This is a genomic window from Proteus genomosp. 4 str. ATCC 51469, from assembly GCF_003144375.1.
Classification (GTDB): domain Bacteria; phylum Pseudomonadota; class Gammaproteobacteria; order Enterobacterales; family Enterobacteriaceae; genus Proteus.
In genome coordinates this window covers 1-115343 of the sequence record NZ_PENV01000012.1, presented here as the reverse complement: position 1 = coordinate 115343, position 115343 = coordinate 1, and the positions used below count along the sequence as shown (strand labels likewise).

General features: G+C 38.5%; 93 protein-coding genes, 3 tRNA genes, 1 pseudogene and 1 riboswitch (1 of these 98 running past the window's edge). Of the genes and pseudogenes, 60 read left to right on the top strand and 37 right to left on the bottom strand.

Annotation, left to right across the window (positions count from 1 at the left end):
• Both ribB and ygiD read left to right on the top strand, forming a co-directional pair.
• On the top strand, positions 1-188 hold the end of the coding sequence (ribB, locus tag DK866_RS12185; protein WP_072070063.1) for a 3,4-dihydroxy-2-butanone-4-phosphate synthase. 466 nt of this gene lie to the left of the window's left edge; only the last 188 of its 654 coding nucleotides appear in the window; its start codon lies beyond the left edge, outside the window; its stop codon occupies positions 186-188.
• Positions 189-364: 176 nt separating this feature from the next.
• Positions 365-1150: a 4,5-DOPA dioxygenase extradiol gene (ygiD, locus tag DK866_RS12180; protein WP_109409116.1), complete on the top strand. Its 786-nt coding sequence runs from the start codon at positions 365-367 to the stop codon at positions 1148-1150.
• A gap of 337 nt (positions 1151-1487) precedes the next feature.
• On the opposite strand, the gene DK866_RS12175 is transcribed toward ygiD, so the two are convergent.
• The 3 genes from DK866_RS12175 to tolC all read right to left on the bottom strand — a co-directional run bounded on the left by DK866_RS12175 (position 1488) and on the right by tolC (position 5119).
• Positions 1488-2651 (bottom strand): glutathionylspermidine synthase family protein, encoded by a 1164-nt coding sequence (locus DK866_RS12175; protein ID WP_075672907.1) that lies wholly within the window; start codon positions 2649-2651, stop codon positions 1488-1490.
• Between the two features lie 8 nt (positions 2652-2659).
• Positions 2660-3388, bottom strand: a complete 729-nt coding sequence (locus DK866_RS12170; RefSeq protein WP_109409115.1) for a DUF1190 family protein — start codon at positions 3386-3388, stop codon at positions 2660-2662.
• Between the two features lie 336 nt (positions 3389-3724).
• A complete protein-coding gene (gene tolC / locus DK866_RS12165) occupies positions 3725-5119 on the bottom strand; it encodes an outer membrane channel protein TolC (protein WP_109409114.1) in 1395 nt (464 codons plus the stop codon).
• A gap of 213 nt (positions 5120-5332) precedes the next feature.
• Between tolC and nudF the strand changes: the two genes are divergently transcribed.
• The 10 genes and pseudogenes from nudF (at position 5333) to DK866_RS12120 (ending at position 20107) form a co-directional block, all read left to right on the top strand.
• Positions 5333-5968, top strand: a complete 636-nt coding sequence (gene nudF, locus DK866_RS12160; protein ID WP_109409113.1) for an ADP-ribose diphosphatase — start codon at positions 5333-5335, stop codon at positions 5966-5968.
• A gap of 226 nt (positions 5969-6194) precedes the next feature.
• Positions 6195-7034 (top strand): 3',5'-cyclic-AMP phosphodiesterase, encoded by an 840-nt coding sequence (gene cpdA / locus DK866_RS12155; RefSeq protein WP_072070055.1) that lies wholly within the window; start codon positions 6195-6197, stop codon positions 7032-7034.
• Positions 7035-7037: 3 nt separating this feature from the next.
• A complete protein-coding gene (yqiA, locus tag DK866_RS12150; protein WP_109409112.1) occupies positions 7038-7613 on the top strand; it encodes an esterase YqiA in 576 nt (191 codons plus the stop codon).
• Positions 7614-7736: 123 nt separating this feature from the next.
• Positions 7737-9632 (top strand): DNA topoisomerase IV subunit B, encoded by a 1896-nt coding sequence (parE, locus tag DK866_RS12145; RefSeq protein ID WP_109409111.1) that lies wholly within the window; start codon positions 7737-7739, stop codon positions 9630-9632.
• Between the two features lie 32 nt (positions 9633-9664).
• A pseudogene (gene parC, locus DK866_RS12140) lies at positions 9665-11791 on the top strand (DNA topoisomerase IV subunit A); the annotation flags it as partial.
• A 105-nt stretch (positions 11792-11896) separates the two neighbouring features.
• Positions 11897-12622 (top strand): DNA gyrase C-terminal beta-propeller domain-containing protein, encoded by a 726-nt coding sequence (locus DK866_RS20335; protein WP_409076895.1) that lies wholly within the window; start codon positions 11897-11899, stop codon positions 12620-12622.
• 64 nt (positions 12623-12686) lie between these two features.
• A complete protein-coding gene (locus DK866_RS12135; RefSeq protein ID WP_109409109.1) occupies positions 12687-13436 on the top strand; it encodes a 1-acylglycerol-3-phosphate O-acyltransferase in 750 nt (249 codons plus the stop codon).
• 321 nt (positions 13437-13757) lie between these two features.
• Positions 13758-15179 carry a cell division protein FtsP gene (gene ftsP, locus DK866_RS12130; RefSeq protein ID WP_109409108.1) on the top strand — a complete coding sequence of 474 codons (1422 nt, stop codon included), beginning with the start codon at positions 13758-13760 and terminating at the stop codon, positions 15177-15179.
• Between the two features lie 453 nt (positions 15180-15632).
• On the top strand, positions 15633-18857 hold the full coding sequence (pta, locus tag DK866_RS12125) for an autotransporter Pta (protein ID WP_109409107.1): 3225 nt from the start codon (positions 15633-15635) through the stop codon (positions 18855-18857).
• A gap of 107 nt (positions 18858-18964) precedes the next feature.
• Entirely contained in the window at positions 18965-20107 is a 1143-nt protein-coding gene (locus tag DK866_RS12120) for a hypothetical protein (RefSeq protein WP_109409106.1), read from the top strand.
• Positions 20108-20152: 45 nt separating this feature from the next.
• Here the strand turns inward: DK866_RS12120 and DK866_RS12115 are convergent, their stop codons facing one another.
• Positions 20153-20767, bottom strand: coding sequence for a LysE family translocator (locus DK866_RS12115; RefSeq protein WP_109409105.1), 615 nt, complete (start codon positions 20765-20767; stop codon positions 20153-20155).
• A 175-nt stretch (positions 20768-20942) separates the two neighbouring features.
• Here DK866_RS12115 and folA point away from each other — a divergent pair, with 175 nt between their 5' ends.
• The gene (gene folA, locus DK866_RS12110) at positions 20943-21428 is read left to right on the top strand and encodes a type 3 dihydrofolate reductase (protein WP_006535980.1); all 486 of its coding nucleotides are present in this window, start codon (positions 20943-20945) and stop codon (positions 21426-21428) included.
• A gap of 434 nt (positions 21429-21862) precedes the next feature.
• On the opposite strand, the gene apaH is transcribed toward folA, so the two are convergent.
• Genes apaH through lptD form a run of 6 tightly spaced genes read right to left on the bottom strand, consistent with a single transcriptional unit; the run spans position 21863 to position 28649 of the window.
• Positions 21863-22684 (bottom strand): bis(5'-nucleosyl)-tetraphosphatase (symmetrical) ApaH, encoded by an 822-nt coding sequence (gene apaH / locus DK866_RS12105; protein WP_109409104.1) that lies wholly within the window; start codon positions 22682-22684, stop codon positions 21863-21865.
• Between the two features lie 2 nt (positions 22685-22686).
• Entirely contained in the window at positions 22687-23064 is a 378-nt protein-coding gene (gene apaG / locus DK866_RS12100) for a Co2+/Mg2+ efflux protein ApaG (protein WP_109409103.1), read from the bottom strand.
• A 25-nt stretch (positions 23065-23089) separates the two neighbouring features.
• Entirely contained in the window at positions 23090-23908 is an 819-nt protein-coding gene (gene rsmA, locus DK866_RS12095) for a 16S rRNA (adenine(1518)-N(6)/adenine(1519)-N(6))-dimethyltransferase RsmA (protein ID WP_109409102.1), read from the bottom strand.
• Positions 23901-24899, bottom strand: a complete 999-nt coding sequence (gene pdxA, locus DK866_RS12090; protein ID WP_109409101.1) for a 4-hydroxythreonine-4-phosphate dehydrogenase PdxA — start codon at positions 24897-24899, stop codon at positions 23901-23903. The genes rsmA and pdxA overlap by 8 nt, the downstream gene beginning before the upstream one ends.
• Positions 24889-26226, bottom strand: coding sequence for a peptidylprolyl isomerase SurA (surA, locus tag DK866_RS12085; RefSeq protein ID WP_109409100.1), 1338 nt, complete (start codon positions 26224-26226; stop codon positions 24889-24891). Before surA ends, pdxA begins: the two co-directional genes overlap by 11 nt.
• A 50-nt stretch (positions 26227-26276) precedes the next feature.
• The gene (gene lptD / locus DK866_RS12080; RefSeq protein ID WP_109409099.1) at positions 26277-28649 is read right to left on the bottom strand and encodes an LPS assembly protein LptD; all 2373 of its coding nucleotides are present in this window, start codon (positions 28647-28649) and stop codon (positions 26277-26279) included.
• A gap of 8 nt (positions 28650-28657) precedes the next feature.
• On the opposite strand from lptD, the gene DK866_RS19830 reads away from it, so the two are divergent.
• Positions 28658-28807, top strand: a complete 150-nt coding sequence (locus tag DK866_RS19830; RefSeq protein ID WP_162557006.1) for a hypothetical protein — start codon at positions 28658-28660, stop codon at positions 28805-28807.
• Positions 28808-29079: 272 nt separating this feature from the next.
• Positions 29080-29880 carry a co-chaperone DjlA gene (gene djlA / locus DK866_RS12075; protein WP_109409098.1) on the top strand — a complete coding sequence of 267 codons (801 nt, stop codon included), beginning with the start codon at positions 29080-29082 and terminating at the stop codon, positions 29878-29880.
• 243 nt (positions 29881-30123) lie between these two features.
• Here the strand turns inward: djlA and rluA are convergent, their stop codons facing one another.
• From rluA to thiB, 6 genes are all read right to left on the bottom strand, one after another.
• Entirely contained in the window at positions 30124-30777 is a 654-nt protein-coding gene (rluA, locus tag DK866_RS12070; protein ID WP_109409097.1) for a bifunctional tRNA pseudouridine(32) synthase/23S rRNA pseudouridine(746) synthase RluA, read from the bottom strand.
• Positions 30778-30832: 55 nt separating this feature from the next.
• Positions 30833-33736, bottom strand: coding sequence for an RNA polymerase-associated protein RapA (gene rapA, locus DK866_RS12065; RefSeq protein WP_109409096.1), 2904 nt, complete (start codon positions 33734-33736; stop codon positions 30833-30835).
• Between the two features lie 183 nt (positions 33737-33919).
• Positions 33920-36274 (bottom strand): DNA polymerase II, encoded by a 2355-nt coding sequence (locus tag DK866_RS12060; protein ID WP_109409095.1) that lies wholly within the window; start codon positions 36272-36274, stop codon positions 33920-33922.
• 87 nt (positions 36275-36361) lie between these two features.
• Positions 36362-37063 carry a thiamine ABC transporter ATP-binding protein ThiQ gene (gene thiQ / locus DK866_RS12055; RefSeq protein WP_109409094.1) on the bottom strand — a complete coding sequence of 234 codons (702 nt, stop codon included), beginning with the start codon at positions 37061-37063 and terminating at the stop codon, positions 36362-36364.
• Positions 37056-38636 (bottom strand): thiamine/thiamine pyrophosphate ABC transporter permease ThiP, encoded by a 1581-nt coding sequence (gene thiP, locus DK866_RS12050; RefSeq protein WP_109409093.1) that lies wholly within the window; start codon positions 38634-38636, stop codon positions 37056-37058. The genes thiQ and thiP overlap by 8 nt, the downstream gene beginning before the upstream one ends.
• A complete protein-coding gene (gene thiB, locus DK866_RS12045) occupies positions 38636-39649 on the bottom strand; it encodes a thiamine ABC transporter substrate binding subunit (RefSeq protein WP_109409092.1) in 1014 nt (337 codons plus the stop codon). Before thiB ends, thiP begins: the two co-directional genes overlap by 1 nt.
• A gap of 65 nt (positions 39650-39714) precedes the next feature.
• Positions 39715-39806: riboswitch (TPP riboswitch) on the bottom strand.
• A gap of 112 nt (positions 39807-39918) precedes the next feature.
• On the opposite strand from thiB, the gene rppH reads away from it, so the two are divergent.
• From rppH to recD, 12 genes are all read left to right on the top strand, one after another.
• The gene (gene rppH / locus DK866_RS12040; protein ID WP_109409091.1) at positions 39919-40449 is read left to right on the top strand and encodes an RNA pyrophosphohydrolase; all 531 of its coding nucleotides are present in this window, start codon (positions 39919-39921) and stop codon (positions 40447-40449) included.
• A gap of 8 nt (positions 40450-40457) precedes the next feature.
• On the top strand, positions 40458-42704 hold the full coding sequence (ptsP, locus tag DK866_RS12035) for a phosphoenolpyruvate--protein phosphotransferase (protein ID WP_109409090.1): 2247 nt from the start codon (positions 40458-40460) through the stop codon (positions 42702-42704).
• Positions 42705-42783: 79 nt separating this feature from the next.
• Positions 42784-43674, top strand: a complete 891-nt coding sequence (gene lgt / locus DK866_RS12030) for a prolipoprotein diacylglyceryl transferase (protein ID WP_109409089.1) — start codon at positions 42784-42786, stop codon at positions 43672-43674.
• Positions 43675-43719: 45 nt separating this feature from the next.
• Positions 43720-44571, top strand: a complete 852-nt coding sequence (locus DK866_RS12025; protein WP_109409088.1) for a thymidylate synthase — start codon at positions 43720-43722, stop codon at positions 44569-44571.
• A 228-nt stretch (positions 44572-44799) separates the two neighbouring features.
• On the top strand, positions 44800-45309 hold the full coding sequence (locus DK866_RS12020) for a potassium:proton antiporter (RefSeq protein ID WP_244179699.1): 510 nt from the start codon (positions 44800-44802) through the stop codon (positions 45307-45309).
• Positions 45303-45947 carry a prepilin peptidase-dependent protein gene (locus DK866_RS12015; protein WP_109409087.1) on the top strand — a complete coding sequence of 215 codons (645 nt, stop codon included), beginning with the start codon at positions 45303-45305 and terminating at the stop codon, positions 45945-45947. The genes DK866_RS12020 and DK866_RS12015 overlap by 7 nt, the downstream gene beginning before the upstream one ends.
• The gene (locus tag DK866_RS12010; RefSeq protein WP_109409086.1) at positions 45944-46405 is read left to right on the top strand and encodes a DUF2509 family protein; all 462 of its coding nucleotides are present in this window, start codon (positions 45944-45946) and stop codon (positions 46403-46405) included. The genes DK866_RS12015 and DK866_RS12010 overlap by 4 nt, the downstream gene beginning before the upstream one ends.
• Entirely contained in the window at positions 46393-46737 is a 345-nt protein-coding gene (locus tag DK866_RS12005; protein WP_244179698.1) for a hypothetical protein, read from the top strand. The genes DK866_RS12010 and DK866_RS12005 overlap by 13 nt, the downstream gene beginning before the upstream one ends.
• 12 nt (positions 46738-46749) lie before the next feature.
• Positions 46750-50133 carry an exodeoxyribonuclease V subunit gamma gene (gene recC, locus DK866_RS12000; RefSeq protein ID WP_109409085.1) on the top strand — a complete coding sequence of 1128 codons (3384 nt, stop codon included), beginning with the start codon at positions 46750-46752 and terminating at the stop codon, positions 50131-50133.
• A gap of 15 nt (positions 50134-50148) precedes the next feature.
• Positions 50149-53037 carry a pitrilysin gene (gene ptrA / locus DK866_RS11995; protein ID WP_109409084.1) on the top strand — a complete coding sequence of 963 codons (2889 nt, stop codon included), beginning with the start codon at positions 50149-50151 and terminating at the stop codon, positions 53035-53037.
• Positions 53034-56654, top strand: a complete 3621-nt coding sequence (gene recB / locus DK866_RS11990; RefSeq protein WP_109409083.1) for an exodeoxyribonuclease V subunit beta — start codon at positions 53034-53036, stop codon at positions 56652-56654. The genes ptrA and recB overlap by 4 nt, the downstream gene beginning before the upstream one ends.
• 2 nt (positions 56655-56656) lie before the next feature.
• Complete coding sequence (recD, locus tag DK866_RS11985; protein WP_109409082.1) at positions 56657-58567, top strand: exodeoxyribonuclease V subunit alpha; 1911 nt, start codon at positions 56657-56659, stop codon at positions 58565-58567.
• A 76-nt stretch (positions 58568-58643) separates the two neighbouring features.
• Here the strand turns inward: recD and argA are convergent, their stop codons facing one another.
• Complete coding sequence (gene argA, locus DK866_RS11980) at positions 58644-59978, bottom strand: amino-acid N-acetyltransferase (protein WP_109409081.1); 1335 nt, start codon at positions 59976-59978, stop codon at positions 58644-58646.
• 240 nt (positions 59979-60218) lie between these two features.
• On the opposite strand from argA, the gene amiC reads away from it, so the two are divergent.
• The gene (gene amiC / locus DK866_RS11975; protein ID WP_109409080.1) at positions 60219-61481 is read left to right on the top strand and encodes an N-acetylmuramoyl-L-alanine amidase AmiC; all 1263 of its coding nucleotides are present in this window, start codon (positions 60219-60221) and stop codon (positions 61479-61481) included.
• Positions 61482-61688: 207 nt separating this feature from the next.
• On the opposite strand, the gene DK866_RS11970 is transcribed toward amiC, so the two are convergent.
• From DK866_RS11970 to DK866_RS11960, 3 genes are all read right to left on the bottom strand, one after another.
• A tRNA-Met gene (locus DK866_RS11970) sits at positions 61689-61765 on the bottom strand.
• A gap of 22 nt (positions 61766-61787) precedes the next feature.
• Positions 61788-61864, bottom strand: a tRNA-Met gene (locus tag DK866_RS11965).
• Between the two features lie 31 nt (positions 61865-61895).
• Positions 61896-61972, bottom strand: a tRNA-Met gene (locus DK866_RS11960).
• Between the two features lie 355 nt (positions 61973-62327).
• On the opposite strand from DK866_RS11960, the gene mltA reads away from it, so the two are divergent.
• Both mltA and tcdA read left to right on the top strand, forming a co-directional pair.
• Positions 62328-63422 (top strand): murein transglycosylase A, encoded by a 1095-nt coding sequence (gene mltA / locus DK866_RS11955; protein WP_109409079.1) that lies wholly within the window; start codon positions 62328-62330, stop codon positions 63420-63422.
• A gap of 109 nt (positions 63423-63531) precedes the next feature.
• Positions 63532-64350: a tRNA cyclic N6-threonylcarbamoyladenosine(37) synthase TcdA gene (gene tcdA / locus DK866_RS11950; RefSeq protein WP_109409175.1), complete on the top strand. Its 819-nt coding sequence runs from the start codon at positions 63532-63534 to the stop codon at positions 64348-64350.
• Positions 64351-64493: 143 nt separating this feature from the next.
• On the opposite strand, the gene csdE is transcribed toward tcdA, so the two are convergent.
• Positions 64494-64943 carry a cysteine desulfurase sulfur acceptor subunit CsdE gene (csdE, locus tag DK866_RS11945; RefSeq protein ID WP_109409078.1) on the bottom strand — a complete coding sequence of 150 codons (450 nt, stop codon included), beginning with the start codon at positions 64941-64943 and terminating at the stop codon, positions 64494-64496.
• 5 nt (positions 64944-64948) lie between these two features.
• On the bottom strand, positions 64949-66160 hold the full coding sequence (gene csdA, locus DK866_RS11940) for a cysteine desulfurase CsdA (RefSeq protein WP_109409077.1): 1212 nt from the start codon (positions 66158-66160) through the stop codon (positions 64949-64951).
• 661 nt (positions 66161-66821) lie between these two features.
• On the opposite strand from csdA, the gene DK866_RS11930 reads away from it, so the two are divergent.
• Genes DK866_RS11930 through rlmM form a run of 3 tightly spaced genes read left to right on the top strand, consistent with a single transcriptional unit; the run spans position 66822 to position 69273 of the window.
• Complete coding sequence (locus DK866_RS11930) at positions 66822-67742, top strand: transcriptional regulator GcvA (protein ID WP_023582728.1); 921 nt, start codon at positions 66822-66824, stop codon at positions 67740-67742.
• Positions 67743-67787: 45 nt separating this feature from the next.
• Positions 67788-68183 (top strand): DUF423 domain-containing protein, encoded by a 396-nt coding sequence (locus tag DK866_RS11925; RefSeq protein ID WP_109409076.1) that lies wholly within the window; start codon positions 67788-67790, stop codon positions 68181-68183.
• Positions 68176-69273 (top strand): 23S rRNA (cytidine(2498)-2'-O)-methyltransferase RlmM, encoded by a 1098-nt coding sequence (gene rlmM / locus DK866_RS11920; RefSeq protein ID WP_109409075.1) that lies wholly within the window; start codon positions 68176-68178, stop codon positions 69271-69273. Before DK866_RS11925 ends, rlmM begins: the two co-directional genes overlap by 8 nt.
• Positions 69274-69392: 119 nt before the next feature.
• Here the strand turns inward: rlmM and xni are convergent, their stop codons facing one another.
• The 3 genes from xni to queF all read right to left on the bottom strand — a co-directional run bounded on the left by xni (position 69393) and on the right by queF (position 72453).
• The gene (gene xni / locus DK866_RS11915) at positions 69393-70142 is read right to left on the bottom strand and encodes a flap endonuclease Xni (protein WP_109409174.1); all 750 of its coding nucleotides are present in this window, start codon (positions 70140-70142) and stop codon (positions 69393-69395) included.
• A gap of 6 nt (positions 70143-70148) precedes the next feature.
• The gene (ppnN, locus tag DK866_RS11910) at positions 70149-71516 is read right to left on the bottom strand and encodes a nucleotide 5'-monophosphate nucleosidase PpnN (RefSeq protein WP_036913815.1); all 1368 of its coding nucleotides are present in this window, start codon (positions 71514-71516) and stop codon (positions 70149-70151) included.
• Positions 71517-71607: 91 nt separating this feature from the next.
• Positions 71608-72453: an NADPH-dependent 7-cyano-7-deazaguanine reductase QueF gene (gene queF / locus DK866_RS11905; protein WP_109409074.1), complete on the bottom strand. Its 846-nt coding sequence runs from the start codon at positions 72451-72453 to the stop codon at positions 71608-71610.
• Between the two features lie 156 nt (positions 72454-72609).
• Here queF and syd point away from each other — a divergent pair, with 156 nt between their 5' ends.
• The 6 genes from syd to DK866_RS11875 all read left to right on the top strand — a co-directional run bounded on the left by syd (position 72610) and on the right by DK866_RS11875 (position 78584).
• Entirely contained in the window at positions 72610-73161 is a 552-nt protein-coding gene (gene syd, locus DK866_RS11900; protein ID WP_167395485.1) for a SecY-interacting protein, read from the top strand.
• 465 nt (positions 73162-73626) lie between these two features.
• Positions 73627-73950: a YqcC family protein gene (locus DK866_RS11895; RefSeq protein ID WP_109409073.1), complete on the top strand. Its 324-nt coding sequence runs from the start codon at positions 73627-73629 to the stop codon at positions 73948-73950.
• Between the two features lie 8 nt (positions 73951-73958).
• On the top strand, positions 73959-74723 hold the full coding sequence (truC, locus tag DK866_RS11890) for a tRNA pseudouridine(65) synthase TruC (protein ID WP_109409072.1): 765 nt from the start codon (positions 73959-73961) through the stop codon (positions 74721-74723).
• Positions 74724-75025: 302 nt separating this feature from the next.
• Positions 75026-76477: a PTS glucose transporter subunit IIBC gene (ptsG, locus tag DK866_RS11885; protein ID WP_109409071.1), complete on the top strand. Its 1452-nt coding sequence runs from the start codon at positions 75026-75028 to the stop codon at positions 76475-76477.
• Positions 76478-76599: 122 nt separating this feature from the next.
• Complete coding sequence (locus DK866_RS11880) at positions 76600-78075, top strand: hypothetical protein (RefSeq protein WP_109409070.1); 1476 nt, start codon at positions 76600-76602, stop codon at positions 78073-78075.
• 65 nt (positions 78076-78140) lie between these two features.
• Positions 78141-78584, top strand: coding sequence for a flavodoxin (locus DK866_RS11875; RefSeq protein ID WP_109409069.1), 444 nt, complete (start codon positions 78141-78143; stop codon positions 78582-78584).
• Positions 78585-78745: 161 nt separating this feature from the next.
• Here DK866_RS11875 and DK866_RS11870 read toward each other — a convergent pair whose 3' ends face one another.
• The 4 genes from DK866_RS11870 to map form a co-directional block, all read right to left on the bottom strand.
• Complete coding sequence (locus DK866_RS11870; RefSeq protein ID WP_006535910.1) at positions 78746-79132, bottom strand: DUF3461 family protein; 387 nt, start codon at positions 79130-79132, stop codon at positions 78746-78748.
• A 70-nt stretch (positions 79133-79202) separates the two neighbouring features.
• The gene (dapD, locus tag DK866_RS11865; RefSeq protein WP_109409068.1) at positions 79203-80027 is read right to left on the bottom strand and encodes a 2,3,4,5-tetrahydropyridine-2,6-dicarboxylate N-succinyltransferase; all 825 of its coding nucleotides are present in this window, start codon (positions 80025-80027) and stop codon (positions 79203-79205) included.
• A gap of 34 nt (positions 80028-80061) precedes the next feature.
• On the bottom strand, positions 80062-82707 hold the full coding sequence (gene glnD, locus DK866_RS11860; RefSeq protein WP_109409067.1) for a bifunctional uridylyltransferase/uridylyl-removing protein GlnD: 2646 nt from the start codon (positions 82705-82707) through the stop codon (positions 80062-80064).
• Positions 82708-82861: 154 nt separating this feature from the next.
• Positions 82862-83659: a type I methionyl aminopeptidase gene (map, locus tag DK866_RS11855; RefSeq protein WP_072070011.1), complete on the bottom strand. Its 798-nt coding sequence runs from the start codon at positions 83657-83659 to the stop codon at positions 82862-82864.
• Positions 83660-84255: 596 nt separating this feature from the next.
• Between map and rpsB the strand changes: the two genes are divergently transcribed.
• From rpsB to tilS, 19 genes are all read left to right on the top strand, one after another.
• Positions 84256-84981 (top strand): 30S ribosomal protein S2, encoded by a 726-nt coding sequence (gene rpsB / locus DK866_RS11850; RefSeq protein ID WP_036934040.1) that lies wholly within the window; start codon positions 84256-84258, stop codon positions 84979-84981.
• Positions 84982-85116: 135 nt separating this feature from the next.
• Complete coding sequence (tsf, locus tag DK866_RS11845; protein ID WP_109409066.1) at positions 85117-85968, top strand: translation elongation factor Ts; 852 nt, start codon at positions 85117-85119, stop codon at positions 85966-85968.
• A 136-nt stretch (positions 85969-86104) separates the two neighbouring features.
• Positions 86105-86833 (top strand): UMP kinase, encoded by a 729-nt coding sequence (pyrH, locus tag DK866_RS11840; protein WP_109409065.1) that lies wholly within the window; start codon positions 86105-86107, stop codon positions 86831-86833.
• Between the two features lie 112 nt (positions 86834-86945).
• Positions 86946-87503, top strand: a complete 558-nt coding sequence (frr, locus tag DK866_RS11835; protein ID WP_109409064.1) for a ribosome recycling factor — start codon at positions 86946-86948, stop codon at positions 87501-87503.
• 191 nt (positions 87504-87694) lie between these two features.
• On the top strand, positions 87695-88888 hold the full coding sequence (gene ispC, locus DK866_RS11830) for a 1-deoxy-D-xylulose-5-phosphate reductoisomerase (protein ID WP_109409063.1): 1194 nt from the start codon (positions 87695-87697) through the stop codon (positions 88886-88888).
• 283 nt (positions 88889-89171) lie between these two features.
• Positions 89172-89873 (top strand): polyprenyl diphosphate synthase, encoded by a 702-nt coding sequence (gene uppS / locus DK866_RS11825; RefSeq protein ID WP_208105101.1) that lies wholly within the window; start codon positions 89172-89174, stop codon positions 89871-89873.
• 1 nt (position 89874) lies between these two features.
• Positions 89875-90738, top strand: a complete 864-nt coding sequence (gene cdsA / locus DK866_RS11820; RefSeq protein WP_109409062.1) for a phosphatidate cytidylyltransferase — start codon at positions 89875-89877, stop codon at positions 90736-90738.
• Positions 90739-90747: 9 nt separating this feature from the next.
• Positions 90748-92100, top strand: a complete 1353-nt coding sequence (gene rseP, locus DK866_RS11815) for a sigma E protease regulator RseP (protein WP_109409061.1) — start codon at positions 90748-90750, stop codon at positions 92098-92100.
• A gap of 39 nt (positions 92101-92139) precedes the next feature.
• On the top strand, positions 92140-94533 hold the full coding sequence (gene bamA / locus DK866_RS11810) for an outer membrane protein assembly factor BamA (protein WP_072070005.1): 2394 nt from the start codon (positions 92140-92142) through the stop codon (positions 94531-94533).
• A 92-nt stretch (positions 94534-94625) separates the two neighbouring features.
• A complete protein-coding gene (locus tag DK866_RS11805) occupies positions 94626-95123 on the top strand; it encodes an OmpH family outer membrane protein (protein WP_109409060.1) in 498 nt (165 codons plus the stop codon).
• 3 nt (positions 95124-95126) lie between these two features.
• Positions 95127-96155, top strand: coding sequence for a UDP-3-O-(3-hydroxymyristoyl)glucosamine N-acyltransferase (gene lpxD, locus DK866_RS11800; RefSeq protein ID WP_109409059.1), 1029 nt, complete (start codon positions 95127-95129; stop codon positions 96153-96155).
• Between the two features lie 124 nt (positions 96156-96279).
• The gene (gene fabZ, locus DK866_RS11795) at positions 96280-96732 is read left to right on the top strand and encodes a 3-hydroxyacyl-ACP dehydratase FabZ (RefSeq protein ID WP_006535887.1); all 453 of its coding nucleotides are present in this window, start codon (positions 96280-96282) and stop codon (positions 96730-96732) included.
• Between the two features lie 3 nt (positions 96733-96735).
• Positions 96736-97539, top strand: a complete 804-nt coding sequence (gene lpxA / locus DK866_RS11790) for an acyl-ACP--UDP-N-acetylglucosamine O-acyltransferase (protein WP_109409058.1) — start codon at positions 96736-96738, stop codon at positions 97537-97539.
• Between the two features lie 7 nt (positions 97540-97546).
• Positions 97547-98719 carry a lipid-A-disaccharide synthase gene (lpxB, locus tag DK866_RS11785; protein ID WP_109409057.1) on the top strand — a complete coding sequence of 391 codons (1173 nt, stop codon included), beginning with the start codon at positions 97547-97549 and terminating at the stop codon, positions 98717-98719.
• Positions 98719-99309 (top strand): ribonuclease HII, encoded by a 591-nt coding sequence (gene rnhB, locus DK866_RS11780; RefSeq protein WP_006535883.1) that lies wholly within the window; start codon positions 98719-98721, stop codon positions 99307-99309. The genes lpxB and rnhB overlap by 1 nt, the downstream gene beginning before the upstream one ends.
• Before the next feature lie 21 nt (positions 99310-99330).
• Positions 99331-102813: a DNA polymerase III subunit alpha gene (gene dnaE, locus DK866_RS11775; protein ID WP_109409056.1), complete on the top strand. Its 3483-nt coding sequence runs from the start codon at positions 99331-99333 to the stop codon at positions 102811-102813.
• A 12-nt stretch (positions 102814-102825) separates the two neighbouring features.
• Entirely contained in the window at positions 102826-103785 is a 960-nt protein-coding gene (gene accA, locus DK866_RS11770; RefSeq protein ID WP_109409055.1) for an acetyl-CoA carboxylase carboxyl transferase subunit alpha, read from the top strand.
• A 240-nt stretch (positions 103786-104025) separates the two neighbouring features.
• Positions 104026-104769: an SDR family NAD(P)-dependent oxidoreductase gene (locus DK866_RS11765; RefSeq protein WP_109409054.1), complete on the top strand. Its 744-nt coding sequence runs from the start codon at positions 104026-104028 to the stop codon at positions 104767-104769.
• 203 nt (positions 104770-104972) lie between these two features.
• Positions 104973-106301 carry a tRNA lysidine(34) synthetase TilS gene (tilS, locus tag DK866_RS11760; RefSeq protein WP_109409053.1) on the top strand — a complete coding sequence of 443 codons (1329 nt, stop codon included), beginning with the start codon at positions 104973-104975 and terminating at the stop codon, positions 106299-106301.
• A 36-nt stretch (positions 106302-106337) separates the two neighbouring features.
• Here the strand turns inward: tilS and DK866_RS11755 are convergent, their stop codons facing one another.
• Positions 106338-106598 carry a Rho-binding antiterminator gene (locus DK866_RS11755; protein ID WP_109409052.1) on the bottom strand — a complete coding sequence of 87 codons (261 nt, stop codon included), beginning with the start codon at positions 106596-106598 and terminating at the stop codon, positions 106338-106340.
• A gap of 262 nt (positions 106599-106860) precedes the next feature.
• Between DK866_RS11755 and nlpE the strand changes: the two genes are divergently transcribed.
• Positions 106861-107541: an envelope stress response activation lipoprotein NlpE gene (nlpE, locus tag DK866_RS11750; RefSeq protein WP_109409051.1), complete on the top strand. Its 681-nt coding sequence runs from the start codon at positions 106861-106863 to the stop codon at positions 107539-107541.
• 325 nt (positions 107542-107866) lie between these two features.
• Here nlpE and DK866_RS11745 read toward each other — a convergent pair whose 3' ends face one another.
• The 7 genes from DK866_RS11745 to metN all read right to left on the bottom strand — a co-directional run bounded on the left by DK866_RS11745 (position 107867) and on the right by metN (position 114344).
• Positions 107867-108262 carry a YceK/YidQ family lipoprotein gene (locus DK866_RS11745; protein WP_109409050.1) on the bottom strand — a complete coding sequence of 132 codons (396 nt, stop codon included), beginning with the start codon at positions 108260-108262 and terminating at the stop codon, positions 107867-107869.
• A gap of 352 nt (positions 108263-108614) precedes the next feature.
• Complete coding sequence (gene proS / locus DK866_RS11740; protein WP_109409049.1) at positions 108615-110330, bottom strand: proline--tRNA ligase; 1716 nt, start codon at positions 110328-110330, stop codon at positions 108615-108617.
• A 208-nt stretch (positions 110331-110538) separates the two neighbouring features.
• Complete coding sequence (gene tsaA, locus DK866_RS11735; protein WP_109409048.1) at positions 110539-111246, bottom strand: tRNA (N6-threonylcarbamoyladenosine(37)-N6)-methyltransferase TrmO; 708 nt, start codon at positions 111244-111246, stop codon at positions 110539-110541.
• The gene (gene rcsF, locus DK866_RS11730; protein WP_109409047.1) at positions 111243-111653 is read right to left on the bottom strand and encodes an Rcs stress response system protein RcsF; all 411 of its coding nucleotides are present in this window, start codon (positions 111651-111653) and stop codon (positions 111243-111245) included. The genes tsaA and rcsF overlap by 4 nt, the downstream gene beginning before the upstream one ends.
• Positions 111654-111783: 130 nt before the next feature.
• On the bottom strand, positions 111784-112599 hold the full coding sequence (locus DK866_RS11725) for a MetQ/NlpA family lipoprotein (RefSeq protein WP_036933990.1): 816 nt from the start codon (positions 112597-112599) through the stop codon (positions 111784-111786).
• 67 nt (positions 112600-112666) lie between these two features.
• Positions 112667-113320 (bottom strand): methionine ABC transporter permease MetI, encoded by a 654-nt coding sequence (locus DK866_RS11720; RefSeq protein WP_036933988.1) that lies wholly within the window; start codon positions 113318-113320, stop codon positions 112667-112669.
• Positions 113313-114344, bottom strand: a complete 1032-nt coding sequence (metN, locus tag DK866_RS11715) for a methionine ABC transporter ATP-binding protein MetN (protein WP_109409046.1) — start codon at positions 114342-114344, stop codon at positions 113313-113315. The genes DK866_RS11720 and metN overlap by 8 nt, the downstream gene beginning before the upstream one ends.
• 194 nt (positions 114345-114538) lie before the next feature.
• Here metN and gmhB point away from each other — a divergent pair, with 194 nt between their 5' ends.
• Entirely contained in the window at positions 114539-115105 is a 567-nt protein-coding gene (gene gmhB, locus DK866_RS11710) for a D-glycero-beta-D-manno-heptose 1,7-bisphosphate 7-phosphatase (RefSeq protein ID WP_109409045.1), read from the top strand.
• Positions 115106-115343: the final 238 nt, after the last annotated feature.

Here is a 115343-nt window from a genome sequence, read left to right as displayed (position 1 = left end):
CGTCAATTGATTTAGCAACATTAGCTGGTTTTAAACCAGTTGCAGTGTTATGCGAATTAACCAATGACGATGGCACAATGGCAAGAGCACCTGAAGTGATTACTTTTGCTAAAAAGCACAATATGCCTGTGTTAACTATTGAAGATTTAGTGGCTTATCGTCTTCGTGAGGAGAAAAAAGCTGGCTGAAATTAACATGTTATAACCGACACTGAAAACACACACACACTTATTCAAGCCACTTAAGGAAACTTAGGTGGCTTTTTTCATATTTTTTGAATAACTATTTCATACTTCTTTGACTATATTTCAAGTAAGAAGGCGCTATGCTAACGCCATAAGACCACAAGCCATAAGAGGTGATTATGGACACAAAAATGATGCCAGCGCTGTTTATTGGGCATGGTAGCCCAATGAATGTATTAGAAGACAATACATATACTCGCCTCTGGTCAAAATTAGGGGAAACACTTCCTCAACCTAAAGCGATTTTAGTGATTTCTGCCCATTGGTATACCGATGGAACTTATGTAACGGCAATGTCGCAGCCAAAGACAATTCATGATTTTTATGGATTTCCTGCAGAATTATATGCAATAGAATATCCAGCGCGAGGTTCGATAGGTTTAGCTGCGCTGATTGAAGATCTTATTGATCCGATTAAATTAAAACTCGATATGGATCAATGGGGATTAGATCATGGAAGTTGGGGGATACTCGAAAAAATGTATCCCAACGCGAATATTCCTGTTGTTCAATTAAGTATTGATGCACACCAATCAGCGCAATGGCATTATGAATTGGGGCAAAAGCTGGTTGAATTACGTAAAGAAGGCGTCTTAATTATTGGTAGCGGTAATATCGTTCATAATTTAAGAATGATGGACTGGCAAAATAGCGATGCGACACCTTATCCTTGGGCATTGGCTTTTAATGAGACAGTCGAAAATAGTTTACAAAGTGATAAGGTACCAGAAGCGTTATTTACGATTTTATCAACAGAAGAAGGGAGATTGTCACATCCCACTCCCGATCATTTTTTGCCTGTTTTGTATCTATTAGGTTTAAAACAAACGGGTGAAAAGGCAACAGTGCTGAATAATGATATTGTGAATAAATCACTAAGCATGATGACGTTTCAAATTGGATAAAACCATCCAATAAAACCTATTGATATAAATAAAAAGCCAAATTCATTTTATGGAATTTGGCTTTTTTTAAATTAAATATAATGTATCGACTCATTATATTTCCCTCGTTATTAACCTTTTCAATTTTCTATATAGATATAATTAATATATTTAACATTTTGTTTATATTGTGTGTGTTAGGCCTGAGATCCATATAGCAATAGTGTCTGCTATGGATATGATCATCTCTGGAATATAGTCTTATATTGAAATCATCAAAATAGAAAGCTATTTTGAATAAAAAAACACCTTACCGCTAACAAGCAATAAGGTGCTCAATATAATTTTAAGATTGCTATCAATCTAAAATAATATGTGGATAGAAGCGTGAGAGATCTTGCGTGATAAGCTCTCTATCTTCTCTAATGCAAATACCTGCGGATTGATCGTTAACCAGCCAGCTACCAATTAATGTATAACTATCACCAAATTTTGGCAGTGGATGGAAATCTTGAACAATAAAGCCTTCTTCACCGTAAGGGCCATCTGCGACAGCAATATCCTTGCCGTTTTCAACAATACGAATATTTGCACCTTCGCGTGAAAACAGTGGCTTGATAACATAACGCGATAATGAATCAGGCGCTTTACCATCATAAAAATAAGCTGGTAGCAGATTTGGGTGATTAGGGAACATCTCCCAAAGCATTGGTAGCAATGCTTTATTTGAAATAATGCTCTTCCAAGAAGGTTCTAACCAACGAATACCTGCATCAGCCAGTTTAGTTGAGAAGTCTTCGCGGAACATAAATTCCCAAGGGTAAAGCTTAAACATATTGCTGATTATCTGATCTTGCAGATCAGTTAACTCACCACGTTCGCCTAGACCCAGATCTTCAATAAAGACAAAATCAGTCGTTACTTGGGCTTCTTCAGCACAATCTTGTAGATATTGAACTGTACCACGATCTTCTTCAGTATCTTGGCAACAAGACATATGAAGATAACGCATTCCGTATTGATCACGAAGCTCTGCGAATCGATCAATTAATTTCTCTTGAATGCTGTTAAATTGATCGGCATTTTGCGGTAAACGACCTGCATTAACTTGATCTTCAAGCCAGATCCATTGGAAAAAAGCAGATTCATACAGAGAAGTTGGAGTATCTGCATTATTTTCTAACAGTTTTGCTGGACTTTTACCGTCATACGCTAAATCAAGACGTGAATAGAGTGAAGGTTGAGATGATTTCCATGAATCACGTACAAAATCCCAGCAGTGACGCGGGATTTGAAAGCGAGTCAGTAATTCTTCACTATTAGCCACTTTATCAGCGACTTGTAGGCACATCTGATGCAACTCTTCCGTCGTTTCTTCTAACGTTTCAACCTCTTCCATTGAGAATTGATAATAAGCATCTTCAGACCAATAAGGCTCGCCATACATTGTATGAAAGTTAAAGCCAAATTCCGTTGCTTTTTCACGCCAATCCGGGCGTTCAATGATATTTTCACGTTTCATGGTTTTAATTAACCACCTGAACGATAAGAAGATGAACCAGTTGAGCTACGGTTATTATTTGTTGCACTGGTACGTTGAGCTGCTGCTTGTCTTGAAACCGTATTACCAAAGCCACCGCGTGTTACTGTTGAAGTTGTTGATGGTTTTGGTGTCATTGCTGTTTTTGGCACGTTCATTTGACGACCGCCAACCGCAGGACCATAGTTACGGCCTGTCGCATCCACAAATTTACCGTTTGCAGGGCTTGTTGGATTACGGGAGCTAAACAGTGGTTGTGCTGGTGCCCCACCCCCCATAAGACGACCCATCATATAGCCCGCCATTAATGGCATAAAGAAGCTACCACCTGAGTTAGCTTGTGCCATTTGTGAGCTGTCTGGGTTTAAATTATTGGCATTTTCAGTACTAACAGGCTGTCCGTCAATAGACGCAGTTTGAGTACATTGAGCATCACCGAATTCAGCTACGCAGTCTTCTAATGTGGCGTATTTAGGTGCTGTACGCTGTGCTTCTTGCAATGCAGTGCGATAGGAGTCTTCACACTGTGCCGCTTGTGACGGATTCGCTTGAGCACATTCTTGTGCGTTCATATACAGTGAAACTGTCTCGTCGCTCTCTTCACATCCTGAAAGCGCAAATACAGCAGTGATGGCGATTGCAACCGGCGCCAGACGATAAGGACGGAATGCTTTACGAAAAGCATCACGATTAATCGATTTGGTACGTTTCATTGGCATATTGGTAAGATCCATAAAAGGTAAAACGTTCAAAATAAAAGCTAGGATAGGTTAAATAGTCTAGAAAATAAATAAGAAACACCTAATCATCAAGGATAACCAGAAATTTGTGATCTTTATAAGGTTAAGAGTAATGAAATTAGGTAAATCCTCTCTTTTTAACCTAATTGTGATTAAGGTATTTGTTAATACAAGAATATAGATATTGTTGAGATCTTAATTTAATCCATAACACAATATCTTATGTGAAGAGAAAGCATAAAAAAAACCGCTTATCAGTTTATTGCTGAAAGCGGTTTTTTATTATAAGAAACTAATTAATTTCTTAATTCACGATTAAGGCGCAACGTTAAGAGTAGGGCTTGTTAACGGGCGAATAATGTTATCTGGTGAAGTTGAAACTTCTTCCCCTAGTGCATTATTAAGCTGAATTAAGTCATTCTCGTTTAATGTACCGCGCGCGTATTCAATATTTAATTGGTTAATTAAATAGTCATAACGTGCGTTAGATAATTTCTGTTTTGCATCATAAAGTGTTGTTGTGGCATTCAACACATCAACAATAGTACGAGTACCCACTTGATAACCCGCTTCAGTTGCATCTAATGAACTTTGTGCAGAAACAACAACTTGTTGATACGCTTTGATGCTACTGATTGATGCAGAAATATTGTTATAAGAAGAGCGCGCGATTTGGACAATAGAGCGATAAACCGACTCTAATTGTTCGCTTGCACTTGTAAAGCCATATTGTGCTTGTTCAACTTGTGAGCTTGTTCTGCCACCAGTATACAGAGGGATGCTAACAGACAAACCAATGCTATTTTGACCACTGTAACTATTACGGCTACTAACATCTGCTGGTGGTAATGCACTACCATGATTATGGCTATTTGATACGCCAGTTGATGCATTTAAGTCTACAGTTGGTAAGTGACCTGATTGCGCTAAACGAATATTTTCGCGAGCTAAATCTTGACCTAAACGTGCGCTCAATAAACTTAAGTTACGTTCTTCGGCATCTTTTAACAGTTTCTCAATAGAATCTGGTGAAGTTGTTGAAAAACGGCTGATGTTCAGTGATGCTAGATTAATATAATAGATACCACTAACTTGGCGCAGTTTCTCTAATGCGTTATCTAATTGATTTCGACCCGCTACTTCTTGTGCCAGTACGCTATCATAATTAGCACGCGCATTTTGTACGTCAGTAATTGCGACTAAACCTACGTTAAAACGTTGAGTTGTTTGATCTAACTGGCGGTAAACTTGTTCTTTTTGCGCTTCAATAAATGATAACGAATCAATAGCACGTAAAACATCAAAGTAAGCGGTAGCAGTGTCTAAAATCAGCTTTTGCTGACTTGTTTGGTAAGTGACATCACTCATGCCCGCTGTTTTTTCTTGAATGTTTAATTGGCGCCATAATGCCATGTTAAACACACTTTGAGTTAGCGTTAAACTTGCACCAATAGAATTGGATTCGGTATCTCTTGCGTCACGGTAGCCGCTTTTATAATCTGCGGATGCGCCTAATCCTAATTGTGGTAATAATGAGCCACGAGCTTCATTAATTTTTTCAAAAGCTTGATTTCTTTCAGCTAATGACTTGCGTAACTCAGGGTTACTGTCCTTTGCTTTTTGATAAACTTGAAGCAGATCCTCAGCCTGACTTGCAGTGCTGAATCCTGCCAAACTCATCGTGACCAAAAGAGAGAGCAGTTTTTTCATTTTAATTCCTTGTTGCAACAGTTTCGCTGAGTTGCCTCTGTTAATCTTGATTGGGGATAATTCTAGCAGATTGTTTCCCTAAGTAGGGGTAGCCATTTGTGCCATATCCTTTTATTTTAGATTAACTTTACATGAATTGTTGGCAAATTTCTTTAAATCTGTATTAAACGTAAGCAATAAAAAGACTCTTAAATGTAACTTAAGGAACATTGTATGAAGAAAAGGGAAAATATACCATTTTTATACGGTCGTGAAGACGTGAAATTGCTCTCTCAAAGAGATTTATATAAAGGCTTTTTCCGTATGACTGAGTACCGCTTTAAACATCGCCTTTTTGAAGGTGGATGGAGTGAAGAAGTTAAACGTGAAGTCTTTGAGCGAGGCAATGCGGGGGTTTTGTTAGCTTATGATCCTAAACGTGATGAAGTCGTATTAATTGAGCAAATTCGTATTCCTGCGTATGAAACCAGTGAGACACCTTGGTTGCTAGAAGTGATTGCCGGTATGGTCGAACAAGGTGAAAGCCCAGAAGACGTTGTTAGGCGTGAAGCCCAAGAAGAAGCGGGTGTTATTGTTGGGCGATGTGAGCCAATTATTAGTTATCTTTCTAGTCCTGGTGGCACCAGTGAAAGAATGCATGTCTATGTTGGCGAAGTTGATGCAACAACAGCAAAAGGTATTCATGGGTTAGCGTGTGAGAACGAAGATATTCGTGTTCATGTAGTGAACCGAGAACAAGCCTATCGTTGGGTTGAAGAAGGCGTTATTGATAATGCAGCATCTGTTATTGCTCTGCAATGGTTACAACTTCATCATATTGCACTAAGAGAGCGTTGGTCAGTAATTTAATGCATTAATAAACGGTTAAAGGGTGTTTTTAACGATATTATCAAGTAGAGTAACTATCTCTAAGTATACGATATCAAATGAATTAAATTGTAAAATGAAGTGAAAAAAACGTGACTGAAAGCGAGAATATTTCTCACTAATCTTTTGAAATGTGTATTGGTTGGCAGATCTTTACTACGAAAATACGTTAACATAACGGCTAATGAGAGTGAAACAAGGAAACCTTTTGGAAAGCCAGCTTGAATTATCGGTGAAACACAAAAACACCGTAAGAATATTACAAATCACAGACACCCACCTCTTCGCTAATGTGGAGGATACTCTGCTGGGTATTAATACCTATCGTAGCTACCATGCGGTATTAAATGCAATTAGAGAGCAGGGGCTTGAGGTGGACTTGATTGTTGCGACAGGTGATTTAGTTCAAGATCAAACCTTTGAAGCTTATCAGCATTTCGCTGATGGCATTGCAACACTAACACCACCTTGTGTTTGGTTGCCTGGTAATCATGACTATCAACCTGCGATGATTGATGCTTTAAATCAGGCAGGTATTTTGTCGGCAAAACAAGTGTTGATTGGTGATAGTTGGCAAATGCTGTTATTAGATAGCCAAATTCAAGGCGTTCCTCATGGTGAGTTATCAGATTGTCAGCTAGATTGGCTAACACGTTGCCTTGAAAGCCAAAAACACAGAGATACGATCATTTTGTTACATCATCATCCTATGCCTTCTGGATGTACATGGTTAGATCAACATAGTTTAAGAAACTCTCAAGAATTAGCTGAGCGCTTAAAAGGCCATACTCAGGTGAAAATGATGCTTTGTGGTCATATTCATCAAGAAATGGATGAAATGTGGAATGGTATTCGTATGTTGGCAACGCCTTCGACTTGTATTCAGTTTCGCCCTCATTGCACAAATTTTACCTTAGATACGGTTTCTCCTGGTTGGCGCTATTTAGAAATGTCTCTTTCATCGGATGAAAAAGGTAAAGTTGAAACACAGGTATATCGTTTATCAGGCACTGAGTTCTGTCCTGATCTTGATGCGGATGGCTATTAAGTCATGTCTCGTATTCTTTACTTACATGGCTTTAATAGCTCACCAAAATCCGCTAAAGCCCAAGCTTTTCGGCAATGGTTAGAAGCAACGCATCCTGAAATTGAATTAATAGTGCCTCAATTGCCACCTTATCCTAAAGAAGCGGCTCAATTAATTGAAACAATAGTCAAAGAAAGTGCAAATGATAAGCTTGGATTAATTGGCTCATCATTAGGTGGCTATTTATCGATCTGGTTATCTCAGCGTTTTAATTTACCTGCTGTTGTTGTTAATCCCGCTATTCGTCCTTTTGATCTCTTACAAAATTTCTTGGGTGAAAACGAAAATCCCTATACACATCAAAAGTATAAATTAGAACCCCATCATATGGATGAGTTACTTGCCTTACGTATTCCCGTAATTACATCACCCGAACTTATTTGGTTGCTTCAACAAACTGGAGATGAAATACTTGATTATCGTCAAGCTGTCTCATATCTTGGCGCGTGTAGGCAAACCGTAGAATCGGATGGAAATCACGCATTTGTGGGTTTTGAACGTTTTTTTCCGAAAATTATTCAATTTTTAAAGATAATTTAGCCTTTCGGTTAATTAACCTGTAAAACGTAGGTTGATGTATCTACCCGAAAATTAATATCATATTGCCGCAAACACCTGTTATTATAAACAGTATTTTCTAACAGCGAACCGCAGATTAAAACAATGACTCAATCAAGTTATAACGCAAAGGATATTGAGGTTCTTAATGGTCTAGAACCAGTACGTCGCCGTCCTGGCATGTACACTGATACGACTAGACCGAACCATTTGGCACAGGAAGTGATAGATAATAGCGTGGACGAGGCGCTTGCGGGACACGCATCGAAGGTCGATGTCATTTTATATGAAGACCAATCTATCGAAGTTATCGACAATGGGCGAGGAATGCCTGTCGATATTCATCCTGAACTTAAGGTCTCTGCTATCGAGTTAATTCTTGCTCACCTCCACGCCGGAGGAAAATTCTCTAATAAAAACTATCAATTTTCCGGTGGGCTACATGGTGTAGGGATCTCGGTTGTTAACGCACTTTCTAAGCGTATTGAAGTGACCGTTCGTCGTGATGGTAAGATTTATCAAATCGCCTTTGAAAATGGCGACAAAGTCGAAGAGTTACACGAAATTGGAACTTGTGCAAAGCGAGATACTGGAACAAGTGTGCATTTTTGGCCTGATGGCTCTTATTTTGATGTTCCTCGCTTTTCCGCCAAAAGCTTGTCTCACGTATTAAAAGCGAAAGCCGTATTGTGTCCCGGTGTTAATGTCTCTTTTGTTGATAAAGTGAATAACACACAAGAAAACTGGTGCTACGCTGATGGCTTAACCGATTATTTAAGTGAAGCTGTCGCTGAATTTATTCGCCTTCCTGAAGAGCCTTTTACTGGAAAGTTTGAAGGGGATAACGAAGCGGTTGAATGGTCTATGTTATGGCTACCAGAAGGTGGCGATTTACTTACTGAAAGTTATGTTAACTTAATCCCGACTGTTCAGGGGGGAACACACGTTAATGGTTTACGCCAAGGTGTGTTAGATGCAATGCGTGAATTCTGTGAATTCCGTAATTTACTCCCAAGAGGCATTAAATTAACTGCTGATGATACATGGGAGCGTTGCGCTTATGTATTATCAGTCAAAATGCAAGATCCTCAATTTGCAGGGCAGACTAAAGAGCGACTCTCCTCAAGACAAACCAGTGCGTTTGTTGCAAGTGCTGTAAAAAATGCCTTTAGCTTATGGTTAAATCAGAATGTTCAAGTTGGTGAATTACTCGCTGAGATGGCTATTAGTAGTGCTCAGCGTCGTATGCGAGCCGCAAAAAAAGTAGTGAGAAAAAAACTTACTTCTGGACCGGCACTACCAGGAAAATTGGCTGATTGTACTTCTCAAGATTTACGGTATACCGAACTGTTTTTAGTCGAAGGGGACTCTGCTGGAGGCTCAGCGAAACAAGCGCGTGATCGTGAGTATCAAGCGATTATGCCACTGCGCGGTAAAATTCTAAATACATGGGAAGTCTCTTCTGATGAAGTGCTTGCTTCGCAAGAGGTACATGATATCTCTGTGGCAATTGGCATGGATCCTGATAGTGATGATTTAAGCCAATTACGTTACGGTAAAGTTTGTATTCTTGCAGATGCGGACTCTGATGGCTTACATATTGCAACTTTATTATGTGCGTTATTTGTGCGTCATTTTCCTGCTCTTGTTAAGCAAGGGCACGTTTATATGGCGATGCCACCACTTTACCGTATTGATTTAGGTAAAGAAGTCCATTATGCCCTTGATGAATCAGAAAAAAATGCCATTTTACAACGTTTAAGTCGTAAAAAAGGGAAGCCTAACGTACAGCGTTTTAAAGGATTGGGTGAGATGAACCCGCTTCAATTGCGTGAGACAACACTTGATCCTAATACGCGCCGTTTAGTGCAATTGGTGATTGATGAAGAAAATTATCAAGAAACCTTAGGCATGATGGATATGTTGTTAGCGAAAAAACGCTCTGAAGATCGCCGAAATTGGTTACAAGAGAAAGGCGATGAAGTTGACATCGAAGTGTAATGGATACCACAAGAGTCTGAGGAAAATATCGAATGAGTGAATTGACTCATGATGGTGTAGAGCGTCAACCGCTCCACTTATTTACAGAAAATGCCTATCTCAACTATTCCATGTACGTCATTATGGATCGTGCATTGCCTTTTATTGGAGATGGGCTAAAACCTGTGCAACGTCGTATTGTTTATGCGATGTCAGAGCTAGGTTTAAGCAATAGCGCCAAATTTAAAAAATCAGCTCGTACTGTTGGTGACGTGCTAGGTAAATATCACCCACATGGTGATGGTGCATGTTATGAAGCCATGGTTCTTATGGCTCAGCCTTTCTCTTATCGTTATCCGTTAATTGACGGACAGGGTAACTGGGGGGCGCCGGATGATCCGAAATCTTTCGCTGCAATGCGTTATACCGAATCTCGCCTTTCAAAATATTCACAAACACTATTAAGTGAATTAGGACATGGTACGGTAGATTGGATACCTAACTTTGACGGCACGATGCAAGAGCCGAAAATGTTGCCTGCTCGCTTACCTAATATCGTGCTTAATGGCACAACAGGTATTGCTGTTGGGATGGCAACGGATATTCCACCGCATAATGCACGTGAAATTGGACAAGCCTTAGTGATGCTTTTAGATAATCCTGATGCGGGATTATCTGACGTGATGCAATATGTTCAAGGCCCTGATTATCCAACTGAAGCTGAAATTATTACGGCTCAAGACGATATTAAAAAAATCTATAAAACGGGTCGCGGTTCGGTCAGAATGCGAGCTGTTTGGCAAAAAGAAGAGGGATGCGCAGTTATCACAGCGTTACCTCATCAAGTTTCTGGCGCCAAAGTACTTGAGCAAATTGCAGCCTTGATGCGAGCAAAAAAACTGCCTTTAGTTGAAGACTTACGTGATGAATCCGATCACGAGAATCCAACGAGACTTGTGATTGTTCCTCGTAGTAATCGTGTTGATTTAGAGCAAGTGATGTACTACTTGTTTGTAAATACCGATTTAGAGAAAAGTTATCGCGTTAACCTGAATATGATTGGGTTAGATAACCGCCCAGCAGTAAAAGGATTACTGACGATTTTAAATGAATGGCTGGTGTATCGTCGCCAAACAGTCACAAATCGTCTAAATCATCGCTTAGAAAAAGTGTTGCGTCGCTTAGAAATTCTCAAAGGTTTATTAATTGCTTATCTTAATATTGATGAAGTGATTGAGATCATTCGTCATGAAGATGAGCCAAAAGCAGAATTAATGCGCCGCTTTGAGTTATCTGATATTCAAGCTGAAGCTATTTTAGAGTTACGTTTACGTCATTTAGCCAAACTTGAAGAGATGAAACTAAAAGGTGAAAGTGATGAGCTTGAAAAAGAACGTGACAGTATTGAAAAATTATTAAGTTCACCACGCCGTTTAAATACGCTACTGAAAAAAGAGATTGAAGCAGACGCGAAAGAATTTGGTGATGACAGACGTTCCCCTATTCGCCCTCAAGAAGAGGCGAAAGTGGTTAATGAACAAGATATGTTGCCATCAGAGCCTGTGACCATTGTGCTGTCTGAAATGGGTTGGGTACGTAATGCAAAAGGACATGATATTGATCCTAGCGGTATGAGTTACCGCGCCGGGGATAGTTATCACAGTGCAGTCCGAGGCATGAGTAATCAACCTGTTTTGTTCCTTGATTCTACTGGTCGAAGCTACACACTAAGCCCGAATGATATGCCTTCTGGGCGAAGTCAGGGTGAACCACTAACAGGAAAATTAACTTTCCCACCTGAAGCCAGCGTGAAATACATGTTAGCAGGCAGTGCTGGGCAAGAATATTTGCTGGCAACAAAAGAAGGTTATGGTTCTGTTCTCTCTTATGATGAGATGGAAACAAAAAATAAAACGGGTAAAGGGTTACTGACAGTTTCAGAAGGAACAGAGTTACTAGAGCCTTTCTTAGTTGATCCACAGAAAAAGAATGATCAGTATTGGTTTATTATCATCACGGATAAAACACGCATTCTAGCCATTTCAGCAGAACAACTGAATGAAATGAACAAAAAAGGACGTGGAACTCGCTTAGTTGCGTTAGGTAAAGAGCAAGGTGATGTCATTGAACAAATGCTGTTTGCCCCTAAAAATGAGGCATTAATCTTTACTGTAGATGGTCAGCACGAAGTGCTTAAAGCCGAAGAGATTAGCTATTTTAGTGGTAATGCAGGTGATGAACCTATTCCATTAAAACATCTACATCCTGAAGCTGTTACGGTCATTATGTCGGAAAAAGGACTCATTCGTTGCCAGAAAGGCCATAATATTGATGCTCAATCTGTTGGTTTTAAAGCAGGCGATGATTATTTCGCTGCTATTGAAGGAATGAGTAACCAGCCTGTACACTTAATAGATACCACAGGTCAAAGCTATACCGTTGATGTTGATGCCTTGCCTTCTGGTCGTAGCAAAGGCGATGCACTGACTGAACGATTAAAAATTCAGAAAGGTGCCCAGTTACGCCATGTTGTTATGGGCGAAAGCACCGATAAGATCTTAATGGCATCTGATGCTGGTTATGGTTTCATCTGCCAAGTTGATGATTTAACTTCTAAAAATAAAGCAGGAAAATCATTACTAACATTACCTGAAAATGCATTACCTTTACCGCCACAACGTTTGAATAATGAGTTAACTGATCTCATCATGATCATTACTAAAGGCGGTAGAATGCTGATTTTTGAAGCGGCAGAATTGCCAACGATGGTAAAAGGAAAAGGAAACCAGATGGTTTCTATTCCAGCTTCACAAGCTGCAAGTGGTGAGGATAATGTCGCTTGGTTACGTGTATTACCAGAAAATGCTTCAGTAACACTGCATTTTGGCAAGCGTAAACTGACAATGTCGATGAATGAGTTAGTTAGCTTTAAAGCAAAACGTGGACGCCGAGGAACTTCATTACCTCGTGGTGCTCAAGTTATCGATCATATTGATATTGAAACAAATTAAACTTAATACTTAATTGATATTTAGTGGGTCTATTGACCCACTTCTATTTAGGACGCTAAAACTTATGTTAGCCATTATTCGAGGCATTATTGTCATTCTTTACACCATTATTGTGGTGACGTTTGGAATGATTTATTGCATGTTTTCACCAAGAAATCCAAAACATGTAATGACTTATGGACGAGCATTTGGCAAGTTATCTCGTATTTTTGGGATTAAACTTGTTGAACGTTTTCCAAAAGATGCAAAAAGCTATGGCCCAAGTATTTATATTGGAAACCATCAAAATAATTTTGATATGGTAACAATGTCGAATGCAGTACAACCTAATACAGTGACTGTGGGCAAAAAAAGCTTAATCTTTATTCCTTTTTTTGGTCAATTATATTGGATCACGGGTAATATTTTGATTGATAGAGCAAACCGCTCTAAAGCACATGGCACAATTTCACAAGTTGCCGATCAAATTAAATCGAAGAAAATTTCAGTGTGGATGTTCCCTGAAGGAACGCGTAGTCGTGGTCGTGGACTTTTACCGTTTAAGACAGGAGCGTTTCATGCTGCAATTCAAGCTGGAGTGCCTATTATTCCGGTTTGCGTGTCGACAACACAAGGTAAAATTAAACTCAATCGCTGGAATAATGGCTACGTGATTGTTGAAATGTTGCCTCCGATTGATGTTTCAAAATACACCAAAGATCAAGTTCGGGAATTAGCCGAAGATTGCCGCCAAATTATGAAAGCGAAAATTGAAGAGCTAGATAAAGAAGTTGAAGAGATGAATAAGCGTGATTTTCCTGGCAAATTAAATTAACGTCTACACATTATCTATATGAGATATAAGCCTGATTTTCAGGCTTATACTCGTCATACTTCAAGTTGTAGCGTTGTCGTCTAGCTGCATCTTGAATGATTTAAAGTATATGTTTGTATGTATCTTACTTATCGCCTAACTACATCTCGAATTATTTAAAGTATAGTTATCAACTATTTTTAGGATTTATGTCACATCCGCGCTATTATGCTCCCGTAATTTCATTTAAGTCCTTTTGTCTTTAAATCACAGCAGCTTTTTTTCCTGTCCAATGTTTTTGATTATGCGGTAGGAATATTTGTATTTTGTTGCGGAGAAAGTATGTCATTTAGTCGTCGCCAGTTTATTCAGGCTTCAGGCTTAGCGGTATGTCTGGGCTCAATATCTTCTTCTGTTCGTGCTGGATCAGTCAATGATAAACAATTACCTATACCGCCATTGTTGGAATCTCGTCGTGGCCAGCCTCTGTTTTTGACTTTGCAAAATGTGCATTGGGCATTTAATGGTACGCAAAAAGTGGAAGCTTGGGGGATCAATGGCTCAACACCGGGACCGACAATCAAAGTTAGAAGTGGCGATGATATAAAACTTATTTATAGTAACCGTCTTAGTGAAGCTGTATCTATGACCGTAAGTGGTTTATTAGTTCCTGGTACACAAGTCGGGGGGGCTGCTAGATTAATGTCACCAGGCGCGTATTGGTCGCCGGTATTACCCATTCGCCAAAAAGCAGCAACGTGTTGGTATCACGCCAATACTCCCTTTAAAATGGCGCCTCATGTTTATAACGGGCTGGTGGGAATGTGGATTGTGGAAGATGAAGAGAGTCGATCCCTACCTTTACCCAAAGAGTATGGTGTAAATGATTTTCCGCTGATAATTCAAGATAAACGAATTGATAATTTTGGCACACCACAATACGACAAAGAAGCTGCAAGTGACGGTTTTTATGGTGATACATTGCTCGTGAATGGGCGTGAAGATCCTTATATCGAAGTTTCTAGAGGGTGGATTCGGTTACGTTTAGTTAATGCATCTAATGCTCGCCGTTATGAATTAACTGCAAATGATGGTCGATCGCTTTACCTTATCGCCTCAGATCAAGGTTTATTAACTTCTCCAGTTGAATTGAAATCTGTACCAATGGCACCAGGTGAACGACGTGAAATACTTGTTGATATGTCTGAAGGTGGTGAAGTCATCATTACAGCAGGGCAAAGTGCCGGATTTATGGACAGACTTCGTGGTATCTTTGAGCCTTCCGATTTATTACGTAATGCCAATATATTGACGATTAGACCGACAGGATTAATGTCATTAGTTACTGATAAAGCGCCACAGCAATTAGCGCTGGATGACACTCAAATTACCACCTCGATTCAACCTAGAACCATTCAACTTCATAACAGTCCTCCAGGTATCAATAATGCTCGTTGGGAGCTTTCAAGAATTGATTTGGTGGGTAAACAAAATGGCTGGGAACGTTGGCTTGTCACTGTACCAACGCCTCAATCATTCCATATTGAAGGCGCTCGTTTTAAAGTCATTAATCATAATGGGCAAAAACCTTCACCTGCGGATTTTGGTTGGAAAGATACGGTTTGGATCGAAAGTCAGAGTGAGTTATTAGTGGAGCTAAAACAACCTTCTTATTCCCACTTTCCTTTCTTGTATTACAGCCAGTTACTAGAAAATGCAGATAAAGGAATGGTAGGACAAATGGAAATCACGCCTGTAGAATAATAGCTTAGTCATAGTGCTAAATTAAAATAAAAACAGTATTTTTAAAATAAAAATACTGTTTTTTTTTATATCTAAATAATGCAGATTATATTTTTTCGACTAAAGTTAAATAGAGAATAATATTCTCATTTTTAATTTGTTAATTAATTTAGAGTAATTGTTTTTTTATCTACACTCTCTTTATTAAATTGATTTAAATATTGATATTAATAGAGACAATGTTGATTAAAGTTGGTTTTAATTTTTTGTAATATAATGGATTGCGATCTAAATCTGTTTAATCTATCTATTAATTTGTGATTACCTAGTCAATCTATCTATTTTTCTGGCATGAAATCATATTTTTGAGATGCCCTTCAAGTAATTATTTCTCTAGAAACAAGAGAATCTTTGCGTCTTTTATTTTTGATCCTTAATAAATGTTATTAATTTAAATATAACTGAAGGTACAGAATGAACAAAGAAATAGCTTTAAGTCACCATCACAAAATGAATAAAAATAATAGAATAAATAAAAATATATTCCAACTCTCCCTTGTTGCATCCGCGTTACTTTTTTCTGGATATTCCGTTGCATATTCAGAAGCTGGACAATTAGGTGATACAAAAAGTTGGGAAAGCCAAGAATATCAAAAAGACTGGGGTTTGGCGGCCATGAATGCCTCTAGTGCTTATGCACTTGGGTTCCATGGGCAAGGTGCCAAAATCGGTGTAATGGACTCTGGTGCATTATTATCACATCCAGAATTGAATGATACTCGGTTTCATGCTGTGAAAGCCAAAGGCCAATATGGTTCAACTGGTATGCGTTACCCTCAGGAAATGGGGGGACATTATGAAAAAGATCAGGCCTTTGATGTTGATGGAGGTTGGATCAAAGGAGTGAATGATACACACGGAACACATGTTACAGGCACCGTAGGCGCAAGCCGTGATGGCAATGGTATGCATGGAGTAGCGTGGGGAGCTGATGTTTATTTAGGAAATACAGGCGCAACAGATAGCAATAACTACGGGCCATATCAAGATTACACCTATTTCTACACTGGCTGGAAAGCCATGGTCGATGCAGGGGCTCAGGTAATTAATAATAGCTGGGGAACCAACCCTCGTATTATTAACGAAGATAAAACACTAGGCCCTGATGGTGGTAATACAACTGTTCATATGCCAGTAGATACCACTGCGCAAACTGAATATGAATATTTCTACTTTAAAAAAGTCTATGGCGATAAACCTTCCTTTGTTGATGCGGCTTATGACGCAGTAAAAGGCACTAACGTTGTACAAGTATTTACAACTGGTAACCGTGACTTTGCTCAGCCTTATTATCGCCCCCTTTATCCTTACTTTAATCCTGAAGCAGAAAAACATTGGATTGCGGTTGCGGGTCTGAAACAGAATGCGGACAAATCAGGTTATGAATTAGAAAAAATCTTCAATGAAGCGGGCAATGCGAAATGGTGGACGGTTGTTGCGCCAGGTCGTAACATTTATTCGTCAGTTGTTGATGAAGAGGGAAATGCAGGTTGGAATACCTTTAGTGGTACATCAATGGCTGCTCCTCACGTTACAGGTGCCATGGGTGTACTGATGTCACGTTACGAGTCGATGAATGCGATGCAAATACGTGATGTGATGTTTACAACAGCCAATCACCGTAATCCAGATGGTTCTTTATATGATAGCTGGACGGCAGCCGAAGGAACGCCTGATGTGCGTTATGGTTGGGGTACGCCGGATTTAGATAAAGGGATGTATGGTCCGGGTCAGTTCTTAGGTAAATTTGAATATAACTTAAGCATGACTCCACTTGATGTTTGGACAAATGATATTTCACAAACTGCGTTAGATCTACGTGAACAAGAAGATCTCGCATGGTTGAAGGAATATACAGATAAAGGCATTGCAGCTGGTGGTGATTACAATCTAGGTACTGATTTTGTTATTAACGATGGTAACCCTGATCCAACTTCCCATATTGTTAGCAAAGAAGATGCTGAAAAATGGCGTAAAGAGTATTACCAAAAACGTGCTGATGCTATTCAAGCTAAAATTAACGCTGGTTTGTATGATGGGGCTTTAGTTAAGAAAGGCGAAGGCACATTGGTTATGACTGGCGATAATACTTATCGTGGCGGTACAACAGTCGAACAAGGTACTTTATATGGCTTTACTGAATCGTTTGGCACTGAAGCGGTTAACGTTAATGGCGGCAAATTAAGTGTGATCGATCGTTACAACGATACTTTTACACAACAAGGCCAACTAGCATCAAACGAAAGCCACAAAGCTAATATTAATATCAACGATAAAGGCACGTACTTAGTGACTGTGGGGCATGATGTTAATGTCGGAGATATGGCCTTAAATAAAGGGGCAAGTTTAGATATTGGTGCTGATAGTGAAGGTCAATTAAAAGATATCTACCTTAATAATACTGTCGCAACAGGTACCGTTAATGCAGACAATTTAGTTGATAATCGTAATAAAACTAAAATGTTAGCGAATAACAATCCAGACAGTGATTATGCATTATTTGATAAAAATGTTTCTGTAAAAGACAACACAATTACAGGTACATTAAGTAAGAAAGAAAATACCTCTTTAGCCACATTTGCGAATAATGAAAATGGCCGTTCTATTGCTAATACTTTAGATAGCACAGGTCGTGGCGATTTATTCAATGCTGTATTACCAATGAATGAAAGAGATCTGAATAAGACTTATGGATCATTGGGCAGTGATATGTACCTTAATGCTAACAGTGCAAGTGTAGTGAATGTGTTAGGTTTAACACGCACAGTGAAAGATCAAGCAATGGGTATTGGACAAGGCCGTTATGCTAAATTGGATAATAGTAATGCACGTATTTGGATGACGGGTATTGGGCAATGGGGCAACATCGATTATGGTCATAGTAATATGGATGTTGATTTCTATGTCGGTTTATTAGGCGCAGAAATAGATGTGACCGAAAATACCAAAGCAGGCCTCTTCTTCGGTGCGGGTTCAACCAAATATAAAGGGAATGAACACGGAAAAATAGATAGCAACGATATCCATATTGGTGCTTATGGTGTGTCTAATTTATTTGATGTGGCTTCATTAAACTATGGTTTTACACATACTAACCAAGATAGAGATGCTAAAAGAACACTTTGGGTAGGACAAAATGCAGGTTATAACTCTACAAGTTATGATGCAAAAATTACTCAAATTTTCTTAGAAGGTGCTTATACTCAATTTAATACGAATCAGTACTCTATTGAGCCATATGCAGGATTCAGTTGGTTACGTGTATCAACTGATGATATCAATGAAAATGTCGGTAATATGAAATTTATCACTAAGACTGATTCACAAGATATTCAAGTAGGTACTATCGGTTTACGTGGTGGATATCCATTTATGGCTGGTAGCGTTAATATGGCATTAAAAGGCGATATCTCTGCAAGTCATCTATTTGGTGATAACCGCCCTGAATCACGTCTTTTCTTATCTAATTCCGGTGATGCAACTTTACGTGGTGGCAAACTGGATAATCTATTTGGTGTTGGTCTAGGTGTTGATGCGCAATTAAGCAAATCAACAACTTTCGGGCTTTCTTACCAAGGTCAATATAATAGTGATGTAAGCTCAAGTGGTATTAATGCAACACTGAAAATTAATTTCTAATTATATTTAGGTTGTTTTCTATAAAAGGCCCTTAGTAACAAGGGCCTTTTTTTGTATTAAAATGTAGATAAATAATGGATTGTTTTACTATGAGATAAGGAGTCATCATGAAAGTAAACAATACTCATTTTCAAACTAATTTAATAAAAGATATCGATATAAATAAAAAAGAAAATCATAAAATAAAAAATGAAATTAATAGTGTTTTAAATAACTTCAATAGCTTTTATGTAGGAGGGAAGAGTAAAACTTTTTTATCTAAGTTTTCTTTTTTTATAAAGAAAATATTTAATTTAAAGACTGACTTGACTTTTTTGTTAGATAAAAGACAATATGCTAAAATAAATAATTTATCCACTCTTTTTGACAGAGATGGGCAAATAAAAATTAATAAGTGTAGACTAATAAAATCTGACTTTGTTAGTTTTAAGAAAGAGACATTGGAATCATTTTTTTTAAGTTTAAATATAGCAGTGAAAAATGATTCTTATGATATAGCTAAAAAAATAATACAAAAATATCTTTATGAAAAATCCAAAACGAAAGAAGACTTCATTACTATAATGAGTATCTCTTTAGATGTGATTAATAATCACGAAAAAGAACAATTTGAACAATTGAATATACATAATTCAGAATGCTCTAGTATGTTAAATTATATTAACTTTAATTATAGGCAATGTATTGACACTGCAATAGATTATGCTTGTAAAGAGCTTGATGGAAAAATATCCCATAAAATGAGTAATTCAATAATGTATTTAGTTAATACAATACATGATATTTACTCGATGGAAATGGAGAAAAATCTAATTATAAATATAACTAAAATTTTTATTGATAAAGCAAAAACGTGTAATGTTGGAAATTATAATAATGATGGTTTTATAAAATCAATATTAAATCTTTTGGAAAATAAATTGAAAAATAGTGAGGGCGTAAAAGAATTTGTGGATAGTATGCTTGATTCAGGATTATTAGAGTCCAATGATATTATTAAATCAGAAGAAAAAACAGCAGGGGACGAATATTTTATATCTGATTTTAATAGAAAAATGAAAAGTTTTTTTAGTAAGAATAACTATGATAAAGAAGTAAAAAATAATATTGCCAATGTTATTAGAGATAATTATGAAACAATTTTAGATAAAATGAGAAATAAATCTAATCGTCTTGAAAATGAAATGGTTTTGCTGGATATTATTGATTATTTAAAGAGTGATAATGATTTAAGTTTAAATTTACTATAAATAAGTTATTCCTCTTTAATAAATTTTATTAAAGAGGTTTTTTATTTAACTCAATGCGACTTTAATACCTAAACCAATCAGTACAACACCTAACACTTTATCGATCCCTTTTTGGACTTTATTAAGTACCTTTCTAACTGGTGCACTTTGGATTAATAAAACCAATAAAGGCCAGTAAACCACTGCTAATCCCCAGATAATAAAGGCATACCACAATTTCTCACCGATACTGGAATCAACACTTAATACTTGAGTGAAAACGGCAAGGAAGAATAAGGTGGCTTTAGGATTAAGTAAATTACAGAGAAAACCTTGCATAAAGGCTTTTTTAAAGCTGATTTGTGAATGTTGTGTCGTTTTTTCATCAATCGTATGATTGGATTTTGAGAGTAAGCTATGAAAACCAATCCAGAGTAAATATGCGGCTCCGGCATATTTTAAAATGGAAAAAAGCCAAGGTGTTGTAGTGATAAGTACAGCAATTCCGGCAACACAATACGACATATGCACAAGCAATGCGGCCACAATACCCATTGCAGTCATCATTGCAGCAGAGCGTTGATAGCGAGCCGCATTTTTTACAACGAGAAAAAAGTCTGGGCCCGGTGAGATCATACCAAGTAAAGCAATTGTAAAAACGACTAAAGAAGTTTCAAGCATAATAGCGCCTTGTATATAACAATATTATAATGATTGAATCTTATATGATTAAGTTAACACTTCGAGTATAAAGCAATTATTTATTATCTAGGAAGCATAATTTGTATCGACTCAGGTTTTAGCTTTACGTATAGTGTGAGCAGTTTTTTTCCCATCTTTACCCGTAGGTGTGTAAATGAATATTAGTTTAATCGCAGCATTAGCGATGGATCGCATTATTGGTATGGAAAAGGCAATGCCTTGGACATTACCAGGTGACCTCGCATGGTTTAAAAAGAATACGCTAAATAAACCCGTTATTATGGGCCGGGTGACTTATGAATCTATTGGGCGTCCTTTACCGAATCGTCTCAATATTGTGTTAAGTAGCCAACCAGGAACAGATAGTGAAGTTGTTTGGGTGAAGTCTGTAGAAGAAGCTTTGCAAGCTGCTGAAAATCATGATGAAATTATGGTTATCGGTGGTGGTAAAGTGTATGAGCAATTTTTACCTATGGCTAATACACTCTATCTAACACACATCGATGCTGAAGTAATTGGTGATACAACATTCCCTGATTATGAGCCTGATGAATGGGATTCTACCTTTATGGAATATCATGAAGCTGATGAAAACAACTCTCATAACTACTGCTTTGAAATATTAAAAAGAAGAAAATAACAAGAATTAAATAAAAAGGGAGATTAAATATCTCCCTTTTTATTATTCCTATTTTATTAATATAAGAATAATAAAAATAAGAGTTATTATACTAACTAAGAATTTTATTTATAAAGTTTATTATTTAAAAGTAATCATTATTTATATTTTAATAAACTCACTTTACAAGAATAATATATGAGACATTAATCAATATATAGATTTTTTATTCTCAATATTGTGGTTTTTCCTGCTTATTTTGCATCGAAAAAAAATAAGATATTGATTAATAAAGATTAATTTTTGTTGTTTTTTTATGGTGTTCGTTTTTATACAAGAAATGTTCTTTTTAGTATCAAAAAATAAATTAGGTAAAAATAAGTAGGGTGGAATGAGTAAAGCGCAAAAAATTGAGTTGTTACTTTTTGCGCTTGAAATGAAGATAATGAAAAGGATTACTTAGGTGCAGATAGACTAGCTTGAGTGAAATATTGTTTATCTTCCCAGCGCAAGCAAGTGAGGTTTCCTCCCCAGCAACACCCAGTATCGAGAGCATAAACATTATCAGGGGTGCCTTTTCCTTCAAGAGAGGCCCAATGGCCAAAAATAATGTTATAACCTTCCGGAAGTTGACTCGGTAAATCAAACCAAGGTTTTAATGGTGCAGGGGCTTCTAATGGCTTGTCTTTACAAATCATATCTAATTGACCATTAGGGAAGCAGTAGCGCATTCGAGTAAATGCATTGGTACTAAAGCGTAATCGTGCTAAGCCAGTAAGTTCTGGTGACCAATTATTGGGTAGATCGCCATACATTGAATTAATAAATAAAGGATAGCTATCACTACTTAAAATGGCTTCGACTTCACGAGCACACATTTTTGCAGTTTCTAAATCCCACTGTGGTGTGATCCCTGCATGCGCCATAATAATTTTCTTTTCTTCATCAACTTGAAGCACAGGTTGGCGTCTTAACCAATTAATTAACTCATCGACATCTGGGGCATTGAGTAATTCATTAAGTTTATCTCTTGGTTTATTTCGGCTAATTTTTGCAAATACACCTAAAAGATGAAGATCATGATTACCCAAAACAAGTTTTAGAGAAGAGCCTAAGCTTTTTACAAAACGTAGCACTTCAAGTGAGTCTGGTCCTCGAGCAACAAGATCACCGGTTAACCATAATGTGTCCTGTGTAGGTTCAAAATTCACTTTATCAAGAAGGTGGCGCAGTTCATGGTAACAGCCATGAATATCACCAATTAAATAAGTTGCCATAATTAATTTATCAATGTTGGAAGTGCAAGGCGGAAAACAGGGATCTCTATTTGAAATAATCGACCGTCAGTATCAATCATTTCATAATGGCCTTCCATTGTTCCCATCGGTGTTTCAAGAACGGCACCACTGGTATAGCTGTAATGCGTACCAGGTTCAATCAGTGGTTGCTCACCGACAACACCTTCACCTCGAACTTCTGTCGTATTACCTTGTGCATTGGTAATTAACCAGTAACGGCGCAGGAGGCGAATTGCACATTTATTCAAATTATGAATTGATACCGTATAAGCGAACACATAGCGTTCATCTTCAGGAGATGATTGGCTTTCAATGTAAACACTTTGTACTTGTATCGCCACTTTTGATGAGGTGAACATAATGCCTCCTGTCTCTGGCTTTATCTTATGCCTGTGTATCTTGCTTTTGCGATAACCAGTTTGCCACTTTACAGTATTGCTCAACAGAAATATTTTCTGCGCGAGCAGTCGGATCGATCCCCAAAGCAACCATATCTTCTGCTGTTAGCAATCCACCTAAACTGTTACGCAATGTTTTGCGTCGCTGGTTGAATGCTTGTGAAGTAATACGGCTTAGCATTGCAATATCCGTAACTGGATATGGTTTTTCTTTGTAAGGGATCAAGCGAACAACGGCTGAATCAACTTTGGGTGCGGGTTTAAATGAAGTTGGTGGAACTTCAAGTACAGGAATGATTTGGCAATAATATTGTGCCATCACACTCAAGCGACCGTAAGTTTTGCTGCCATGACCTGCAACAAGACGGTTAACCACTTCTTTTTGTAACATAAAAGTCATATCAGAAATGGCATCAGCAAAACTGAAAAGATGGAACATAAGTGGTGTGGAAATATTATAAGGCAAGTTACCAAAGACACGCAGAGGTTGCTGACGTTCTTTTGCTAATTGTACAAAATCAATCGTCATTGCATCTTGCTGAATAATGGTCAGCTTGTCTTTTAATGTAGGATGAACTTCTAAACGAGCAGCTAAATCACGGTCGATTTCAACTACTGTCATTTTATCCATTCTCGCACCAACTGGTTCTGTGATAGCACCTAAACCGGGGCCAATTTCAACAATGGCCTCACCGGGTTGTGGATAAATAGATTCAACAATACTTTCAATAATATAGCTGTCTGTTAAAAAGTTCTGCCCGAAGCGTTTGCGGGCAAAGTGCCCCTGATGGACTCTATTATTCATTACAATTTTGTATCATATTAATGGCTAAATTTAATGCGGTGCAAAAACTGCCAGCATCTGCGCTTTTTGTACCTGCAAGCTCAAGGGCTGTGCCATGATCAACAGAGGTACGAATAAAGGGAAGACCGAGTGTTATATTCACTGCACGACCGAAACCTTCATATTTTAGCACAGGTAATCCCTGATCGTGATACATCGCAAGTACAGCATCAGCATGTGTTAAATATTTAGGCTGAAAAAGGGTATCAGCAGGATAAGGTCCATGGAGACAAATACCTTGTTGACGTAATTGTGTTAATGCAGGCTCAATAATATCAATTTCTTCACGCCCCATATGACCACTTTCCCCTGCATGAGGATTAAGGCCACAAACGTAAATTTGAGGTTCTGCTATGCCAAATTTAGTTTTTAAATCATGATTTAAAATGGTGATAATTTCATGCAGTAGTTCACCTGTAATTGCATCAGCGACATCTCGTAGAGGCAAATGTGTGGTTGCCAATGCGACTCTTAATGTGTCTGTTGCTAACATCATGACCACTCGTTCACAGTGACTACGATCGGCAAAGAACTCGGTGTGTCCTGTGAAATGTACACCCGCATCATTAATAATTCCTTTATGAACGGGGCCAGTTACTAATGCAGAGAATTCGCCATTAAGACAGCCATCACAAGCACGAGCTAATGTTTCTACGACGTATAATCCATTGCGCGCATCTAATGTACTTGGAATAACATTGCTATGAAGGGCAATAGGGAGTACACAAATTTGGCTTGGTGTGTGTGCTTGAGGAGGTGTTGCCGGATCGTATTCAACTAATGAAAGAGGCAGGTTTAATAATTCTGCTCTTGTTTTAAGTAACTGAGGATCAGCACAAACAACCCAAGGTAAATCCCAACTCATTTGTGCTAATGAGATAATCAGGTCAGGACCAACCCCGGCTGGTTCGCCGGGGGTGATAACAAGTGGTTTTATTTGCTTAGTTTGCATTATTCTCGTTCATTATTTTCACATAAGCCCCTACTCGTAGCTCTTGCATCCAGTTTTGTACTTCTTCATTAAACTTACGATTAAAGAGTAAACGGTATGCTTGTTCTTTATTAGCGGCATCTGTTTTATCAACACTACGTGTGTCTTCTAATTCAATTAAATGCCAGCCAAAATTTGAACGAACAGGTTGGCTTAATTCGTTTTTATTTAAGCGCATTAACGCATCGCGGAATGCTGGATCGTAAACGTCAGGCATTGACCATCCTAACTCACCACCACGTAATGCTGAACCAGGATCTTCAGAGTATTCTTTTGCTGCATCAGCAAAGCTCATTTTGCCACTACGAATATCGGCAGAAATTTGCTGCAATTTGGCATAGGCTTGCTCATCATTCATGATTGGAGAGCTTTTCAGCAGAATATGACGACTTTTAACTTCAGTAACAGAGAGTGTATTTGAGCCACCACGAATATCGTTTACTTTAATGATGTGTAAGCCAACACCTGAGTGAAGAGGCCCTACAATTTGCCCTTTCTGTGCATTAGCTAACTCTTTCGCAAACAGTGTTGGTAATTCATCAATAGATGCCCAACCCATATTACCGCCATTTAAAGCTTGTGGATCAGCCGAATAAGTTGCTGCTAACTTACCAAAATCAGCACCATTTTTAAGTTGATTCATTATGCGAGTAATGACTTGCTTTGCTTTTTCCATTTCTGCTGGAGCTGGGTTTTCTGATAATGGAATTAGGATATGGCTCAGATTAAGGTCAATACTTTGACTTGCTTGGCTTTCAATTTGCTTAGCAAGAGAATCAACTTCTTGAGGCAAAATAGTAATACGGCGGCGAACTTCATTGTTACGTACTTCTGCCAGCATCATTTCTTTACGAATATCTTGGCGATATTCGTTGTAAGAAATGCCATCAGCTAAGAGGCGTTTTTTCATTTGATCAAGTGAAATTTTATTTTCAGCAGCAATACCTTGAATGGTAGATTCTACCGCAGCATCAGGAATATCAATTTGCATTTGCTGTGCCATTTGCAAAATGATGTTATCCATCACCAAACGCTCTAGAATTTGTTGGCGAAGAACTTGCTCATCAGGCATTTCCTGGCCCGCATTTTTTGCGTTCATTTTGACAGTCTGTAGCATTCTATTGACGTCACTTTCTAGAACGACACCGTTATTGACGATAGCCGATACACGGTTTAATTCTTGTGCAGCAAATGTTGTTGAGCTGGTAGCTGCACCGACCGTGATCATTAAGCCGATAAACAGCGTTTTCCAATTTTTCATAAGTTTCCCATTATGTGTTTTCCGCATCTTGTTGCGGGATGACATATTTATTCAGCCAATTCCGTAGTCTGATTAAATCAGAATGCTCTTTGATAAGGTAAGATACCGCGTTCAAGCATTTTCTGGCTACCCAAACTATGATTGTTACTTAGGCCTCTGAGTTCCACGTTGATTGACCATTTATTGTCAATATCACTGTGGTCAACTTTCCAGCCAACAATTTTTCGTTCATAACCGACGTTCACAGCCCAGCAACAGGTATTATATTGCACACCAACCATCTGGCTAACAGGTTCGGATTCTTTAGTATCAAAGTAATAAGCACCCACAAGACCCCAGCGTTCTGCTAATGGCCAACTGCCTACAACACCAACTTGCGAAATACCTTTTTGGTATTCAGGAAGTTTATTAATACCACCATCGTAAGGACGAACACGTGTTGCTTGGATATAATCACGATCAACATAACGATAACTCAACTGTAGAAGATGATCGCTATCGGCGCGATATTCCATAATCGCATCACCCATTGATACGCTACCTAAACGACGGTCATATTGTAAACCACCACGCATACCCACGGTATCAGTGATCCGCCAGTAGGCATCACCCGCCCAGACCATTGAACCTGTCTCATCTTTACTATTAATGATTTCATTACCAGTAGAAGAAGGACCTGTTCTCGGGCGCTCAAAGAAGTAGATTTGACCTACAGAAATGTTAAAACGTTCAACCAATTCGCTATCATAAAAACGAGAAGTTACACCGGTTGTTAATTGGTTTGCAGATGCAATACGGTCTAAACCACCATACATTCTATCGCGGAAAAGCCCGCCATAGTTTGACTGTAATAACGCAGAGTCAAAGTTATTGATATTGGATTGATCTTTATAAGGAACATAAAGGTACTGAACCCGAGGTTCAAGGGTCTGTGTAATATCATTGGTTTGATATTGACGCTCAAAAACCACTTTCATATCAGATTTAAACTGTGGTAATACACGATTAACACTGTCATCTAATTGGTTAGGGTATCTTTTCTTATAAGCATCAGGAATGTCCTGATCGTAATGGGTTGCCATCACTTTCAGTTCATTATTAAAGCTAGCCCAACCTGTAGATGCAGGGAGTGAAATCGTTGGTTCGATATGGAAACGATTTGCTTCAGGTGTATTTTCACCCACGCTGGTAAAACGCACAAACTGAGCATAAGTTCGGAAATCAAATGGCCCGATATCATTCTTATAATAATTCAGATCAAGCTGTGGCTCGGCACGATAAGCTCTTGCATCTTTATTATCAGAGAAAATTTGGAACTGTTTAGTGGTTAATGTGGCATTCCAGTTCTGTTGTGCATAACCCGTACTAAATTTCTGAGTTGCATAACCATCAGTGGTATTACCGTATTGAGAGGTAAAATCAGTGAAGTATTTGTTGTCACTTACTTTCGTGTAATCGATATTAAATCGCCATACATTGTTCATGACACCACTGTGGCCCCAGTAGAATAACCAACGTGTGGCGGTATCACGAGGAAGATAGCCTGCTTTATTTTCTTCTTTGTCTTTATTGTATTGGCTATCGTGATTAATCCAATCTACAGCAATCGTACCGCGTCCTGGTGTTGTTAAATAACGGAATTCGTTATCTAATTTTAAACCACGGCGGCTGATATAGTTAGTTGTAATAGTGGCATCATAATTAGGGGCGATATTCCAATAGTAAGGGAGTTGGAAATCAAATCCTGAACTACGAGAATAGCTTCCGTTTGGAATTAAGAAACCAGAGCGACGTTTATCACCGATAGGTAATTGAAGGTAAGGGCTGTAGAAAATAGGAACATTAGCAACGCGAAAGCGTGCATTCCAAATTTCAGCAACTTGTTCTTCGCGATCTAAAATGACCTCAGAGCCGACAACGCTCCAGCTATCATCGCCAGGTAAACAAGAGGTAAACATCCCTTTATCCATAATGGTATAGCGGTTTTCGCCACGCATTTGCATCTTATCGGCATAACCACGGCCTTGGCGGCCAACCATCTGGTAATCACCTTGTTCAATATCCGTATCTTTATTATTAAGATTAGACCAAGCACGAGGGCCTTTTAAGATGATTTGAGGATCATCATAAGAGACATTACCTGTCGCGGTCACCATTCTTAATGGCGTTTCTCCCTCAGTTTGTGTCAGTTCAACACTGTCTGCACTTAAGGTTTGGTTTCCCTGTTTAATATCAACATCACCTTTATATTTGATCATGCGAGGATATTCACCTTGCATATCATTTGCAGTGATAGTGACAGGCAAGTCATTAGGATCGCCTTGTACTAATGGTTTGTTATAAACGGGAACTCCCAGTAAACATTGGGAGGCAAGATCAGCATAAGCAGGCTGACCGTATATTGTGGCCCAAACTAAGGTGGCCAGCAGTGTGGGATAACTTTTTTTCATAAGTATTTATGTGCTTCCGTCATCAGTGGCTTCATGCTGATAAACAGCCAGAAACTAACGCAGGGAGTTATGCGACACCAGCCCAACGTTCTGAACATTGTTCTAACGGTAACCGAAAAGTAGGCGTAAACCTCATTTTTTCGATGTTTCTGTGTTGAAATAGGGTTATAGCCTTATTAGAAACAAAAAAACACCGCGCTGATGCGGTATTTCGTGCGGTCTAATAACGCTAAAGTTATTCGTTTGGTCACTCATTTTACTTTAACACAATTTAAACGAAAACAGCATTACCTCTGTCCAAAGAGAAACAGTAAATCTCTTCATTTTAAGAAAAAGTCTATTTAGACGTCGCTTGGTGTTAGGTGTGCAAGCAAATGAATAGTATGATAATGCAAAATTGCAGGCAGAGCATTGAAGATTTGAGGAGTCTATGCGCTATTGGGGAAAATTATTAGGCCTTATCATCGGTAGTTTTGCGGGGGTAGGCTTCTGGGGCATTGTTATTGGTGTTTTTCTTGGACACCTCTATGACATGCAACGAGGTAAATTAGGAAGTGGTGGGCGCTATACTCGTGATAGACAAGCTTTTTTCTTTGCTGCAACTTTTCAAGTTTTAGGACACCTAACAAAATCAAAAGGGCGAGTCACTCAAACGGATATCTCACTTGCAAGTGAATTGATGGATAGGATGAATTTGCATGGAGTGGGGCGTCAAGCAGCTCAGCAAGCATTTAGAGAAGGTAAATCACCCGATTTTCCCTTAAGAGCTACCTTGCAACGTGTTCGACAAATTTGTGCTGGTCGTCGTGACTTACTTCAGATGTTTCTGGAAATTCAGTTACAAGCGGCTTTTGCCGATGGCCAATTGCACCCGAATGAAAGAAAAATGTTGTTTATCATTATTGATGAGCTGGGTTTTTCGCGTGCGCATTTTGAACATATATTAGCAATGATGCAGGCTGGTCAAAATTTCCATTATCAAAATAGGCAAGGATATCAGCCTCAACCTCAAGGCCCAACACTCACTGATGCGTGTAAGGTGCTTGGTGTTAATGAGACCGATGATGTTAAAACCATAAAAAGAGCTTATAGAAAATTAATGGGAGAACATCATCCAGATAAACTTGTAGCGAAAGGTTTGCCACCAGAAATGATGGAAATTGCAAAACAAAAAGCACAGTCTATACAAGTTGCTTACGATTTGATTAAAAAAGAAAAAGGATTTCGTTAACATCTTGTAAAAGAAGATGAGAAAAGAGAGAATTATTCCGTGATAGAGATAACTTAGGTTGAGTTGAGTTTATTATTTATCACGGTAAAATATAAGTGAAATTTAATTATTTCATTCTCTCTTCTCTTAAAAAAGGAACTATATCCATGTCAAACGTCCGTGTTCTTGTTGGGGTTATGGGATTAGCGCTTTGCCTGCTCCTTGCTTCATTGAGTTCAGTGACTGTTTTAGTGTCATAAGACATTAAAAATCGGCAAGGCATTCAAAATGTATCGGGGATCGAAAAGCAGGATGCGTAATAAATAATTCCTGAGCATGTAACTGCAGGCGAGGTGCCATCGCTCTTGCCTGCGGATGTGCATAAAAGCGATCCCCTAAAATAGGATGCCCCAACGCTAACATATGTACCCGCAATTGATGTGAACGCCCCGTAATTGGCGAGAGTTTGACTCTTGTCGCATTCTCTTCATACTCCAGCACCTCATAAAAAGTTTGCGCGGCTTTCCCTGTTTCATGACAGACTTTTTGTTTTGGTCGATTTGGCCAATCACAAATTAATGGTAAATCAACCAATCCTTCTTCTTTTTCGACATGGCCCCATACACGAGCAATATAGGTTTTCTTCGGCTCACGCTCACGAAATTGACGTTTTAGCTCACGCTCAGCTTCTTTATTTAGTGCAACAACAATGACGCCACTGGTTGCCATATCTAAACGATGTACACATTCGGCATTAGGAAAATCAGCTTTAATGCGCGACATAATACTGTCGTTATGCTCTGGCGCCTTACCCGGCACAGACAGTAATCCACTGGGTTTATTGACGGCAATAATATGCTCATCTTGATATAAAATATGTAACCAAGGATCAGTCGGCGGGTTATAAACTTCCATCATGGTGGGTATCTCATCAAAACAACGGGGAGTAAAAGACTCCCCGCTTTAATGGTAATTATTGGTGGGTAACAACAATTAAACGTATTGAATCTAAACGCCAATTTGCTTCATCTAAATGATTAAGAATATGGGTGCGCTCATTTTCAATCGCTTCAACTTCATCATCACGAATATTTGGATTTACAGCGCGTAAAGCCTCTAGGCGTGATAATTCATGTGTTAATACGCGATCAGCTTCTTCTTTTGCTTTTTGAATAAGCCCTTTCGCTTCGACTTCCATTAACGGTTCAGAAGCTTTGAGTACATGGTGTACTTCGCTTTGTACCGCATTGACCAGTTTGCTAGAAGTATGGCGGTTAACCGCATTTAATTGGCGATTAAAACTTTCAAACTCAACTTGAGAGGCTAGGTTATTACCTTTTAGATCAAGTAATAAGCGAACGGGTGTTGCTGGTAAGAAACGACTTAAGTGAAGATGTTTAGGCGCTTGCGCTTCTACAACATAAATTAGTTCAACTAACAGTGTTCCCACTGGTAATGCTTTATTTTTTAATAAAGAAACGGCACAACTTCCTGTATCGCCAGATAAAATTAAATCTAAGCCATTACGGATAATGGGATGTTCCCAACTGATAAATTGGGTATCTTCACGAGATAGTGCTTGCTCTCTATCAAATGTGATAGTGCAACCATCTTGTGGTAAGCCAGGGAAATCAGGCACTAACATATGATCGGATGGCGTTAAAATAATTAAGCTATCACTGCGATCTTCTTGATTAATACCGACGATATCAAACAAGTTCAACGCAAAGTTAACTAATTCAGGATCATTATCTTGAGCTGCAATTTCACCCGCCAATTCAACGCCCACTTCACCACCATTAGAGTGCATTTCTAATAGACGGTCACGGCCTTGCTCAAGTTTAAGTTTCATTTCATCATGCTGTTTACGGCAAGCCGCAATAAACTCGTCAAAGTCAGCTAATTCATTGGGTTGAGCAAGATAATTAACTAACGCATCATATTTACTGTCGTAAATAGTACGGCCAGTTGGGCAAGTATGTTCAAATGCATCTAATCCCTCATGGTACCAACGTAACAATACAGATTGTGCTGTACCTTCCAGATAAGGAATGCTGATATCAATGTCACGATTTTGACCAATACGATCAAGACGACCAATACGTTGTTCTAATAAATCAGGGTTAAATGGCAGATCAAACATAACCAGTTGGTTTGCAAACTGGAAGTTACGTCCTTCTGAGCCGATTTCAGAACACAATAAAACTTGTGCGCCTTCTTCTTCGGACGCGAAATAAGCTGCAGCGCGATCGCGTTCAAGTAAAGACATTCCTTCATGGAAGACAGCCGCACGAATAGCTTCACGCTCGCGTAAAACTTGCTCTAATTGCAATGCAGTTGCCGCTTGCGCACAAATAACCAGAACTTTTTCATTGCGATTTGCAGTTAAGAAACCGAGCAACCATTCAACACGAGGATCAAAGTTCCACCATGTTGCGTTTTCACCTTCGAATTCTTGGTAAATGCGTTCAGGATAGAGCATCTCTTTCGCACGAACTTCGAGACTCTTTTTCGCTGCCATAATTTCAGCAACTTTAATCGCTGTTTGATATTGTGTTGGCAGTGGCATTTTAATCGCATGAAGTAAGCGATTAGGGAAACCTTTCACACCAGAGCGTGTATTACGGAATAACAGACGACCCGTTCCGTGTCTGTCCATTAGCATATGGATAAGCTCTTGGCGAGATTTAGTGCGTTCTTCGCCTTGGGTATTTGCTGCTTTCAGTAATGGCTCAACATCTTGCTCACTAATCATTTCACTGATGATATTTTGTTGTTCGGTATTTAAATCATCTTCTGATAGCAAAATAGTGACAGCATCGGCAACAGGGCGGTATTTTTGTTGCTCATTGATAAATTCGTTGTAGTCATGGAAACGACTCGGATCAAGCAGACGTAAACGAGCAAAGTGGCTTTCTTGGCCTAACTGCTCAGGCGTTGCGGTTAATAGCAACACTGAAGGAATAGATTCAGCTAATTCTTCAATTACTTGATATTCACGGCTTGGTGCGTCTTCACTCCACACAAGGTGGTGGGCTTCATCGACAACTAGCATATCCCATGTTGCTTCAACGAGATGTTCAAAACGTTGCTTATTTTTACGCACAAAATCTAAAGAGCAGATGATCATCTGTTCTGTTTCAAATGGGTTATCGCTATCTAATAAGGACTCGCTATAACGGCTATCATCAAACAGTGAAAAACGCAGATTGAAACGACGTAACATTTCAACTAACCACTGATGTTGTAAGCTTTCAGGCACGATAATTAACACACGCTCAGCACGACCATCCATTAACTGTTGATGGATAATCATACCAGCTTCAATGGTTTTACCCAGACCCACTTCATCAGCTAATAAAACGCGAGGGTTATGACGTTTACCCACTTCATTGGCAATGTAAAGCTGATGAGGAATAAGGCTTGCACGAATGCCACGTAAACCGCTTTGTGCTTGTTTAAATTGTTCGCTTAAGAATTTACGAGCACGATAGCGTAAGGCAAAGCGATCCATACGATCAATTTGGCCTGCGAAAAGGCGATCTTGTGGTTTATTAAAAGTGAGTTTGTTATCTAAGAACACTTCACGTAATTGTGCCGGCTCTTCGGTGTCTAAACGTACACCTTGATAGATAAGAAGGCCATTATCTTCTACAACGTTATCGATGGCGAGTTTCCAGCCTTCGTGACTGGTGACGGTATCCCCCGCATTGAACATCACCCGCGTTATTGGGGCATCATGACGGGAGTAAAGGCGGTTTTCGCCACAGGCAGGAAAAAGTAAGGTCACCATGCGGGCATCAACTGCCACAACAGTACCTAGTCCAAGCTCGCTTTCAGTATCGCTAATCCAACGTTGACCAAGAGTAAAAGGCATATATATAAACTCAGCTCTCAAATATATAATTTAGGAATTATTAATGAATGCAGTATTGCGGTGTTGTCATTAAAATTTGTGGGATAAAAATGCCTATTCTTGAAACAAGAAAAGTTAATTATCACCAAAGGGGCGTTATGTTAATAGATGCAAAGCAAACCGTCACCTGCAAAATGACACATCTTAAAATGTGAGCGTCATTTGTCCATTTAACAAGGTTGAAAAATCATCTTGTATAAAAGGCAGGATAGCATCTGCAATCGGCATTAACTGCTTATTGATATAGTGTTCGTAATCAGGTGCAGCGGTAATGTGCTCTAATGGTTCAGGTCCCAAGAGGGTAATTATATAACTAATCCAACCGCCTTGCTGATATTGTTGAGGTCTATTTTTGGATAAATTATATTCGTCAGCTTTACGTGCAGCTTTAACATGAGGGGGAACGTGGTGCTGATATTCTGATAATTTTCGACGTAACCGTTTACGATACACTAATCTATCATCATGTTTTCCCGCAAGCGTATCCGCGACATAATCACGAATAAACTGCTGGTAAGGTTGTTGATGAAAAATACGAGTATAAAGCTCTTGTTGAAATTTCTGAGCAAGAGGAGTCCAGTCTGTTCTGACGGTTTCTAATCCTTTAAACACCATCTTATCATTGCTTAATCCTGCATAACGCTTTTTACTGCCTGTTTCCATCCCTCGAACCGTTGGCATTAAAAAACGACGATAGTGTGTTTCATACTCCAGCTCTAATTTGCAATCAAGTTGATAGGTTTCAAAAAGGTGTGTTTTCCACCATTGGTTAACCTCTTGTACTAACTGATGTCCAATTTGTTGGGCTTGTTGTTCAGTATATGGCGATTTAAGCCAAACAAAAGTAGAGTCTGTATCACCATAAATAACTTGATAACCTTTAGCTTCAATTAATGCCCGAGTTCTTTTCATAATCTCATGACCACGTAAGGTAATTGAAGACGCTAGACGAGGATCAAAAAAACGACATCCCACGGAGCCTAAAACACCATAAAAAGCATTCATAATAATTTTGAGTGCTTGAGAAAGTGGGGCATTTTTATGTAATTTTGCGTTATCTCTTTCGTGCCAAATTTGCGACACAATAGTGGGTAAACAGTGCTTCTCTCGCGAAAACCACGCTTGGCGAAAACCTGGAATAGCTAGTTTTTCATCGGGTTGATGTGTTCCTTCAATCATTCCAACAGGATCAATTAAAAAAGTACGAATAATTGAGGGGTAAAGGCTTTTGTAATCAAGTACAACGACTGAATCATATAAACCAGGGGTAGAGTCCATAACAAAGCCACCGGGGCTATGTTCTTCAGGTTTTTCACCTTGATTAGGTGCGACATACCCAATGCGATGCATAGAAGGGAGATAAAGGTGTGTAAACGCAGCTACAGAGCCTCCACTTCTATCAACAGAAAGTCCTGTAACACAAGCTCTTTCTAATAAAAACGCCATAAGAGATGTGGCATCAAAAATGCGGTTTACTAAAACACAATCTTGCCAGTTATAGTAGGCTAACGCAGGCTTATCTTCTTTAAAACGTCGATTAATTTCATCCATTCTGGCATAAGGTGTATCAATGGCTTTACCTTCCCCTAACAGACTTTGCGCGACTGATTCTAGGCTAAATGAGGGAAAATTCCATGTAGCCATTTTTAGTGCTTCAATACCATCAATAATTAAACGGCCTTGTGCAGAGGCAAAAAAATGTCCTTTTTTAAATCCATGCTCGCGCCACTCCAATGGATTGTTTTGTCGGCCTAGTAGCAAATTGACGCCATAACGTTGCGCATGGGTATGTAAAATACGTAAATCGAATTGAATTAAATTCCAGCCAATAATGGCGTCGGGATCGTAATGTTGTATCCACTCATTAAGTTTTTCAATTAAACGCAATCGGCTACTGACATAACATAATCGATAACCTTTGGATTGCTGACTTTCATTCTCTATAGATAAATTATCTGTCAGCATAAACACAACATTATCGCCACAACCCGCAAGTCCAATAGAGTAAAGTTCACCGAATTCGCTGGTTTCAATATCTAAAGACACTGTTCGCAGTGTAGGGCGATAATCAGGTGCGGGTTTTAGTGTCACGGTATTGTTTTGTTGATAACGAAACCAAATTGGTGCGGTGATAAAACGTTCCATCATATAACGTTCATGAGGACGTATATCGGCTTCATAAAGACGTATGTGATGCTCTTTGAGTTGCTGTTCTAGTTGAGTGAGTTGTCGGTATTGTTTGCAATAGACGCCAAAAACAGGCTGCCTTTCAAAATCTTTTAAATCGAGAGGGCGAATTTCTATATCAGGATTTTTATTCACAAGTGAACGTAAAACGGTTTCATGTTGACGAGCAACAAAGCCAATCGCTTGTTGCAAAGGAACTGTGACTTTACGAGGGCCATTTTCTGTCGCTAACCAATAGGAGACGACGATACCTTTTGGGGTGTCGTTCCAGTGGCGAGTGAGAATAAAGCCTTGTTCAGTATGGTCAACCATGGGCACCTAATACACACAAAAATTTGCTAAAGATGTGTTTATTATAGCCAAAATAGTGGTTATTTATACAGTTAATTTAGGGCGTATTTAATTAGAGGGAATACCTAAAATAAGTGATTGATCCACTTCACCATTTATCAACGATTGTGTATTACCATCATACACAATTGTTCCGTTATCAATCACAATTGCTCTTGAGGCAATCTTGATAGCATCTTCTAAGCTATGTGAAACCATCAATAAGGTCAGTTTTTTTTCTTCACAAAGTTGTTCTAGTAAAGCCAACATTTCAATACGCAAAGCGGGATCGAGTGCAGAAAAAGGCTCATCGAGCAATAAGATAGGTTGTTCACGTACAAGGCAACGAGCAATGGCAACACGTTGGCGCTGACCACCTGATAATTGTGAAGGTAAACGGTCAAGATGTTCATTTAAAGAAACTTGTTTGGCTCGGTTTTCTAACAGTATTTTTTGTGTATCTGTGAGTTTTAACCCCGGATCTAATCCCAAGCCAATGTTTTGTCTAACTGTTAAATGAGGAAATAAATTATTATCTTGAAATAACATAGAGATAGGGCGTTTTGCGGGCGCAGTTTTAGTGTGATAACAACCATTAAGAAAAAGGGTTCCTTTTTCAGAAGGTAAAAATCCAGCAATTAAGCTGAGCAAGGTACTTTTCCCCGCGCCACTTGGGCCTAATACTGCGATACGTTCACCGGTGTTTACAGCTAAGTCAAACATAAGGTGTTGGTGTTCATAGGTATAAGCAAGGTGCTCTAATTTAATCATGAGATTTTCCTGCCAATCGTTCTATTAGGCTAAAAAGAGAGAAGCAAAGTAGTAATAAGATCATGGCTGTGACAGCACCATCTTGCGTGTGATAAGCCCCAATTTGCTGATAAAGATAGAAAGGAAGTGTTCTAAATGTTTCATTACCAAATAGAGCAACAATACCAAAGTCACCAATAGAAATAACACAAGCAAAAGCAAGTGCTTGTGAAATCGGTTTTCTTAATGCTCGTAACTCGATCCAACGAAGTCGATTGATACCCTGAATATTAAGCGATTGACATAAAAGTCCATAACGTGAAGCAATATCATTCATTGGATTTTCGAGCACTTTTAAAGCATAAGGAATGGCAATTAATGCGTTGGTTAAAATCACTAATGTATATGGTGATTCAGGGAGTCCGATTGTATTGTTTAATAACAAGAAAAAGCCTGTTGCCAATACAATGCCCGGCATTGCCAGAATAATCAACCCACTCATTTCCATAGCCTGTCCCGCTTTTTTAAAGTGACGTAGGCGAAGTTCTCGGCTACTCCATAGCAACATCATTGTTAATACAACGCAAACAATACCAGCGCCAACCGCAATAATGAGAGACGTTGTAAAAGCCTGCCAAAGTATGGGTTGTTGTATCACTCGTATTAATTCGCTGTTAAGACCATCTGTTATCACCGCTAAAATAGGGGGGACTAAAAAAAGGATCGCGAGCGTAATAATCAGAGTATCGGTTATTTTGCTAAAGAGAGGATCATTGGGATCACGCCAATGCTGTTTTTGGCTATCTCCGACAAAGAGTGTGCCTTTGAGTTTTTGGCTGATAAGCACTAAGCCTAAACAGCAAAAGAGCTGGATCAGTGCTAAAAGTGCAGCACGATGTAAATCGTAGTCATAACTTAATGCTTGATAAATTGCTAGCTCAACGGTTGTTGCCGCAGGGCCTCCACCTAACGCCAGCACAGTAGCAAAGCTTGCAAAACAGAGCATAAAAATCAGTGACGCAGTGGGAAGTATTTGTCGCCATAAATAAGGAAATTCCAGAAAGCGAAAACGTTGCCAACCATTCATGCCTAATTGTGAGGCTAACTGTCGTTGTTCTGGCGAGATACTTTCGAGAGCTTGTAACAGCATTCGGGTTGCTAATGGCATATTGAAGAAGACGTGTGCCAATAAAATACCTTGTAAGCCATAAGGGGTAAATTGGTAATTAATCCCCAGCCATTCACAAATTTGAGCAATCCAACCGACTCTTCCATAAACCGTTAAAATACCAAAAAGTGCCACTAAAACGGGTAGAACAAGGCTCATGGCACATAAACGTAAGAAAAGTGTTCTACCTTTAAATTGGCGTCGATAAAGTGCCTTAGCGAGCCAAATGGCAGGTAATATTGAAAATAAGGCAGATAAAAAGGCTTGCCAGAAAGTAAAGCGCACGACATGCCATAAATAGTCATCAGCAAAAATAGAGGATAATTCGCCACTTGGCGCATTAAACCATAATGCACCAAATGACAATAAAGCCACAATAAGCAGTAAACCCGAGGCACATAGCCCCGGGATAAGCCATCTTCTCATTAGCGACTAACCGCAGATTGCCAATTACGCGTCCATGTTTGGCGCTCTTTAGCGACAACATCTGCATCAAATTGCAATGATTTTTCTGGTTTAGGCATCACCGAATAGACATCTGGTAATGGCATATCTATTACGGGATACATCCAATTGGTGGTAGGAATTGTTTCTTGGAAAGCCGGAGTGAGCATAAATTGCATAAATTGCTGAGCTAATTCAGGTTGTTTGCTCGATTTGAGTTTTGCTGCAACCTCGACTTGTAAATAGTGCCCGTCAGAGAAAATAGCCGCTGCATAGTTATCTTTTTTATCCGCTAAAATATGATAACCCGGAGATGAAGTATAACTTAGTACAAAATCACCTTCACCTTTTAAGAATAAGCCATAAGACTCACTCCAACCTTTTGTAACGGTAAGGGTTTTCTCTGATAATTTCTTCCATTGAGAGGCGGTGTTTTCAGGATAAAGTGATTGCATCCATAGCATTAAGCCTAAGCCTGGTGTACTGGTACGAGGATCTTGATACAGTATTTTCCACTTTTCTTGGCTATTTAGTAACTCATCCATGCTTTTGGGTGGGTTAGCAATACGGTTTTTATCATAAATAAATGCAAAGTAACCGTAGTCATAAGGTACAAAGGTGTCGTCAGTCCATTTTTCAGGTAAGGCGAGTTTTGATGTATCGATATTACTTGGCGCAAAAAGCCCAGTTTCTTTGGCTGCATGTATCAGATTGTTATCCAAACCTAAAATAATGTCAGCTTTACTCTTGCCACCTTCCATACGTAAGCGATTAAGCAAAGAAACACCATCAGAAAGGGCAACAAGCTTTAATTCACAATCACACTGTTGTTCAAATGCTTTTTTAATGGCAGGTCCTGGGCCCCAATCTGCGGTAAAAGAATCATAAGTATATACAGTGAGTGTCGGTTTTTGAGTATCAGCTTGCGCTGAGAACGTGCTTATTACACTCAGTGCACCCAGTAGGAAAGTAAAGCGAAGCGATTTAGTTAACACATTTAGTTCCTCAGTAAAAAGTCAGGAAGGATCTGAGGAGTGAGGACTGCAAATTATAAAAGATTGCATCATCCTGACTCAAATCCCTACGCCAGTATTAGCTGGATCAGGTTCCACGGGTTTTTCTCAGCCTAAAAAGGCACCCCGTTGAGACTTTCCCATTGTAGATAAATCCACGCGTTGTGCAAAGTCTGTTGATAGAGGTTTACCGTCTGTGAGTAGTATGAAACAATGAGTTATCTTTCAAATTTGGTTATTGAGGTAGTCTAGTGATCGATGATGATGGCTACCGCCCGAATGTAGGGATTGTAATTTGTAATCGGCAAGGGCAAGTGCTTTGGGCTCGTCGCTATGGGCAACATTCATGGCAGTTTCCTCAAGGAGGAATTAACCCTGGAGAATCGCCAGAGCAGGCAATGTACCGAGAGTTGTTCGAAGAAGTTGGGTTAAGTCGCAAGGATGTTAAAATTCTTGCCTCCACACGTAACTGGTTACGTTACAAGTTGCCTAAGCGTTTGGTGCGTTGGGACACAAAACCTGTTTGTATTGGACAAAAACAGCGTTGGTTCCTTTTGCAGTTAACAAGTAATGATAAGGACATTAACGTTCAACAAAGCAAAACGCCAGAATTTGATGGCTGGCGTTGGGTGAGTTATTGGTATCCCGTTCGACAAGTCGTCTCTTTTAAACGCGATGTTTATCGTCGTGTAATGAAAGAATTCGCACCAGTAGTCATGCCATTGCAAGAACAAATGTCTTTACCTCGTCCATCGTATGGATATCGGCGTAAAAGGTATTAGATAACACTATGCTGACACGTTTGCGAGAAATTGTAGAAAAAGTGGCTATGGCAGCAGGGCTTCCAGAAGCACTTGAACTCTTAGTCAAGGAAACGTGTCAGGCAATGCACACGGATGTGTGTTCTATTTATCTTGCTGATAAGCAACGTAGTTGTTTTTATCTAATGGCCACAAAAGGACTTAAAAAACCCAGAGGACGTGCTGTTAGCCTCTCGTTTGATGAAGGCGTTGTTGGTGAAGTTGGACGCCTTTCTGAGCTTATCAATCTCGCAGATATTCGCGAGCATCCTAGTTTTAAATACCTTCCTCAAGTAAAAGAAGACGATCTGCGTGCTTTCCTTGGTGTGCCTATTGTTTATCGTCGTCAACTCCTTGGTGTTTTAGTTGTTCAACAAAAAGAACGTCGCTTATTTAACGAGAGTGAAGAGTCTTTTATGGTGACGTTAGCAACACAATTAGGTGCAACGTTATCGCAAGTACAAACTAAAGGACTATTTGGGCAATACCGTCAAAGTCGCATTAAAGCATTATCGGTTTCGACCGGAGTGGTAATGGCTTATGGTTGGCAAGAAATTTCCCAGCCAGTTCTTGAAAATGTATTTAAAGCTAGCGCGCTTGATATTAAGGCGGAATTAAATCGACTCACAGTGGCTTTAGAAGATGCCACGGCAGAATGTCGCCGTTTTAGTAAACGTTTTATGGCGAATGCACAAAAAGAGAGTGCCGCCATTTTTGATCTCTACTCGCATCTACTTAATGATCCCCAACTTAAACACAAAATGACAGCGATTATTACTCAGGGATATGTCGCAGAATGGGCTGTAAAAGTGGTTGTTGAGAAAGTTTCGTCACAATTTTCTAGCCTGAAAGATGGCTACATGAGAGAAAGAGCCTCTGATCTAAAAGCATTAGGACGGCGTTTATTATTTCATTTAGATGATGAAGTCAGTTCAACTAATATTTGGCCTGAGCGCTTTATTTTGGTGGCAGATGAATTAAGCGCAAGTTTATTGGCAGAATTACCTGAACAACAACTTGCAGGTGTGATTGTGCGAGATGGTGCAACACACTCTCATTCAGCGATCCTTGTTAGAGCAATGGGAATTCCCGCGATTATGGGCGCGGATATTCAACCTGAGCTTTTACATAATCGTATGCTTATTCTTGATGGTTATCGTGGTGAGATTTTTATTGAACCAGAGCCTTTTATTACTCAAGAATATAAACAGATTATTGATGAAGAAAGTGTATTAAGCCAGATTGCAGAAGATCAATTAGAACAGCAAGCTGTTCTCAAAAATGGTGAATCGGTTAGTGTTCAATTGAATGCTGGATTAAATATTAAATACGAGCAACGTATTAGCGTGGGAATAGACGGTGTTGGTTTATATCGGACAGAAATTCCTTTTATGCTACAAAGCGGTTTTCCATCAGAAGATGAACAAAAAAATCGCTATCGTGAAATACTCTCTTTTTTCCCTGATAAACCCGTTGTGTTACGTGCATTAGATGTGGGTGCAGATAAACAACTTCCTTATATGCCCATTAATGAGGAAAATCCTTGCTTGGGTTGGCGAGGAATAAGAATATTACTCGATCAACCTGAAATTTTCCTTATTCAGCTTCGTGCTATGCTAAAAGCAAACCTCGAATTTAAAAATTTGAAAATATTGTTGCCGATGGTGACAAGTATTGATGAAATTGACGAAGCGAGAACATTGCTATTACGTGCATGTGATGAAGTGAGTCGAGAGTTAAAATGTGAATGTGCTCTACCACCGTTAGGTATTATGCTTGAAGTTCCCTCGTTGGTATTTATGTTGTCACAATTAGCTAATCGGGTTGATTTTATCTCTATTGGAACAAACGATTTAACTCAATACTTGCTTGCAGTCGATCGTAATAATACCCATGTTGCATCACTCTATGATAATTTGCATCCTGCATTATTGCGTTCATTGAGTTTGATTGCGACACAATGTCAATATTACCAGTTACCAATCAGTGTTTGTGGCGAAATGGCAGGAACACCTATCGGGGCATTGCTGTTAATAGGGCTTGGTTTTAGGCAGTTAAGCATGAGTGGACGTAGTTTACCTAGGGTAAAATACTTATTACGCCATCTTGATCCTGTGGTGTTACAGCCTTTTATGCAACAAGTGTTGCAAGCTGAAACAGCAACAGAAATCAAAAAATTGTCTTCTGAATTTATGGAAAGGCAGGGATTAGGTGGATTAATTCGCGGAGGTATCTGACATGCCTTTGTATAAGCCTTTTCTGTGTTGGTGATAAAGAGCAAACACAGAAATTATTAATTAAGTGAAGTAGGGAATAATGAGTATAAGCTACCTTAAATTTCCAGAGATTGATCCCGTTATGTTTTCTATCGGGCCTGTGTCATTACACTGGTACGGTATGATGTATTTAGTTGGATTTGTCTTTGCCTTATGGCTTGCAAATCGACGAGCCGCAAAACCGAATAGTGGTTGGAATAAAAATGAAGTTGAAACATTACTTTATGTCGGTTTTGTTGGTGTGTTTATCGGTGGTCGCTTAGGTTATGTTTTATTCTATAATCTGCCAGTATTTTTAAATGATCCTCTTTACCTCTTTAAAGTTTGGGATGGCGGTATGTCGTTCCATGGTGGTTTAATTGGGGTAATTTGTGCCATGATTTGGTTCGCAAAACGCACTAAACGTGGATTTTTTCAAGTGGCTGATTTTGTCGCTCCTTTAATCCCATTTGGTTTAGGTTTAGGTCGTATTGGTAACTTTATTAATGGTGAGTTATGGGGTCGCGTCACATTAGATACGCCTTGGGCCTTCTTATTTCCAAACTCTCGTTCTGAAGATCTTCAGCTTGTTGCTCAAGATCCATCAACGCTGCTACCTATTATTCAAGAATATGGGGTTTTACCTCGTCACCCTTCACAACTTTATGAAATGTTGTTAGAAGGGGTAGTGTTATTTATTATTCTTAATATTTTTGTGCGTAAAAATCGTCCAGTAGGCAGTGTATCGGGTCTATTCCTGATAGGTTATGGTGCATTCCGTATTATTGTTGAATTCTTCCGTCAACCTGATGCGCAATTAGGGCTATTTAGTGGTGTGAGTATGGGACAATTACTCTCAATTCCAATGATTTTGTTGGGTATTATTTTTATGGTATGGGCTTATCGCCAAGATAAAAAAACACCACAAAACCCAACAGCAACTCACAAATAGTGTGAGATAAATTTTTATTATTAGCTAATTAACAAGAGAGACAACATGAAGCAGTATCTGGCATTGTGTCAACGCATTATCGATGAAGGACAATGGATTGATAATAAACGGACAGGAACCCGTTGTTTAACGGTGATTAATGCCGATCTGGAATATGATGTTGCGAATAACCAATTTCCGTTAATAACGACACGAAAAAGTTTTTATAAAGCCGCAATAGCTGAACTGTTAGGGTATCTGCGTGGCTATGATAATGCAGCACAATTTCGTGAAATTGGTTGTAATACATGGAATGCCAATGCGAATGAAAATAGTGCATGGTTGAATAACCCTCATCGAAAAGGTGAAGACGATATGGGGCGTGTTTATGGCGTTCAAGGACGCCAATGGCAACGCCCTGATGGTTCTCATTTTGATCAACTGCGTAAAGTAGTAGATAACCTGACTAAAGGTATAGATGATCGTGGTGAAATCATCACATTTTACAATCCAGGTGAAACTGAACTAGGTTGCTTACGCCCTTGTATGCATACGCATACCTTTTCACTTGTTGGTGATACCCTTTATTTAACCTCTTATCAGCGCAGTTGTGATGTGCCATTAGGTTTGAATTTCAACCAAATTCAGTGCTTTGTCTTATTAGCGCTGGTGGCTCAAATTACAGGACATAAACCGGGTAAAGCATTTCATAAGATAATCAATGCACATATCTATGAAAATCAATTACCTCTAATGCGTGATGTGCAGTTAAAAAGAGAGCCTTTACCGTTACCAACGTTGCATATCAACCCAAAAATAAAAACATTGGAAGATATCGAAACATGGGTAACAACGGATGATTTTACTGTTGAAGGCTATCAATGTCATGAAGCAATAAAATATCCATTTACGGTGTAATTTCTCCTTTGCTTTTAAAGCCCCTGTTTAGTGATAGACAGGGGCTTTTTTATTGGTTTTTTATTTAAAATTTAAAGCATTGTCAGTATTTATTAATCATAAATACGTTTTATTTGTATTTGCTCTGAAAGTATTGTTATTGCGTACCTATTCGAGAAAAACGCTTATCTTTGTTTACCTTTAAGGCTGTGGTCTGCATGCTCATTACCAGCTAAAAAGGAGAAACAAATGAACAATAATAGGGAATTAAGCCTAAATAAGGAGTTTCAGAAAAAAAGTGAGCAAGGCATCGGTTTACTCGAAATACTTATCGTGATGCTGATAGTCTCTATTTTAAGTTATCTATCAATTTCTTCTTATCAACATTTTATTAAGCAACGCCATTTAATACAGAGTGTGCGAGAAACCATAGTTTTTCTTTCTTACCAGCAGCAGCAAGCGTTGCTGTTTAATGTCAAAATTAAAATATCACTTCATTTATCGCCCAGTAACAAAATAGTCGCTATTCCTTTTTCTCTACGGTACTTACCTGAAAAACAAACGATTTATCAATTAGCCCTAGGTATTCAACTTAAGCAATCAACAGTCTCAAATTTTACGTTTGGTGGAATTCGCCAAACGTTAAAACCTATGAGTTTTGTGCTTAAAAATGAAGAAGATGAAGTGAAAATTATTATTTCATCTTTAGGCAGGATAAGAGCGTGTAGCCAGAATATAAAGGTGTTTTCATCATGTTAAAACGATCTGTATTTTCTTTTTCATCAGGAATGATATTGATGGAATGTCTCTTTGCTATTGCGATAAGTGGGATTTTATTTCTCTGCATCAGCAGAGCTTACCCCCAGATAATAAATACGCTATTCCATTCTTATCAACAATATCAATTAGATATTTTTTTAAGAGAACGATTATTGGTACTAGAAACGCAATTAAGGCGTACAGGGTATTGTTATGGTGATTGTGTTAATACGTTGAAGTTAGATGGCCTGGAAATATCCCCTTTAAAAATAGGGCAGTATCCTAATCAAGAAAAAAATTCCTGCGTTATTTTTGCTTACGACATAAACAGCAATGGTCGATGGGAGTCACCTTTGTCAAAAGAGAGTGATTATTTTGGATACCGTCTTAAAAAGGGGCAATTAGAGCAATTAAGAGGAGTAAAAGATTGTGCTTCTTCAGGGTGGCAACAATTTTTCGAAAATAACGAGATTGAGGTAACTGAGTTTATTTTACAGCCTTATGCTAAAACGTATTCAGTGAAAGAAAATCCGTATTTTTATCTTTCTATTTCTTTAAAATTTCATTTAAAACAAAAGCCTGAAATAAAATCACATTATCAAAATATCATCCGTTTAAGGAATATGACTGCACTATGAATATTTATTTCACTCTCAGAAGCAATGAACAAGGTTTAGCGGGTATATTTGTCGTGATAGGTTTTATTGGCATGAGCTTATCTATGCTTGGAAATTTTTCTTACCATTACAGGCAATCTGAACAAATAGTGATGCAAGAGTTACAAGCAAGACAGGCCTTTTTATTTGCTGAATCTGCACTGCAATGGGGGATAACACAGGATTGGGATCTTTCATCAATACAATTAAACAAATGGCAATGCCGTCCTTTTTATGCTGCTCCCAAAATAAAGAGCTGCTTATTTTTAATTTCTGCAGATAAGGCCTTACTTCAAGGTCAAGCAGAAAGCTTACTAGGTTATAAAATATATCATTATCAATGGATTAGTTTTAAAAAAGGAAAAGAGAAAGCTATTGTGTCTGATCCAAATGGATGGCTAGATTATTGCCCATTCGTGCATAAGGAGTGTGTATCATAAAAAAAGGTCAAAATAGATCAGAAAATGGTTCTATCTTACTTAATACAATGTTTGTATTACTATTTTTTAATATTAGTTTTGTCGCTATTATAGGGTATAGTCAATCATTAAAAGCTGATTTTCAGCGGTTAATTCAATTACAGCAAACAGGGCAAGGGATTTTTGTTTTATTTGAAAAATTGCCTGATAAATCACCTTACTATTTTGCTGATAACCAGAAAATAATGATGCATTCTCTTTCATATTCTGAAGGCTGTCAGCAAATGGAAGGTTATGCTGCTAATAATATTTTACCCACGATAAATTTATACTATTGGTCATGCAATCCATAAGATGAGGATCTGATGTTTCATATATATCACTCAAATCAGTTGTCATTATTAAAGTCACTTATGGTGCACTTTATGCAGACCAGACCACTATCTTCTCCCTTTGAACAAGAAGTGATCTTAGTACAAAGCCCTGGCATGTCTCAGTGGTTGCAAATTCAGCTTGCTGAAAGTTTAGGAATTGCAGCAAATATTCGCTATCCATTACCTGCAACATTTATTTGGGAAATGTTTACGCGGGTGCTATCAGGTATACCTAAAGAAAGTGCTTTTTCTAAAGATGCCATGACATGGAAATTAATGGCATTATTGCCTGAATATTTATCCCATGAAGAATTTAAACCGCTACTTCACTATCTTGATGATGATGAAGATAAACGTAAATTACACCAATTAGCAGGGCGTGTTGCCGACTTATTTGACCAATATTTGGTATATCGTTCAGATTGGTTAGCCTCGTGGGAAAAAGATGAATTGATAGAAGGGCTGAGTGAAAATCAGCGTTGGCAGAAAATATTGTGGGTAGCATTACAGCAATACACGAAAGATCTCAATCAGCCTCAATGGCATCGTTCTAATCTTTATCAGCAATTTATTTCGACATTAAATGGTGCAAAAGAAGGAGAACTTCAGCACTGTTTTCCGCCCCGTATCTTTATTTGTGGTATTTCGGCATTACCGCAAGTTTATTTGCAGGCTCTGCAAGCTATCGGGCGTCATACAGAGATCTATTTACTCTTTACCAATCCTTGCCGTTACTATTGGGGTGATATTCAAGATCCTAAATTTCTTGCTCGTCTTAATAGTAGAAAACCTCGCCATTATAAGCAATTACATGAATCACCTTGGTTTAAAGATGAAAAAAACGCTTCTTCGTTATTTAATGAAGAGGGAGAGCAAAATATCGGTAATCCTCTATTAGCCTCATGGGGAAAATTGGGTAAAGATAACCTCTATTTTCTTTCTGAACTTGAGTATACCGATGTATTGGATGCTTTTGTTGATATTCCAAGAGATAATTTACTTCATCAATTGCAAGCAGACATTCTTGATTTAGAAGATTTTTCACAACTAGGTACAACACTTAAAACCTATGAATGTAGTGAAAAAAAACGTATTATTTCACTAGATGATCACTCGTTGACCTTTCATGCAAGCCATAGCCCACAACGCGAAGTGGAAGTATTACAAGATCAATTACTGCATTTGCTTGAGCAAGATCCCGAATTACTACCAAGGGATATAATTGTGATGGTTGCGGATATTGATAATTATACGCCCTATATTCAGGCCGTTTTTGGTAATGCACCTGCTGAACGCTATCTCCCTTTTGCTATTTCTGATAGAAAAGCACGTCAAGCACACCCAGTATTACAAGCCTTTATTACGTTATTAGAACTTCCTCAAAGTCGTTTTACAGCAGAACAAGTATTAGCTTTACTTGAAGTGCCTGCGTTAGCTGGGCATTTTTCTATTTTTGAAAGTGAATTAAAACTGCTACGCCGATGGGTGGATGAATCAGGCATACGTTGGGGATTGGATGATGAAAATGTAGCTTCATTTTTACTCCCTATCACTGGTAAAAATACCTGGGAGTTTGGTTTACTGCGTATGCTGCTTGGTTATGCGATGGAAAGCGACAATGGTCCTTGGAAAGGTGTGCTTCCTTATGATGAATCTAGTGGGTTAGTCGCAGAGCTTGCAGGGCATCTTGCTGATTTTCTTTACACATTAAGTGAATGGCGTACACGTTTAAGTGAAACTCGTTCCTTAGAAGCATGGTTAGAGATTGGACAACAATTAGTTGATGCCTTTTTTGAAGCTGATGAAGAGACTGAATTAGTTTTAGCGTTGATCACACAACAGTGGCAAAAAGTGATTGAAAATGGATTGAAAGCGCAATATCAAAATGAAATTCCATTAGTGCTTATTCGAGATGAATTAACGGTACGATTTGATGATGAAAAAATCAGTCAGCGCTTTTTGGCGGGAAGCCTAAACTTTTGTACGCTAATGCCTATGCGCTCAATTCCTTTTAAAGCAGTGTGTTTGTTGGGAATGAATGATGGTATTTATCCTCGTAACATTCAGCCATTAGGCTTTGATTTAATGGCAGAAAAACGACGTCGTGGTGACAGAAAACGTCGAGATGATGACCGTTATTTATTCCTTGAGGCACTTAGTTCGGCCGAAAAATATCTTTATATCAGTTATATCGGTAAATCGATACGTGATGATAGAGAGTGTAATCCATCAGTCTTAATTAAAGAGTTACAAGACTATATCGGTCAAAATTTCCGTTTACCTGATGATGGCAAACTTAATGTTGATGATAGTGCAACTCGCATTAATCAGCATTTATTAACACAGCATAGTCGTGTTCCTTTTGCTCAAGAAAACTTCCACATTGAGGCTTCCACTCGTTCTTATGCCTCAGAATGGTTACCAGCTGCCAGTGGGCAAGGGGAGGCTCATCAAGGTTTTACTGAGTCATTAGATGATGATATATCAATAGATAAAGTCTCCGTTGATGCACTTTCTCGTTTTTATCGTCATCCGATCCGTGCATTCTTCCAACAAAGATTAAAAACAAACTTTGTTATCGAAGAGACAGAATTACCCGAAGAAGAGCCTTTTGTGATAAACGCACTTCAACGCTATCTATTAAATCAATGGCTATTGAAAGCCTTGATTGATGAAACGTCAACAGGATCACTCTTTGAACGAATTAAAGCAGCAGGGCAACTTCCAGCAAGTGCATTTGGTCAAATTTATTGGGAACAACAAATAGAAGAGCTACTCCCTTTAGCTGAAAAAGTGAGAAGTGAACGATTAGCGTCGTATTCTGTCACATTAGAGCAAAGTTTTAGTGCGATGCCATTGATTGGACGTTTAAATGAAGTGCAAGCAGATGGCTTATTACGTTGGCGACCTGCGAGTTTAACGGCTAATGATTTATTGCAACTATGGATTGAACATCTGGTTTATTGTTTAAAAGAGGGAACTGGCGAAAGCAGGTTTTATGGCAGAAAAGAGACGCAATGGTGTTTATTACCAGTTGATCCTGAATTTGCTTATTCGACTTTAGATAATTTAATTCGCGGTTATAAACAAGGGCTAAATACCCCATTAGCGTTATTTGCGAAGAGTGGCTGGGCTTGGTTACAAGCTTGCTATGATAAAAAAACACAAGAATTTTTACTTGATGATGAAGAGACGCTCGCAAAAGCGGAGTTAGTGCTGCTACAACATTTAACGGATAGTTATAATCGAGATGGTGAAATGAGTGATATGTATGTTCAGCGTGCATTCTCTCAATTAGACGAGCATTTTTTACAAACAGTAAAACAGACGACATTAACGATATTTAAACCAATAATTCCATTTTTAAAAAAATAAGGGAGCTCATATCAGATGAGAAAATACTTATCGCAACTATGGATCATGTTGCTATTGATGCTAGTGAGTATCAACAGTTTTGCTGCTGATCCACTTTGGCAAGTATTGCCAGATAGCATTGAAAAAAGTGAAAGCGATCCACGGCAATATCAAGCGATTAAATTGCCTAATGATATGACTGTATTACTGGTTTCTGACGAAAAAGCCGTTAAATCATTAACGGCAGTTGCGTTACCTGTTGGTGCATTAGAAGATCCAGATAGTCAGCAAGGGCTTGCGCACTATCTAGAACATATGGTGTTAATGGGATCGGCTAAATATCCTCAATCTGGCAGTATGTCAGAGTTCTTACAAAAGAACGGGGGATCTCATAATGCGAGTACCACTACATATCGTACAGCTTTCTACTTAGAAGTAGAAAATAGCGCCATTAATGAAGCGGTCGATCGTCTTGCAGATGCTTTAGCTGAGCCTTTACTTGATCCTAAAAATGCCGATCGTGAACGTAATGCAGTTAATGCCGAGTTAACCATGGCGCGTGCGCGTGACGGTATGCGTTTTTGGCAGGTTAGAGCAGAAACCTTAAACCCAGCACATCCAAGTTCTCGCTTTATGGGCGGAAATTTAGAAACGCTGAGTGACAAGCCAAACAGCAAACTTCAAGATGAACTCATCAAGTTCTATCAAACACACTATTCTGGCAACTTAATGAATGGAGTGATTTATAGTAATAAATCACTTGATGAATTATCTAAATTAGCCGCAGAAACCTTTGCTCGTATTCCAAATAAAAAAGCAGATATCCCTGTAACCACAGTGCCTGCGATGACGGATAAAGAAAAAGGGTTAATGATCCATCTAGTACCTGCTTTACCGCAAAAAACCTTACAAATTGAATTCGGTATTGATAATAACGTTGCCGATTTTCGTAGTAAATCTGATGCATATATCGGTTATTTAATCGGTAATCGTAGTTCTGGAACACTTGCAACATGGTTACAAGATCAAGGTTTAGCTGAAAGTATTAGCGCATTTTCAGAGCCGTATATCGATCGTAACCAAGGCTCCTTTACGATTTATGTTGCACTAACAGATAAAGGTTTAGCGCAAAAAGATAAAGTTATCTCAGCCATCTTTTCATATCTTCGTTTAATTGAGTCACAAGGCATTAGTCAGCGTTATTTTGATGAAATTGCGAATGTTTTAGATCTCTCATTTCGTTATGGTTCTATTGTAAGAGATATGAATTACATAGAAGGCATTTCAGATATGATGTTGCGTTATCCAATCAAAAATATCCTGAATGCTGATTATATTGCCGATAATTATGAACCTTCAGCAATTCTTTCTCGCCTAGGATCACTGACGCCAGAAAAAGCACGTATTTGGGTGATAAGTCCTAATGAACCGTCTAATAAACAAGCTTATTTTGTTAATGCACCTTATCAAGTTGATAAAATTACAGCTAAACAATTAGAAACATGGCAGAAGTTGTCGGATGATATTTCATTATCCTTACCGACACTTAACCCATATATTCCTAATAATCTGTCGTTGATTGACGCTGATAGTAAAATCACTAAACCACAATTATTGTGGCAAGATAAAAGTGCTCGCTTGTTCTATATGCCATCACACTATTTTTCTGATGAGCCAAAAGCCAGCGTGACATTAAGTTTAGTAAATAAGAAATCAGACATTACGGTTAAACAGCAAGTTACACAAACTTTAACTGATTATCTTGCTGGTTTAGCACTCAGTGAATTATCTTACCAAGCTTCTGTTGCAGGTATGAATATCTCATCCTCATCAGGACAAGGTATTGATTTTTCAATGAATGGTTATACACAACATTTACCAGAATTAGTTAATGCAACATTAAAAAGCTATATGAGCTTTGAATCAACGCAAGAAGAGCTTGAACAGGCTAAATCTTGGTATCGTGAACAACTTGAAGTAACTCATAACCTAAAAGCGTTTGAAGCAGCTATGCTGCCAGCTCGCCGATTAAATACTATTCCGTATTATGAAGAAGCTGACAAACTCAAAGCATTAGAGTCAATTACACTGCAAGATATTATTGATAACCGCCGTGAAGTGATTAAAAACGCAGCACTTCAAGCATTGATTGTTGGTAATTTAACGCCAGAGCAAAGCCGTGATATAGCGAAATCTGCACATGAGTTATTAGGTAATCAAGGAACCGAATACTGGATTGGTGAAACATTAGTATTCAATAAATTAGATGCCGTTGAATTTCAAAATAAATCAAACAGTACAGATAATGCTTTAGGCGAACTTTATATCCCTACTGGGTATAGCCGTCTTGAAGGTCAGGCTATTTCTTCTGTGTTAGCTTCGGTTATTAAACCTTGGTTTTATGATCAATTAAGAACAGAAGAGCAACTTGGTTATGCTGTATTTGCTTATCAAGGCACTATGGGTGAACAGTCTGGCCTAGGTTTCTTATTACAAAGTAATGCTAAACCTCCGGTTTACTTAAATGAACGTTATAACGCATTTTATCAGCAAGCCTACGAACGTTTGAAAAAAATGAGTGAGGCTGATTTTAATCAGTATAAGCAAGCAATTATTACTGAAGTTAAACAACCACCTCAAACTTTCTATGAAGAAGTCTCTCTTTATCGAAATGATTTCCATCGTAATAATTTAAAATATGATGGACGAGAGAAATTCTTAGCTGAGCTTAATAAAGTGACGTTAAAACAAGCTATTGAGTTTTATGAAAAAGCAGTAATAAAACCAAATGGTTTTGTGTTTGTTTCTCAAATAATTGGCAAAGATGGTAAAGATGCTGATTACGCGCAAAATAAAAAATGGAAACGTTATACGACAGTCAGTGAATTACAAAAAACGTTACCAGTTGAGGAAATTAAAGAGTGAGTGAAGCGATACAGGCACAGCCATTAAATCCTTATACACTTCCTTTGTACCAAAGACGCCTTATTGAGGCGTCTGCGGGTACAGGTAAAACCTATACCATTGGATTACTGTATTTGCGATTACTTCTTGGTTTAGGGGGAGATTCTGCGTTTTATCGACCTCTAAGCGTTGAAGAGATCTTGGTGGTGACATTTACAGATGCGGCAACCGATGAATTACGTGCACGTATTCGTAAAAATATCCATGAGCTAAGGCTTGCCTGTATCCGTCATGATGTTGATAGTGGTGACAAAACATACCAAGAATTACTCAAACAAATTCCTAATAAAGAGTTAGCCGCGCAGTGGTTATTAGAAGCTGAGCGTCAAATGGATGAAGCTGCTATTTACACTATTCATGGATTTTGCCAGCGTATGCTGGCAAACAATGCATTTGAGTCAGGTGTATTGTTTGAACAAGTCTTGATCCAAGATGAGTATGAGCTGAAAAAACGTGTTTGTGCTGATTTTTGGCGTCGCCACTGTTATCCCCTTTCTTATGATGTTGCTAATGCGGTTAGCCAGATTTGGTCTGGTCCAGAGCAGCTACTTTATGAAATACAGCCTTATTTACAAGGTGAAATGCCAGAAATTGAAGGTGTGGCATTAGACAGCGAAAATGAGTCAGTAAAAGAGCGTCATCAAGCTGTTATTGAAGCCATTAACAAGGTGAAAGGGCGTTGGAATGAACATCATCATGAAGTTGAAGCGTGGATAACGGCCTCAGGAGTGGATAAACGAAGTTATAGTAGCCGTTTTTTACCTAAATGGATTGAAGAAATCACGTTATGGGCCGCAACGCTTGAAACAAAAAGCTATCAGTTACCTGATTGCTTGGTTCGTTTTTCTCAAGAAATTTTAAATGAAAAAGCGACCAAAGGCCCTGCTCCTGAGCATATTCTTTTTGTTGAAATTGAGAGTCTAACAAAACAAAGCTTAACACTGCGTGATGTTATTTTGGTGAATGCTATTCCCGAAATACGCCAAGGTATTGAAAATGAAAAAATGCGTCGGGGTGAAATGGGATTTGATGATCTCTTAACACGCTTAGATAGAGCATTAAAACGTGAAGGGGGAGAAGCATTAGCACAGGCTATTCGTGAGCGTTATCCCGTTGCAATGATTGATGAATTTCAAGATACCGATCCTCAACAATACCGTATTTTTGATGCTATTTATGGTGAGCATGAAAACAGTGGGTTACTTTTTATCGGTGATCCTAAACAGGCAATTTATGCTTTCCGCGGTGCTGATATTTTTACTTATATTCAAGCGCGAAAACAAACAACACATCATTACACTTTAAATACTAACTGGCGTTCTGCTCCGGGAATGGTGAATGCGGTTAATAAACTTTTTATGCGTTCTAGTGCTCCATTTTTATTTGAGCATATCCCTTTTATTGAGGTGAGTTCTGCTGAAAAAAACCAAGATATGGCTTTTATTTACCATGGTAAATCGATCTCACCTTTTAACTTTTGGCTTGCTGAAGGTGAAAGCCTATCAACGGGAAATTATGAGCAAATTATGGCAACGCAATGTGCAGCTCAAATTCGTGATTGGTTATCAGCAGGCGATCAACAGCAAGCATGGCTCCTAGAGCAAGGTGAAAAAAAATCACTGACATCGGCTGATATTATGGTGCTGGTTCGTAGTCGTAGAGAAGCATTACTTATTCGTGATGCACTAAACTTACTCTCTATACAATCTGTATTCTTATCAAACCGTGAAAGTGTATTTGAAACGAATGAAGCTAAAGATTTGCTTTGGTTACTGCAAGCAGTTGTAACACCAGAGAAAGAGCGTGTTTTAAGAGCCTCTTTAGCTAGTCGGTTATTTGGCTTTAGTGCAAGAGAAATTGATAGCCTAAATCATGATGAACAACGCTGGAATAGTTATGTAGAGAAATTTGCTGACTACTATGTATTATGGCAAAAACGCGGCGTTTTACCGATGTTGCGTAAGATTATGATGGATAATCAGATTGCCGAGGATCTACTTGCCAGTATTGATGGTGAAAGGAGACTCACTGATATCATGCATATTGGCGAATTATTGCAGGAAACCTCGTTACAGCTTGATAGTGAACATGCGCTTATTCGTTGGTTAGCACAACAAATTTCTCATCCTGATGCGCAATCAGAAAGCCAACAAATGCGTTTGGAAAGTGACCGAAATCTTGTGCGAATTTGTACTATTCATAAATCCAAAGGCCTTGAATATCCTATTGTCTGCTTGCCTTTTGCTTGTAACTATCAAGAGCAAAAAGGAGCGCTTTATCATGACAGAGAAAAATTTTACGCTAAGTTAGATATTTTTAGCAGGCCTGAAAGCTTGCGTTTAGCGGATGAAGAACGTTTAGCAGAAGATTTACGCCTACTTTATGTAGCGTTAACTCGTTCTAAATTTTGTTGTTATGTAGGCGTTGCGCCATTGGTGAAAGGGAATAAACGTAAATCGGGACTGACTGATCTTCATAAAAATGCTTTAGGGTATTTATTACAGCAAGGTGAAGAAGGGAATAGCGAATTATTACATCAATCAATCCATGCATTACTCGATGAAAATATTAGTGTGATCACGCTTGATGATGTTTCAGCACAACGTTACCAACCTCAGTTAGTCAATGAGGCAAAATTAGAGGCAGCAGTATTTAAACGTAAAATCCATGATAATTGGCGTATAACCAGTTATTCAGGACTAACTTATCAACATTCCAATCGCGGATACCATTTCGACTTGGGCGATATTGAGGCTTTAGTGCAATCTATTGCTCCTGGATTGGATACTGATGCCAAAGGTGAGAAACAACGAGAAGAAACCGATGAAAATTCGATTCATCATTTTCCTCGTGGTGCGGTTGCGGGAACATTCTTACATGGCTTGCTTGAAGTCTTAGATTTTTCTCAACCCATTGATGAGCAATGGATGCAAGAGCAATTAACGGCTCAAGGATTTGATGAAAAATGGGCGCCATTATTAGTAACATGGATGGAAACACTGTTTTATACCCCTCTTAGTGATGATGGATTATGCCTTGCTGATATCCCTAAAACACAACAACTTGATGAGTTACAATTTTATTTGCCAATTGAACAAGAAATAACATCATCTCAGTTGACTCAATTAATAAGTCAGTTTGATCCCTTATCAAAACGTTGTGCTGCTTTACAATTCCAGCAAGTAGAAGGCATGTTAAAAGGTTTTATTGACTTAGTGTTTTGCTGGGAAGGGAAATACTATGTGGTGGATTACAAATCAAATTGGTTAGGTGAATCGAGTGAAGATTACACTCAAGAAGCGATGGTCAATGCAATGATAGATCACCGTTACGATTTGCAGTACCAACTCTATACATTAGCATTACATCGTTTTTTACAGCAACGCATTCCAGATTATGATTATAAAAGCCATTTTGGGGGAATTTATTATCTTTTCTTACGTGGTATAGATAAAGCACACCCTGGAAATGGAGTTTATGCTTATTTACCTGATGAGGCGTTTGTTTTGGCGCTAGATGCGTTATTTACAGGTAAAAGTATGAAAAGTAGCACTCCTGATGTAGTCGATGAGAAATAAAAATGATCAAACTATTAGAACAAGCGATTACACAAAATGTATTACGACCGTTAGATCTTCGATTTGCACAAATGCTGGTGGAAGATGAAAATCCGATTTTACTGTTTATCTTTGCTTATTTAAGCGCTCAAACAGGAGCTGGGCATGTTTGTTTGCCATTAAATATTATCAAAGAAAATCAATTGTTTGATGGTAGGCAAGACGAACTTTCTCGCGCTATTTGGCAAAGAATGGGAGAGCCTTCTACTGATCAAATAATTGAAGCGTTAATACATAGTCATTGTGTTAATCAAGGTGGTGATAATTCTCCATCACCTATCATTTTAGATAATGGACTTCTTTATCTGCAAAGAATGTGGAGCTATGAAGAAAAAGTGGCTCAATTTTTTAGGCAAGAACATCCGGTGGTTGATATTGATGAAAATGCATTAATTAAAGCACTCAATCAGCTTTTTCCAACAGCAAAAGAAAATAAAGAAACTAATTGGCAGAAAGTAGCTGCCAGTGTTGCTATCACTAGCCCTATCTCTATTATCTCTGGCGGCCCAGGAACAGGAAAAACCACAACGGTGGCAAAAATCTTGGCTGCTTTTGTGATGCTTACTTCGAATGAGAAACCCATTATTCAATTAGCAGCACCAACTGGAAAAGCTGCTGCCCGATTAACAGAATCCCTAGGTAAAGCACTTGCTCAACTTGCTTTAAGTGAAGAAGAAAATAAGTGGATGCCAAAGCAAGCACAAACTATTCATCGTTTGTTAGGGGCTCAGCCCGAAAGCCAGCAAGTGCGTTACCATAAAGATAATCCATTACAACTTGATATTTTAGTGGTTGATGAAGCGTCAATGGTTGATTTACCTATGATGGCTCGCTTAATTGATGCACTCCCACAGCAATGTCACGTTATTTTCTTGGGAGATAAAGACCAACTCGCTTCTGTTGAGGCTGGAGCTGTATTAGGGGATATTTGCCGTTTTGCGGATGATGGTTTGAGCCAAAAGCGATTTGATAAAATTGATTATTTAACACAAGGTGAGTTATCAAAATCTGCAGATATTATCTCTGTTTCTAACACACCCGTTTCAGTTGTTAGTGATTCACTTTGCCTATTACGAAAAAGCTATCGATTTGGCTCGAATTCAGGAATTGGTCAACTTGCTTTTGCTGTAAACCAAGGACAGACTAAAACAGCGCTGACATTGCTGAAGAAGGCAGTAATTACGCCTCAACAAATTGAAATGGCACTAGATACTCAAGATGTGAATTTTATCCCATTAGAGAGTGATGAAAACTATTTACTGATGATACAAGATGCAGCACAAGCCTATCGACAGTATCTCTCATTGATAGCAGAAAAAGCCACTCCTGATGCGATCCTTAACACATTTAACCAGTATCGTTTATTGTGTGCATTAAGAGAAGGGCCATTTGGTGTAAGTGGGTTAAATGATCGAATTGAAATGCTATTGCACCGTCAACGATTAATTCGTCGCCCTACAAATAGCTACCAGAGTGACTACATTGGACGTCCGATTATGATCCAGAGAAATGATAGTACACTTGGGCTGTTTAATGGTGATATTGGTATTATGCTCAATAATGATGAAGGCGAAATGAAAGCCTTTTTCCAATTGCCAGATGGTACCTTAAAAGCCATTCAGCCTAGCCGGTTACCTCAACACGAAACGGCGTATGTTATGACAGTGCATAAATCACAGGGATCTGAATTTACACATACAGCATTAGTATTACCTGAAAAATTTTCGCCAGTGGTCAGCCGTGAATTACTGTACACCGCCTTAACTCGCGCTAAACAAAAACTTTCTCTTTATGCCTGCGAATATATGGTGAAAATGGCTATTCAAACACGTATTCAGCGTCGAAGTGGTTTAGTCGATAAGTTACGTTACTAATCTTTATCAGATAAGACAAAAACAATAAAAGACAGATATTGAGAGGGATACCTGTCTTTTTGTTTATATTTGATAGTTACTCTTTATGTAAATCTAAAATCAAAATTTTGGAGCGACGCTGATAATTGTAGAGCGCCTGCTTTTCAATGGGTAATTTATCAATTTCAGCAGGTTCAAATCCTTTTTCTTGAAACCAGTGAATACTGCGTGTTGTTAAAACAAATAGTTTTTCTAATCCTAATTGCTTTGCATGGGCAGAAATTCGTTGTAGTAATACCTCACCACGACAAGAGCTACGATAATCAGGATGAACAGCAACACAAGCCATTTCACCAATTTTTTCTGATTGATAAGGATAAAGAGCAGCACAGGCTATAGTCATATTATCGCGTTCAATAATGGTGAATTGATCTATCTCCATTTCTAATTGTTCTCTTGAACGTCTGACTAAAATACCTTGTTGCTCTAATGGGCGAATAAGTTCGAGTATGCCACCAATATCATTGATATTGGCTCTACGAACTTTTTCTGCACTTTCCATCACGATTTGAGTTCCTATACCATCGCGAGAGAATAGCTCTTGAATAAGCGCACCATCAGATTGATAACTTAATAGGTGACTGCGCTCTACGCCTCGGCGACAGGCTTTAACGGCACCTCGCAAAAATCTGACTGTACCTGAGTGGTAATCGCCTTCGGTTTGTAGCTCTTGGATTTTATCTTCGGCTTGATTAGGTAGTAATTCAGAGACAATGTGTCCATCTTCATCGACAACACCCTGGAAAGAGCAAAAACCAATAATTTTTTGCGCTTTAAGTTTTATAGCAAGTTGTGTCGCTACTTCTTCAGATGTGAGATTAAAGCTTTCACCAGTAACAGACACTGCAACAGGGCCAATTAATACGATGGCGTTACTGTCTAATTGACGGTGAATAGCTTCTTCATCAATACGACGAATTTTTCCGCTATGACAATAATCCACGCCATCATCAACTCCCAAGGGTTGTGCAATGACAAAGTTGCCACTAACGACATTAATATGCGCACCTTGTAATGGTGTATTACTTAAACTCATTGATAAACGTGCAGTGATGTCGAGCTGTAATGTACCCGCTGCTTGTTTAACAATTTCTAAGGTTTTACTATCAGTAATACGAGTATATTTATGATAAATTGGTGAAACTTTTTGTACTTCAAGTGCCATATCAATTTGTGGTCTAGCGCCATAAACAACCACTAAACGGATACCTAAACTGTGTAGTAATCCAATATCGTTAATGATAGATGGAAAATTTTCATGTGCGATAGCTTCGCCACCCAACATAATGACAAATGTTTTGCCTCTATGTGCATTAATATACGGAACCGAGTGGCGGAATCCATCGACCAATTCGGTGCTACGCTCTTTCATAAAACCCTCTCAAGTGAATTTTTATTCGCATTTAATGTATTTTTATTCTTTTTGATGAGGAATGGCAAGTAAAATCCTATCTTATTGTTTTGCATGAGGGCAGAATATTCGTGTAAATGTGAGTAATTGTGCTGTTTTTAAGTGACAGTAGAGTGTGGATTGGGTAAAGTTTTTCGTTCTTAACTTTTTTTATCTCTTTTTAGAGTTTATTGACGTTAATCGTTTTTTTGGAATATTTTCATGAGTCATTCTGAGCACAATCAAACTCGTCGTCGTCTTGTTAAAGGAATTGGCGCGTTATTATTGTTAAGTGTTAGTCCTGTTGGCTTTGCTGCGACAGCATCTATTGTTGCTGTCAGGGTTTGGCCTGCCTCGACTTATACTCGCGTGACTATAGAATCAAAAACACCACTGAAATATCGTCAGTTTGCATTATCAAACCCAGAACGTATTGTGGTGGATTTAGAAGGTATTCAGCTTAATAGCGTATTAAAGGGTATGGCTAATCAAGTTCAGACTAGCGATCCTTATTTAAAGTTGATCCGTGTTGGTCAAAATACGCCCAAAACAGTGCGATTAGTTTTTGAAGTAAAAACACCAGTACAACCACAAATGTTTACTCTAAAACCTGTTGCGGAATTTAAAAACCGTTTGGTGTTAGATTTCTACCCAAGCCATGGTGCAAATGCTGAAGATGATCCACTCTTAGCACTGTTACGTGAATATAATGATGGTGATTTACAACAAGCGGTACCAGCCCAAACAGACACCCGAAAACCGGGTAGGGCAGGGAGAGACAGACCTATCATTATCATGATCGATCCTGGGCATGGTGGGGAAGATCCTGGTGCCATTGGAAAATATAAAACACGTGAAAAAGATGTGGTATTACAAATTGCACGTCGCTTAAGAACGTTAATTGATAAAGACGCCAAAATGAAGGCGTATATGACACGTAATGAAGATGTGTTTATTCCATTAACGGTGCGTGTTGCTAAAGCACGAAAAATGCAAGCTGACTTGTTTGTCTCTATTCATGCTGATGCATTTACGAATCGTTCTGCCAGAGGTTCATCTGTTTTTGCGTTATCAAAAACAGGGGCGACCAGTAATACTGCACGCTATCTTGCACAAACACAAAATGAGTCTGATTTAATCGGTGGTGTGAGCAAAAGTGGTGACCGTTATGTTGATCATGCGATGCTTGATCTTGTACAAACGGCAACTATCAATGACAGTCTAAAATTTGGTAGTGAAGTGCTTAAGTTGTTGGGAGGGATTAATAAACTACATAAGAATAAAGTTGATCAGGCAGGGTTTGCGGTATTAAAAGCCCCTGAGATCCCCTCTATTTTAGTAGAGACTGCCTTTATCAGTAATATCGAAGAAGAGAAGAAACTGAAAACGGCTAAATTCCAGCAACAAATTGCAGAATCTATTTTTAAAGGGATCAAAGCTTATTTCGCTAATGGCGGTGAATTAACCTTAGCTGACCGTAGCTAATCTCTTCCTATACCCTTTTTTATATTCCAGTAGAAAGCTAAAATCATGTGTTTTCTATTGGAATTTCTATTGTATTTTCAGCACAATAAATTTATCCAATACGTTATTGAAATAAAAGAAAATTGATGTAGTAAATCTATGATTGATAAGATCAGCTTTTTGAATTAAAAGAGAATGTAAAAATGAGAGGAAATCTTGAAGAAAAATTGGTTGCGGGAGCTGGATTTGAACCAACGACCTTCGGGTTATGAGCCCGACGAGCTACCATGCTGCTCCATCCCGCGACTGAATTGTTATTTATAGAATTGGTTGCGGGAGCTGGATTTGAACCAACGACCTTCGGGTTATGAGCCCGACGAGCTACCATGCTGCTCCATCCCGCGACTGATACTATAAACTTACTGCATTGTGAATTGGTTGCGGGGGCCAGATTTGAACTGACGACCTTCGGGTTATGAGCCCGACGAGCTACCAAGCTGCTCCACCCCGCGTCTCCACAGAGGGGCACTATACTCAGGATCTGCTGAGTTGCAAGTTTTTTATGAAATTTTTATCGTTTTCTTTTAAAAACGGTCAGAAATAATACATGAGGATGCAATTTTAGGCAGTTATACTCGTGGTGCTTAAAGTTGTAGGAGCTGACTATACTCATTGGAGTCACATCGTTTATCTATGTTTCTCTCTATTTCCACTTGTTGTGACTTAATGTTTAAAAGTCATATTGATTAGGGGATAATAGAAAACCTTAACTATCAGTATATCCATATTCATATCTTTATTGATTTGGCTTTGGTATCTTTTTAATTCAAAATCAACACTCAAATTTAGTCATTAAGCGGGCAAAAAATGATTACTTGGCGAAAATCGTTAATTTTAGGTATGTTAGCGCTTGCCTTGACAGGATGTCATCGTCCTACAGAGCAAGGTCAGCAATATAAAGATGGGAAACTTAAACAAGACTTGATCGAAGTCAGCTCGCCAAATACACAAGGTACACCGATTAATGGCCCAGATTATCTGCAACAAGTTAATCAGATAAATCAAACATCATCTCGTTTGTATAATAGTAACAAAGAGACTTATCAAGCAGTTGAAAACTGGCTACGTTCAGGGGCTGATACTCGCCAATTACGTCAATTTAATCTTTCTGCGTTTCAAATGGAAGGTGTTGATAATTATGGTAATGTTCAATTTACTGGTTATTATACGCCAGTCCTTGAAGCTCGTTTAACACGACAAGGTGAATTCCAATATCCTCTTTATAAAATGCCCGCCAATAGTCGCTCGAAACTCCCTTCACGTGCAGCTATCTATAATGGTGCATTAAGCCAATCTTTAATTGCAGCTTATAGTAATTCCATTATGGATAATTTCATGATGGAAGTTCAGGGAAGTGGTTACGTTGATTTTGGTGATGGAAAACCACTTACCTTTTTCGGTTATGCAGGGAAAAATGGGCATGCTTATCGAAGTATAGGTAAAGTACTAATCGACAATGGTGAAGTAGAAAGAAAAGATATGTCGATGCTTGCTATCAGAGAATGGGCTGATAAACATAGCGACACTGAAGTGAGAAAATTATTAGAAGAAAATCCTTCATTTGTTTTTTTTAAACCTGAGCCTTTTACACCAGTAAGGGGTGCAAGTGCTATTCCATTAATTGCACTTGCATCAGTGGCTTCTGATAGAAGTATTATTCCTGCGGGGACTGTATTACTGGCTGAAATTCCTGTGCTTGATAATTCAGGTAAGTTTACAGGTGAATATCAAATGCGTTTGATGGTGGCATTAGATGTAGGTGGCGCAATTAAAGGGCATCATTTCGATATTTATCATGGGATTGGTAAAGATGCAGGTCATATGGCAGGTTTTTATAATCATTATGGACGTGTTTGGGTATTAAAAAAATCACAACTTAACTTGCTAAATCCTTCGTCATAAAACGATTTACTATTTATCAGGTTATTATTAACGGTAAAATCAGGCAAACGACATGGCTATTGATATCAATAGCCATGATTATTTCTGTTATTTAGGTTGTTATCGCATTATGCAAAATTCATTATCAGATTCATATTTACAACGCTTTTCTGGAATAGGGCGACTTTATGGGCAAAAAGCGTTGTCTTATTTTGCACAGGCTCATATTTGTGTCGTGGGTATAGGTGGGGTAGGCAGTTGGGCTGCGGAAGCGCTGGCACGCAGTGGTATTGGTTCTATCACCTTAATTGATATGGATGATGTTTGTGTAACTAATACAAATAGGCAAATACATGCATTAAAAGAAAATGTGGGGCAGCCTAAATGTGACGTTATGAAACAGCGTATTTTAGAAATCAACCCAGAATGTAATGTCACTAGTATTGATGATTTTGTCACGGTTGATAATGTCGCTGAGATGATGAATAACGATTTTGATTATGTGATTGATGCGATTGATAGTGTTAGACCAAAAGCTGCGTTATTAGCCTATTGTCGCCGTTATAAAATTCCTGTGATCACAACGGGAGGGGCTGGTGGGCAAATTGATCCAACCCAAATCCAAGTGGTTGATTTAGCAAAAACAATTCAAGATCCTTTAGCAGCTAAATTAAGAGAACGTTTAAAATCTGATTTTAATGTTGTAAAAAATAGCAAAGGTAAGTTAGGTATAGACTGCGTTTTTTCTACTGAACAACTGGTTTATCCACAGGGTGATGGTACAGTTTGCGCAGCGAAAAGTACTGCTGACGGTGTAAAGCGAATGGATTGTTCAGCAGGATTTGGCGCAGTAACGATGGTAACCGCTTCTTTTGGTTTTATTGCGGTGTCTCATGCGTTGAAGAAGATGTTAGCGAAGGCTCAACGTACTTGTCATATTTCAAGTTGAAGCGTTGTTGACTATGTTCATTCGCACTAGTCACATACTGATGTATGCTCCTAGCGACTCATTCACATATCGCCTAGCTGCACTTCGAATGATTTAGAGTATATATTTGTAGTATATATTGAGATTTTGAGTCTAAGTTAAGGCTAAGATTGAGAAGTGAGTGATTTTAGCCGTGCGATAATCGCATTCACTCCGTCAGTGCGAGATTGGCTAATTTGATTAGCCAATCCTAATTGATCGAAAATCGCTAATATATCGATATCAGCTATTTCTTGTGCTGTTTTATTTTCAACTATTGTTAAGATAATCGTCAGTAAGCCTTTTACAATACGACCATCACTATCGCCATAAACATGGTATTTGCCGTTATTATTTAACTCGACACCAAGCCACACTCTATTTTCACAACCCTTGATCTCTTTTTCTGTTGTTTTTAATGCATCAGGTAATGTGGGCAATTTTCGTGAGAGCTGAATTAATTGACGATATTTATCTTCCCATGCTTTTGATTTTTGAAAATCATTAAGCAATACCTCTAAGGTAATTTCATGACCAAAAGGGTGTTGCGTGGTGAGATGATGTGTGTTGTTCATTATGATTATTCGTCTTTTAAGAGTGTTAAAGCAAAATTAATGGCATTAATAAAAGTATCAATATCAGCAGGTTGATTATAAGGCATAAAAGAAATACGTAAACAGCCTGAAATATTTAATGAATCAATAAGAGGCTGTGCACAATGTTGTCCTGTACGTAATGCTATGCCTTTCTCTGTGATTAATGTTGCTAAATCACTATGGTGGATACCTGCAAAATTAAAAGAGATGACGGATGAGTTTGGTGCGCGATAGCTGATAAATCCATCTAACTCACGTAGGCGCCTTTCAGCTTCATCAGCAAGCTCCAATGTATATTGGTTAGCCTGAGACATATCTTGTGTTTCTAGCCATGCTAATGTTGCTGAGAAAGCGATAACACCCGCAACATTAGGTGTTCCGGCTTCAAAACAGTGAGGAATAGCGGCAGGTGTAAAACTATTAAAGGTTGCATTTGTTAGCATTTTCCCCCCACCATGCCAAGGTGCCATCTCGTCTAAAAGCTCACGTTTACCATAACAAATACCTAATCCATTAGGGCCATAAAGCTTGTGCGCGGAGAAAACATAAAAATCAATATCAAGTGCGCTCACATCCGTTGAGTGGTGTGCGATACCTTGTGCACCATCAACAACCAATAAGCAATTATGATATTGGTGAACACATTGAGACACTTTATCTAATGCGATTTGAGCACCTGTTACATTCGACATTTGGCTAATTGCCACAATACGAGTTCGCTCATTGATCAAGCGATTTAGATCCTCAATTGAAGGCAATAAATCATCTTCAATAGCCCAAGGGATCACCCGTGCACCAGTCTGTTGTGCCAGCATTAACCAAGGAATAAGGTTGGCATGATGCTCTTGTTCACTCACTATTATTTCATCACCTGCTTGTAAGCGTGGGCGAAAATAGCCTTGAGCAATCAAGTTGAGTGATTCTGTGGTGCCTTTTGTCCAAATAATAGTATCACTATCAGCACTATTAATTAATTTGGCAACTTGTTGACGAGTCGCTTCAAACTGTTGTGTGGTTTCTTTAGCGTGTTGATATTGGCTACGATGAACCGTTGCAAAATTGTGGCGATAAAAATTATCTGAGGCTTCTATCATCGCAAGAGGCTTTAATGCCGTAGCTGCGCTATCAAGATAAACTGTGTTTGCTTCAAGAGCAGGAAATTGTTGTCGAAATAATTCAGGGGAAAATACGTTCATAATTATGTTGTGTTAGTAGATGAATAACGTTTCGTAATTTGTAGTAAAAATAGGGCGTATAGATTATACGGTTAATTATATTTATTTATAATGAAAAACTAAGAACATCCGTTTATAGCATGATAGTGCGCCCATAATAACACAACAAAGATGGCGAAAGTTCACTCAATAAAAAATCACAGATAGCAGATTTATTATGTATTTTTTCTTTAATTTAATCATTTTAAAGAGAATATGATGCATTTTTCAGAACATTGACAATAAATTTATTGTAAAAAAAAGATGAAAACATCGAAAGTGAGTGTATAGAGGATGAAAAGCTAGATAAAAATAGGGAATAAAAAAAGCACCGCCTTGGCGGTGCACTATAAAATCACTATGGACAGACAGGGTAAATGTACAGGAAGTGAAAAAAAACAGTAGCATCAGCTACTAAGTCTGGAATTTCCAGACAACTTGCAAACACAACATCACAACCACAAAGCCAAAAGTTTTGCAGTATTACTACTACACAACTTTTCGTTCCGGCTTAGGAAGTGCGCTTACTATAGGTATTTACTGGCTAATCATCAAGGGACAAATTATAATGCTTCGCATAAAAAAAACTAATGATGAAAGTTAGGGTCTACTAATAGCCAAAATAGGGGTTTAAGAGCCGAATATGTCTAAACGTTTACCACCATTAAATGCGCTTAGGGTTTTTGATTCAGCTGCACGTCATTTAAGTTTTACTAAAGCTGCTGAAGAATTATTTGTGACGCAAGCAGCAGTGAGCCATCAAATTAAAACACTAGAAGAATTCCTTGGGCTAAAATTATTTAGAAGACGTAATCGCTCGCTTTTATTGACTGAAGAAGGGCAAAGTTATTATCTCGATATCAAGGAAATTTTTTCATCAATTAACGAGGCAACTCGCAAATTATTAGCGAGAAGCGCGAAAGGTGCACTGACTGTTAGCCTTTCTCCAAGTTTTGCGATTCAATGGCTTGTACCTAGGTTATCTGGATTTAATCAAGCTTATCCGGGGATTGATGTACGAATTCAGGCTGTTGATAGAGAAGAGGATAAGCTTGCTGATGACGTTGATGTGGCAATTTTTTATGGTCGAGGAAACTGGACAGGGCTACGGACAGACCGTCTTTATGCTGAATATTTAATTCCTGTTTGTGCGCCATCTTTACTTACAGGTGAAAAACCACTAAAAACCCCATCAGATCTGATTTATCATACGCTACTACATGATACATCTCGTCGAGACTGGCAAGCTTATGTTCGCCAATTAGAGATACAAAATCAGATCAATGTGCAGCAAGGCCCCATTTTTAGTCATAGTTCAATGGTGATCCAGGCCGCTGTACATGGGCAAGGTGTTGCATTAGTTAATAATGTCATGGCACGTAGTGAAATAGAATCAGGTCGGCTAGTTAGACCTTTTCCAGATGTCCTTGTCAGTAAAAATGCATTTTATTTAGTTTGCCAAGATAGTCAGGCTGAATTGGGTAAAATTGCGGCTTTTCGCCAATGGATTTTATCACAAGCAGCGAATGAACAAGAAAAGCTGGGTTTACTGACATCATCTTAATATTATGATTGGCAAAATATCTTCTAAATTAGGAAGGAATAAACAGTGAATAGTCGTACATTGCTTATGTTTTCCGCGATTAGTGGCTTTTTTTATGTCGCTTTTGGTGCATTTGCAACACATAAGCTAGCACCTCATTTATCGCCACAACATTGGGAATACATCCAGTTAGCGATGCGTTACCAGATTGTACATACCTTGATACTTGTCGGGATCGCAGCAATATTAATGCGAAAAACCATCTTATGGTTTTATTGGGCAGGTATTTTCTTTAGTGTTGGTATTCTACTTTTCAGTGGTAGCCTTTATTGTATGGCGCTAACACAAGTTAGATTGTTATCTTATTTTACGCCAATTGGTGGGTTTAGTTTTCTTATTGGTTGGACTTTAATTTTTATTGGCGCTTTGCGTCTAAGGGCACCGGCGTCTCGCCATGAATAAAGTTGCATTATATTGTCGCCAAGGTTTTGAAAAAGAGTGCGCGGCTGAGATTACGGATAAAGCAGGTCAAATAGGCGTTTATGGTTTTCCTCGTGTTAAAGAGGGAAGTGGCTATGTGATTTTTGAATGCTACCAAGAAGGTGAAGCAGACAAAATTGCACGTGAAGTAAATTTCCGTGAGTTAATTTTTGCTCGTCAGATGTTTGTGACAGGTGAATTACTTAAAGATTTACCGCCAGAAGATAGAATTACACCTATTGTTGGAATGCTAAAAGGTGCTGTTGAAAAAGCGGGTGAACTTCGAGTTGAAGTTGCTGATACTAACGAAAGTAAAGAGCTATTAAAATTTTGCCGTAAATTTACGGTGCCATTACGTAATCATTTACGTAATGAAAAAATTTTGCTGAAAGTAGAGAATTTTAGCCGTCCTATTATCCATGTGTTTTTCATTGCACCGGGATGTTGTTATGTTGGTTATTCTTATAGCTTTAATAATTCCGCATTCTATATGGGTATTCCCCGATTAAAATTCCCCTCAGATGCACCAAGTCGTTCTACGCTGAAACTTGAAGAAGCATTCCATATCTTCATTCCTTATGAAGAGTGGGAAGAGCGTTTAGCAAGCGGAATGAAAGCTGTTGACTTAGGAGCCTGTCCTGGTGGTTGGACTTATCAATTAGTGAAACGCAGTATGATGGTACATGCAGTCGATAATGGTCCAATGGCACAATCTTTAATGGATACAGGGCAAGTTCGACATCACCAAGTTGATGGTTTTAAATTCGAACCTACCTCTAAAAATATCACATGGCTTGTCTGCGATATGGTTGAAAAACCAGCTAAAGTGGCTGCGCTAATGACAACATGGGTTGCTAATGAATGGTGCCGTGAAGCGATTTTTAACCTAAAACTACCAATGAAAAAGCGTTATGAAGAAGTTTCTCATATTCTTGAAAAAATAAAGACAGAGTTAGCAGAAAAAGGGATCAACGTTAAGATCCAAGCTAAGCACCTTTATCATGATAGAGAAGAAATAACTGTTCATATTCAAAATATCTGGGCTGCTTACCGACCAGATCGTGAGTTCTAAAAACGTTCAAAGTACATGATAATAAAAGGCTAAGCTTATAAATAGATGCTTAGCCTTTTTAATAGGATCTTGTTACTCAAAGATATTATCTTGCTGAGTTTTAATGATTGAAAGCTTGGCTATTTTAAACGTAACTGTTGCAGATTACCGTTTAATTGAATATCAGTGCGTAATGTTGTGATTGTCCGACTAATAAATGCAGACTCTTTATGGGTAATAAGTTTGTTTTGCCATTTAGTAGGAACATCATCAATATGTTGATAGAGCGATTCTAGATCTGGGTGAATTTGTAAAAGCTCGGTGGCACTTTTAGGTCCAATACCAGGAACGCCTGCAACCTTACTGCTGCTTACGCCTGTTAATCCCCAATAATCAGTAAGCTGAGATGGTTCGACACTAAATTCTGCTCTGATAAATTCTAAATCTAACCAACGTCGTTGAAAATAATCGCGTATACGAATAGAGGGTGAAAGTAACTGACAATACCCTTTATCGGTTGAAATAATAGTGACTCGAAAACCCGCACTCGCCACTTTTGTTGCCAATGTTGCAGCAACATCATCCGCTTCATCACCGCCAGAGTGCCAGCTTTGTATTCCTAAATTGAGTAACATTGCTTTAATTTCTGGCAATTGTTGACGCAGGTCATCAGGCATTGGTGTGCGACCTGCTTTATAATCAGGTAAGAGTTGATGTCGCCAACTACCGTCTCTGTCATCTTCATCAAAGACCGCTACGGCATGAGTAGGTTGGGTGTGACCAAGCAGTTGGTTGACGCTCTGTTCACACACTGTTAGGCAAGAAGAACCTGACGCCGCATGAATGCGGCGGATCAGGTTTAAAGCATCAATAATCAGCAAATGTACCATCATAAATTAGCTGATAATCTCATAGCATGGTTGGTAAGCTGTACCACCCGGAAGTTTCATGCGATGTTGCTCAACAAAGCCCGCTAATAAAATATCCATCCGACGCATAATTTCACGATCACCATGGATTTTATAAGGGCCGTAAGCTTCAATTGCTTTCATACCCACTTCTTTTACGTTACCCGCCACAATACCAGAGAATGCGCGACGTAAGTCAGCTGCTAATTTTTCAGGTGATTGATCGGTGCTTAGGTTAAGTGATGCCATATTTTCATGTGTTGGTTCAAAAGGAAGTTGTAAATCAGCATTGATCTTCATTGACCAGTTAAAGCTATAAGCATCCCCTGTACTACGACGATTATCTTTTACCAAAGGCATATATTTTTTCATAATGCGAGCCACTTCAGGCGCATCATCAATAATAATTTGGTAATGGCGTCGAGCCTCATCACCTAATGTATTTGCGATAAAATCATCGAGTACATTAAAGTAATCAGCACTCTCTTTCGGGCCAGTTAAAATCAGTGGTAATACTTGATCTTGGTTTTCTGGAGACATAAGAATACCAAGTAGATACAGTAATTCTTCGGCAGTTCCCACACCACCAGGGAAAATAATAATACCATGTCCAATACGAACAAAGGATTCCAGACGTTTTTCAATATCTGGCATAATAATGAGTTCGTTAACTAATGGATTTGGTGGCTCAGCTGCAATGATAGATGGTTCTGTCATACCAATGAAACGGCTATTTTTATATCGTTGTTGAGCATGGCCGACTGCAGCACCTTTCATTGGTGCTTCCATCGCGCCTGGACCACAACCTGTACAAATATTAAGTTCTCGTAGCCCTAATTCGTTACCCACTTTTCGGCCATAAAGATACTCAGTTTCATTGATAGAGTGGCCACCCCAGCACACAATCATATTAGGATCTTCATCGATATGAAGGGCCCTAGCATTACGCAAAATAGAGAAAATAGTGTTAGTGATATGAGTGCTATTTTCTAAATTAAGGTGCAGGTCACGTTTGGCTGTTGTGATTTGTCCATGAACAAACAAAATGTCACGAAGTACAGCAAATAAGTTAGCTTGCAGTGAACGAATAATTTTTCCATCAACAAAAGCGTCTTCAGGAGGATTGACTAACTCTAATTTAACGCCACGTTCACGGCGCAGTACGTTAATATCAAAATCTTGGTATTTAGATAACAGTTCTTTACTACTATCAGTAAGGCTACCAGAGTTGAGGACAGCAAGAGAACAATTACGAAACAGTTGGTAAAGATCACTGCTTGCGGTTCTCTTTAGCATATCAACTTCTAGCTGTGAAAGCAGATCCATGGAACCTAATGGGCTGACATGAGTTATCACGTAGGACTCCTTTTTCTCCTGAAATAACAAACTGAAGTGCAACTGATCTTGGTATAACACAGATCATATTAACATACAGGCATTATTCCTATTATTGTCTGGCTAATCGACTGACTTTTGGAACAAACTCACAATTACTACGCCAAGGATTGATATCTAATCCACCACGTCGCGTATATCTTGCATAAACAGTTAATGTTTCTGGCGCACAAAATTGCATGATGTCGTGAAAAATTCGCTCAACACATTGTTCATGAAATTCATTATGTTGCCTAAATGAGACTAAATAACGTAGTAATTTTTCACGATCAATTTTTTTGCCTTTATATTGGATAGCGACAGATCCCCAATCTGGTTGATTGGTAATAAGGCAGTTTGATTTTAACAGATGACTGACTAGAGTCTCTTCAACCAGTGTATCGGTTGTCGATCCGTTTAACCATTGTGCATCAAACTGATAATTATCGATTTCAATGTCTTGTTCATCAATACACTCTCCAGCAAAATCAACAATAGGTTGTGATGTAAAATGCGAAAGTGGGTAAATAGCTAGATTCACTTTACCTTTAGCACAAGAGGTTAAATCTTTAAGTAAGGTTTTTTCAACGATATCCCAGCTTTCAAAGCGAGTTTGGTTAAAACTGTTGAGATATAGTTTAAAGCTTTTAGATTCAATGAGGTTTTCCGTCTTTGCATCTAATTCAACATGACCAATTGCAACTTGTGGTAACCCTTTGCTATTAAGCCAAGAGAGTTCATACATAGTCCAAATATCACCACCATGAAATGGCAAATTTTCAGCAGTTAAAGAAAGTGAGTCTCGGTTTAGGCTACGAGGAACGCCTTGTAATAATTCGGCATCATAGTGATCATGATATTGAGTCTTTTTGCCTAAAGATAATGTTTCAAGAGATTTATCACCTTGATATAAAGACATAATTTACATCCTAACTTTAACTGAAAATAAAAGAAGGTTAATTATACTATTGAAACATCAATAGTATACGAATGCTTTATTTTTGATGCTCTGAATTAATAACATAATCAGGTAACATAAAGGCTAATTTTTATTTAATAGATAAAGCTGATAACCGTGATTGAAAATATTTCCTCTGAATTAAAAGCCTTCACCCAAAAATATGTTGAGTTATGGCAAGAAAAATCAGGTTTACCTCCTGCGAGTGAAGATCTCTATGGTGTTCCTTCCGTTTGTATTTCAAGAACAGGTGATGAAGTCGTTTATTGGCTACCTCAACCTTTTGTGGGAACGGATAAACTAGAAAAAGTTGAAAAAGCGATGGGGATTATTATTCGCCCTGAATTACATAATTACTTTACCACTCAGTATGCGGGAGATATGCAAGTTCGCTTTAGAGATACACACTTGAGCTTAATCCAAGTTTGGAGCGAAGAAGATTTTATCCGCCTACAAGAAAATATTATTGGGCATTTGGTGACACAAAAGCGGCTGAAATTAACGCCAACTTTATTTATTGGTACAACAGATTCAGAAAACGACATAATTTCTGTATGTAATGTTTCTGGCGAAGTTATTCTTGAAACTTTTGGTCAAAAGAAAAGAAAAGTTTTAGCGGAAAATTTATCTGTTTTTTTATCAGAATTAGTCGTGGTGTATAGTGAATGATGTAGTCTTAAAACTATTCTTTGTGTGAGACATATCTTACAAAAAAAGAGTCTGTTTTTTTAGATAATGGGTCCTTGTATAAGAGTAAATTTGATTTATTTAAGTAGAGCAATAACTTAATAACCTATTGTTTTTATTTATGGTTATTTCTATTTAATTGCTTTTATTTTGTGGGTTGTTTAACTAATCAATTATTGGCATTCTACGTTCACCAACTAAAGGACTGCTTGGTGACCGATATAATGTAAAGTAATCAAGGGCACAGGAAATAGGATATTTCCATTAATGTGGATACAGACTTAATCACAGGGATAGATAAAACGGTCTTGCTTGGATGCATGTGTTGTACAGACAGCTATTTTTCTTGTCTAAAAGGAGTTTCGGCTCCTTTTATTTTTTTATTTGTTTTCTGTTATTCCATCCCAATGTTATCCTTATTCGTAAGTTTTATATAAGGAACACATGATGACAGCAGAACAACGTATTTTAGCGAAATTGCTCTTAATCGAAAAAGAGATGAAGAACATTGAGCTATGGCAATTAGGATCACCAACTGAGCAAGCATTTGAAAGTATTGAACCTTTTTGTATTGATACAATGAGTGCTCATGAATGGTTACAGTGGGTATTGATTCCACGATTGTCATCAATGATTGAAAATGAGATGCCATTACCTAATTCATTTGCAATCGCGCCTTATTACGAAGAAGTATTCAAAGATGATGAAAGTCGCGACTTTACTGATTTACTTAATCATCTGCGTGAACTTGACGCAATGTTTAAATCATAAGGCTGACAATGCTAGATATTATTTATCAAGATGAATATCTTGTTGCGGTGAATAAACCTGCGGGCTGGCTTGTTCACCGTAGTTGGCTCGATAGACATGAAACGGTGTTTGTGATGCAAACACTGAGAGATCAAATAGGGCAACATGTTTTTCCTGTACACCGTTTAGATAGACCTACGTCTGGTGTTCTATTAATGGCACTCTCTTCAGATGTTGCTAGGGCTCTTTCTCAATCTTTTGAACAACATAAGACAGAAAAAATTTACCATGCCGTTGTCAGAGGGTATGTTGAAGAAGCGTTAGTGATTGATAGTCCTTTAGTGGAAGAGTTAGATAAAATTGCAGACAAATTTGCAACTCAACCACCACAAATTCAAGAATGTGTAACACATTGCCAGCCATTAGCAACCGTTGAAAAAGAGGTTGCGATTGGGCGCTATCCTACATCTCGATTTAGTTTATTAGAATTGCGTCCTGAAACAGGTCGTAAGCATCAATTACGTCGCCATATGTCTCACATTCGTCACCCAATTATCGGCGATACTGCACATGGTGATTTACGTCAAAATCGTGGTGTTGTAAATCATTTTCAATCTCATCGCTTGATGTTACATGCAAGCCATCTAAACTTAATTCATCCAATCACATTGCAACCGCTTAATTTAACGGCGAAATGGGATCTCCCTTGGCAACACCTTATTAATCAATTTGGTTGGCGTGGATTAAGATCTGAATTAGAGCAGTATGGCGAAGATTTATCTCATCACTTTTAATTCCTTTCTTATTCAAAATATTGATTTCTATATGTGACTATCAAGGCTTTTTTACTTAAGTCTTGATAGTTTGCGCAAATTTATAATCTCTATTAACTATTTGTAAAATATATAATTCTATAAATTGATCTGATCACATGCATTGAAACGTGACAGCTATCATGTATTCATTAAGCGATTTATTTTATGATGTGAAATAAATAAGGCTTATCATTAGATAAGTTTATGAAATAAAACCCACACTACTTTAAACAAATAAAAAACTTACAACATATAAAACCCACACTCCGGGAGTCTGCTTGATGTTTAAAAACCTATTTGTTGTTTTACAAAAAATCGGAAAGTCCTTGATGTTACCGGTATCTGTATTGCCTATTGCCGGTATTTTATTAGGGGTTGGTTCTGCAGATCTATCATGGATCCCCTCTTCTGTTTCTCAAGTTATGGCAGAAGCTGGTGGTTCAGTTTTCTCTAATATGCCGCTTATTTTTGCCATTGGTGTTGCATTAGGCTTTACCAATAATGACGGGGTATCAGCGCTAGCTTCCGTAGTGGCTTACGGCATTATGTCTAAAACCATGATAGTGGTTGCTCCTTGGGTTTTAGGGCTTTCACCAGCTGAAATTGAGGCACAACATCTTACTGATACTGGTGTGTTAGGGGGGATTATTGCAGGTATTATTGCTGCTTCCATGTTTAACCGCTTTTATCGCATCAAATTACCTGAGTATTTAGGATTCTTTGCAGGTAAGCGTTTTGTTCCTATTATTTCGGGATTAATTGCTATTTTTGTTGGGATTATCTTAGCTTTTATTTGGCCTCCTATCGGTACCGCTATCCAACGTTTCTCTGAATGGGCAGCCTATCAAAACCCAGCTGTTGCTTTTGGTATTTACGGTGTTGTAGAGCGTGGATTAGTACCATTTGGTTTGCACCACATCTGGAATGTACCGTTCCAAATGCAAGTGGGTGAATATGTAAATAGTGCAGGACAAGTATTCCACGGTGATATTCCTCGTTATATGGCAGGTGACCCAACCGCTGGTATGTTGTCAGGTGGCTTCTTATTTAAGATGTTTGGTTTACCTGCTGCCGCTATTGCGATTTGGCATTCAGCACGCCCTGAGAATCGTGTAAAAGTGGGAGGGATCATGATTTCTGCGGCATTAACTGCCTTCTTAACAGGGATCACTGAGCCTATTGAGTTCTCATTTATGTTCGTCGCTCCAATCCTTTATGTTATTCATGCTATTTTGGCTGGTTTAGCGTTTGTTATTTGTATCTTGTTAGGTATGCGTGATGGTACAAGTTTCTCTCATGGCTTGATCGACTTTATCGTATTAAGTGGTAATAGCAGTAAGCTGTATCTATTCCCAATTATTGGCATACTTTATGCCATAACTTATTACTCAATTTTCCGTTTTTTAATCGTGAAACTAAACCTGAAAACACCAGGTCGAGAAGTTGAAGATAAAAACGCCAAACAAGCGGATAAAAGTGCGATGGGGCAATCTTTAGTTGCTGCTTTTGGTGGTAAAGACAATATCAGTAGTTTAGATGCATGTATCACACGCTTACGCATTGGTGTAAAAGAGATCGATAAGGTTGATCGTGATGAATTGAAAAGATTGGGCGCTGCTGGTGTAGTCGTAGTTGGCTCTGGTATTCAAGCAATTTTTGGTCCTAAGTCAGATAATCTAAAAACTGAAATGGATGAATATATCCGGTCTTTGGACACGACTGAACAAGAATAAATTGTTTTTGATTGAATTATAAAAACACTCTTATGTGTAAACAAAGAGTGTTTTTTTATTGAAATAATATAGATGATAATTATGTAATTCTCTTAGGTATTAATCTGAATCTAGGAGGAAGTATGAATTCAACATTATCAATAGCAAATAATAAAAATTTTGTACTCTTACTAGAAGATAGTAAAGAGGCCTATTTTGAAGAAAAAGATTTATTTTCTTTTATAAAATATAGAGATGAAGAACTAAAGATCTTCAATAAAGATAAGAGGTTTATATTTTCAAAATTTAGTTGTGAATTAAAAAGTACATTTGAAAAGTATATTTTAAATAATAAAAATAGATTGGAAAAATTAAATAAAATTATTATTGAAGAGGGGTTGGTTGATAAAATAAGGATCTTTGATGGAAAAGTAGATGTGTTAAACTTAAATAGTGGTGATGATCTTAATCGTTTATTTTCCTCATTGTTGAGGAATAAAAGTAAACATAGTACACTCTTTAAAATGTTATTTAGTGATAATAATATATTAATTAATAACTTCATCTCAAAAGATAAAAAAGAAATTTTTCATAATATTGAAAAAATTGCAAATAATATAAATAACAATGGGGTTTTATCATTATTTAAAAGTAGAAAAAAAACAGAAATATATGATAAAAAGATGTCAGTAATGTTGGAGGTTCAATCAATAAAGCCTGAAATTACGCGAACCGAAAATGATTACACTAGTAAACCAATAGATACTGGGGGTTGTAACAAAATAAGGCATAATAAAAAAGAAGAATGTAGTGATGACTTAAGGGAAATAAGAAAAGTAGATAATGAAAAATCAAAGATAATAAAAGAAGTTAATGAAGGAAAAGAAAGGTTAAATAAATTTTTAGACGTCTTAAATGAAGGGTCACTTAATGTTATTAGATCTATAATTCATATATCTCATTTTATTAGTTGTAATGATAAAAATATTGACGAGAAATTTATTAATGAACTTGATGTTGATGTCGATAAATTAAGAGATAGAAGTGATAATGTTAATTTAAATGGTGATTTCTTTAAATTAAGCATTGAAGATTTGAACGTGAAATTAAATGAATTAAATTTAATTGTTAGTGAGCTTGATAAAAATAAAAAAAGAATAGCTATGTTTAAAGAACATAAATTAAACATTATTTATGAAGGGACTAGTTCATATAAACTCTTTACAATTAATCAGAATGACGTTGATTTTAAAAAATATTTTTTTGATAAAATAAGAGACGTTTCTTCTCAATTGTACCTTTATCATGGTTCATTAGAAAACCCTAAGGGACTCTTCTTTAGAATATATAAATATTTGTTTCCTAATAAGTATCTAGAAAAACAAAAGAAAAGTCATAATGCTTTTAATCAATTAAATATGTTATATAAAAATTTGTTCTGTTTGCTGCAATCTAAAGATTTTAAAAATAATTCAGTACCTAAATGGGCATGTAAATTAGTGGCTAAAACAATAAATGAATCTATACCTATGAATGATATTTTTTGGCAATTATCTAAAGAGCGAACAGAATGGAATAAAATTTATAAAGAATTTATTCTTGAGAAAGAAGGTGCATAATTTGTATATTGATAACGGTAGTATGTAACTTTCTATGTTTGTTGATAGATGGAATAGAGGATATTATGGCTAAAATCGGTATTTTTGTAGGTACAGTTTACGGAAATGCATTAGCGGTTGCTGAAGAGGCTCAACGTATTTTACTTGAGCATAAACACCAAGCTAATGTTTATGAAGAAGGAACTCTTGCGGATTGGAAAAAATATTCGACCGTATTAGTAATAACGTCGAGTACAGGGCAAGGGGATTTACCTGATACTATCGCACCTTTATTTCATGAACTGCGTGATAATCTGGGGTATCAGCCACACTTAAGTTACGGCTTAATTGCTTTAGGTGACAGTAGTTATGACCATTTTTGTGGTGCAGGTATGCAATTTGAAGCGCTATTACAAGAACATCAAGCAAAGCGTATTGGAGAAATATTAAAAATAGACGGTATGGATGTCGCAGAGCCAGAAGTATTTGCAATAGATTGGATAGAGAATTGGGTTAGTCAATTAGGTTAATTGAGAAAACAATTTAGTAAATCTAATTGGTCAATATGAAAATGAGTAAAGTGTCATATTTTAAATACCGCTTATTTCTATTTTATCAGAAAATAAGCGGTACTTTATGTAAAACTAACGTCTTAAATCGACTAAAATTAATTAGCCTTTGTGTCATATTATCAACGACGGGTTAGTTTTTCTAAATCAGCTTCAATTTCAGCAATCTTATTTGCAACAACATGTTCAAGATGGCGTAAATCGTCCAGAATTTTATGTTTTAAATCGACTTCTACTTGGTCTTGTTGGCAAATTTGATCTAATTCTTCAATAACATAACGTAAGTTAGTATTAATTTCATTTACTTCTTTAAAACCTTGCCCTGATTGACCATCAGAAATCGTTTTACGTTGACGCGGATATTTAAATTTTACGCTTTTTGCAAAAAATTCACCTTTATCTTTGCGAAAATAGATTTTTAAAATATCGTTGTTAGCTTCTTGGCGTAGGGTATAGCGGTCAATATCTTCAGGATGCGGGATCCCTAAATTTTTTAAATTATCGTACATATATTGGCACCTGATAGAAAAATGGGTGAAAGAATAGCGAACAGAATTAATTCTATCCGCTGTTCTTATATTAGTCGATAGTTCTTAACAATTCATTAATACCAACTTTTCCGCGTGTTTTAGCATCCACTTTTTTTACGATCACTGCACAGTACAGACTATAACTCCCATCTTTAGACGGTAAATTACCTGACACAACGACAGAGCCTGCGGGTACTCGGCCATAATGTACTTCGCCCGTTTCTCTGTCATAAATTTTTGTACTTTGGCCAATATAAACGCCCATTGAAATAACTGCACCTTCTTCGACAATTACGCCTTCAACAATTTCAGAGCGTGCGCCAATAAAACAATTATCTTCAATAATGGTTGGGTTTGCTTGTAGTGGCTCTAAAACACCGCCAATTCCTACACCGCCAGAGAGGTGAACATTTTTACCGATTTGAGCACATGAACCTACTGTTGCCCATGTATCGACCATGCTACCTTCATCGACGTAAGCACCAATGTTGACATAAGATGGCATTAAAACAGTGTTGCGGGCGATATAAGCACCTTGTCTAACGGCTGCTGGAGGAACAACACGAAAACCTTCTTTTTCAAAACGATCTTGGTCATAGTCAGCGAATTTCATAGGTACTTTGTCAAAATAGCGACTTTCACTGCCATCTATCACTTGATTGTGATTAATACGAAAAGAGAGTAGAACCGCTTTTTTCAACCATTGATGAGTCACCCACTGACCGTCAATTTTTTCCGCCACTCGTAGTTTCCCGCTGTCTAACTGTGCAATAACGTTATTAATTGCGTCACGAATATGAGGCTCAACGTTGTTTGGAGTGATATCGGCACGTTGTTCAAAGGCGTTATCAATAATAGATTGTAATGCTTGCATCAATAGTATTTCCTATATGTATTGTCGTGGGTTCCTATATTTTATCCTTTGAAACTAGGGCTTTTGTCAACCTTTCTACGACTTCATTCTTCATTTTTTGGTTTAATGCCTTATTTTCGCTATCGGTTAATACGAAGAAATCCTCAACACGTTCACCTATTGTGGTGATCCTTGCGCCATGTAATGACAATGAAAGATCAGCAAAAACTTTACCAATAATTGCTAATAATCCTGGGCGATCTCGTGCAAATAATTCCATATAAGTGCGTTTATTATGATTAGATGCAACAAAGTTAATTTTTGTTGGAACATCAAAGTGGCGTAATTTTGCAGGCAGCGAACGTGTTTTCGCGTTGTTGTTATAAGGAGCTGATACAACTTGGATCAAAGCGTTGCGGATAGCATTATATCTATCAGTAGCAAGAGGCTTACCATTAGGCTCTAACACAATAAATGTATCCATAGCCATATTATCGCGGTTAGTAAATATTTGTGCGTTATGGATGCTTAAATTACGTCTATCAAGTTCACCTGCAACGGAGGCAAAAAGAGAGGGTCTATCTGCGCACCAAATAAATATTTCTGTGCCACCATGTTCTGTTTGTTGACTGATTAATACCATGGGATCAGCACTATTATGTTCAATTAAAGCAAGGGCATGCCATGCAATCTGTTCTGGTGTGTGTCGCAAAAAGTAATCGGCGTGACAACGCCCCCAAATTGCTTGCAATTTTTCTTCATCAACATGCTCTGTACGTAAAATAGTTAGTGCTTGCAAACGATGATGACGGATGCGTTCACGTAAATCAGGAATAGAATGCATACCTTGGCGTAATTGGGCTTCTGTTGATAGAAAAAGCTCACGTAATAAGCTCTGTTTCCAACTATTCCATAGACTACTGTTGGTCGCGCAGATATCAGCAACAGTCAAACATAAAAGGTAGCGTAATCGACTTTCATTTTTTACTTCTGATGCAAATTGAAAAATGATGTCGGGATCTTGAATATCACGTCTTTGTGCTGTGACAGACATAAGTAAGTGATGACTAACTAACCATTCAACTAATGCTGATTCCCTTTGATTTAAACCATGTTGTTGGGCAAAGTGGGCAACATCTTGAGCCCCTAGCACAGAGTGATCACCATGCCGGCCTTTAGCTATATCATGAAAGAGTGCAGCTAAACGAAGCAATTCAAGCTGTGGCAGTTGTGGGTAAATATCAACACAGAGTGGGTGTTTTTCATGATTTTCTGGGGAACCAAAGCTTTCGAGCTTTTGTAAAACACGGATAGTGTGTTCATCAACAGTATAGGCATGGAATAAATCAAACTGCATTTGCCCCACAATGTTATTCCATTGTGGAAAATAAGCTGCGAGCACACTGTGTTTGTGCATAGGAACAAATGCACCAGAAACAGCATGAGGATGACGCAAAATCTGCATAAAAACTTGGCGTGCTAGTGGGTACTCACACAAAGGTTGGACTAAATGACGACGCGCATAACGTAAATGGCGTAATGTTGTAGAATAAATTCCAGTGATCTCTTTATGCTCTGCCATACGTAAAAATAGGCGCATAATGGCGATAGGATCATCAAGAAAACAGCTATCATCGATAACATCAATGAGTGAGCCTCTTAGCTGGAATTCATTATCTAATGGTCGAGGTTTTACATTGGGTTGTAAAGCAAGGATGGCTTCATCAAATAACTGAAGCAGCATATCGTTTAACTCACTAACACGGCGAGTTACGCGATAATAATCCTTCATCATTTTTTCAACCGGCTGATTGCCTTCTCCTTGATAATTTAAGCATTGAGCAACGTTAAGTTGTCTATCAAATAGTAGGCGATTATCGTAGCGAGAAAGCACTAGGTGTAATGCAAAACGAATTTTCCACAGAGTGTATTGGCACTCTAGTAATTCTTGTCCTTCTGCGGGAGTTAAAAAGCCAAAGTTCACCATTTCTGAGATGGAGGTTGCACCAAAATGTCGATGGGCGACCCAAATTAAAGTATGAATATCGCGAAGACCGCCAGGGCTACTTTTAATATCTGGTTCTAGGTTATAGCTGGTACTATGAAATCGTTGATGTCTTTGTTTTTGTTCTTCTATTTTGGCTGCGAAAAAATCAGGTGATGGCCAAAATCCTTGGCTGAAAATATGATTAATTAACTGTTGATACAGTGATTGATTACCACAAATCAAGCGAGCTTCTAGCAAATTTGTCGCTACCGTTAAATCAGAGAGACCTTCTAAAAGACACTCTTCCATTGTTCTAACACTGACACCGATTTCAAGACGCACATCCCAAAGTAAGGTAATTAATTTACTGATTTTGTCGGCTATTTCTGGTGATAAAGCTGAATCACTTAAAAATAGAAGGTCAATATCAGAAAGGGGGTGTAACTCTTCTCTGCCATAACCACCAACAGCAATAATACTAAGGTCAGGATAATCAGATAATTGAGTATAACGCCATAATTGAGTTAATAGCTGGTCAATGAAATGGCTACGGGCTTGAAGCAATAAAGTTACATCGACATTGTGGTGAAAAGCATCAGCTAACCAAGACTGAAATTGTTCGATAGATTGTTTTAGTTCAGTGTGATTTTGTGTGTTTTTCGTCAGCAAAAAAGGGGAAGGGGGCTGTGTTTGAAATACGTTATTAGTGGTCATCATTCGTCTTCTTACTCAATGTTTGCCTATAGCATTAAGACTAATGTTAAAACGATAACCTGACTAGCAATTCTGTTATTCCATTATAAATAAAATAAAAAAAGCGACACATCTCGAAAGAATATGTCGCCTTTACACTGTAAACTGAAGAGTATTATTCGTTAATTAAAACCGCAGAAATAAATGGTTCTTCTTCTTTGCGTAATGTCATGATTTCACAGCCGTTATCAGTAACGACTAAGGTGTGTTCATACTGTGCAGACCAGCCTCTGTCTTTGGTTTTAACAGTCCAGCCATCTTTCATTGTACGAATACGGTAATCACCAGTATTAACCATAGGTTCAATGGTGAATGCCATCCCTTTTTGTAACACAACACCACTATCATCTGCATCATAGTGTAGGACTTGTGGTTCCTCATGGAATCCTTCGCCAATACCATGGCCGCAGTATTCACGAACAACAGAAAAATCATGCCCTTCAACAAATTTTTGAATAGCTTTACCCAGTTCACGTAAGCGAATACCTGGTTTTACCATTTTAATTGCTAAATATAGGCTTTCTTGGGTGATGCGACATAAACGCTCACCTTGAATGGTTGGTTTTCCTACGATAAACATTTTTGAGGTATCGCCATGAAAACCGTCTTTAATAACAGTGACATCAATATTAACAATATCACCATCTTTAAGGATTTTTTCTTCGCTAGGAATTCCGTGGCAAATAACATCGTTAACAGAAATACAAACTGATTTAGGGAAACCATGGTAGTTCAGACAAGCAGGGATCGCTTGTTGTACATTAACAATATGTTCATGACAAATACGGTCTAATTCAGCGGTATTTACGCCAGGTTTTACGAAAGGTGCGATAATTTCAAGAACTTCTGCCGCAAGACGACCTGCGACGCGCATTTTTTGAATATCTTCTTCTGTCTTGATTACAATAGCCATTTGAGTTCTTCGTCTAGATTAAGGCCACAATACGCATGACATAACACAAGTTGGTTGTTTCATATTTTGTATTGCAGGTTAAATGAATGATGATGAGAAATAATTCTGATTACCATTTATGATATCAGCAGAAAGTAGGCATGCCAATAAAGAGGATGTGTGTAATCTGTCTAATATCGAGAATAATTACGAACATTACGCCTTCTGAATCTGATTGTCTTTACATATTGCGCTTTTCTCTTTGGCATTTTTTATAGAGATTTGATATTAGAGCAATATTCATAGTAATCACTTTAATAATCTCTTTTTTCTCTATTTAATATCGCCAGTTTTATGTCAAATTCACCATTATCAAACACAAGTAATAGTGGTTTCTTAAGGTTATTTATGGTATAAAGCGCGCCGGAGTTCTGTTATTGCATCACATCTAGAGCAGTAACAGTAAATCTGAACATTCAATTGTGTTAATTACACACACAAATCGGCACATAACGCCGGGGTGCTCTTATGTAAAGGTTAAACTTTACAGCTGATGAGTCGGTCGTATGGGATTTGTGGACGAAATAACCCCAAATTTAAATTTATAGAGGTCTAAAATGGCAACTGTTTCAATGCGCGATATGCTGCAAGCCGGTGTTCACTTCGGTCACCAAACTCGTTACTGGAATCCAAAAATGAAACCATTCATCTTTGGTGCGCGTAACAAAGTTCATATCATTAACTTGGAAAAAACTGTTCCAATGTTCAATGAAGCTCTGGTTGAACTGAACAAAATTGCTTCTCGTAAAGGCAAAATCCTGTTTGTTGGTACTAAGCGCTCTGCCGTTGAAGCTGTTAAAGAAGCAGCAGAAAGCTGTGACCAGTTTTTTGTAAACCACCGCTGGTTAGGCGGTATGCTGACTAACTGGAAAACTGTTCGTCAGTCAATCAAACGCCTGAAAGATTTAGAATCTCAGTCTCAGGACGGTACTTTTGACAAACTGACCAAGAAAGAAGCGTTAATGCGTTCTCGTGAACTTGGTAAGTTAGAAAACAGCCTGGGTGGTATCAAAGACATGGGCGGTTTACCTGACGCTCTGTTTGTTATCGATGCTGAACACGAACACATTGCTATCAAAGAAGCAAACAACCTGGGTATCCCAGTATTTGCTATCGTTGATACTAACTCTGATCCAGATGGTATCGACTTCATTATCCCTGGTAATGACGATGCAATCCGTGCGGTTAAATTATATCTGACCGCTGCAGCTACAGCTGTTCGTGAAGGTCGTTCTCAAGATCTGGCTGTTCAGGCTGAAGAAGGCTTAGTCGAAGCTGAATAATAAGGCATGCTCGTAAGAGCCCTTATTTAACCAGGTATTGCTATATATTGGTTAGGGGGCCTCAATAGGCCCCCTTTACACATCTGCTATGAGAACATCTATGGCTAGCCCATAGAAAAGTCGAGGAAGAAACAAATGTCTGGAATTACCGCTGCATTGGTAAAAGAACTGCGTGAACGTACTGGCGCAGGCATGATGGAATGTAAAAAAGCGCTGGTTGAAGCTAATGGTGATATCGAATTAGCAATCGACAATATGCGTAAATCAGGTCAAGCAAAAGCGGCTAAAAAAGCAGGCCGTGTTGCTGCTGAAGGTATCATCCTTGCAGAAGTTGCTGCTGATGGTAAATTCGGTGCGCTGGTTGAACTGAACTGTGAAACAGACTTCGTTGCTAAAGATGCTGGTTTCATCGCTTTCGGTAAAGAAGTTATGGCTACTGTATTAGCAGACAAAACTGATGATATCGAAGCTCTGAAAGCTAAATTTGAAGAAGCTCGTACTGCATTAGTTGCTAAAATCGGTGAAAACATCAACATTCGTCGCGTTGCTGTATTAGAAGCTGAAGAATTAGGTACTTACCTGCACGGTGCTCGTATCGGTGTTTTAGTTTCAGCTAAAGGCGCTAACGAAGAACTGATCAAACACATTGCTATGCACGTTGCTGCAAGCAAACCAGAATATGTTCGTCCTGAAGATGTTCCTGCTGACGTTGTTGAGCATGAGCACCAAATTCAGATGGATATCGCAATGCAATCAGGTAAACCACGCGAAATCGCAGAAAAAATGGTTATCGGTCGCATGAACAAATTCACCGGTGAGATTTCTCTGACTGGTCAGCACTTCGTAATGGAACCAAGCAAAACTGTTGGTGAACTGCTGAAAGAAAACAATGCTGATGTTATCAACTTCGTTCGTTTCGAAGTAGGTGAAGGTATTGAGAAAGTTGAAGCTGATTTCGCAGCAGAAGTTGCTGCAATGAGCAAATAATAACGCTTAGCGTTAACAGAGCCGCCTAATGGCGGTTCTGTTTTGTTTTAATCTCCACTGACCGTTTGCTTTTTTTTGTTAAAAAGAGAAGCTATCTAAAACCTCCAATTAACTAATCTGCTTAGGACAGAACACCATGGCAACCAATGCAAAACCCGTATATCAGCGAATTTTACTAAAGCTGAGTGGCGAAGCTCTACAAGGCGCAGAAGGTTTCGGTATCGATGCGAGCGTACTTGATCGCATGGCTCAAGAAATCAAAGAACTCGTTGAATTGGGTATACAAGTCGGTGTCGTAATTGGCGGTGGTAACTTGTTCCGTGGCGCAGGTCTTGCGGCGGCAGGTATGAACCGTGTTGTGGGCGACCACATGGGAATGCTCGCGACAGTAATGAATGGCTTAGCAATGCGTGATGCATTGCATCGTGCTTATATTAACGCACGGCTTATGTCAGCATTTCCACTAAATGGTGTCTGTGATAACTACAGTTGGGCGGAAGCAATTAGCTTATTACGCCATGGTCGAGTCGTTATTTTCTCGGCTGGTACAGGCAATCCATTCTTTACTACCGATTCAGCTGCGTGTTTACGCGGTATTGAAATTGAAGCTGACGTTGTATTAAAAGCAACGAAAGTGGACGGCGTTTATTCAGCCGATCCAACCAAAGATCCTGATGCAGTACTTTATGAACAACTGACTTATCAGGATGTATTAGAACGTGAATTGAAAGTCATGGATCTTGCTGCATTCACATTAGCCCGAGATCATAATTTACCTATCCGCGTATTCAATATGAATAAACCGGGTGCATTACGTCGGGTTGTAATGGGTGAAAGTGAAGGAACTTTGATTTCTCACGCTTAATACACAGAGACAACGGTATAATTTGGCGTTAACATCAAGAGTACGCCAATTCATTTATGTCGATATAGTTTGATATCGACTGGAAGATAACCAGTTCCCAAGGGTTTATAACGTGATTAATGAAATCAAAAAAGATGCTCAAGAACGCATGGATAAAAGCGTTGAAGCACTAAAAAGCCAGATTAATAAAGTTCGTACTGGTCGTGCGTCTCCAAGCCTTTTAGACGGTATTGTAGTGGAATACTACGGAGCGCCAACCCCATTAAACCAAGTTGCTAACGTTGTTGCAGAAGATGGCCGTACACTGGCAATTACGGTTTTCGACCGTACTTTAGCTCCAGCTGTCGAAAAAGCGATTATGGCATCAGATTTAGGTTTAAACCCTTCATCTGCTGGTACGATTATTCGCGTTCCACTGCCACCATTAACAGAAGAACGTCGTAAAGACCTAATCAAAGTTGTTCGTGGTGATGCAGAACAAGGCCGTGTTTCTGTTCGTAATATCCGTCGTGATGCTAACGATAAAATAAAAGCATTACTGAAAGATAAAGAAATCAGCGAAGATGATGAACGCCGTTCTCAAGATGACATTCAGAAATTAACTGACATGTTCATTAAAAAAATTGATGAAGCATTAGCACTGAAAGAAGCAGAGTTAATGGAATTCTAATTTTATATCTTTTTTTGATAATGCCGCTTTTAGCGGCATTATTTTTGGTTATTTATTTGAAATTTCGTGCTTAATACCTTCTTTTTGTCACATTATTTATTAAAGTTTTCATCTTTCTCCCTCATTTACCTTGTCATACTGATATAATTCTCTTTAATTAAAACGTTGTAGACATACTGATTGATTAATAAATGAAACAAATAACTATATTAGGCTCAACAGGGTCTATCGGAACGAGCACACTTTCCGTTATTGAAAATAATCCTGGTGAATATCAGGTTCTTGCCCTAGTAGCAGGAAAAAATGCAAATAAAATGGCGCAACAATGTGTCACTTTTCAACCTAAATATGCTGTGATGTCTGATGAACAAAGCGCAAATCAGCTTAGACAGTTACTCGCCAATACATCCTGTAAAACAGAAATCTTATCCGGCTCCCATGCAATTAATGAGATAGCAGCACTCGATGAAGCTGATCAAGTCATGTCTGCGATAACCGGTGTTGCTGGACTAAAACCAACACTTGCAGCTATAGAGAAAGGTAAAAGAATTTTATTAGCCAATAAAGAATCACTGATAACCAGTGGGCGTCTTTTTTTTGATGCGGTGGCTAAATATGGTGCAACTGTATTGCCGATTGATAGTGAACATAACGCGATTTATCAAAGTTTACCTAAAGCTATCCAAGAAAATTTAGGCCATGCATCTTTAGCTGATGAAGGCGTGACCAGTATATTACTAACGGGTTCAGGTGGGCCTTTTCGTTATACTCCGTTAGAAGAACTAGAGGCAATGACGCCAGATCAAGCTTGTGCACATCCAAATTGGTCGATGGGGCGAAAAATCTCAGTTGATTCAGCAACAATGATGAATAAAGGGTTGGAATATATTGAAGCTCGCTATTTTTTTAATGCTTCAGAAGAAGAAATGGAAGTAATTATTCACCCTCAATCCGTTATTCATTCAATGGTTCGCTACCGTGATGGCAGTATTATTGCTCAAATTGGTGAACCTGATATGAGAACACCAATTGCGTACTCAATGGCTTATCCTCATCGAACTCAATCAGGTGCAAAAGCATTAGATTTTTTTGAGATTCAATCGCTAGAGTTTATTCGTCCAGATTATCAACGTTACCCTTGTTTAGCACTTGCCATTGAAGCATCTAAGCGTGGGCAAGCGGCAACAACAGTGTTAAATGCGGCTAATGAAGTCGTTGTTGATGCTTTTTTACACGAAAAAGTGAAGTTTACTGATATTGCTAAAATTAATCGAAAAGTTGTTGAACATTTTGACCTATCAGAGCCTCAAAGTATTAATGATGTTCTAGAAATTGATAAATTAGCCAGATTAGAAACTCATCAGATAATCACTCAATTTGTATAATGGTGATTATATTTAATATAGGGTGTTTGTTCGTCTTTCTGGCTAATGGTATAGTTGCCGAATCACTAAAGACAATAATGAAAATTAACAGTTCATTACTAAAGCTACTGCTTTAGCAACTTTGAGGCTTTGCCAAAGGCCGTGGGTGACACGGTTTTTTTTTGTGCATGGGTTATCCGAAGAGGACTGTCTGTATCAGTATCAGATTAGCAAAGGGTTAAATTGAGTGAACTTATCCAGTGACGATTCATCCGCATCAAAACCAAAGCATGTTGCTATCATTATGGATGGCAATGGACGCTGGGCTAAAAAGCAAGGGAAACTCCGAGTAACGGGGCATCGCGCGGGAATTAAAGCAGTTCGGGATGCGGTTAGCTTTTCCGTAAAACACAAAATTGAATCACTGACGTTATACGCATTTAGTAGCGAAAACTGGAATAGGCCTGAGCAAGAAGTTAGTTCTCTCATGGAATTATTTGTCTTCGCCTTAGACAACGAAGTGAAAAGCCTACATAAACACAATGTTAAACTTACGGTTATCGGCGATATCAGTCGTTTTAGCCGTCGTCTACAAGACAGAATTAAAAATTCTGTTGCACTAACTGCGAATAATACAGGACTTAATTTAAATATTGCTGCTAATTACGGTGGACGATGGGATATTACTCAAAGCGTAAAACAATTAGCGACCTCTCTCTCAAAAGGAGAAATTAATCTCGAAGATATTAATGAAAATGCCATATCTTCACATCTTTGCTTGCATAATCAACCTTGTGTCGATCTTGTGATCCGTACAGGTGGTGAGCATCGCATAAGTAATTTTCTTATTTGGCAGATAGCTTATGCTGAGCTTTATTTTACACAGGTTTTATGGCCTGATTTTGATGAACAAGTTTTTCAGAATGCACTAGATGCTTTTGCTAAACGGGAAAGACGTTTCGGTGGTACTACATCAGAAACAGATACTATAAATCTGGGAGGATAACTTGCTTAAGTATCGTGTCATCACCGCATTAATTTTAATCCCTATTGTTATTGCAGCACTATTTCTACTGCCTCCGGCAGGTTTTGGGTTAGTGATTATTGCAATATCAGGCTTAGCAGGTTGGGAGTGGGCGCAATTTATTGGCTGGCATTCTCAAGGTAAACGTATTGCAACAGGGATGGGTTTTGCTGCATTGTTGTTAATTATGCAGTTATCTTTACCCAATTTTGACCACCTACTCGACACTCCAATGATAAAAAATGGTTTGTGGGCTGGTTTAATTTGGTGGGTAGCCGCAATTTTATTAGTTGTAAGTTATCCTAATTCAGCCAATATGTGGAAAAATTCAGTTTTTATTAAGCTATTGTTCGGTATATTGACGATTGTTCCTTTTTATTGTGGCATGATGGCATTGCGCATGTTGGGGTATAGCACTGATACTTACACAGGCGCATGGTGGTTATTGTATGTCATGATATTAGTTTGGGCTGCTGACTCTGGTGCTTATGCATTTGGACGCTTAATGGGGAAACATAAAATGGCCCCTAAAGTGTCGCCAGGTAAAACCCTTGAAGGGTTGGTTGGTGGATTGATTACTGCTGGTGTGGCTTCGTGGTTATTTACCCATTTTGCACCCGTAATTGAAGTTCCCAATAATTTATTATTAATATCAGGTGTTGTTGTCATTGTATCGGTATTTGGTGATCTGGCTGAAAGTATGTTTAAACGTGTTTCAGGCATAAAAGATAGTAGCCAATTAATACCTGGGCATGGTGGTGTGCTTGATAGAATTGATAGTTTGACTGCAGCTATCCCAGTTTTTGCAGGATTGGTCTTCCTGATTTCTTCTGGCTTTAAACTATAAAGGTAAGTAATGGGTATCCTGTGGAATCTTGCCGCATTTATTATCGTTTTAGGTATTTTGATTACGGTACATGAGTTTGGGCATTTTTGGGTAGCTAGGCGTTGTGGGATCTATGTTGAGCGTTTTTCTATAGGTTTCGGAAAAGCTATCTGGCGAAAGGTAGATAAACACGGCACTGAATTTGTTATCGCATGGATACCTTTGGGTGGCTATGTAAAAATGTTAGATGAACGTGTTGGTGAGGTTCCTCCTGAACGACGTCATCTAGCTTTTAATAATAAAACGGTAGGGCAGCGAGCTGCCGTTGTTGCTGCAGGACCTATTGCTAACTTTTTGTTAGCAATCGTCGCCTATTGGATTGTTTTTATGATAGGTGTTCCTGCATTAAAACCTGTAATTGCAGACATTCGTCCGAATTCTATCGCAGAACAAGCAAAATTAACGCCTGGAATGGAACTAAAATCCGTTGCAGGTATCGAAACGCCTGATCAGAACTCAGTTCGTTTAGCATTAGTCAGTAAAATTGGTGCCAAAGAGGTTTCATTCGTTGTATCAGATCCAAATTCTCTCTCTGAGAGTGAGAATATACTGAATTTACAGCAATGGAATTTTGATCCTGAGAAACAAGATCCCATCTTATCTTTAGGGATTATGCCTGTTGGCGCGAGATTGGACTCGAAAATTGTTGAAGTAACGGTAGGTTCTGCTGCTGAAAAAGCAGGTTTACAGGCAGGGGATCGTATCGTTACAGTTGATGGTCAGCCAATTGATACATGGCATCCATTTACTTATTTTGTTCGACAAAGCCCAAATAAAACATTGGCGCTTCTTGTTGAACGCAATGGCTCGTCATTGGAATTAATGATTACACCGACAGCTATTGCACTGAAAGACGGCACTGAAGTAGGGCAAGTTGGTGCGCAATTACAAGTATTACCTCCTGATGAGCAATACTTGATAATGCAACAATACAACCCATTTTCAGCACTGTATGAAGCTTCTGATAAAACATGGCAGTTGATGGGTTTAACTGTCAAAATGATTGGCAAGTTAGTGGTTGGTGACGTCAAACTAACTAACCTTAGTGGACCTGTTTCTATCGCGAAAGGCGCAGGAATGTCTGCTGATTCTGGGTTTGTTTATTATTTGATGTTTATGGCGCTTATTAGTGTCAATTTGGGGATCATTAACTTGTTTCCCCTGCCTGTCTTAGATGGCGGGCACCTGCTTTTCCTGGTTATCGAAAAGATAAAGGGAGGGCCGGTATCTGAGCGTGTACAAGATTTCTGTTATCGTATTGGTATTATGGCACTGATGCTTTTAATGGGACTTGCACTTTTCAATGATTTCTCTCGCTTATAATTGGTAAGCAGGGACCGGTTAGGAAAACACAAAACAACGATGGCGATGAAAAAGTTGCTTATAGCGTCGCTGCTGCTGGGCAGCGCCACTGCATACGGTTCAGACGGATTCGTAGTTCAGGACATTCAATTTGAAGGTCTTCAACGCGTCGCCGTTGGTGCAGCATTACTGAACATGCCTGTCCGGGTTGGAGACTCGGTTAGCAATGATGATATCAGTCGAACAATCCGTTCGTTATTTGCGACAGGAAACTTTGATGATGTCCGTGTTCTACGTGACGGAAGTACACTAATTGTTCAAGTAAAAGAGCGTCCAACAATTGCCAGCATTACTTTCTCTGGTAACAAAGCAATCAAAGAAGATATGCTAAAACAGAATCTTGAGGCTTCTAATATTCGTATCGGCGAAACGCTCGACCGTACAATGTTAGCGAACATCGAAAAAGGGCTTGAAGATTTCTATTATAGTGTTGGTAAATATAATGCAACTGTAAAAGTGGTTGTTACACCTCTTCCTCGTAACCGTGTTGATTTAAAACTCGTGTTTGCAGAAGGTGTATCAGCAACAATTCAGCAAATCAACATTGTTGGTAATAAAGCGTTTTCTACCGCTGAACTCGTTAACCGCTTCCAATTACGTGACGATGTGCCTTGGTGGAACTTAGCTGCGGATGAAAAATATCAGAAACAAAAACTAGCTGGTGACTTAGAAACATTAAGAAGTTTCTATCTCGATCGTGGTTACGCTCGTTTTGATATTGAATCAACTAATGTCAGCTTAACGCCAGACAAAAAAGGAATTTACATTACCATTAACCTGAAAGAAGGTGATAAATACACGGTAGAAAATACCGAAATCAATGGTAATACGGCAGGCTATACCAAAGATATTGAAGAGCTTATCCAAATTGCTCCAGGCTCTCTTTATAATGGCGCACAAGTGACTAAAACAGAAAATGATATTAAAAATCTGTTAGGTCGTTATGGATATGCTTATCCTCGTGTTATGACTAACCCTGAAATTAATGATGAAAATAAAACTGTTAAACTGCATGTAAACGTAGATGCCGGAAACCGTTTCTATGTTCGCCAAGTACGTTTCGCAGGTAATGACATCACGAAAGACTCTGTTTTACGCCGTGAAATGCGTCAAATGGAAGGTGCATGGTTAGGTAGCGATTTAGTTGAACAAGGTAAAGAGCGTTTAAATCGTTTGGGGTATTTCGAAACGGTTGAAACAGAAACGCAACGTATTCCGGGTTCACCTGATCAGGTTGATATTGTTTATCGTGTAAAAGAGCGTAACACAGGTTCTCTTAACTTTGGTGTCGGTTTCGGTACTGAAAGTGGTGTGAGTTTCCAAGTGGGTGTTACCCAGGATAACTGGTTAGGTACAGGTAACGCAGTTGCGATTAATGCGAGTAAAAATGATTACTCAACTTACGCTGAATTGTCTGTTACTGACCCGTATTTTACCGTTAATGGTGTAAGCTTAGGTGGTCGTATTTTCTATAACGACTTCCGTGCAAATGATGCTGATTTATCAGGTTATACCAATAAATCTTATGGTGTTGATGGGACTTTAGGTTTCCCAATTAATGAATATAACTCAGCCCGTCTTGGCTTAGGCTATACTCATAATGGTCTATCACGTATGGAACCTCAGGTTGCTATGTGGCGTTATCTTGAAAGTATGGGTGAAAACCCAGGCTTTGATAAGCGTGAATCCTTTAATGCTGACGACTATACTGTCAGTCTGGGTTGGACCTTTAATAACTTAAATCGTGGTTTCTTCCCAACTTCGGGTGTGAGAAGTAACTTAAGTGGGCGTGTGACTGTACCTGGCTCCGACAACAAGTACTACAAAGTAACTTGGGACGGTATGGCTTATTACCCAATTAATGAAAAAGAATCTTGGGTAACCCTGTTTAAAGGCCGTTTAGGCTACGGTGATGGGTTAGGTGGTAAAGAATTACCATTCTATGAAAACTTCTATGCGGGTGGTTCTGGTACAGTTCGTGGTTTCCGTTCAAATAACATTGGTCCTAAAGCGATTTATCTTGATGCAAATGGCAAGCCAAAACCAGGTGAACCATCAAGCGATGCAATCGGTGGTAATGCTATGGCCGTGGCAAGCTTTGAGCTGATCACACCAACGCCATTTGTAGATGACAAATATTCATCTTCAGTTAGAACGTCGGTGTTTGTTGATGCGGGTACAGTGTGGGATACCAATTGGAGTAGTACAAACTCTGCTTGGACCGCAGGTATGCCTGATTATAGCCGTGCAAGTGATATACGTGTTTCAACGGGTGTTGCGTTACAATGGTTATCACCGTTAGGTCCGTTAGTATTCTCTTATGCTAAACCAATAAAAGATTACGAAGGCGATAAATCAGAGCAATTCCAGTTTAATATTGGTAGAACGTGGTAGCGATGTAAGTAAGGTTGATGCCTGATTCACTTTGTTGAAAAAGGCATCCGATTTCTGACAAAAAATTATTTTTGGTTTTAAGGAGTTTAATCGTGAAAAAATTGTTATGTGCCGCTGCCCTAGGAATGGCATTGACCATGTCAGCAGGTGTTCAAGCCGCAGATAAAATAGGTGTTGTGAACATCGGTCAAGTTCTCCAACAAATTCCTAACCGTGATGCGGTAGAGAAACAATTGGAAAATGAATTCAAATCACGTGATACTGAATTGCAAAACTTAGGTAAAGCATTACAGACCGCTGTTGAAAAATATCAAAAAGATGCACCAACCATGAATGCAACACAACGTGCAAATACAGAGAAAGATCTGGTTGCTAAACGTGAAGCATATGCACAAAAAGCACAAGCTTTTGAGCAAGACTTTAGCCGTCGTCAAGCTGAAGAACGTAATAAAATCATGAAACGTGTATTAGATGCAGTTGACGCAGTAGCGAAGAAAGAAGGTTATGATGTGATTTTAGATGCTAACACTGTACCTTATTTCGCAGACGGTAAAGATATTACTGCTCAGGTTCAAAAACAGGTTAAATAATAGATGTTTTCAATTCGATTAGCTGATCTTGCTCAGCAATTGAATGCACAGTTACACGGCGATGGTGATATCACTATCGCCGGTCTTGCTTCAATGAGCCTAGCAAATAGCGAACAAATTACATTTCTTTCTGATAGTCGTTATCGTGAGAAATTAACTGAATGCAAAGCAGCTGCCGTTGTATTAACAGAAGCTGACCTTCCATTCTGCCCAGTTGCCGCACTTGTGGTAAAAAATCCGTATCTTGCCTATGCTCAAATGGCGCAGATTATGGATACAACCCCACAACCAGCACAAGATATTCACCCAAGCGCTGTGATTTCTCCTGATGCTAAGTTAGGAAAAAATGTGTCAGTGGGTGCAAATGCCGTTATCGAGTCAGACGTTATTCTTGGTGATAATGTTGTGATCGGTGCAGGTTGTTTTGTTGGTAAAAAAGCGCATATCGGCGATAATAGCCGTTTATGGGCAAATGTATCTATTTATCATGAAGTTATTATTGGTAAAGATTGCCTAATTCAATCAGGAACAGTTATTGGCTCTGATGGTTTTGGTTATGCCAATGAACGTGGTAATTGGATCAAAATTCCACAATTAGGTTCTGTTGTTATTGGCGATCGTGTAGAAATCGGTGCATGTACAACAATTGACCGAGGCGCATTAGATAACACAGTTATCGGTAATGGTGTTATCATTGATAACCAGTGCCAAATCGCACATAACGTCATTATTGGTGACAACACTGCTGTTGCGGGAGGCGTCATCATGGCGGGCAGCCTAAAAATAGGCCGTTACTGTATGATTGGTGGAGCAAGTGTTATCAATGGTCACATGGAAATCTGTGATAAAGTAACGGTAACAGGAATGGGTATGGTAATGCGTCCTATCACTGAACCGGGAGTTTATTCTTCAGGTATCCCGCTACAACCGAACAAAGCATGGCGTAAAACCGCAGCACTTGTGTTGCGAATTGACGAAATGCAAAAAAGACTTAAGTCGCTTGAACGTCAAGTAGAAAGTAGCGACAAGTAACAAAGTACGTCATCGACGGTTGTTACCTATTTTGCGACCTGCGGGTTAACTCACTTTTTTGAGTCACAGCAGGTCGTGTTATTATTAATTAGACGCAGTTTTATTAGACAGGAAGAGTATTGCAATGAGTGAGAATCATACTCTGCAAATCGAAGAAATTTTAGATTTACTTCCACACCGTTACCCATTCTTATTGGTTGATCGTGTCCTTGATTTTGAAGAAAAGAAATTTCTAAGAGCAGTAAAAAATGTATCTTTTAATGAGCCTTTCTTTCAAGGTCACTTCCCAGGAAAACCTATTTTCCCAGGTGTATTGATCCTAGAAGCCATGGCACAAGCAACGGGTATTTTAGCATTCAAAAGTGTAGGAAAGCTGGAACCTGGTGAGCTCTACTATTTTGCTGCTATTGATGGTGCTCGCTTTAAACGTCCTGTCTTACCTGGGGATCAAATGATCCTAGAGGTAGAATTCATTAAAGAACGTCGTGGTGTTGCTCGCTTTAAAGGCGTCGCTAAAGTTGATGGGGAAATTGCCTGCGAAGCTGAAATGATGTGTGCTCGCCGCCGTGAGGTCTAGCCTATGATAGATAAATCCGCAGTCATTCACCCTTCCTCAATTATTGAAGAGGGTGCGGTAATTGGTGCTAATGTTCGCATTGGCCCTTTTTGCGTTATTGGTGCAAACGTTGAAATTGGTGAAGGTACTGATATCAAATCTCACGTTGTTATCAATGGGCATACGCGTATTGGTCGAGAAAATCAGATTTATCAATTTGCTTCTATTGGTGAAGCTAATCAGGATCTGAAATATCGTGGAGAACCAACACAAGTTATTATTGGTGATCGTAACCTTATTCGTGAAAGTGTGACTATCCATCGTGGAACAACCCAAGGTGGCAATATCACAAAAATTGGCAATGACAACTTACTGATGATTAATACGCATGTTGCACATGATTGTATTATTGGTGACCGCTGTATTATTGCTAATAACGGAACTCTTGGTGGTCACGTCACTTTAGGTGATTTTGTGATTATCGGTGGTATGAGTGCGGTTCATCAGTTTTGTCAAATTGGCTCTCACGTTATGGTGGGCGGATGTTCAGGTGTGGCACAAGATGTTCCTCCTTTTGTTATTGCACAAGGAAACCACGCAACCCCTTATGGGCTGAATATTGAAGGATTAAAACGCCGAGGTTTTGCTAAAGAAGATCTTCATGCAATTCGCAATGCTTATAAGGTTCTTTACCGTAATGGTAAAACTCTGGAAGAAGCACGTGAAGAGATTGGGCAACTGGTTACTGATAATAATAATCCGTATGTTAAGTTGTTCAGTGATTTTCTGGAAAACTCAGCAAAATCTAACCGTGGCATCATTCGCTAATTAGGATATGACCTTGTCAGGCCAATTATCTACTGTTCAGCGTCCGTTAGTTATCGGCTTAGTCGCTGGTGAAACGTCCGGTGATATCTTGGGCGCGGGATTAATCCGCGCTCTAAAACAAATGCATCCCAATGTCCGTTTTGTCGGTGTTGCAGGGCCTCTTATGCAAGCTGAAGGCTGTGAAGCTTGGTATGAGATGGAAGAGCTTGCCGTCATGGGGATCGTTGAAGTTCTTGAACGCTTGCCTAGATTATTAAAGATCAGAAAAGATCTCACTCAACGATTTTCAGCATTAAAGCCGGATGTCTTTGTGGGAATTGACGCGCCTGATTTTAATATCACACTTGAAGGTCGTTTAAAGCAAAAAGGGATCAAAACTATTCACTATGTCAGTCCATCTGTGTGGGCTTGGCGTCAAAAACGTGTTTTCAAAATTGGTAAAGCGACAGATCTCGTCTTAGCTTTTCTGCCTTTTGAAAAAGCGTTTTATGATAAATATCAGGTTCCTTGCCGTTTTATTGGTCATACAATGGCGGATGCAATCGCTTTAAATCCAGATAAAAAAGCAGCTCGTAAACATCTTGGTATACCTGAAAATGTCTCTTGTTTAGCTCTCCTTCCTGGTAGTCGTCATGCAGAAGTTGAGATGTTGAGCGCTGATTTTATAAAAACAGCACAGTTACTAAAACAACAAATACCAACACTTCATATTGTTGTGCCTCTGGTGAATACTAAACGACGTATTCAATTTGAGCAGATCCACCAAGATATCGCTCCTGAACTCGACATTCAGTTACTTGATGGGCAAGCAAGAGAAGCAATGACAGCCAGTGATGCGACGTTGTTAGCGTCAGGTACAGCAGCATTAGAATGTATGCTGACAAAATGCCCGATGGTTGTTGGCTATCGCATGAAACCATTTACTTTTTGGTTAGCAAAAAAGTTAGTGAAAACACCTTATGTTTCATTACCCAATTTATTAGCTGGTCGAGAAATAATTAAAGAGTTATTACAAGAAGAGTGTGAGCCAAGAGCGTTAGCAGAACAACTTTTACCTCTTTTAACGGATGAAGAAAGAGTGCATCAATTAAAAGAAGTATTTTTACAACTTCATAGTGCTATTCGTTGTAATGCGGATGAGCAAGCAGCAAATGCAGTATTAGAATTGGCAGAGAAATAATGGAATTTGTATATCCAAAAGCAAATCTTATTGCTGGAGTCGATGAAGTCGGCCGGGGGCCTCTGGTTGGTGCTGTAGTGACGGCCGCTGTTATTCTTGATCCGGCAAACCCGATTGAAGGATTAACAGACTCTAAAAAACTAACAGAAAAAAAACGTAATGCCTTGTATGACGAAATAAAAGAAAAAGCATTATGTTGGGCAATTGGTCGTGCAGAGCCTGAGGAAATAGATGAGTTAAATATTCTTTGGGCAACGATGAAAGCAATGGAACGTGCGGTTGCAGGATTATCTATTACACCTGATATGGTTTTGATTGACGGTAATCGCTGCCCTAAATTACCTATGGCTTCTCAAGCTGTTATAAAAGGTGATAGCTTAGTTCAAGAAATTAGTGCAGCGTCTATTCTTGCTAAAGTCACTCGTGATAGAGAAATGGAAGAGTTAGATAAGCTTTACCCTGATTATGGTTTTGCTAAACATAAAGGGTATCCAACAGTTTTCCATATGGAAAAACTGGCCTTATTAGGGGCAACCCCTTATCATCGAAAAAGTTTTGCGCCTGTAAAACGAGCATTAAATTTAAAGTAATCCACAGAGTAATTAAATATTATGGCAGATCCTCGTTTTATCCATCTTAGGGTACACAGCGATTATTCAATGATCGATGGATTGGCAAAAACAGGGCCTCTTGTGAAGAAAGTGGCTTCGCTGGGAATGCCTGCTTTTGCGATTACTGATTTCACTAACTTATGTGGGTTAGTGAAGTTTTATGGTGCCGCACATAGTGCAGGCATTAAACCTATCATTGGTGCCGATGTTTACCTCGAAACAGAATTATTAGGTGATGAATATGCACACCTCACTATTCTCGCCCGTAATAATGTAGGTTATCAAAACCTTACCTTACTGATTTCAGAAGCTTACAAACATGGGTATGGTGCTGCTGGGCCGATTATTAAACAAGAGTGGCTAACAACCTATAAAGAAGGGCTCTTGTTGCTTTCGGGTGGAAGAATGGGCGATGTAGGCAAGTTCTTGCTTCGTGGAAATCGTGCCTTAGTTGATCAATGTCTTGAGTATTATCAAACTCACTTTCCTGATAGTTATTATTTAGAACTTATTCGAACTGGTCGCTCTGACGAAGAAAGTTATTTGCATGAAGCTGTAGCTCTCGCTTCTGAAAAAGGTTTACCCGTTGTTGCAACGAATGATGTCTGTTTTCTTGATAGTGATGATTTTGACGCACATGAAATTCGCGTTGCAATCCATGATGGGTTTACACTCTCAGATCCCAAGCGTCCAAAAAATTATAGTCCTCAGCAATATATGCGCACAGAAGAAGAGATGTGTGAATTATTTGCTGATATACCTGAAGCATTAGAAAACAGCGTTGAAATCGCCAAACGTTGTAATGTTACCATTCGTTTAGGGGAATACTTTCTTCCTCAATTCCCAACAGGGGATATGAGTACCGAAGATTTTCTCGTTAAAAAATCTCAAGAAGGTTTGGAAGAGCGTTTAGCTTTTCTGTTTCCAGATCCCGAAGAACGAAAAAAAAGACGTCCTGAATACGATGAACGTCTTGATATAGAGCTAAAAGTAATCAACCAGATGGGATTCCCTGGTTACTTCCTTATCGTGATGGAGTTCATTCAGTGGTCTAAAGATAATGGTGTTCCTGTGGGGCCGGGACGAGGTTCGGGGGCTGGATCATTAGTTGCTTACTCACTCAAAATTACTGACCTTGATCCTCTGGAATTTGATTTACTTTTCGAACGTTTTCTTAACCCTGAACGTGTTTCAATGCCTGACTTTGACGTCGATTTCTGTATGGAAAAACGCGATAGGGTAATTGATCACGTTGCAGATATGTATGGTCGTGATGCGGTATCTCAGATCATTACATTTGGTACGATGGCGGCAAAAGCGGTTATCCGAGATGTTGGACGTGTTTTAGGACATCCTTACGGTTTTGTAGATAGAATTTCGAAGCTTGTACCGCCTGATCCTGGAATGACGCTAGAAAAAGCGTTTGCAGCAGAACCTCAGTTACCTGAAATTTATGAAGCTGATGAAGAGGTTAAATCTCTTATTGATATGGCTCGTAAATTAGAAGGGGTGACACGTAATGCCGGAAAACATGCGGGTGGTGTAGTTATATCACCAACAAAAATTACCGATTTTGCGCCGCTTTATTGTGACGCGGAAGGAAATAACCCAGTTACACAATTTGATAAGAATGACGTTGAATATGCAGGTCTTGTTAAATTCGACTTCTTGGGATTAAGAACACTAACTATCATTAACTGGGCATTAGAAATGATTAATGCCCGACGTGAAAAAAAATCACTGGAACCTGTTGATATCTCTGCGATCCCATTAACAGATCAGCGTAGTTTCGATATGCTGCAACGTTCTGAAACGACCGCGGTATTCCAGTTAGAATCACGTGGTATGAAAGATCTTATCAAGCGTCTACGTCCTGACTGCTTTGAGGATATGATTGCATTAGTGGCCTTATTTCGCCCAGGCCCACTGCAATCAGGTATGGTGGATAACTTTATTGACCGTAAACACGGCGTAGAAGAGATCTCTTATCCTGATGTTAAATGGCAACACGAGAGCTTGCAGCCTGTTTTAGAACCTACCTATGGCGTTATCTTATATCAAGAACAGGTTATGCAAATTGCGCAGGTTCTTGCTGGATATACGCTGGGTGGCGCGGATATGTTACGACGCGCAATGGGTAAGAAAAAACCTGAAGAGATGGCAAAGCAGCGCTCTGTATTTGAAGAAGGGGCTATCAAAAACGGTGTAGATGGCGAACTTGCCATGCGGATCTTTGACTTGGTGGAGAAATTTGCCGGTTATGGATTTAATAAATCGCACTCAGCTGCTTATGCTTTAGTTTCTTATCAAACGTTATGGCTAAAAGCCCACTATCCTGCTGAATTTATGGCTGCTGTAATGACGGCAGATATGGATAACACAGAAAAAGTGGTGGGATTAGTTGATGAATGTTGGAGAATGGGATTAAAAGTTCTTCCTCCTGATATTAATAGTGGTTTATATCATTTTCACGTAAATGATGAAGGTGAAATCGTTTACGGTATTGGTGCGATTAAAGGAGTGGGTGAAGGCCCAATTGAGGCAATCGTAGAAGCGCGTCAGCAAGGCGGTCACTTTAAAGATATTTTTGATCTCTGTGCTAGAACAGAAACGAAAAAATTGAATCGCCGAGTGATGGAAAAACTGATAATGTCAGGCGCATTCGATAAGCTAGGGCCTCATCGTGCTGCATTGATGTCTTCATTAGAAGATGCATTAAAAGCTGCTGATCAACATGCCAAAGCTGAAGCAATAGGGCAATCAGATATGTTTGGCGTGTTAGCAGAAGCTCCTGAACAAGTTGAGCGTTCTTATGCCAATATACCTAAATGGCCAGAACAAGTTGTTTTAGAAGGTGAGCGAGAGACATTAGGTTTATATTTAACAGGTCATCCGATCACACGTTATTTAAAAGAAATTGAACGATATGCAGCAGGAACGCGTCTAAAAGATTTAGTACCAACGCCACGCGGTCAAATGGTGAAAGTCGCGGGCTTAGTGCTCGCTTCTAAAGTATTTACGACAAAACGAGGAAATCGAATTGGCGTATGTACCTTAGATGATCGTTCAGGTCGCTTAGAAATTATGTTATTTTCTGATGCATTGGATAAATACCAACATTTATTAGAACAAGACAAGATTTTAATTGCTACTGGGCAGGTCAGCTTTGATGATTTCAATGGTGGGCTTAAAATGACAGTCCGCGAACTTATGGATATCAACGAAGCCCGTGAAAAATATGCACGAGGACTTGCTATCTCATTATCAGACAGGCAAATTAATGAGCAATTATTAAATCGTCTTCGCGGCGTTTTAGAACCTCATCGTTCAGGCACGATACCGGTTCATCTTTATTTTGAAAAGCATGATGCCTGCGCACGTTTACGATTTGGTGCGTCTTGGCGTGTAACGCCAACAGATATGCTTTTAACAGATCTGCGAACTCTGCTGGGTAATGAGCAGGTAGAATTAGAATTTGACTAAAATAGGAATGTTATGAGTCTTAATTTTCTGGATTTTGAACAGCCAATTGCCGAGTTAGAAGCGAAAATTGATTCGCTAACCGCAGTTAGCCAACATGATGAAAAAATTGATATTAATATCGATGAAGAAGTTTCACGCTTAAGAGAAAAAAGCCTAGAGCTAACGCGTAAGATTTTTTCTGATCTTGGTGCATGGCAAGTTGCACAACTTGCACGTCATCCATTAAGACCCTACACACTGGATTATATTCATCGTATCTTTACTGATTTCCAAGAATTAGCAGGCGATCGTGCTTATGCTGATGATAAAGCGATTGTGGGTGGTATTGCACGTTTAGATGGCCGTCCTGTTATGGTTATTGGTCATCAAAAAGGGCGTGAAACAAAAGAGAAAATCCGCCGTAACTTCGGTATGCCAGCACCGGAAGGTTATCGCAAAGCGCTTCGTTTAATGGAAATGGCACAACGTTTTAATCTTCCTATTATCACCTTTATCGATACTCCAGGTGCTTATCCAGGCGTTGGTGCAGAAGAACGTGGTCAATCAGAAGCGATCGCACGTAACCTACGTGAAATGTCACGTTTTAGCGTGCCAATCATCAGCACTGTCATTGGTGAAGGTGGTTCTGGTGGTGCATTAGCTATTGGTGTGGGTGACAAAGTGAATATGTTGCAATACAGCACCTATTCTGTTATTTCACCAGAAGGTTGTGCTTCTATCCTTTGGAAAAGTGCAGACAAAGCACCATTAGCGGCAGAGGCAATGGGAATTACTGCAAACCGCTTAAAAGAGCTTAAGCTGATCGATAACGTTATTTCTGAGCCTTTAGGTGGCGCTCATCGTCACTATGACGAAATTGCAGCTTCATTAAAAGCACAAATCCAATCTGATTTAAAAGAATTAGATGCATTTGATTCAGAAGAGCTGACTAATCGCCGTTACCAACGTTTAATGGAATACGGTTATTGCTGATCTCGTGATATTTGAATAAGTTCTAATAAGCCTCATGTTGATTACATGGGGCTTTTTTATTGGTCCATTTTAAACTATCTCTATCGAAACAATTAAAATCTGTGATATTAACCATAATATATTATATATCAATGTGTTAACTCGATCTCAAAACTAATATTAATTCACTTTTTTACTAAAAGAATAATAAGTCATATCTATCATTTTATAGGGCATTAAATCTTTAATGAGGATAAAGTGATGATATCGTTTAGTGGCAAAGTGGGAATTATTACAGGTGGTAATAGCGGTATTGGTTTAGCCTCTGCGGAAAAATTTTTATCCTTGGGTGCATCTGTGGTTATTACAGGTAGTAATTTAGCACGAGGACAAAAAGCAGAAAAATATCTAAAAGAGAAAGGATTTGTCGGTGATTTCGTGCAAATGGATGTGACGAGTGAGAAAGAAAATGAACAACTTGTTGATTATGTTGTAAATAAGTATGGGCGAATAGATTTTGTGTTTGCTAATGCGGGGGTTTTAACAGATAACATTGCTGATAAATTAGAGTATGAAAAATGGAAGGGTGTTTTAGATGTTAATCTAAATGGACTCTTTTTGATTAATCGAGCAGCAATTCAATATTGGCTAAAAAACAAAATATCAGGTGCAATTGTTAATTGTAGTTCAATTTGTTCTTTTGTTGGGCAACATGAATTTCCTGCCTATTGTGCATCAAAAGGTGGGGTTAAATTACTGACACAAACACTTGCTATTGATTACGCAAACAAAGGTATTCGTATTAATGCGGTTTGCCCAGGTTATATTGATACACCTTTGCTGGATGGTCGCGAATTAGATAAACAAAAGTTAGCGGCATTGCATCCTATTGGACGTCTCGGTACACCAGAGGAAGTGGCTAATGTTGTTGCATTTTTGGCCAGCGATGCGGCTTCATTTGTGACTGGGGCTTCTTATTTGGTTGATGGCGGTTTTACTGCTTAATGGTGTTTTTAATAAAAAGCAGAATAATCGTTATTCTGCTTTTTATTTCTTTATAACCTCGTATTTATCTTATTTCTAATTTTTCTTGTTGTTTGTGTAATAGAGCTACACCTTGTTTTATTATAGGATTACTTTGTACTCGTGCAAAACCAGCGAGAAAAGCTTAACATAATCACCTGAATTCACTGATAAATGATAAAGCGATGAAACAGGAATATGACTCACTTCTTAAAGAAATCAAACTGCGCATTGATCCTCACATTAAAATTTTGGTGGGCTTTAGTGGCGGAGTAGATTCCACCGTTTTATTGCAAGGGCTTGTACGTTTACGTGATGAATACCAATTACCTTTAGAATTAACGGCTATCTATATTCATCATGGATTAAACATCAAAGCAGATGACTGGCTTGCTCATTGTGAACAATGCTGTCAGCAATGGCATGTCGATTTTATCAGTGAAAAAGTGAATGTAGATCCTAAAGAAGGCGGTCTTGAAAATGGTGCAAGAGAGGCGCGTTACCAAGCCTTTCGTCGATATTTACAGCCACAACAAGTGTTAGTGACAGCTCAACATCAAGATGATCAAGCCGAAACTTTTTTACTGGCTTTAAAGCGAGGTAGTGGCCCATCAGGGCTTTCTTCAATGCCAGTAAAAATGGTATTTGAAAATAGCTACTTACTTCGGCCATTACTCAATATTACGCGTGAGCAAATCGAATCTTATGCTACTGAACAAGGGCTAGATTGGATAGAAGACGATAGTAATCAAGATGACCGTTATGATCGTAATTTTTTACGTTTACGAGTTATGCCATTATTAACGCAGCGATGGCCCCATTTTTCGCAATCGGTGACTCGCAGTGCGGCACTGTGTGGTGAGCAAGAAGCCCTATTGGATGAGCTTTTGGAGCCAGAACTTAATGCTTTAATGGATAGCGAGCACAGTTTAGACATCAAGCAACTTGCTCTTTGTAGTGTGATAAAGCGTAATGCATTATTAAGGCGTTGGTTTGCTCAACATAATAAAACAATGCCTTCAAGACAACAAATTTTACGATTATGGCAGGAAGTTGCTTTAGCCAAAGCCGATGCAGAGCCTAAGTTACAATTTTATCAAGATGAAGTGAGACGTTATAAACAACGCCTTTATCTTGTACCAATAATTGATGATCCTGTTAATAAAATTATTGAATGGCCACTTACTCAATCACTGTCTTTACCTAGTGGATTAGGGGTTTTATCACTAACAACTGCAACAGGCAAAAATACCGTTAGAGCGCCTTCAAAGGATGAAAAAGTTACCGTTCGTTTTGGTTTGACACAAACATCTTTGCGTATTGTTGGACGAGAACATGCTCGGCATAGTAAAAAGATTTGGCAAGAGCTTGACGTTGCACCTTGGCGTAGGACACGAATTCCTTTGATTTATTATAATGACACGTTAATTGCTGCTCTTAATACATTTGTGACTTTTGAGGGAAAAGTAACATCAGAATATGCGATTACTATTGAGTGGCGAGAGGCTCATTAACGAACAACCGCCGGTTGGCGGCTGTTCCTTATTCGGTTATTCCGATTTTATAACAATAGTCCCAAGTTCGGGATTAGAAAAACTGGCAATGATATCCAGTCGTAAATCTTTAGAGCCTTCAGACGTCTTAATTTTTAGGTATTCAACCTTTTTGCTTAAGAAAAGATCATCAGCAATGCCTTCAATAAGCTTACCATCATGTAATTCAATATGGAGTGCTAAACCACGTTGGCATGCTAACTCCAGATACTCGTAATCATCACAGTTAATTGGTTGATATTCTGTATTTGTTGACATATTCCCTCACCACTCTTTCGTGGCGGTGTAGCCGCCAGTGAATAATTCAGAATAAAATCATTATGCTGTTATTCGATGTGAGCACAATAGTTATTATAATAATTTTCCGAAATAGTTCTTTATTCGAAGTGATTTGAGAAATAACTGACAATTATAGGTGCATTTATCTTAAAGCGTATTTTATTACCCCCTTTTATTTTAAAAAATGTTAGAATCATATTGAGAATGATTTATTAAAAAGTACCCAGAATGTAGGGAGTCGATGATGGGGAAAAAATTTTTATTTGCAGCCGTTGCTGCTGGGTTATTTGTACTATCAGGTTGCCAAAATAATATTGGCTTATCACTTGATGGAAAAATTGTAGACCAAACTTACAACAGTATTCTGCCGTGTGCCGATTGTTCTGGTATCGACACCACAATTCTTGTTAATCAAGATGGCTCTTATGTCATGGAGCAAAGCTACCAAGGTTCACCTGATGATAAACGTAGTTTCTTTGAATCAGGAACATGGGTATTAGGTAAAGATAAGCTGACGTTGACTAATAGTTACGGTGAAAAGAGCTATTATTTACCTCGTGAAGATAAATTAGTCATGCTTGATATTGATGGCAACGTCATTAATTCAGAACTAAATTATACTTTAGCTAAGGTTCAGCCTAAACAGCTTGCTGGCGAGTTTACCTATTTTGCTGATGCTGGAACATTTAAAGATTGCCAATCAGGACGTGTTTACGCAGCAAATGGTATTGAATTAGAAAAAGGCTATTTCTCAACCGGTGTTGATGGTGGAACACCTGTTTACCTTGAAGTTAATGGTTATTACAGCATTCGTCCTTCAATGGAAGATGGTAAATATGATCGAGCTTTAGTGGTTACTGATGAAAAACCTCGTTTTAATCGCCATGGCTCTTGCGGAAACCATCGTGGTGGTAGAAGTTAAGTTTTAGCGGTTTTGTTTTAATAAAAAAATCGCTTATTGAATAGCCTTGCGTTTATTAGACAGTTAAAATGAGTTGAGTAAAGACAGAGTTCGGTATTGAGCTGAACTCTGTCTTTTCATTTTAAGTTTATCTGTACAGTATTATTGTTCTTGATATATTCATAAAGTATTTTTCTAACTCATCTATCTCTTTAAATTACTTTGTATAAAAAATTTTATTTTTAATATATCAAAGAAATTTCCTATTACTGCATTATCTAAATAATTTCCTTTTCGTAATGTATTTTAAATAACCTATTATTTTTAAAGATATTACAATAATAACTTATTTTGTATTGTTCTCTAGCCAGCGCTCATGAGTAGGAGAAACTGGAGAGGGGGGAGTGGAAGGCGTTAACGTTAAATGTTGCTGATCATCTGAGATACTTTCAGTTTCTTGTTTATGCCTATTGCGCTCTTCGGTGTGTGCCTTTTCTTTCTGGGTTTTTATCACATGATCAACGGGAAGAAGGGCGGTATCAAGGACAACATCAATAGGTAAACTGATAATTGAGAATATAGGGTACATTCCCAGAGTAACTAACCAAATATAAGGTTCATTAATAACTTCGACATCAGTATTAGTACCTCGGTAATAATCATTACTACTCCTTGCTCTATTTATTGTTCCACATCCAGATAATATAAAAATAATACCAACTATTGCTCCAAGTCTTTTCATAATATTTCCTATGTAAATTTAAAATAATAGAAAAATAGTGAATTGAAATAGCCATTTATATAACGAAATAATAAATAACATACTCATTTTAATTTCTATTTATTACTAGATCATTCTGATAAAAACAGCTAACTGCGCTATTATAATGATTTAGATCAAAGAACCTCAATATGTTGAAATGAGTGTTTATCAGCGGTATATGACTTTGTTCGGGAAGTTAGAGCCGGAAGGAAACGTATAAAAAGATGTAATCGGCGATTGATATATTATTCTGATTATAGTTACAAGCGTGTCTGAGAGGACACGCTTGTTATTTATCAATCAAGTCTATTGAAAATAAGAGGCTTGATAATTAAGCGAGTTGTTCTTTGATAAAGGCAACAACATCGTCGACATTGACTAGTGATTTATCATCACTACGACGTGCTTTATATTCGATTTGATTGTTGTCTAGATTACGATCGCCGATCACGATAGTGTGTGGAATACCAATAAGTTCCATATCAGCAAACATCACACCCGGACGCTCTTTACGGTCATCAAACAGAACATCAACACCTTGAGCACGTAATTCGTCATAAAGTCTGTCAGCAACTTCTTTAACGCGATAAGAACGATGCATATTCATTGGTAAAATAGCGACTTGGAATGGTGCAATCGCATCAGGCCAAATAATACCGCGAGCATCATGGTTTTGTTCAATAGCGGCAGCAACAATACGAGTTACACCGATACCATAACAACCCATAGTGACGATTTGGTTATGACCTTCTTCGTTTTGTACTGTTGCTTTTAATGCTTCTGAGTATTTTGTGCCAAGTTGGAAAATATGACCAACTTCAATACCACGTTTGATTAGTAATGTTCCTTTACCGTCTGGGCTTGGATCGCCTTCAACAACATTACGGATATCAGCAATTTCAGCAACAGGTAGGTCACGCTCCCAGTTGATACCAAAATAGTGTTTACCATCAACGTTTGCACCAGCACCAAAATCACTCATTACAGAGACAGAACGATCCATTATTACTGGCAGTGGCAGATTAACTGGGCCTAAAGAGCCTGGACCTGCATTTACAGCTTGGCGAATTTCAGCTTCAGTCGCGAAAGTTAAAGGTGCCGCAACGATAGCGCATTTTTCTGCTTTAACTTCATTAAGCTCGTGGTCGCCACGAACTAATAATGCAACTAATGGGTGACCACTTTCTTTCGTACCATGAACAATCAGCGTCTTAACTGTTTTTTCAATTGGTAAATTGAACTGTTCAACTAATTCAGCAATTGTTTTAGCGTTTGGTGTATCTACTAAACGTAATTCTTCAGTCGCGGCAGCTCTTGGTGTTGTAGGCATTACTGCTTCTGCTAATTCGATATTAGCTGCATAGTCAGAGCCAGTAGAGAATACGATATCATCTTCACCGCTGTCCGCTAAAACTTGGAACTCATGAGAGGCATTACCACCAATAGAGCCTGTATCTGCAAGCACTGGACGAAAATCTAAACCAATACGAGAGAAAATTTTGCTGTAAGCTTCGTACATTCTGTCGTAAGTCTCTTGTAAAGACTCTTGAGAGATATGGAAAGAGTAAGCATCTTTCATGATAAATTCACGAGAACGCATAACACCAAAACGAGGGCGTACTTCGTCGCGGAATTTAGTTTGAATTTGATATAAGTTCAGTGGAAGTTGTTTGTAAGAGGTAATTTCATTACGAACAATATCAGTAACAACTTCTTCGTGGGTTGGGCCTAAAACAAATGGGCGCTCGCCTCTGTCTGCAAAACGCAGTAATTCAGGGCCATATTGCTCCCAGCGACCACTTTCTAACCATAAATCAGCGGGTTGAACAACGGGCATTGAAATTTCAAGTGATCCTGCATTGTCCATCTCTTCACGAACAATTTTTTCAATTTTTCTCAGAACACGAACCCCTGTCGGCATCCAATCATAAAGACCAGAAGCGAGTTTACGGATCATGCCTGCGCGAAGCATAAGTTGATGGCTGACAATTTCTGCATCAGCAGGTGTCTCTTTTAAAGTAGAGAGCAAATAGTGGCTAGTACGCATTATTAGGTTCCATTAGAACAAAAATACTTAGGCTGACTGTCACGCCAGTCTACATCAATATAATTAGAGAAAGACTTTAGTCTACCAGTGACTTAGGTCTGCCAAAAGGGGCAAAGCATTTTTTTCAATCTGATTTATTTAAAGACAACGAGAATGACGTTCAGATTGGATAATTCATGATAGCAATATCAATGAAGATAGTAGCAAGTTACCGCGGTTCAATATCAAGAACAAGTGTCTGTTGCCCATTCACTTGCCAGCGAACATTAAATTCAAGCAAATGCACCGCATAGATCCTATCACTTTGCTCATTTTTTTTATAAGCAGGGCGAGGATCTTGTTGTAATACTTGAGTAATAAAACGCGAAAGATGAGGATTTTCGTTCGCATAATGTTGCAGTTGTTCTAAAGCGAGTTGTGAAAAGAAGACAGGCATTTCATTATCTGGTGCTTCTTGTGCAAAACCAGCAATCGCATTTGGTCGAGACTCTGCAAAGGGTAAATAAGGCTTAATATCAAGAACAGGAGTTCCATCAACTAAATCAAGGCTGCCTAAGTCTAAAACAACGGACTGGTTCTGTGTGTTTACTTTTTTTAATTCGACTAAAGACATGCCGATGGGATTGGGACGAAAAGTTGAGCGGGTTGCAAAAATACCCATTTTGGCATTCCCACCAAGCCTTGGGGGGCGAACTAAAGGGTGCCAACCCTGTTGTGCTGTTTGATGAAAAACAAAAATCAGCCAAAGATGACTAAATTGTTCTAAGCCTCGAACTGCATCTGGGTGATTGTAAGGTGTATGTAGAATAAGTTGGCCGCCGCCATCCTGGATTAACCCAGGTTGGCGTGGAACGGCAAATTTTTCTTTATAAGGACTTGATATATGTCCTATAGGATTCATTTGGTAGGTATTCATTTTGTAATGAGTAATGCGGTGCCTTCACAAATGGCAGATTGGTAGCAACCTAAACCAGTGACAATTTGGCATTCATGCAATAAAACAGCATTGGCATTTTTGTAAGCTGCTTTGGTCGCCATTCTTTTTTTAGCAATAGGTAAACTTGCTGGTGGATCTTGTAATGTTTGACGGCAAGATTCACCGGCAACAATACCGAGATCTTTAAACGGAGCACCTAAAAGGTCTTCTGTTTTTTCAACAATACGCACTGAAGGTAATGTTTGTGATCTTGGTTTTTGGGGTTGTCCTGGTTTATTTAAACGCATATCCGTAAATTTAGACTGATCAACATCAGATGAATTCTGCATTGAACAACCTGTCATAAACAGCGCCATGATGCCAAGAAGTAGCAAGCGCATGTGCATGGGTTATATCCTCTTTATTATTGTCTATACAAAAATTAAACGGCTATAATTTAATGCAAATTAGCCAAGTAAAAAAGAGAAAGGCGAACAAATGTCCGCCTTTTTTATAATTAAGTAAAATATTGACGTATTACCAGCCTTTTACTGCACCACCGTTAAAAATTTTATTGGCAGCACTATCCACTTCATCTGTTTGATAGGCTTGAATAAATTTCTTCACATTCTCGCTGTCTTTATTGTCTTCACGAGCAACAATGATATTTACGTATGGTGAGTCTTTATCTTCAACAAAAATACCGTCTTTTGCTGGTGTTAAATTGACTTGGCTTGCATAAGTAGTGTTAATTACCGCTAAGTAGATTTTTTGATCATCTAATGAGCGAGGTAATTGTGGTGCTTCTAATTCAACTAATTGTAATTTTTTAGGGTTTTCAATAATATCAAGCTTGGTAGGTAACAGACCTACGCCATCTTTTAATTTAATTAACCCAACTTTTTCTAATAACAGCAGTGAGCGACCTAAGTTTGTTGGATCATTAGGAATTGCCACTTGTGCTTCATCAGGTAAATCAGCTAAATCAGTGATCTTTTTAGAATAACCTGCGATAGGGTAAATAAATGTATTTCCTACAGCTGTTATTTTGTAATTGCGATCTTTAATTTGTTGGTCTAAATAAGGCTTATGTTGGAATGCATTAATGTCGATATCACCGCGACTTAATGATTCATTAGGCATGACGAAGTCATTGAAAGTAACGAGTTCTACATCAAGGCCATATTTATCTTTAGCGACTTGTTTCGCTACTTCAGCGACTTGTTGTTCTGAGCCTGAAATAACGCCGACACGAATATGGTTTGGATCTTTTTCTTTTTCACCACAACCAGCTAATGCCAATGCACCAACTAAAGCACTTACAACTGCGAGCGATTTAAATTTCAATGACATACATTTACCCTTACTTGATCTGTTAATTAAAAGGTTTCGTTATTAATAATAGAAACCTTCAATCTATTTATTTATGTGTTGTCAGCTTCACTAAGCGATCGCCGAAAAACTGAATGATAAAAACAAGAATAACGAGTAGAACAATGACTGTATTCATTACTGTAGCGTTATAGCCAACGTAACCATATTGGTAGCCAATTTGACCTAAACCACCGGCACCAACAGCACCTCCCATTGCGGAGTAACCCACTAATGTAATTAAAGTAATGGTTGCTGCATTAATCAAGCCAGGTAAAGATTCGGGTAATAAAATCTTCTTAATAATTTGCATTGGCGTTGCACCCATAGATCGGGATGCTTCAATTAATCCTTGAGGGATTTCTAATAGTGTATTTTCTACCATACGTGCAATAAATGGTGCTGCGCCAACAGTTAATGGCACTATGGCTGCTTGCAAGCCAATTGACGTTCCCACGACCATACGTGTAAAAGGGATCATCCATACTAATAAGATAATAAAAGGGATCGCCCTAAAAATATTGACGAGTGCTGAAATAATCCGGTAGGCAGGTGGGTTTGCCATGATTTGTTCAGGACGCGTAACATAGAGTAAAACACCCAAAGGTAATCCGATAACAAAACCAAAGAAGCCTGAAACAAAGGTCATGACTAAGGTTTCCCAGATCCCACTAATTAATAAATAAATCATTCCTTCAGACATAACCGAGAACCTCTACTTTCACATGATGCTCTTCTAAAAACGCAATCGACTTTTCAGTGTTACCATTCTTACCGTGTAGTTCTGCTAACATCACACCAAATTTCACACCACCGGCATAGTCCATTTGAGAACTTAAAATATTAATATCAGCGTCAAAACGACGTGCAACGATAGACATCAATGGTGCATCTACAGATTGACCGTTAAATTCAAGTTTCAATAATGGGAATAAACCTTCCTCCCATTCTGGCTTCAAGCGTTCTTTATAGTCTTCAGGAATATCTAATTGTAGTGTTGATTGAATAAAAGCTTGTGAAACAGGCGTTTTAGGGTGAGAGAAAACCTCACTGACGGCATCACTTTCAACTAATTCGCCACCACTAATAACTGCAACTTGGTCACAAATACGTTTTACAACGTCCATTTCATGAGTAATTAATAAAATAGTGAGGCCTAAGCGACGATTAATATCTTTCAATAATTCTAAAATAGAACGTGTTGTTGCCGGATCTAGTGCGCTAGTGGCTTCATCACACAATAAAACATTAGGTGAGTTTGCTAATGCGCGTGCAATAGCAACACGTTGTTTTTGTCCACCAGATAAGTTAGCTGGGTAATACTCTTTCTTATCAGATAAACCAACTAATTCTAGTAATTCATTAACACGCTTATTGATTTCAGCTCGTGGCGTATTATCAAGTTCTAATGGTAATGCGACATTATCAAATACGGTACGAGAAGACAGTAAGTTGAAATGCTGGAAAATCATGCCAATACCGCGGCGTGCTTTTGTTAATTCTTTATCTGATAATTTTGTGAGATCTCGTCCATCAACCAATACTTCACCTGAAGTTGGTTTCTCTAACATATTTACGCAACGTATAAGTGTACTTTTACCCGCTCCTGACGATCCGATAACACCAAAAATCTGCCCTTGTGGCACATGCAGGTTTATATTTGATAGCGCCTGTATAGAACGCTCTCCCTGCTTAAATACTTTGTTTATATTCGTCAGTTTAATCATGTTTTTCTTTATATAAGTAGATATGGGACATAAAGACTATTCTGCCCGAGTTAAAATAGATGTTAAGGCGTCTAGACGGCTAAGTCAATAAAAAAGAGTAGAAGGCTAATAAAGAAAGAAAGCCGTGGATATCATTCTCTATATAAGAAAAAACATGCGATACTAATAAAAATATCTAAATGGAGTAATGTGCTGTGAGTAAGGGGATTTCAGCGATTTTCTTAGATCGCGATGGAACTATTAATATAGACCATGGTTATGTATCTGAAATTGATAACTTTGAATTTATTGATGGTGTTATTGAGGCAATGGTTGAATTAAAAGCTATGGGTTATGCCTTAGTGTTAGTCACCAATCAATCAGGTATTGGCCGAGGCTATTATAGTGAAGATCAATTTTTACACTTAACAGAGTGGATGGATTGGTCTTTAGCGGATAGAGGCGTTGATTTAGACGGTATCTATTATTGCCCTCATCATCCTGATGCAAGTGTAGAAGAATATAAGAAAGCATGTGATTGCCGTAAGCCTGCCTCTGGTATGTTTATGGATGCTAAAACGCAATTAAATATCGATATGGCTTCTTCTTATATGGTCGGTGATAAAAAAGAAGATATGTTGGCAGCAAAAAATGCAGGTGTTGGTCATAAAATTCTAGTTCGTACAGGAAAAGAGATAACAGAAGAAGCACAAGAGTGTGCAGATTTTGTTCTTGATAGCCTTGCAGACTTGCCAAAATGGCTAAAAAACCACAAAAAATAAGCACTTCGTTTAATTTACCAACAAACGATCATTTTTTTAAAAAAAACTATTGCCAGCCTCAGAAAACTCCCTATAATGCGTCCTCGTTGTCACGGAACAGGGCGCTAAGCGAACTGACTGAGAGAACAAAGAAAAAAAAGTGAAAAGCCTTGAAAATAAACGCTTGACACTGAATGAGGAAGATGTAGAATGCACCTCCTCGCAACAACGCAGAAGACCGGAAACGGCAGCGAATGTT

Bases quoted from the DNA above. Each gene is read 5' to 3' on its own strand.
- DK866_RS12175 (WP_075672907.1), bottom strand. From the start codon at position 2,651: ATGAAACGTGAAAATATCATTGAACGCCCGGATTGGCGTGAAAAAGCA.
- pdxA (WP_109409101.1), bottom strand. From the start codon at position 24,899: ATGCAAACTAAGCAAATAAAACCACTTGTTATCACCCCCGGCGAACCA.
- nlpE (WP_109409051.1), top strand. From the start codon at position 106,861: ATGATGGGGAAAAAATTTTTATTTGCAGCCGTTGCTGCTGGGTTATTT.
- DK866_RS12025 (WP_109409088.1), top strand. From the start codon at position 43,720: ATGAAGCAGTATCTGGCATTGTGTCAACGCATTATCGATGAAGGACAA.
- DK866_RS11875 (WP_109409069.1), top strand. From the start codon at position 78,141: ATGGCTAAAATCGGTATTTTTGTAGGTACAGTTTACGGAAATGCATTA.
- tilS (WP_109409053.1), top strand. From the start codon at position 104,973: ATGAAACAGGAATATGACTCACTTCTTAAAGAAATCAAACTGCGCATT.
- nudF (WP_109409113.1), top strand. From the start codon at position 5,333: ATGAAGAAAAGGGAAAATATACCATTTTTATACGGTCGTGAAGACGTG.
- DK866_RS12020 (WP_244179699.1), top strand. From the start codon at position 44,800: ATGAACAATAATAGGGAATTAAGCCTAAATAAGGAGTTTCAGAAAAAA.
- csdA (WP_109409077.1), bottom strand. From the start codon at position 66,160: ATGAACGTATTTTCCCCTGAATTATTTCGACAACAATTTCCTGCTCTT.
- DK866_RS11765 (WP_109409054.1), top strand. From the start codon at position 104,026: ATGATATCGTTTAGTGGCAAAGTGGGAATTATTACAGGTGGTAATAGC.
- tsf (WP_109409066.1), top strand. From the start codon at position 85,117: ATGTCTGGAATTACCGCTGCATTGGTAAAAGAACTGCGTGAACGTACT.
- csdE (WP_109409078.1), bottom strand. From the start codon at position 64,943: ATGAACAACACACATCATCTCACCACGCAACACCCTTTTGGTCATGAA.
- lptD (WP_109409099.1), bottom strand. From the start codon at position 28,649: ATGAAAAAAAGTTATCCCACACTGCTGGCCACCTTAGTTTGGGCCACA.
- recD (WP_109409082.1), top strand. From the start codon at position 56,657: ATGATCAAACTATTAGAACAAGCGATTACACAAAATGTATTACGACCG.
- tolC (WP_109409114.1), bottom strand. From the start codon at position 5,119: ATGAAAAAACTGCTCTCTCTTTTGGTCACGATGAGTTTGGCAGGATTC.
- queF (WP_109409074.1), bottom strand. From the start codon at position 72,453: ATGTCTTTATATCAAGGTGATAAATCTCTTGAAACATTATCTTTAGGC.
- DK866_RS11720 (WP_036933988.1), bottom strand. From the start codon at position 113,320: ATGTCTGAAGGAATGATTTATTTATTAATTAGTGGGATCTGGGAAACC.
- xni (WP_109409174.1), bottom strand. From the start codon at position 70,142: ATGGTACATTTGCTGATTATTGATGCTTTAAACCTGATCCGCCGCATT.
- DK866_RS19830 (WP_162557006.1), top strand. From the start codon at position 28,658: ATGTGCTTCCGTCATCAGTGGCTTCATGCTGATAAACAGCCAGAAACT.
- rseP (WP_109409061.1), top strand. From the start codon at position 90,748: ATGGGTATCCTGTGGAATCTTGCCGCATTTATTATCGTTTTAGGTATT.
- yqiA (WP_109409112.1), top strand. From the start codon at position 7,038: ATGTCTCGTATTCTTTACTTACATGGCTTTAATAGCTCACCAAAATCC.
- tcdA (WP_109409175.1), top strand. From the start codon at position 63,532: ATGCAAAATTCATTATCAGATTCATATTTACAACGCTTTTCTGGAATA.
- surA (WP_109409100.1), bottom strand. From the start codon at position 26,226: ATGCGGAAAACACATAATGGGAAACTTATGAAAAATTGGAAAACGCTG.
- fabZ (WP_006535887.1), top strand. From the start codon at position 96,280: ATGAGTGAGAATCATACTCTGCAAATCGAAGAAATTTTAGATTTACTT.
- metN (WP_109409046.1), bottom strand. From the start codon at position 114,344: ATGATTAAACTGACGAATATAAACAAAGTATTTAAGCAGGGAGAGCGT.
- truC (WP_109409072.1), top strand. From the start codon at position 73,959: ATGCTAGATATTATTTATCAAGATGAATATCTTGTTGCGGTGAATAAA.
- glnD (WP_109409067.1), bottom strand. From the start codon at position 82,707: ATGACCACTAATAACGTATTTCAAACACAGCCCCCTTCCCCTTTTTTG.
- ispC (WP_109409063.1), top strand. From the start codon at position 87,695: ATGAAACAAATAACTATATTAGGCTCAACAGGGTCTATCGGAACGAGC.
- pyrH (WP_109409065.1), top strand. From the start codon at position 86,105: ATGGCAACCAATGCAAAACCCGTATATCAGCGAATTTTACTAAAGCTG.
- mltA (WP_109409079.1), top strand. From the start codon at position 62,328: ATGATTACTTGGCGAAAATCGTTAATTTTAGGTATGTTAGCGCTTGCC.
- DK866_RS12120 (WP_109409106.1), top strand. From the start codon at position 18,965: ATGAAAGTAAACAATACTCATTTTCAAACTAATTTAATAAAAGATATC.
- DK866_RS11755 (WP_109409052.1), bottom strand. From the start codon at position 106,598: ATGTCAACAAATACAGAATATCAACCAATTAACTGTGATGATTACGAG.
- proS (WP_109409049.1), bottom strand. From the start codon at position 110,330: ATGCGTACTAGCCACTATTTGCTCTCTACTTTAAAAGAGACACCTGCT.
- rluA (WP_109409097.1), bottom strand. From the start codon at position 30,777: ATGATGGAAGTTTATAACCCGCCGACTGATCCTTGGTTACATATTTTA.
- tsaA (WP_109409048.1), bottom strand. From the start codon at position 111,246: ATGAATACCTACCAAATGAATCCTATAGGACATATATCAAGTCCTTAT.
- argA (WP_109409081.1), bottom strand. From the start codon at position 59,978: ATGAAAGAGCGTAGCACCGAATTGGTCGATGGATTCCGCCACTCGGTT.
- apaG (WP_109409103.1), bottom strand. From the start codon at position 23,064: ATGTTCACCTCATCAAAAGTGGCGATACAAGTACAAAGTGTTTACATT.
- folA (WP_006535980.1), top strand. From the start codon at position 20,943: ATGAATATTAGTTTAATCGCAGCATTAGCGATGGATCGCATTATTGGT.
- DK866_RS12060 (WP_109409095.1), bottom strand. From the start codon at position 36,274: ATGGTTGACCATACTGAACAAGGCTTTATTCTCACTCGCCACTGGAAC.
- rapA (WP_109409096.1), bottom strand. From the start codon at position 33,736: ATGCCTTTTACTCTTGGTCAACGTTGGATTAGCGATACTGAAAGCGAG.
- DK866_RS11895 (WP_109409073.1), top strand. From the start codon at position 73,627: ATGACAGCAGAACAACGTATTTTAGCGAAATTGCTCTTAATCGAAAAA.
- DK866_RS12015 (WP_109409087.1), top strand. From the start codon at position 45,303: ATGTTAAAACGATCTGTATTTTCTTTTTCATCAGGAATGATATTGATG.
- amiC (WP_109409080.1), top strand. From the start codon at position 60,219: ATGAGTCATTCTGAGCACAATCAAACTCGTCGTCGTCTTGTTAAAGGA.
- rcsF (WP_109409047.1), bottom strand. From the start codon at position 111,653: ATGCACATGCGCTTGCTACTTCTTGGCATCATGGCGCTGTTTATGACA.
- lpxB (WP_109409057.1), top strand. From the start codon at position 97,547: ATGACCTTGTCAGGCCAATTATCTACTGTTCAGCGTCCGTTAGTTATC.
- rnhB (WP_006535883.1), top strand. From the start codon at position 98,719: ATGGAATTTGTATATCCAAAAGCAAATCTTATTGCTGGAGTCGATGAA.
- lpxA (WP_109409058.1), top strand. From the start codon at position 96,736: ATGATAGATAAATCCGCAGTCATTCACCCTTCCTCAATTATTGAAGAG.
- DK866_RS11870 (WP_006535910.1), bottom strand. From the start codon at position 79,132: ATGTACGATAATTTAAAAAATTTAGGGATCCCGCATCCTGAAGATATT.
- rpsB (WP_036934040.1), top strand. From the start codon at position 84,256: ATGGCAACTGTTTCAATGCGCGATATGCTGCAAGCCGGTGTTCACTTC.
- ptrA (WP_109409084.1), top strand. From the start codon at position 50,149: ATGAGAAAATACTTATCGCAACTATGGATCATGTTGCTATTGATGCTA.
- DK866_RS20335 (WP_409076895.1), top strand. From the start codon at position 11,897: ATGTCGGAAAAAGGACTCATTCGTTGCCAGAAAGGCCATAATATTGAT.
- rsmA (WP_109409102.1), bottom strand. From the start codon at position 23,908: ATGAATAATAGAGTCCATCAGGGGCACTTTGCCCGCAAACGCTTCGGG.
- DK866_RS11745 (WP_109409050.1), bottom strand. From the start codon at position 108,262: ATGAAAAGACTTGGAGCAATAGTTGGTATTATTTTTATATTATCTGGA.
- thiP (WP_109409093.1), bottom strand. From the start codon at position 38,636: ATGAGAAGATGGCTTATCCCGGGGCTATGTGCCTCGGGTTTACTGCTT.
- DK866_RS12135 (WP_109409109.1), top strand. From the start codon at position 12,687: ATGTTAGCCATTATTCGAGGCATTATTGTCATTCTTTACACCATTATT.
- lgt (WP_109409089.1), top strand. From the start codon at position 42,784: ATGAGTATAAGCTACCTTAAATTTCCAGAGATTGATCCCGTTATGTTT.
- dnaE (WP_109409056.1), top strand. From the start codon at position 99,331: ATGGCAGATCCTCGTTTTATCCATCTTAGGGTACACAGCGATTATTCA.
- map (WP_072070011.1), bottom strand. From the start codon at position 83,659: ATGGCTATTGTAATCAAGACAGAAGAAGATATTCAAAAAATGCGCGTC.
- uppS (WP_208105101.1), top strand. From the start codon at position 89,172: ATGGATGGCAATGGACGCTGGGCTAAAAAGCAAGGGAAACTCCGAGTA.
- rlmM (WP_109409075.1), top strand. From the start codon at position 68,176: ATGAATAAAGTTGCATTATATTGTCGCCAAGGTTTTGAAAAAGAGTGC.
- DK866_RS11930 (WP_023582728.1), top strand. From the start codon at position 66,822: ATGTCTAAACGTTTACCACCATTAAATGCGCTTAGGGTTTTTGATTCA.
- DK866_RS12170 (WP_109409115.1), bottom strand. From the start codon at position 3,388: ATGCCAATGAAACGTACCAAATCGATTAATCGTGATGCTTTTCGTAAA.
- DK866_RS12010 (WP_109409086.1), top strand. From the start codon at position 45,944: ATGAATATTTATTTCACTCTCAGAAGCAATGAACAAGGTTTAGCGGGT.
- ptsP (WP_109409090.1), top strand. From the start codon at position 40,458: ATGCTGACACGTTTGCGAGAAATTGTAGAAAAAGTGGCTATGGCAGCA.
- ftsP (WP_109409108.1), top strand. From the start codon at position 13,758: ATGTCATTTAGTCGTCGCCAGTTTATTCAGGCTTCAGGCTTAGCGGTA.
- apaH (WP_109409104.1), bottom strand. From the start codon at position 22,684: ATGGCAACTTATTTAATTGGTGATATTCATGGCTGTTACCATGAACTG.
- thiQ (WP_109409094.1), bottom strand. From the start codon at position 37,063: ATGATTAAATTAGAGCACCTTGCTTATACCTATGAACACCAACACCTT.
- DK866_RS11880 (WP_109409070.1), top strand. From the start codon at position 76,600: ATGAATTCAACATTATCAATAGCAAATAATAAAAATTTTGTACTCTTA.
- pta (WP_109409107.1), top strand. From the start codon at position 15,633: ATGAACAAAGAAATAGCTTTAAGTCACCATCACAAAATGAATAAAAAT.
- bamA (WP_072070005.1), top strand. From the start codon at position 92,140: ATGGCGATGAAAAAGTTGCTTATAGCGTCGCTGCTGCTGGGCAGCGCC.
- DK866_RS12115 (WP_109409105.1), bottom strand. From the start codon at position 20,767: ATGCTTGAAACTTCTTTAGTCGTTTTTACAATTGCTTTACTTGGTATG.
- djlA (WP_109409098.1), top strand. From the start codon at position 29,080: ATGCGCTATTGGGGAAAATTATTAGGCCTTATCATCGGTAGTTTTGCG.
- dapD (WP_109409068.1), bottom strand. From the start codon at position 80,027: ATGCAAGCATTACAATCTATTATTGATAACGCCTTTGAACAACGTGCC.
- ygiD (WP_109409116.1), top strand. From the start codon at position 365: ATGGACACAAAAATGATGCCAGCGCTGTTTATTGGGCATGGTAGCCCA.
- recC (WP_109409085.1), top strand. From the start codon at position 46,750: ATGTTTCATATATATCACTCAAATCAGTTGTCATTATTAAAGTCACTT.
- accA (WP_109409055.1), top strand. From the start codon at position 102,826: ATGAGTCTTAATTTTCTGGATTTTGAACAGCCAATTGCCGAGTTAGAA.
- parE (WP_109409111.1), top strand. From the start codon at position 7,737: ATGACTCAATCAAGTTATAACGCAAAGGATATTGAGGTTCTTAATGGT.
- lpxD (WP_109409059.1), top strand. From the start codon at position 95,127: ATGTTTTCAATTCGATTAGCTGATCTTGCTCAGCAATTGAATGCACAG.
- ptsG (WP_109409071.1), top strand. From the start codon at position 75,026: ATGTTTAAAAACCTATTTGTTGTTTTACAAAAAATCGGAAAGTCCTTG.
- DK866_RS11725 (WP_036933990.1), bottom strand. From the start codon at position 112,599: ATGTCATTGAAATTTAAATCGCTCGCAGTTGTAAGTGCTTTAGTTGGT.